This window comes from Actinomadura barringtoniae (assembly GCF_017573505.1).
GTDB classification, from domain to species: Bacteria; Actinomycetota; Actinomycetes; order Streptosporangiales; family Streptosporangiaceae; genus Spirillospora; species Spirillospora barringtoniae.
The window spans coordinates 570,208-685,550 of the sequence record NZ_JAGEOJ010000001.1; the positions used below are offsets into that span (position 1 = coordinate 570,208).

94 protein-coding genes, 4 tRNA genes, 2 pseudogenes and 1 riboswitch (2 of these 101 only partly in view) are annotated in these 115,343 nt (G+C 70.2%); of the genes and pseudogenes, 50 read left to right on the top strand and 50 right to left on the bottom strand.

Annotated elements, in window-relative coordinates; all coding sequences use genetic code 11:
- Positions 1-219, bottom strand: partial view of a hypothetical protein gene (locus J4573_RS02565; protein WP_208253539.1) — the 5' portion only. It extends 165 nt beyond the left edge of the window; only the first 219 of its 384 coding nucleotides appear in the window; the start codon lies at positions 217-219; its stop codon lies beyond the left edge, outside the window.
- Positions 220-465: 246 nt separating this feature from the next.
- On the opposite strand from J4573_RS02565, the gene J4573_RS02570 reads away from it, so the two are divergent.
- A complete protein-coding gene (locus tag J4573_RS02570) occupies positions 466-876 on the top strand; it encodes a DUF3592 domain-containing protein (RefSeq protein ID WP_208253540.1) in 411 nt (136 codons plus the stop codon).
- On the opposite strand, the gene J4573_RS02575 is transcribed toward J4573_RS02570, so the two are convergent.
- Positions 848-1,474, bottom strand: coding sequence for a TMEM175 family protein (locus J4573_RS02575; protein ID WP_208253541.1), 627 nt, complete (start codon positions 1,472-1,474; stop codon positions 848-850). The two genes, J4573_RS02570 and J4573_RS02575, sit on opposite strands and share 29 nt — an antisense overlap.
- A 176-nt stretch (positions 1,475-1,650) precedes the next feature.
- Between J4573_RS02575 and J4573_RS02580 the strand changes: the two genes are divergently transcribed.
- A tRNA-Ile gene (locus J4573_RS02580) sits at positions 1,651-1,724 on the top strand.
- A 5-nt stretch (positions 1,725-1,729) separates the two neighbouring features.
- On the opposite strand, the gene J4573_RS02585 is transcribed toward J4573_RS02580, so the two are convergent.
- Positions 1,730-1,966, bottom strand: coding sequence for a hypothetical protein (locus tag J4573_RS02585; RefSeq protein WP_208253542.1), 237 nt, complete (start codon positions 1,964-1,966; stop codon positions 1,730-1,732).
- A gap of 295 nt (positions 1,967-2,261) precedes the next feature.
- Here J4573_RS02585 and J4573_RS02590 point away from each other — a divergent pair, with 295 nt between their 5' ends.
- Entirely contained in the window at positions 2,262-3,425 is a 1,164-nt protein-coding gene (locus J4573_RS02590) for an FKBP-type peptidyl-prolyl cis-trans isomerase (protein WP_208253543.1), read from the top strand.
- A gap of 410 nt (positions 3,426-3,835) precedes the next feature.
- Here the strand turns inward: J4573_RS02590 and J4573_RS55915 are convergent, their stop codons facing one another.
- Positions 3,836-3,979, bottom strand: a complete 144-nt coding sequence (locus tag J4573_RS55915; protein WP_208253544.1) for a hypothetical protein — start codon at positions 3,977-3,979, stop codon at positions 3,836-3,838.
- Between the two features lie 457 nt (positions 3,980-4,436).
- Between J4573_RS55915 and J4573_RS02600 the strand changes: the two genes are divergently transcribed.
- Positions 4,437-6,527, top strand: a complete 2,091-nt coding sequence (locus tag J4573_RS02600) for a transglycosylase domain-containing protein (RefSeq protein ID WP_208253545.1) — start codon at positions 4,437-4,439, stop codon at positions 6,525-6,527.
- Between the two features lie 84 nt (positions 6,528-6,611).
- On the opposite strand, the gene J4573_RS02605 is transcribed toward J4573_RS02600, so the two are convergent.
- Complete coding sequence (locus J4573_RS02605) at positions 6,612-6,992, bottom strand: DUF8711 family protein (protein ID WP_208253546.1); 381 nt, start codon at positions 6,990-6,992, stop codon at positions 6,612-6,614.
- Positions 6,993-7,185: 193 nt separating this feature from the next.
- Positions 7,186-7,302: riboswitch (SAM riboswitch) on the top strand.
- Positions 7,303-7,349: 47 nt separating this feature from the next.
- Here J4573_RS02605 and J4573_RS02610 point away from each other — a divergent pair.
- From J4573_RS02610 to J4573_RS02625, 4 genes are all read left to right on the top strand, one after another.
- A complete protein-coding gene (locus tag J4573_RS02610) occupies positions 7,350-8,684 on the top strand; it encodes an aminotransferase class V-fold PLP-dependent enzyme (protein WP_208253547.1) in 1,335 nt (444 codons plus the stop codon).
- 85 nt (positions 8,685-8,769) lie between these two features.
- The gene (locus J4573_RS02615) at positions 8,770-13,566 is read left to right on the top strand and encodes an SseB family protein (RefSeq protein ID WP_208253548.1); all 4,797 of its coding nucleotides are present in this window, start codon (positions 8,770-8,772) and stop codon (positions 13,564-13,566) included.
- On the top strand, positions 13,563-13,931 hold the full coding sequence (locus tag J4573_RS02620; protein WP_208253549.1) for a UCP033725 family protein: 369 nt from the start codon (positions 13,563-13,565) through the stop codon (positions 13,929-13,931). The genes J4573_RS02615 and J4573_RS02620 overlap by 4 nt, the downstream gene beginning before the upstream one ends.
- Before the next feature lie 126 nt (positions 13,932-14,057).
- Positions 14,058-15,092 (top strand): hypothetical protein, encoded by a 1,035-nt coding sequence (locus J4573_RS02625; RefSeq protein WP_208253550.1) that lies wholly within the window; start codon positions 14,058-14,060, stop codon positions 15,090-15,092.
- 191 nt (positions 15,093-15,283) lie between these two features.
- Here J4573_RS02625 and J4573_RS02630 read toward each other — a convergent pair whose 3' ends face one another.
- The 3 genes from J4573_RS02630 to J4573_RS02640 all read right to left on the bottom strand — a co-directional run bounded on the left by J4573_RS02630 (position 15,284) and on the right by J4573_RS02640 (position 18,116).
- Positions 15,284-15,976: a hypothetical protein gene (locus J4573_RS02630; protein WP_208253551.1), complete on the bottom strand. Its 693-nt coding sequence runs from the start codon at positions 15,974-15,976 to the stop codon at positions 15,284-15,286.
- Positions 15,977-16,125: 149 nt separating this feature from the next.
- Positions 16,126-16,824: a response regulator transcription factor gene (locus tag J4573_RS02635; RefSeq protein WP_208253552.1), complete on the bottom strand. Its 699-nt coding sequence runs from the start codon at positions 16,822-16,824 to the stop codon at positions 16,126-16,128.
- 74 nt (positions 16,825-16,898) lie between these two features.
- The gene (locus J4573_RS02640) at positions 16,899-18,116 is read right to left on the bottom strand and encodes a sensor histidine kinase (RefSeq protein ID WP_208253553.1); all 1,218 of its coding nucleotides are present in this window, start codon (positions 18,114-18,116) and stop codon (positions 16,899-16,901) included.
- A 139-nt stretch (positions 18,117-18,255) separates the two neighbouring features.
- On the opposite strand from J4573_RS02640, the gene J4573_RS02645 reads away from it, so the two are divergent.
- The 3 genes from J4573_RS02645 (at position 18,256) to J4573_RS02655 (ending at position 22,729) form a co-directional block, all read left to right on the top strand.
- On the top strand, positions 18,256-19,773 hold the full coding sequence (locus tag J4573_RS02645; protein ID WP_208253554.1) for an alpha/beta hydrolase: 1,518 nt from the start codon (positions 18,256-18,258) through the stop codon (positions 19,771-19,773).
- A 332-nt stretch (positions 19,774-20,105) separates the two neighbouring features.
- Positions 20,106-20,906 (top strand): DUF4328 domain-containing protein, encoded by an 801-nt coding sequence (locus J4573_RS02650; RefSeq protein WP_208253555.1) that lies wholly within the window; start codon positions 20,106-20,108, stop codon positions 20,904-20,906.
- 404 nt (positions 20,907-21,310) lie between these two features.
- Positions 21,311-22,729: a PH domain-containing protein gene (locus J4573_RS02655; protein ID WP_208253556.1), complete on the top strand. Its 1,419-nt coding sequence runs from the start codon at positions 21,311-21,313 to the stop codon at positions 22,727-22,729.
- 408 nt (positions 22,730-23,137) lie between these two features.
- On the opposite strand, the gene J4573_RS02660 is transcribed toward J4573_RS02655, so the two are convergent.
- A complete protein-coding gene (locus J4573_RS02660; protein WP_208253557.1) occupies positions 23,138-23,926 on the bottom strand; it encodes an SCO6745 family protein in 789 nt (262 codons plus the stop codon).
- A gap of 152 nt (positions 23,927-24,078) precedes the next feature.
- Positions 24,079-24,500 (bottom strand): annotated as a pseudogene (locus tag J4573_RS02665) (TrmH family RNA methyltransferase); the annotation flags it as partial.
- A 149-nt stretch (positions 24,501-24,649) separates the two neighbouring features.
- Here J4573_RS02665 and J4573_RS02670 point away from each other — a divergent pair.
- Entirely contained in the window at positions 24,650-26,869 is a 2,220-nt protein-coding gene (locus J4573_RS02670; RefSeq protein WP_208253558.1) for a tetratricopeptide repeat protein, read from the top strand.
- 252 nt (positions 26,870-27,121) lie between these two features.
- Here J4573_RS02670 and J4573_RS02675 read toward each other — a convergent pair whose 3' ends face one another.
- On the bottom strand, positions 27,122-28,225 hold the full coding sequence (locus J4573_RS02675; RefSeq protein WP_208253559.1) for a DivIVA domain-containing protein: 1,104 nt from the start codon (positions 28,223-28,225) through the stop codon (positions 27,122-27,124).
- A 188-nt stretch (positions 28,226-28,413) separates the two neighbouring features.
- Here J4573_RS02675 and J4573_RS02680 point away from each other — a divergent pair, with 188 nt between their 5' ends.
- On the top strand, positions 28,414-28,569 hold the full coding sequence (locus tag J4573_RS02680; protein ID WP_208253560.1) for a hypothetical protein: 156 nt from the start codon (positions 28,414-28,416) through the stop codon (positions 28,567-28,569).
- Between the two features lie 162 nt (positions 28,570-28,731).
- Here J4573_RS02680 and J4573_RS02685 read toward each other — a convergent pair whose 3' ends face one another.
- Both J4573_RS02685 and J4573_RS02690 read right to left on the bottom strand, forming a co-directional pair.
- The gene (locus J4573_RS02685) at positions 28,732-29,622 is read right to left on the bottom strand and encodes a TrmH family RNA methyltransferase (RefSeq protein WP_208253561.1); all 891 of its coding nucleotides are present in this window, start codon (positions 29,620-29,622) and stop codon (positions 28,732-28,734) included.
- Between the two features lie 28 nt (positions 29,623-29,650).
- Positions 29,651-30,676, bottom strand: a complete 1,026-nt coding sequence (locus J4573_RS02690; protein WP_208253562.1) for an endonuclease/exonuclease/phosphatase family protein — start codon at positions 30,674-30,676, stop codon at positions 29,651-29,653.
- Between the two features lie 249 nt (positions 30,677-30,925).
- Here J4573_RS02690 and J4573_RS53580 point away from each other — a divergent pair, with 249 nt between their 5' ends.
- The 3 genes from J4573_RS53580 to J4573_RS02705 all read left to right on the top strand — a co-directional run bounded on the left by J4573_RS53580 (position 30,926) and on the right by J4573_RS02705 (position 37,366).
- The gene (locus tag J4573_RS53580; protein WP_208253563.1) at positions 30,926-33,547 is read left to right on the top strand and encodes a substrate-binding domain-containing protein; all 2,622 of its coding nucleotides are present in this window, start codon (positions 30,926-30,928) and stop codon (positions 33,545-33,547) included.
- Positions 33,548-34,108: 561 nt separating this feature from the next.
- Positions 34,109-35,644 carry an RNA polymerase sigma factor gene (locus J4573_RS02700; protein WP_208253564.1) on the top strand — a complete coding sequence of 512 codons (1,536 nt, stop codon included), beginning with the start codon at positions 34,109-34,111 and terminating at the stop codon, positions 35,642-35,644.
- A 234-nt stretch (positions 35,645-35,878) separates the two neighbouring features.
- The gene (locus J4573_RS02705; RefSeq protein ID WP_208253565.1) at positions 35,879-37,366 is read left to right on the top strand and encodes an RNA polymerase sigma factor; all 1,488 of its coding nucleotides are present in this window, start codon (positions 35,879-35,881) and stop codon (positions 37,364-37,366) included.
- A gap of 19 nt (positions 37,367-37,385) precedes the next feature.
- Here the strand turns inward: J4573_RS02705 and J4573_RS02710 are convergent, their stop codons facing one another.
- Positions 37,386-38,594 carry a phosphotransferase family protein gene (locus J4573_RS02710; RefSeq protein WP_243772306.1) on the bottom strand — a complete coding sequence of 403 codons (1,209 nt, stop codon included), beginning with the start codon at positions 38,592-38,594 and terminating at the stop codon, positions 37,386-37,388.
- Between the two features lie 530 nt (positions 38,595-39,124).
- Between J4573_RS02710 and J4573_RS02715 the strand changes: the two genes are divergently transcribed.
- Positions 39,125-39,691: a hypothetical protein gene (locus tag J4573_RS02715; RefSeq protein ID WP_307796459.1), complete on the top strand. Its 567-nt coding sequence runs from the start codon at positions 39,125-39,127 to the stop codon at positions 39,689-39,691.
- A 292-nt stretch (positions 39,692-39,983) separates the two neighbouring features.
- Here J4573_RS02715 and J4573_RS02720 read toward each other — a convergent pair whose 3' ends face one another.
- Positions 39,984-41,657 carry an aminotransferase-like domain-containing protein gene (locus tag J4573_RS02720; protein WP_243772425.1) on the bottom strand — a complete coding sequence of 558 codons (1,674 nt, stop codon included), beginning with the start codon at positions 41,655-41,657 and terminating at the stop codon, positions 39,984-39,986.
- 119 nt (positions 41,658-41,776) lie between these two features.
- Between J4573_RS02720 and J4573_RS02730 the strand changes: the two genes are divergently transcribed.
- The 5 genes and pseudogenes from J4573_RS02730 (at position 41,777) to J4573_RS02750 (ending at position 44,425) form a co-directional block, all read left to right on the top strand.
- Positions 41,777-42,448 carry a pyridoxamine 5'-phosphate oxidase family protein gene (locus J4573_RS02730; protein WP_208253567.1) on the top strand — a complete coding sequence of 224 codons (672 nt, stop codon included), beginning with the start codon at positions 41,777-41,779 and terminating at the stop codon, positions 42,446-42,448.
- 69 nt (positions 42,449-42,517) lie between these two features.
- A pseudogene (locus J4573_RS56590) lies at positions 42,518-42,622 on the top strand (DUF2510 domain-containing protein); the annotation flags it as partial.
- Positions 42,623-42,669: 47 nt separating this feature from the next.
- Complete coding sequence (locus J4573_RS53585; RefSeq protein WP_243772464.1) at positions 42,670-43,485, top strand: hypothetical protein; 816 nt, start codon at positions 42,670-42,672, stop codon at positions 43,483-43,485.
- A gap of 191 nt (positions 43,486-43,676) precedes the next feature.
- Entirely contained in the window at positions 43,677-44,282 is a 606-nt protein-coding gene (gene orn, locus J4573_RS02745; RefSeq protein WP_208253570.1) for an oligoribonuclease, read from the top strand.
- Between the two features lie 67 nt (positions 44,283-44,349).
- Positions 44,350-44,425, top strand: a tRNA-His gene (locus tag J4573_RS02750).
- Between the two features lie 68 nt (positions 44,426-44,493).
- Here the strand turns inward: J4573_RS02750 and J4573_RS02755 are convergent.
- The 5 genes from J4573_RS02755 to J4573_RS53590 all read right to left on the bottom strand — a co-directional run bounded on the left by J4573_RS02755 (position 44,494) and on the right by J4573_RS53590 (position 49,930).
- Complete coding sequence (locus J4573_RS02755; RefSeq protein WP_208253571.1) at positions 44,494-45,363, bottom strand: lytic polysaccharide monooxygenase auxiliary activity family 9 protein; 870 nt, start codon at positions 45,361-45,363, stop codon at positions 44,494-44,496.
- A 90-nt stretch (positions 45,364-45,453) separates the two neighbouring features.
- Complete coding sequence (locus J4573_RS02760; RefSeq protein ID WP_208253572.1) at positions 45,454-46,218, bottom strand: oxidoreductase; 765 nt, start codon at positions 46,216-46,218, stop codon at positions 45,454-45,456.
- A gap of 10 nt (positions 46,219-46,228) precedes the next feature.
- Positions 46,229-47,035 (bottom strand): alpha/beta hydrolase, encoded by an 807-nt coding sequence (locus tag J4573_RS02765; protein ID WP_208253573.1) that lies wholly within the window; start codon positions 47,033-47,035, stop codon positions 46,229-46,231.
- Between the two features lie 85 nt (positions 47,036-47,120).
- The gene (locus J4573_RS56595) at positions 47,121-47,279 is read right to left on the bottom strand and encodes a helix-turn-helix domain-containing protein (RefSeq protein ID WP_372442798.1); all 159 of its coding nucleotides are present in this window, start codon (positions 47,277-47,279) and stop codon (positions 47,121-47,123) included.
- Positions 47,204-49,930 carry an AAA family ATPase gene (locus J4573_RS53590; RefSeq protein WP_307796478.1) on the bottom strand — a complete coding sequence of 909 codons (2,727 nt, stop codon included), beginning with the start codon at positions 49,928-49,930 and terminating at the stop codon, positions 47,204-47,206. Before J4573_RS53590 ends, J4573_RS56595 begins: the two co-directional genes overlap by 76 nt.
- Positions 49,931-50,201: 271 nt before the next feature.
- Between J4573_RS53590 and J4573_RS02780 the strand changes: the two genes are divergently transcribed.
- Positions 50,202-50,780 (top strand): response regulator transcription factor, encoded by a 579-nt coding sequence (locus tag J4573_RS02780; RefSeq protein ID WP_208253575.1) that lies wholly within the window; start codon positions 50,202-50,204, stop codon positions 50,778-50,780.
- Between the two features lie 122 nt (positions 50,781-50,902).
- Here J4573_RS02780 and sigK read toward each other — a convergent pair whose 3' ends face one another.
- From sigK to J4573_RS02800, 4 genes are all read right to left on the bottom strand, one after another.
- Positions 50,903-51,496 carry an ECF RNA polymerase sigma factor SigK gene (gene sigK / locus J4573_RS02785; protein ID WP_208253576.1) on the bottom strand — a complete coding sequence of 198 codons (594 nt, stop codon included), beginning with the start codon at positions 51,494-51,496 and terminating at the stop codon, positions 50,903-50,905.
- A complete protein-coding gene (locus tag J4573_RS02790; RefSeq protein ID WP_208253577.1) occupies positions 51,496-53,082 on the bottom strand; it encodes a HoxN/HupN/NixA family nickel/cobalt transporter in 1,587 nt (528 codons plus the stop codon). The genes sigK and J4573_RS02790 overlap by 1 nt, the downstream gene beginning before the upstream one ends.
- Positions 53,082-54,443: a tetratricopeptide repeat protein gene (locus J4573_RS02795; protein ID WP_208253578.1), complete on the bottom strand. Its 1,362-nt coding sequence runs from the start codon at positions 54,441-54,443 to the stop codon at positions 53,082-53,084. The genes J4573_RS02790 and J4573_RS02795 overlap by 1 nt, the downstream gene beginning before the upstream one ends.
- A gap of 104 nt (positions 54,444-54,547) precedes the next feature.
- Positions 54,548-56,086, bottom strand: a complete 1,539-nt coding sequence (locus J4573_RS02800; RefSeq protein ID WP_208253579.1) for a DUF4331 domain-containing protein — start codon at positions 56,084-56,086, stop codon at positions 54,548-54,550.
- Positions 56,087-56,312: 226 nt separating this feature from the next.
- Between J4573_RS02800 and J4573_RS02805 the strand changes: the two genes are divergently transcribed.
- Positions 56,313-56,385 (top strand) — tRNA-Lys (locus tag J4573_RS02805).
- Positions 56,386-56,614: 229 nt separating this feature from the next.
- Here J4573_RS02805 and J4573_RS02810 read toward each other — a convergent pair.
- Positions 56,615-58,456, bottom strand: coding sequence for a bifunctional metallophosphatase/5'-nucleotidase (locus tag J4573_RS02810; protein WP_208253580.1), 1,842 nt, complete (start codon positions 58,454-58,456; stop codon positions 56,615-56,617).
- 377 nt (positions 58,457-58,833) lie between these two features.
- On the opposite strand from J4573_RS02810, the gene J4573_RS02815 reads away from it, so the two are divergent.
- A complete protein-coding gene (locus J4573_RS02815; protein ID WP_208253581.1) occupies positions 58,834-59,661 on the top strand; it encodes an ATP-binding protein in 828 nt (275 codons plus the stop codon).
- Positions 59,662-59,714: 53 nt separating this feature from the next.
- Here the strand turns inward: J4573_RS02815 and J4573_RS02820 are convergent, their stop codons facing one another.
- Positions 59,715-61,031, bottom strand: a complete 1,317-nt coding sequence (locus J4573_RS02820; RefSeq protein ID WP_208253582.1) for a diacylglycerol/lipid kinase family protein — start codon at positions 61,029-61,031, stop codon at positions 59,715-59,717.
- Between the two features lie 101 nt (positions 61,032-61,132).
- Here J4573_RS02820 and J4573_RS02825 point away from each other — a divergent pair, with 101 nt between their 5' ends.
- The 3 genes from J4573_RS02825 (at position 61,133) to J4573_RS02835 (ending at position 64,085) form a co-directional block, all read left to right on the top strand.
- Complete coding sequence (locus tag J4573_RS02825) at positions 61,133-62,524, top strand: DUF2252 domain-containing protein (protein ID WP_243772307.1); 1,392 nt, start codon at positions 61,133-61,135, stop codon at positions 62,522-62,524.
- Between the two features lie 196 nt (positions 62,525-62,720).
- Positions 62,721-63,209, top strand: coding sequence for an HU family DNA-binding protein (locus tag J4573_RS56600; RefSeq protein WP_208253584.1), 489 nt, complete (start codon positions 62,721-62,723; stop codon positions 63,207-63,209).
- Positions 63,210-64,085: an ROK family protein gene (locus J4573_RS02835; protein WP_307796460.1), complete on the top strand. Its 876-nt coding sequence runs from the start codon at positions 63,210-63,212 to the stop codon at positions 64,083-64,085. It begins immediately after the preceding gene.
- Here the strand turns inward: J4573_RS02835 and J4573_RS02840 are convergent.
- Positions 64,082-65,185 (bottom strand): AAA family ATPase, encoded by a 1,104-nt coding sequence (locus J4573_RS02840; RefSeq protein WP_208253585.1) that lies wholly within the window; start codon positions 65,183-65,185, stop codon positions 64,082-64,084. The two genes, J4573_RS02835 and J4573_RS02840, sit on opposite strands and share 4 nt — an antisense overlap.
- Positions 65,186-65,257: 72 nt before the next feature.
- On the opposite strand from J4573_RS02840, the gene J4573_RS02845 reads away from it, so the two are divergent.
- A tRNA-Lys gene (locus J4573_RS02845) sits at positions 65,258-65,330 on the top strand.
- Positions 65,331-65,664: 334 nt separating this feature from the next.
- Here J4573_RS02845 and J4573_RS02850 read toward each other — a convergent pair.
- The gene (locus tag J4573_RS02850) at positions 65,665-66,231 is read right to left on the bottom strand and encodes a hypothetical protein (RefSeq protein ID WP_208253586.1); all 567 of its coding nucleotides are present in this window, start codon (positions 66,229-66,231) and stop codon (positions 65,665-65,667) included.
- 327 nt (positions 66,232-66,558) lie between these two features.
- Here J4573_RS02850 and J4573_RS02855 point away from each other — a divergent pair, with 327 nt between their 5' ends.
- The 7 genes from J4573_RS02855 (at position 66,559) to J4573_RS02885 (ending at position 73,928) form a co-directional block, all read left to right on the top strand.
- Complete coding sequence (locus J4573_RS02855; protein WP_208253587.1) at positions 66,559-67,137, top strand: hypothetical protein; 579 nt, start codon at positions 66,559-66,561, stop codon at positions 67,135-67,137.
- Between the two features lie 173 nt (positions 67,138-67,310).
- Complete coding sequence (locus J4573_RS02860; protein WP_208253588.1) at positions 67,311-67,649, top strand: ArsR/SmtB family transcription factor; 339 nt, start codon at positions 67,311-67,313, stop codon at positions 67,647-67,649.
- A complete protein-coding gene (locus tag J4573_RS02865) occupies positions 67,646-68,134 on the top strand; it encodes an SRPBCC family protein (protein WP_208253589.1) in 489 nt (162 codons plus the stop codon). Before J4573_RS02860 ends, J4573_RS02865 begins: the two co-directional genes overlap by 4 nt.
- A 15-nt stretch (positions 68,135-68,149) precedes the next feature.
- Complete coding sequence (locus tag J4573_RS02870) at positions 68,150-68,737, top strand: dihydrofolate reductase family protein (protein ID WP_208253590.1); 588 nt, start codon at positions 68,150-68,152, stop codon at positions 68,735-68,737.
- A 110-nt stretch (positions 68,738-68,847) separates the two neighbouring features.
- Positions 68,848-69,516, top strand: a complete 669-nt coding sequence (locus tag J4573_RS02875) for a CBS domain-containing protein (protein ID WP_208253591.1) — start codon at positions 68,848-68,850, stop codon at positions 69,514-69,516.
- A 28-nt stretch (positions 69,517-69,544) separates the two neighbouring features.
- A complete protein-coding gene (locus J4573_RS02880; protein ID WP_208253592.1) occupies positions 69,545-70,591 on the top strand; it encodes an MBL fold metallo-hydrolase in 1,047 nt (348 codons plus the stop codon).
- Between the two features lie 247 nt (positions 70,592-70,838).
- Positions 70,839-73,928 (top strand): DUF7927 domain-containing protein, encoded by a 3,090-nt coding sequence (locus J4573_RS02885; protein ID WP_208253593.1) that lies wholly within the window; start codon positions 70,839-70,841, stop codon positions 73,926-73,928.
- A gap of 4 nt (positions 73,929-73,932) precedes the next feature.
- On the opposite strand, the gene J4573_RS02890 is transcribed toward J4573_RS02885, so the two are convergent.
- Entirely contained in the window at positions 73,933-75,708 is a 1,776-nt protein-coding gene (locus J4573_RS02890) for a CLIPPER-2 domain-containing protein (protein WP_208253594.1), read from the bottom strand.
- A 161-nt stretch (positions 75,709-75,869) separates the two neighbouring features.
- Between J4573_RS02890 and J4573_RS02895 the strand changes: the two genes are divergently transcribed.
- Positions 75,870-77,057: a hypothetical protein gene (locus J4573_RS02895; RefSeq protein ID WP_208253595.1), complete on the top strand. Its 1,188-nt coding sequence runs from the start codon at positions 75,870-75,872 to the stop codon at positions 77,055-77,057.
- A 2-nt stretch (positions 77,058-77,059) separates the two neighbouring features.
- On the opposite strand, the gene J4573_RS02900 is transcribed toward J4573_RS02895, so the two are convergent.
- Positions 77,060-77,584, bottom strand: a complete 525-nt coding sequence (locus tag J4573_RS02900) for an LURP-one-related/scramblase family protein (protein WP_208253596.1) — start codon at positions 77,582-77,584, stop codon at positions 77,060-77,062.
- A 162-nt stretch (positions 77,585-77,746) separates the two neighbouring features.
- On the opposite strand from J4573_RS02900, the gene J4573_RS02905 reads away from it, so the two are divergent.
- Positions 77,747-79,471, top strand: a complete 1,725-nt coding sequence (locus J4573_RS02905; protein ID WP_208253597.1) for a SulP family inorganic anion transporter — start codon at positions 77,747-77,749, stop codon at positions 79,469-79,471.
- Here J4573_RS02905 and J4573_RS02910 read toward each other — a convergent pair.
- Positions 79,461-81,269: an alkyl/aryl-sulfatase gene (locus J4573_RS02910; RefSeq protein ID WP_372442794.1), complete on the bottom strand. Its 1,809-nt coding sequence runs from the start codon at positions 81,267-81,269 to the stop codon at positions 79,461-79,463. The genes J4573_RS02905 and J4573_RS02910 overlap by 11 nt on opposite strands.
- A 150-nt stretch (positions 81,270-81,419) precedes the next feature.
- Here J4573_RS02910 and J4573_RS02915 point away from each other — a divergent pair, with 150 nt between their 5' ends.
- Both J4573_RS02915 and J4573_RS02920 read left to right on the top strand, forming a co-directional pair.
- The gene (locus J4573_RS02915) at positions 81,420-81,818 is read left to right on the top strand and encodes an SHOCT domain-containing protein (RefSeq protein WP_208253598.1); all 399 of its coding nucleotides are present in this window, start codon (positions 81,420-81,422) and stop codon (positions 81,816-81,818) included.
- Positions 81,819-82,046: 228 nt separating this feature from the next.
- On the top strand, positions 82,047-86,735 hold the full coding sequence (locus J4573_RS02920; protein WP_208253599.1) for a DUF7927 domain-containing protein: 4,689 nt from the start codon (positions 82,047-82,049) through the stop codon (positions 86,733-86,735).
- 21 nt (positions 86,736-86,756) lie between these two features.
- Here J4573_RS02920 and J4573_RS02925 read toward each other — a convergent pair whose 3' ends face one another.
- The 5 genes from J4573_RS02925 to J4573_RS02945 form a co-directional block, all read right to left on the bottom strand.
- Positions 86,757-87,308 carry a M15 family metallopeptidase gene (locus tag J4573_RS02925; protein ID WP_243772308.1) on the bottom strand — a complete coding sequence of 184 codons (552 nt, stop codon included), beginning with the start codon at positions 87,306-87,308 and terminating at the stop codon, positions 86,757-86,759.
- A gap of 17 nt (positions 87,309-87,325) precedes the next feature.
- On the bottom strand, positions 87,326-88,561 hold the full coding sequence (locus J4573_RS02930) for an ABC transporter permease (protein WP_208253601.1): 1,236 nt from the start codon (positions 88,559-88,561) through the stop codon (positions 87,326-87,328).
- A gap of 1 nt (position 88,562) precedes the next feature.
- Positions 88,563-89,318, bottom strand: a complete 756-nt coding sequence (locus J4573_RS02935; RefSeq protein WP_208253602.1) for an ABC transporter ATP-binding protein — start codon at positions 89,316-89,318, stop codon at positions 88,563-88,565.
- Positions 89,315-90,427, bottom strand: a complete 1,113-nt coding sequence (locus J4573_RS02940; protein WP_208253603.1) for an efflux RND transporter periplasmic adaptor subunit — start codon at positions 90,425-90,427, stop codon at positions 89,315-89,317. Before J4573_RS02940 ends, J4573_RS02935 begins: the two co-directional genes overlap by 4 nt.
- A 137-nt stretch (positions 90,428-90,564) precedes the next feature.
- On the bottom strand, positions 90,565-91,089 hold the full coding sequence (locus J4573_RS02945) for a hypothetical protein (protein WP_208253604.1): 525 nt from the start codon (positions 91,087-91,089) through the stop codon (positions 90,565-90,567).
- A 126-nt stretch (positions 91,090-91,215) separates the two neighbouring features.
- On the opposite strand from J4573_RS02945, the gene J4573_RS02950 reads away from it, so the two are divergent.
- The 3 genes from J4573_RS02950 (at position 91,216) to J4573_RS02960 (ending at position 93,437) form a co-directional block, all read left to right on the top strand.
- On the top strand, positions 91,216-91,890 hold the full coding sequence (locus J4573_RS02950; RefSeq protein ID WP_208253605.1) for a response regulator transcription factor: 675 nt from the start codon (positions 91,216-91,218) through the stop codon (positions 91,888-91,890).
- Positions 91,877-93,052 carry a sensor histidine kinase gene (locus J4573_RS02955; protein ID WP_208253606.1) on the top strand — a complete coding sequence of 392 codons (1,176 nt, stop codon included), beginning with the start codon at positions 91,877-91,879 and terminating at the stop codon, positions 93,050-93,052. Before J4573_RS02950 ends, J4573_RS02955 begins: the two co-directional genes overlap by 14 nt.
- A gap of 154 nt (positions 93,053-93,206) precedes the next feature.
- Positions 93,207-93,437, top strand: coding sequence for a hypothetical protein (locus J4573_RS02960; RefSeq protein ID WP_208253607.1), 231 nt, complete (start codon positions 93,207-93,209; stop codon positions 93,435-93,437).
- On the opposite strand, the gene J4573_RS02965 is transcribed toward J4573_RS02960, so the two are convergent.
- The gene (locus J4573_RS02965) at positions 93,434-94,381 is read right to left on the bottom strand and encodes an AraC-like ligand-binding domain-containing protein (RefSeq protein WP_208253608.1); all 948 of its coding nucleotides are present in this window, start codon (positions 94,379-94,381) and stop codon (positions 93,434-93,436) included. The genes J4573_RS02960 and J4573_RS02965 overlap by 4 nt on opposite strands.
- A 206-nt stretch (positions 94,382-94,587) precedes the next feature.
- Here J4573_RS02965 and J4573_RS02970 point away from each other — a divergent pair, with 206 nt between their 5' ends.
- Positions 94,588-95,217, top strand: coding sequence for a dioxygenase family protein (locus J4573_RS02970; protein WP_208253609.1), 630 nt, complete (start codon positions 94,588-94,590; stop codon positions 95,215-95,217).
- Positions 95,218-95,271: 54 nt separating this feature from the next.
- Here J4573_RS02970 and J4573_RS02975 read toward each other — a convergent pair whose 3' ends face one another.
- Positions 95,272-95,691 carry an ASCH domain-containing protein gene (locus J4573_RS02975; protein WP_208253610.1) on the bottom strand — a complete coding sequence of 140 codons (420 nt, stop codon included), beginning with the start codon at positions 95,689-95,691 and terminating at the stop codon, positions 95,272-95,274.
- 42 nt (positions 95,692-95,733) lie between these two features.
- Positions 95,734-95,886 carry a hypothetical protein gene (locus J4573_RS02980; protein ID WP_208253611.1) on the bottom strand — a complete coding sequence of 51 codons (153 nt, stop codon included), beginning with the start codon at positions 95,884-95,886 and terminating at the stop codon, positions 95,734-95,736.
- Positions 95,887-96,016: 130 nt separating this feature from the next.
- On the opposite strand from J4573_RS02980, the gene J4573_RS02985 reads away from it, so the two are divergent.
- Positions 96,017-96,481: a universal stress protein gene (locus J4573_RS02985; protein ID WP_208253612.1), complete on the top strand. Its 465-nt coding sequence runs from the start codon at positions 96,017-96,019 to the stop codon at positions 96,479-96,481.
- A gap of 4 nt (positions 96,482-96,485) precedes the next feature.
- On the opposite strand, the gene J4573_RS02990 is transcribed toward J4573_RS02985, so the two are convergent.
- From J4573_RS02990 to J4573_RS03000, 3 genes are read right to left on the bottom strand one after another with little or no spacing between them, the layout of a single operon-like run.
- Entirely contained in the window at positions 96,486-96,983 is a 498-nt protein-coding gene (locus tag J4573_RS02990; protein ID WP_208253613.1) for a flavodoxin domain-containing protein, read from the bottom strand.
- Positions 96,980-98,089 carry an acetate/propionate family kinase gene (locus tag J4573_RS02995; protein ID WP_208253614.1) on the bottom strand — a complete coding sequence of 370 codons (1,110 nt, stop codon included), beginning with the start codon at positions 98,087-98,089 and terminating at the stop codon, positions 96,980-96,982. Before J4573_RS02995 ends, J4573_RS02990 begins: the two co-directional genes overlap by 4 nt.
- Positions 98,090-98,140: 51 nt before the next feature.
- On the bottom strand, positions 98,141-99,187 hold the full coding sequence (locus tag J4573_RS03000; protein ID WP_243772310.1) for an Acg family FMN-binding oxidoreductase: 1,047 nt from the start codon (positions 99,185-99,187) through the stop codon (positions 98,141-98,143).
- Positions 99,188-99,469: 282 nt separating this feature from the next.
- On the opposite strand from J4573_RS03000, the gene J4573_RS03005 reads away from it, so the two are divergent.
- Positions 99,470-101,368 carry a sialidase family protein gene (locus J4573_RS03005; protein ID WP_208253615.1) on the top strand — a complete coding sequence of 633 codons (1,899 nt, stop codon included), beginning with the start codon at positions 99,470-99,472 and terminating at the stop codon, positions 101,366-101,368.
- Positions 101,369-101,476: 108 nt separating this feature from the next.
- Here the strand turns inward: J4573_RS03005 and J4573_RS03010 are convergent, their stop codons facing one another.
- Together J4573_RS03010 and J4573_RS03015 are read right to left on the bottom strand one after the other, a co-directional pair.
- A complete protein-coding gene (locus tag J4573_RS03010) occupies positions 101,477-102,277 on the bottom strand; it encodes a family 1 encapsulin nanocompartment shell protein (protein ID WP_208253616.1) in 801 nt (266 codons plus the stop codon).
- Positions 102,274-103,383, bottom strand: coding sequence for a Dyp-type peroxidase (locus tag J4573_RS03015; protein WP_208253617.1), 1,110 nt, complete (start codon positions 103,381-103,383; stop codon positions 102,274-102,276). Before J4573_RS03015 ends, J4573_RS03010 begins: the two co-directional genes overlap by 4 nt.
- 201 nt (positions 103,384-103,584) lie before the next feature.
- Between J4573_RS03015 and J4573_RS55920 the strand changes: the two genes are divergently transcribed.
- Positions 103,585-104,790, top strand: coding sequence for a phosphorylase family protein (locus J4573_RS55920; RefSeq protein WP_208253618.1), 1,206 nt, complete (start codon positions 103,585-103,587; stop codon positions 104,788-104,790).
- A 65-nt stretch (positions 104,791-104,855) separates the two neighbouring features.
- On the opposite strand, the gene J4573_RS03025 is transcribed toward J4573_RS55920, so the two are convergent.
- The gene (locus tag J4573_RS03025) at positions 104,856-107,633 is read right to left on the bottom strand and encodes a lectin (RefSeq protein WP_208253619.1); all 2,778 of its coding nucleotides are present in this window, start codon (positions 107,631-107,633) and stop codon (positions 104,856-104,858) included.
- Between the two features lie 244 nt (positions 107,634-107,877).
- Between J4573_RS03025 and J4573_RS03030 the strand changes: the two genes are divergently transcribed.
- Positions 107,878-109,920, top strand: a complete 2,043-nt coding sequence (locus J4573_RS03030) for a glycoside hydrolase family 2 protein (RefSeq protein WP_208253620.1) — start codon at positions 107,878-107,880, stop codon at positions 109,918-109,920.
- Between the two features lie 85 nt (positions 109,921-110,005).
- On the opposite strand, the gene J4573_RS03035 is transcribed toward J4573_RS03030, so the two are convergent.
- Positions 110,006-111,220, bottom strand: a complete 1,215-nt coding sequence (locus tag J4573_RS03035) for an alpha/beta fold hydrolase (RefSeq protein WP_208253621.1) — start codon at positions 111,218-111,220, stop codon at positions 110,006-110,008.
- Between the two features lie 77 nt (positions 111,221-111,297).
- On the opposite strand from J4573_RS03035, the gene J4573_RS03040 reads away from it, so the two are divergent.
- Positions 111,298-111,894: a TetR/AcrR family transcriptional regulator gene (locus J4573_RS03040; protein WP_208253622.1), complete on the top strand. Its 597-nt coding sequence runs from the start codon at positions 111,298-111,300 to the stop codon at positions 111,892-111,894.
- Positions 111,895-111,914: 20 nt separating this feature from the next.
- Here the strand turns inward: J4573_RS03040 and J4573_RS03045 are convergent, their stop codons facing one another.
- Positions 111,915-112,682 (bottom strand): SDR family oxidoreductase, encoded by a 768-nt coding sequence (locus J4573_RS03045; protein WP_208253623.1) that lies wholly within the window; start codon positions 112,680-112,682, stop codon positions 111,915-111,917.
- 32 nt (positions 112,683-112,714) lie between these two features.
- Positions 112,715-113,926: an acyl-CoA dehydrogenase family protein gene (locus J4573_RS03050; protein ID WP_208253624.1), complete on the bottom strand. Its 1,212-nt coding sequence runs from the start codon at positions 113,924-113,926 to the stop codon at positions 112,715-112,717.
- 114 nt (positions 113,927-114,040) lie between these two features.
- Here J4573_RS03050 and J4573_RS03055 point away from each other — a divergent pair, with 114 nt between their 5' ends.
- On the top strand, positions 114,041-114,634 hold the full coding sequence (locus J4573_RS03055; RefSeq protein ID WP_208253625.1) for a TetR/AcrR family transcriptional regulator: 594 nt from the start codon (positions 114,041-114,043) through the stop codon (positions 114,632-114,634).
- Between the two features lie 37 nt (positions 114,635-114,671).
- Here J4573_RS03055 and J4573_RS03060 read toward each other — a convergent pair whose 3' ends face one another.
- Both J4573_RS03060 and J4573_RS03065 read right to left on the bottom strand, forming a co-directional pair.
- Positions 114,672-115,253 (bottom strand): TetR/AcrR family transcriptional regulator, encoded by a 582-nt coding sequence (locus tag J4573_RS03060; protein WP_208253626.1) that lies wholly within the window; start codon positions 115,251-115,253, stop codon positions 114,672-114,674.
- 19 nt (positions 115,254-115,272) lie between these two features.
- Positions 115,273-115,343: the 3' portion of a quinone oxidoreductase family protein gene (locus J4573_RS03065; RefSeq protein WP_208253627.1), read on the bottom strand. 898 nt of this gene lie beyond the right edge of the window; 71 of the gene's 969 nt are visible here — the last part of the coding sequence; its start codon lies beyond the right edge, outside the window; its stop codon occupies positions 115,273-115,275.

Below are 115,343 nucleotides of genomic sequence, written 5' to 3' on the forward strand. Positions count from 1 at the left end.
ACGCAGGAACGTGATGTCGCGCTCGCCCTTGTACAAGCGCAACGACCCGTACAAGAACCCGGCGTTGACCGTCCCGATCTCGCGCCGATACCAGGGGTCGGCGACCAGCCCCAACCGCTCCTCGAGCGAGCGGCCGACCAGAAAGTGAGCCGCCAGCGCACCCCCGGAGAACACCGCCCCCACCAGAGCACCGGCCTTCTCCTGACCACGTGTGATCATGAAGCCTCCATCCGATTGACTGATTATCAGTCAATCCCAGAACCGTAGACATGCATTGGACGATCCGTCAAGAACAACGCCGCGCCCGCCGCCCTGCGCAGAGCTCACAAACCTGGGCTGGCGGGGCGAGCGGGCAGGTGACCGTGATCGGTCAGCGGTGCAACCGGGTCGGGCCGGCGGGCCGTCCGAGAGATATGAGACGGGGGTACAAGCTGGAGGCGGCGGGGGGTTCTTGCCGGCGCAGCCGTGGCGGGGACGTGGGCGGGGGTCGACCTCGCCGACGAGGTCGAACTGGAGCGGAACGGTGTGGTCGCTCCGGCCAAGGTCGTCAGTGTCGGGTGGGAGCGGAAGGACCTGCGGGTCAGGGTCGAGTTCAGCACTCGGGATGGGAAGGCCGCGCGCTCGGTGCTCGACACGAACGAGATGGGCGGCGACGATCACGTTCCGCATGCGGGAGATGTGATCGACATCCGGTACGACCCCGGTGACCCGGGTGGGAGCGTCACCAAGGCAACGCGCGGCTTGTCGTCATGCCTCAGGACATTCTCGACTGGCCCGATGAAGAAGCGGACGAGACGGGACGCCGGCGTTAGGGGCTGCTGCTACGGCGCGCCATTCGTTGAGGAGGTCATCGGAGGGTGCGGAGGCGGGAGGTGAGCTTTCCGCCGTAGGCGGCGGCCAGCGGGGCGAAGAACCAGAGGACGAAGACCTGCGTGAAGATCCAGGCCAGGGCCGCGCTGAGGAGGAACCAGAGGCAGACGGTCCAGGAGGCGTCGGCGTGGCGGCGGGTGATCGCCGGGTCGTCGGTGACCAGGCCGGCGCTGACCGCTATCTGCTTGAGGATCGCCTCGCAGAACGACATGGCCGCCATGGTGCCGGCGAAGAGGGTCTGCGCCATCGGGTTGTGGATCGAGGCGCCGATGACCGCGGTCGGGAAGGGCAGGAACGCGATCGTCAGCAGGAACGGCGCATGCCACGACGCGAACGCCTGTGAGAGGTGATCGACGCGGTCCATCAGCTGGTGATGGCGGCGCCAGGCGGACCAGACGAGGATGAACGCCAGCGCGAACGCCAGGTAGGAGCCCTGCTGGTCGACCAGGAAGTCCCACAGGGTGCGCCCGGACTCCAGGTCTTTCTCGGTTGGGCGTTCCAGCTCGACGGCGAGGAGGGTCATGGCGATCGCGACGACCGCGTCGGTGAAGAACGCCAGTCTCTCGGGCGAAAGCCCGGGTTCCGGCGCTACGTCCTTGCTCAAACCAGCTCCCCGGGTCTCGGATCTTCAGGTGATCTTAGGGAGTCCCGGCGGTTTGAAACTGACATTGCGTCAGGTTTTACGGTCGGAGCACGCTGGGAAAGGTGTGGCGGCTGCGGCGACGTGCTCGGAAATTGGGCTGGCGGGATACGGAGACCGCGGGTCAAGCTGATCCGGACGGGACCGTAGCTCAGCCGGTGAGAGCGCCTGTCTTATATGCAGGCGGTCGTGGGTTCAAGTCCCACCGGTCCCACTGGGTCAGTCGGCCTCGAAAGCTTTCGCCACGGTCTCCCGGACTCGGCGGCGAAGCTTCTTGTGCAGGAGCGGGTCCATGCCTTCGGCTTGGAAGACGGCATCTGTGAACGAGTCGATATCTGCCGGCGGGGATGCGCAAAGCCTTGCCTGGTCTTCGGGTGGTAGGCAGAAGCCGAGGTCTATGCACAGGTCACGCAGCAAGTAGGCGACGTCGTCATAGGACAACTTGGAGAGCGTCATGAGGCCCAGGGTGGGTCAGTCTTGGCGGTTGGGCGAATCCTTTTTCGCTAGCGGAACTGCTCTAACCAGGGGGCTTTCGGGGGCTCTTGAGGGTGGGTGTGGCCAGCGGGGGCGGTGCGGAGAGTGACGGGGCGTTCAGAGGCGGGGGGTAGGGTGGCGGCGGCCGGTGGGGCTTGGGGACTGCCGGTAGATTGCAGGATGGCCACCTTTGCGTGTTTCTCACGCTGCCCTTAGGTCGGGGCTGGAAGGGTGGTCACTTTCGTGGTGTCGTCGAACCCGGAGCGAGTGAGGAAACATGGCCGAGGATGACAAGCCCCGGGGCGAGCCGGCGGTCAAGGCCAAGCTGCCGAACGCCAAGAACATCCGGAGTCCGGAGTTCACCCCGCATGGGATCAGCGGCGGCGGGAGCAGCCAGCGGCGGGCGCCGCGGCCTTCCGGGCTGACCGCGGCCAAGGCCAAGAAGCGCCGCCGGGCCTCGATCGCGGGCACCGTGGCGGTCGTTCTGGTGATCGTGGGCGGGACGGCGTACCTCACCACCAGGCCCGGCAAGATCTTTGGGCCGACGCCGCAGATCAAGGTGTCGGGCAAGTTCGGCGAGGCGCCGAAGGTAACAATTCCCAAGAACCGTGCGCCCAGCAAGACGTTCAGCGTCGACGAGGCGATCAAGGGGACCGGGCCGAAGCTGGCGAACGGCGACACCGCCCTGGTGAAGTTCGCGTTCTACCAGTGGGCCCCGAAGACCGGCGGGAACGGGAAGTCCAGCACGAACAAGGAGCTCAACTCCTCGTTCAAGGCGACCGACGCGACCAAGAAGGTCCTGCCGATGACGGTCGGCAAGACCGAACTCAAGGGCCTGGACAAGGGGCTCGTGGGGCACTCCGCGGGTAGCCGCCTCGTTCTGACGCTGCCGCCGGCCGATGGCTTCGGCGAGCAGGGCCAGCAGATGGGCCTGGGCAACAACGACTCGGTCGTTTTCGTGGTCGACGTGCTCTCCGCCTACCCGAAGGGCGCCGCGGCGAACGGGACCGACACCAAGTTCAGCGACAAGAACCTGCCCAAGGTCGACGCGCCGACCGGCGGCAACGCGCCGAAGATCACCATTCCCAAGGGCGTGGACGCGCCGGACAAGCTGCAGATCAAGACGCTGGCGCAGGGGAACGGCGCCGCGCTGGCCAAGGGCGACCAGGCCGTCGTCCAGTACGTGGGCGCGATCTGGCGGGACGGCAAGGTCTTCGACGAGAGCTGGAAGAAGGGCGCCCCGGCGGTGTTCCCGGTCGGGACCGGCGGCACGGTGCCCGGCTTCGACAAGGGCCTGACCGGCGCCAAGATCGGCAGCCGCGTGATGCTGGTGCTGCCGCCCAAGGAGGGGTACGGCAAGACCGGCAACCCCGAGGCGGGCATCAAGGGCACCGACACGCTGGTGTTCGTGGTCGACATCCTGGGGACCGTCCCCAAGTAGGCGAGAACTCGCCTTGACGGCGGGGCACCCTGTGGGGTGCCCCGCCGTTTTGGTTGTAGGTGGTGGTTTACCCGATACGGCCGTGAGATGGGCCACGACAACCGCACGTGTGTGCCGATCGTCCTATTCATGGGACGGCTTGGGAGTGTGCAGTGATCGGCCGAAAGCACGGAGCCCCTCGGGTATCGTCGGTAACGAAAGAATCACGGGGGGCTTGTGAGTAGCAGTGGAAAGGACCCGGACGGCGGCAAGCCCACCGGGTCGGACGACGTTGAAACGAGCGATTCCGGCACTCGGGACAAGGCCGGTGCCACGGCGACGTTCGCCCAGGACGCAGAACCTGGCGAAAAGGCCGCGGCCACCCACGACACAAACGCCACGGCGGACGACGGCGAAATGACGTCCGCGACTCAGGACGAAAAGGCGGCATCCGCGCAGGACGCGCGTTCGGCGAGCTCCCAGTCCGCGAACGCGACGACCCCGGAAGCCGCGAACGGGACGGCCGCGCAGGACGCGAACGGGACGGCCACCGACGCCGCAAGCGCGACGGGCACGGAGAACGCGAACGCGGCGCCTGCTCAGGACGCGAACGGGACGACCCCGGAGGGCGCGAGCGCGACGACTGCTCAGAGCGCGAGTACGGCGGACGTTGAAGGCGCCGACGGAACGCCTGCCCAGGACGCGAACGCGGCGGCCGCGCAGGCAGCGAGCTCGGCTACCGCCCAGGGCACCGGCGACGCGGATGTGACTGCTGTTAGTGCGCAGGGGGCTGCGGGCGCGGGCGCTGCGGGTGCGCAGGGCGCGAGCGCTGCGGACGCGGGTGCGCAGGGCGCGAGCGCTGCGGACGCGGGTGCGCAGGGCGCGAGCGCTGCGGCTGCGGGGGCTGCCACGCCGGCTAGCGCGGGTGGGCCTCCTGGGGGGAGGCCTCCGGGCGGTCGGGGACCTGGCGGGCCTGGTGGGAAGAAGCCCAAGAAGAAGCGGAGCCGGGCGGCGCGGTATACGCGGCGGTTCGTGTTCACGATTCTGGGGCTGCTCGGCTTCGGGATCGCGGCGTTCGCCATCGCCTACCTGTTCACGCCCGTGCCGTCGCCGCAGAAGTCGGCGGTGGCGCAGGGGCCCAGCTTCTACTTCGCCGACGGCAAGACGTTGATCGGCAAGACGGGCACGAACCGTACCGCCGTGCCGTTGGACCAGGTTCCGCAGGGCGTGCGGGACGCGGTGATCGCGGCCGAGAACCGGAGCTTCTACCAGGACCCCGGGGTCTCGGTGAGCGGCACCGCGCGGGCGCTGTGGTCCACGGCCAGCGGCGAGCAGCTGCAGGGCGGCTCGACGATCACGCAGCAGATGGTGCGCAACTACTACGGCGGCATCGGTACCGAACGTTCCGCGGCGCGCAAGCTCAAGGAGATCATGGTCTCCCTGAAGGTGGGCCGGGAGAAGGACAAGGACTGGATCCTCGAGCAGTACCTCAACACGATCTACTTCGGCCGTGACGCGTACGGCATCCAGGCCGCCGCCAAGGCCTACTACGGCACCGACGTCAGCAAGCTGACGCCCGCGCAGGGCGCCTACCTGGCCGCCGCGATCCAGCAGCCCACCCCGTTCGGCGACCCGACCGGCGACCGCCGGCCCGCCGCCGAGCAGCGCTGGCACGCCGTGCTGAACAACATGGTCCGCGACGGCGCGGTGAAGCAGGCCGACGTCGCGACGATGACGTTCCCGATGCCGAAGAAGCAGTCGATCACCGAGGTGTACAAGGGCCAGAAGGGCTACATGATCAATGTGGCCAAGAAGGAGCTCATCGAGCGGCGCGGCTACACCGAGGACGAGATCAACCGCGGCGGGCTGAAGATCACCACGACATTCGACAATGATCTGATGAACGCCGCCAAGAAGGCGGTCACCGACAACACCCCCGACGGGATGAGCAAGAAGATCCGCACCGGGCTGGTGTCGATCGACCCGAAGACCGGCCAGGTGCTGGCGTTCTACGGCGGGCGCAACTACCTGACCGAGGCGGCCAGCAGCACGTTCTACGACACCGCCCAGGTCGGCTCGGGCTTCAAGCCGATCGCGCTGGCGGCCGCCCTCGACAGCGGCGACGTCACGCTGAACAGCACGTTCGACGGCAGCTCCCCGCAGTACTTCCCCGGCGGCTACCACCCGACCAACGACAGCAACGAGCAGTTCGGCATGATCAACCTGGTCACCGCCACCGAACACTCGGTCAACACCGCCTACGTCAACCTCGCCAAGGAGATCGGCCTCGGCAAGATCACCGACATGGCGGAGAAGATGGGCTATACCAAGCAGCAGCTCACCGCCAACGACGCCAACAAGGGCCTGTCGTTCGTGCTGGGCACCGTCTCCGCGCACCCGGTGCAGCAGGCGGGCGCGTACGCCACGTTCGCCGACGACGGGACCTACCACACGCCCTACACGGTGAAGGCGGTCACCAACGGGGACGGCGACACCAAGAAGTTCACCGAGGACGGGCACCAGGCGTTCAGCCCGCAGACCGCGCACGACGCCACGTACGCGATGAGCAAGGTCGTCGAGGGCGGCACCGGTACCGGCGCCCAGCTGTCGGACGGCCGGGACGTCGCGGGCAAGACCGGCACCACCGACAAGGGCGCGTCGATCTGGTTCAACGGCTTCATCCCACAGATGTCGACCTCGGTGGCGATGTTCCGCAGCGACAACCCCAACAAGGCGCTGAACATCCCCGGTTACGCGTCGTACGGCGGCCAGCTGCCCACGCAGATCTGGAACGCCTACATGACCAAGGCGATCGAGATCAAGGGTTACGAGGCCAAGTCGTTCGCCGAGCCGTCGACCTACGCCAGCGGCGGTTACGGTGGCGCGCCCACGCAGCGCGACACGCAGCAGCCCTCGACGCGGCCGACCGGCCCCTCCCACAACCCGACCACGCCGGGCCCCGGCGACACCAACGGCCCGCGCCCGCCGGACGGCGGCTCGCCCAGCGGCAAGCCGACCACCCCGCCGAGCGGCGGTGACGGCGGTGGCGACGGCGGTCCCACCAAGCCAGGTGGCGGCGGCGGAGACGGCGGCAATACGAAACCGCCCGACCCACGCGGCTGACGAACGTCCCGGACGTTCCAATGAAAAGGAGGCCCGGCTACGGCCGGGCCTCCTTTTCATGTCTTCGTTACGCTTGCCGAAACTTCAGGAACAGGCTTTCCCGATACGCTGCGGCGTTTCGGTCATCACCGAGTTCAGCTGCGATACGTCGCCGTTTCCGACTCCTGCGGCGGCCGCGCTGAGCCGACCCGACTCGTCATTGAGCGTCTTCTTCAGATCCGAGTCGTTCGCCTTTTTCCCGAGCGTTCCAAGCTGCCCGGCAAGCTGTTCCGTCGCCTGCCGCCACTGCGCGGGCGCCGCCGCCGACGTGCCCCTCACCTGGGTGATGTACCGCTGGAACGCGGCCTTGGTGTCCGCGCACACCTGGCCGGAGTTTCCCCCGCCGAGCACGCCGCACGCCCCGCTCGCGCCCAGCCCGAACAGCAGCGCCCCGCCTGCAGCCACCCGCGCCGCCCCGATTCGCATCGCATCTCCCCTTTGATCACGCAGTGGCCCATCTTGCCGCATCAGGGGGCGATCTCCGCATGGACCGCGGCACGATCTCCGCATTGGGCCGTGCACGGCCTCCGCAACGGCCTCCGCAACGGTCTCCGCGGGGAGCCGCGGCACGCTGACCGATTTGACGGGAACGGCGTGGCCCGGCTATACCTCTTTTCAAGGTCATGAGTGCCAGCGTCAAGCCCCGGCTTGCTGGCCGGCAACCCTTCGTCCGCGATGGGGTGCCCCGGGTGAGGACCGGGCCGGACGCAACACCGCGTCACGGCAAGCGCGGATCCCGCTGATACCTCACGGGGTCCCAGGACCCCGGAAGAGGTCGTACGCATGCCTGCCACGCTCACCCACCCCCGCACCACCGCCACAGCAGTCCCCGTCGCGCGGGTCACCACGGCTCCCCCCGTCACCTCCGCCGCAGTTGAGCCGCAGGTGGTCGGAGCGGGGGCTCTCGTGCCTCTGGACGATGGTGGGAGCGTCTCGTACGCGAACTTCGACTATGCGGCGAGCGCGCCGTGTCTGGAGGCGGTGCAGGAGGCCATCACTCGCGCACTGCCGTACTACAGCAGCGTCCACCGCGGCGCCGGGTACGCCTCGCAGGTCACCACCGAGGCGTACGAGAAGGCGCGCGAGACCGTGCGGACCTTCCTCGGCGCCTGGGAACGGGACGCGGTCGTCTTCACCCGCAACACCACCGACGCGATGAACCTGCTCGCGCACGCCGTTCCGGCCGGCACCACCGTGGTGGTCTTCGAGACCGAGCACCACGCGACGCTCCTGCCGTGGAAGCGCGCCGTACGGCTGCCCGCCCCGGCGAGCCCCCTCGAGGCCGTCTCGGCCGCCGACCGCGCGCTCGCCGAGGCCCCCGCGGGCCCGCGCCTGCTCGTGGTGACCGCGGCCTCCAACGTCACCGGAGAGCTCTGGCCGATCGCCGAGCTCGCCCAGGTCGCCCGCCGCCACGGCGCCCGCATCGCCGTCGACGCCGCCCAGCTCGTTCCGCACCGCCCGCTCGACATGAGGGCGCTCGGCCTGGACTACGTGGCCTTCTCCGGCCACAAGCTGTACGCCCCGTTCGGCGCGGGCGTGCTGGCGGGCCGCGCCGACTGGCTGCGCGCGGCCGAGCCGTACCTCAAGGGCGGCGGCGCCAGCGCCTCGGTCGTCGACCACGGCGACACCGCGCACTGGGCCAAGAGCCCCGAGACGCGCCACGAGGCCGGTACGCCGAACGTGCTCGGCGTGATCGCCATCGCCGCCGCCTGCGAGGCGCTCGCCGGCACCGGCTGGGACTCGCTCGTACGGGAGGAGGAGCGGCTTCTGGCCCGCCTTCGCCAAGGAATCGCCGCCATTCCCGGTGTGCGCGAGCTCACTCTGTGGGGAGAAGGTAACGCCAGGGTAGGAATCGTGTCCTTGGTGGTCGATGGGTGGAGCGCCCGCGACGTGGCGCTTAGGCTGTCCGGTGAGTACGGCATCGGTGTCCGGGACGGGAAGTTCTGCGCGCACCCCTTCGTACGGCACCTGCTGGGCGCACCCGAGACGGCCCAGCGGAACGCCGGCGGCGGGTGCGGCGGCGGCCAGGACTCCGCGGTGCGGGCGAGCTTCGGCATCGGTACGACCGACGAGCACGTCGACCGCCTGCTGGAGGCCCTGGCCTGCATCGCCGGCTAGCACGGCCCTCCCGTCGATAGGACGCTTTGGTCCTGTTCGCCCATGTAGCGTAAGCAGGTCCGTAACCTGGACGAGACAGCACGGGATGGAACAGGGGGTGGCGACCGTGGCCGACGCGTGGAAACCCGCGTCTGAGCTCGAGCGCCGGCTAGAGGAAGCCGTGCTCGGCGGGGACCAGGAGGCATACTTCCGTCTGCTGGCGGAGAGCGAACTGGTGATCCCCGTCCCGCCGGACCTGATCGACGACGTCCTGGCGAACGAGGCCCAGCCCGCATGGCCGACGCAGGAGGACGACGGCCGCACCCACGTGCTGGCCTACACCTCCGCCGCCGCCATGCGCGCCTGCCTCGGCCCGGCGTACCAGCACTTCCTCAAGCTCAAGTTCACCGACCTCGCGCAGACCTGGCCGGACCCCTCCTGGTGGCTGGCGGTCGACGCCCCGGCCCACAACGCCGACGCCGTCTCGGTCCCCATCGAGGGACGCCTGCCCGCCTGGTTCGTCCGCCAGCTGACCGAGGGCGAGGTGATGCTGCCGCAGGCCGGCCGCCACGCCGCTCCCCCGGCTCCGCCCGCGGCCCCGGTCCCGCTCCCGCCACCGGTCTCCGCGCAGTCACCTGTCGCGGACCTGGCCCAGCCTCCCGTACCTCCTCAGTCCCCCGTTCAGCCTTCTTCCTCTCCGCAGATCGAAGCTCAGCCCCCGGCCTCGCCCCCGGTGTCGCCCCCGGCCCCGGCCTCGGCGCAGGGCCCGGTCGAGACCCCGATCCCGCCGGGGCCCCGGCCCCTGGTTCAGCCGCTGGCCTCGCCTACTGAGGCTCCGCCCGCCAAGCCTTCCGACGAGGTGTCCCTCACCAAGGGCCCGGGTGCGGAGGACTCCGGAACGCGCGACGCCCCGTTCGGCCAGCCCACCCCGGAAGCCGACCGCCTGGCCGCCGATGCGGGTCGCCCTGCCACCGATGCGGGCCGTTCTGGCACCGACGCAGGTCGTTCTGCTGCGGATGCAGGCAGTCCCGCAGCCGATGCGGGCCACCTTGCCTCCGACGCAGACCGTCCTGGGGCCGATGCAGGCCACCCTGCCGCCGATGCAGGTCGCCCTGCCGCCGACGCGGGTCGTCTTGCCGCCGACGCGGGCCGTTCGGCCGCTGACACAGGCCGCCTTGGCGCCGACGCGGGTCGTCCTGCTGCGGATGCGGGACGTCCTGGCGCCGAGGCAGAACGTTCTGCAGCTGAGGCAGCGGCATCTGAAGCGGCCGCGCAAGCCCCTTCTCTCGGCGCGCACAGCGCGGACCGTGCGGGCACGGGCGCGCACGCGGCGCCCCAGCCAGCCGCCGAGGGCCCCGAACCACAGCAGCCGGGCACCGAACAGCCGGGCGCCCACCGCGGCTCCCGTCGGGCCCCGGGCGCGCACGAGGCGGTCGAGTCCGAGGCGGACCAGCCCGCCGTTCCCACGGATCAGCCCTCTGCTCTGGAAGCCGAAGCCGCCCGTACGGTCGAGGCCGGTCCCTCAGACCAGCCCGCCCCGGAACGGCCCGCCGACGCACCGCGGCAGCCCTCCCCCGACGACACCCTCGTCGACACCCCGGCGCTGACCGACGACAGCAACTGGGAAGAGCTCCAGCAACAGCACCGCAAGCTGCCCCGCGAGGAGCGGCGGCCGGAGTTCCAGCCCGCCAACGACGTCGAGCGCGGACTTCTGCGCGCCGCGGCGGCCAACGACCACGACCTGTTCCTCCAGACGCTCGCGGACGCCGAGGTCCTCCTCCCCGTTCCCGAGGACATGGACTACACCCTGCGCCCGGGCCGGCCCGGTTTCCCCTGGCAGACCGCGCAGGGCGACGGCGGCACGGTCGTCCCGATGTTCACCTCGCCCGAACGGCTGGCCGAGGCCGCCGCGACATCCGGCGGCGGCACGGACGCGATCAAGCTCCCGTTCACCGCCGCGCTGCGCTACTGGCCCGACCTGAACTGGTCGCTCGCGGTCAACTCCGGCTCCCCCGCCGGCGGGACGATCCAGGCCGGTCAGCTGCCCGGCCTGGCCAAGTGGGCCGACGAACGCGCCGCGCGCCGGATGGCCGAACGCTTCGAGCCGCAGAACGACGTGGAGCAGCGCCTCTTCGACGCCGCCCGCCGCCGCGACACCGACGCGTTCTTCAAGGTCCTCCTGGGCGCCCAGGTCCTGGTGCCCGCCGAGGCCGAGACCCCGTGGGGCATCGCGCCCGAGGACGACGAGTTCCCCTGGCGGCCCGTGCCGGTGCAGGGCCGGATCTCCATCCAGGTGTTCACCTCGCTCAAGTGGATGAACGAGGCGATCGGCTCTTCGCGCTTCGTGATGCCGAGCCTCCTGGAGATGGTGACCGCCTGGCCGGACGCCGAATGGACGCTCGTCCTCAACCCGGGCACGCCGATCGACGCGACCATGCCCGGCGAGCAGGTCAAGGCGTTGAGCGGCCCGCCCCGTACCGAAGAACCACCGGAGCCGCAGCAGCCCGCCCCTGCGGCCACGCCTGCAGCCGCACCCGCCCCGGCAGCCGCACCCGCAGCGGCGGCCGCTCCGGCAACCCCTGCCGCTCCGGCCGCTCCGGCCGCTCCGGCCGCCGCCGAGCCCGAACCGATCTTCGAGCCGGGCAACCGCATCGACCAGGAACTGTACGAGGCCGCCCTCAGCGGCGACTCCGACGCGTTCCTGCGGGTCCTGCTGGCGGCGAACGTCCTGGTCCCGATCCCGATCGACGCGCCCCTGGAGGTCACGCCGATACAGCGTGAGTTCCGCTGGGAGGCCGCGTTGCGCGGCGACTCGGCCGTGCAGGTCTTCACGTCGCTCGTACGGTTGCGCGAGGTGCTGCCCGAGTCACGCTTCGTGTACGCCGACTTCCGCGAACTGATCGGCTCATGGCCCCGCGACGAATGGGCCATGCTCCTCAACCCGGGCACTCGCATCGGTGCCTCCCTACGCGGCGACCAGGTCCGTGCCCTCAGCGAATGGGCCATCCGCGTAGGCCTCCTTCAGCCGCGCGACCCGGACGACCGTCCCAGCGCGCACGGCAGCCTCCCCAGCACGCAGGCAGGCCTCCCAAACGCACCTGGAACGCAGACCGGCGCTACGGCCCACAGCGGCACTCCTGGTGCACTCGGGGACGTGCCCACGCCGCAGAGCGGCCTGCCCGGCGTGCCCGCGCCACAAGGCGGCGTAGGCGCCCCGGGCACCCTGCCCGGCGCCGAACCCCAGAGCGGCAATCCCGGCGCACGCGAGGATGCCCCCGCAGCACGCGAGGATGCCCCCGGCGCACGCGAGGATGCCCTCGCAGCACGCGGGGACGTGCCCGCGTCACCCGGAGACGTATCCGTGGCAGGCGGGGATGTGCCAGCGTCACGTGCAGGCGACCAGGGCAAGGCCGCTGCTTCGCAGGGTGGTGTGCCCGGCGCGCGTGACCACATTCCCGGCGTGCAAGGCAGCACGCCCGGCGCACGAGAAGACCTGCCTGCCGCGCAAGGCTCAGAGCCTGGCACCCAAGACGGCGTACCCGGCCCGCAGCACGGCTTCCCGGGCGCCGAAGCACCCAGTGCGCCGACCTCACAGAGCGGCGCGCCCGGCACCCTGGACGGACTGCCCGCCTCGCAGAGTGGCTTTCCTGGCGGACCGAACGACATCCCGGGCGCGCAGGCTGGATTCCCTGGCGCACAGGAGAGCGGGCCTGCGCAGCAGAACGGCATGCCCGGCTCCCAAGGCGGAGCGCCTGACCCGCAGAGCCGCGTACCCGGGCTGCCCGCGCCACAGGACGCCGGGACCGGACCGCAGCGCGGTCTCCCCGGCGCCGAAGACGCGCCAGGCTCGCAGAGCGGCGCGCCTGGCGCACGGGGCGGGTTGCCCGCCTCGCAGGGCGATTTCCCTGGCGGACAGGACGACATCCCGGGCGCGCAGGGTGGTTTCCCGGGCTCACAGGAGGCCGGGCCTGCGCGGCAGAACGGGACGCCTGGTGCGCTCGGTCTGCCCAGGGATCTGCCCATGCCGCGGGACGGGGAGCGTGGCTTCCCTGGTACCGACGACGCGTCTGGATCGCAGGGCGGGTTCCCTGGCGTACAGAACGGGATGCCGGGGGCGCATGATGATGCGCCGAGCGGCATCCGGGAAGAGCTGCCGGGGGCGCAGGACGTTGGAGCCGTGGCCCGAGAGGGGCTGCTCGGCCCGCAGGGTGTCGTGCCCGGGGCGCTTGATGACGTGCAGGGTGGCTTCCCTGCCGTTGAGGACAGCGTCCCTGACGTTCCGGGGGACGTGCAGGAGCGCGTGAGTGAGGCGACGACCGCTCAGCCTTATCGGACGCGGCCGCCGATGCCCACGCCTGAGGCGGAACTGTCGGCACAGCCCACGGTGATGCAGAAGGTCGTGCCGCACGGGCATGTCACCTGGTACCTGGAGCAGGGCTATGACCGCGTGGGCGGCTTCGTCTATCCCACAGCGGATGTGGCCGACCTCCAGACGCCGGTTCAGCTGTACGAGGCGCTGGGCCTTCTCTATGAGGAGTCGCCCTTCTCCCCTGCCGACGATGGCGTTTACGTGATTCGCTGGCCCGCGTACTGCTCGGAGCTCTACCGCATCCCGTTCGGCGGCCAGAACGAAGAGGATCTGGAGGCCTGGGGCGAGTCCGGCTGGGTCATCGAACGGCCGCCGTTCCATGGTGGCGGGTTCGCGCCAGGCAGCGCCGGTTCCATCCGCGAGTACAAAGTGGACAGCGTCCGGCTGCCGTACGGGGCCGAGATGTACTACCTGGGCATTGACCGCTCGGAACGGTTCGTCGCGATGTACGACCCGGACCGGCTGGCGTGGCTGCGGCCCGAGGCGGAGGCCGCCGCCGGAGGGGCCGGGGAACGTTCGGAGGCCGGGCAGTGATCCGGGACGGCTACGTCGCGCGGTGGCTCGGCCGGGAGTTCGAGGCGGCGCCGGGCGCGGACGGGGAGATTCGGCTGTACGCACCGGAGCCGACGGACGGGTTCGAAGAGCTGCGCGCTGGCCGGTTCCGGCGGATCGTTCCGGCGCACGAGGTGGAGGAGCTGCGCTACATCCGCACCACGTGCTCGTGGCGCGGCGAGCCCTTCGTGGTCGTCGGTGAGCACGAGACGTGGCTGCGTGTGGAGTATGCCGGCGGGCGGGCGCCCGTAGCGACCAGACTCGGTCTGGATCGGATCGACCACGGAGTGTGGCAGGCCTGGGCACCCCGTGGCGAGGTCGAGGATCTTCGTGAAGAATTCAGTTGAGAGACGGGATTCGGACACTGGGGTTGATTCGATCCGTAGATCCGTGTTCGCATGATTTGGTGTGTGCTCCCAGGGGTAGTGGGAGCCTCAGGCGCTCAACGGTGACGCGACGGAGGTGGCGGGGGCGTGCTCTCCCGATCGGCAGGCAACCCGATCATCATCGGTCTCGGTGCGGCGGCGATCGTGGCCGCCGGGGCCGGCCCGGCGATGGCAGCACCGACCCCTTCGCCGTCGACCTCGTCGGAAGTCCCGACCTCCCCGGCCTCGATGAGATTCTCGGTGCTGAACTCCGAGATGAAGGCCGGTGAGACCGCGACCGCGATCGTCCGCGTCACCGCCGGGTCCAAGGGCTTCGACGGCCTGCACGTCACGCTGACCGTCGGCGACCCGGGCACCACCAAGGCGCTGGTCTGCCCCGCAGGCTCGGTCGTCATGTCGTCCGGCTGCAACCTCAGCGGGCTCAAGAGCGGCACCGCCCCGGTACGGCAGACGTTCACCGCGCCCAAGGCCGCCGTCGACAACGCCACCAAGGTGAAGGTCACGGCCGTCCTCACGCAGAACGGCAAGACGGTCACCAGCGGCGTCGCCTCGGTCACGTTCACCTCGACCAAGGGCGACCCGGACGAGACCTCCCCGCCCGTACCGCCGACCAAGCCGAAGCCCAAGCCCACCCCGTCGCCCTCGCTGACGCCGGGCAAGGGCAAGGGCCCGTCCGACAAGAAGGACAAGAACGGCAGCGGTGGCGGCGCGGGCAGCAACAACAACTCCGGCGGCTCGGGATCGGGCTCCGGTTCCGGCGGCTCGGGCGGTTACGTGCCGCCGACGCCGAACGGCACGTTCAACCCGAGTGGCACCAAGAGCCCGCAGGTCGCGCTCCCGCCGATCTCCGCGCCCTCGCCGTCGGTCGCGGCCCCGGTCACCTCGTCGACCAACATCACGCCCGACAGCAAGCTGCGCAGCAACGAGAAGCCGGTCGCCGAAGACCTCACGTTCCAGCGCATGGCGAGCACCCAGATCGCCTGGCTGGCGGCGCTGCTGGTCGCGTTCTCCCTGCTCATGACGCAGCTCCGCCTCGGCCGCCGGAACGGCACGGGCGCCCCCGTCACGGTCCGCATCAAGGGCACCCACCGCCGCAGCCGCCGAGGCGTCTTCGGCAAGTAAGGCCCCGCGTTCGGCCCGGGCTCCGCATGAGCCCGTGGTCGAGCCTTCGTAGCCGCGTTGAACGGACTCCAAGCGCCGCCTGGCCCGCCCTCGTAAAGCGCCACCTGGCCCGCCCTCGCGTGAAGAGGACGGGCCAGGCAGGAGGAGGGCCGGCGGCCGGGGAGGGCCGCCGGGGTCAGGTGGGGCGGCGGTCAGGGTGAACTGATCCGCTGCGCCGGGGTGACGGTCGCCGAGGAGTTGAGGATCGAGTCGCCGAAGCCGCCCAGGGAGATCCGGTCGAACTGCTTGATCTCCAGGCCGTCGTCGCCGGTCGTGCACTGCGCCGTCGCGGTCTGGACGAACAGGCCCTTGCCTCCGGAGGCGAACGAGACCCGGGAGTCGGTGTTACGGAACGCGATCCCCGTGAAGCCCGGGCCTCCGCCGCTGAGGATCTTCGCTCCCACCTCGGCATGGCAGCCGTTCGCGTCGTCCAAGGTCAGCGAGACGTTGGCGGCCTGGCCGACGAACGTCTGCGAACCGACCGGGAACTCCTGGGTCAGGGTGATCGGAGCCGGGTTGGCGGCCGAGGTGTGCACGGTGACGGTGACCGGTGTGCCCTCGGCCTTGCAGCCGGTGAACGAGATGTTGTTCAGGGCCCCGATGTTGGTGCCGCTGAGTCCCGTACCGGACTTGAAGCTGCCCGACACCGACAGCCCAGAGCAGAGAGTCACCTGGTTGGACACGGCGTCCCGGATGCCGACCGACGAGTCGGCGGCGCGCGTCCCCGACCAGTTGCCGCCCGGCGAGACGGTGAACGTCGTGGCCGCCTGCGCGGGCGCGGCGAGGAGCGCCGTGGCGGCCACGACGCATGCGGAAGTGGCGAACAGGGCCGGTCTGTGGTTCATGGTTCCGTTCCTCCGCGGAGATGAAAGCGGGGGGCTGGGACGCGTGGAACGCGGCCCTACCAAGGAGGCGTTCCATCCCGTTCCATCTACCGAGCCCGCTCATCCGGCTACCGAGCCCGCCAATCCGGCTGCCGAGCCCGCTCATCCGGCTACCGAAGCCGCTCATCCGGCGCCGCGGCGGGGCCGGGAGGGGCGGCAGCTCCGGCCGTGCCGTCCAGGTAGGCGAGGACCGCGCGCACGCGGCGGTGGCCGGAGTCGTCGGGCGAGAGGCCGAGCTTGGCGAAGATGTTGCCGATGTGCTTGTGAACGGCGTTGTCGGAGATGCGCATCCGCTCAGCGATCGTGGCATTGTCGTGACCCTGCGCCATGAGGGCGAGCGACTCCCGTTCGCGGGCCGTGAGGCTGTCCAAGGGATCGCCGCCGCGACGCGCGAGAAGCTGGGCGACCACTTCGGGATCCATGGCGGTGCCGCCGGCCGCGACGCGACGCAGGGCGTCGACGAACTCACCGACCCGGCCGATGCGGTCCTTCAGGAGGTAGCCGATGCCGCCGCGGCCGTCGGAGAGGAGCTCGCCTGCGTACTCGCGTTCGACGTACTGCGACAGCACCAGGATCGGCAGCGCGCCGTGCTCGCGGCGGGCCCGCAGCGCGGCGTGGATCCCCTCGTCGCGGAACGAGGGCGGCAGCCGTACGTCCACGATGGCGATGTCGGGTCGGTGCTCGGCGACGGCCTCGAGGAACGCCTCGCCGTCACCGACGACCGCCACGACCTCGCAGCCCTTCGCCGCCAGCAGAAGCTCAAGCCCGCTGGACAGCAGAACGTTGTCCTCAGCGATCACAACCCGCACGGCACCTCCCGAACGATCGCCACACCCACCGCACCTCCCGAACGATCACCGCGCCCACGGCTCCTCCCGAACGGTCATGATCCGCACGGGACTTGGACGGCGAGCGTGGTGGGGCCGCCGGGCGGGCTGTCGAGGCGAACGGTCCCGTCCAGGGCCGCGACCCGGCGCCGCATGCCGGTGATCCCCGTTCCCCCGGCCTCGCCGGCTCCGCCCTTCCCGTCGTCGGTGACCTCGATGGACAGCACGTCGCCGCCCGTACGCTCGACACGGAGGACGATCTTTGTGGCGGCGGCGTGCTTGGTCACGTTCGTGAGCGCCTCGGCGATCACGTAGTACGCCACCGCCTCCACAGCCGCCGGGAGCGCGCCCAGCTCGGCGAGCTCGATCCGCACCGGCACGCTCGAACGCGCGGCCAGCGACGCCAGCGCACCGTCCAGCCCGCGGTCGGAGAGGATCGGCGGGTAGATCGTCTGGAGCACCGTACGGAGCTCGACCATCGCCTCCTCCGCCGTCTCGTGCGCCCGTGTGAGCAGCGCCGCCACCGTCTCCGGATCATCGGCGAGCGACTCCCGGGCGAGGCCGACCTGCATGGCGATGCTCACCAGGCGTGCCTGCGTCCCGTCGTGAAGATCGCGTTCGATCCGCTGGAGCTCCGCGCCGTGCGCGTCGACCACGCCCACCCGGCTCTTGGTCAGTACGTCGACCCGCTCGGTGAGCCGTTCGCGGGCCGACGGCGCGAGCATCGCCACGCACAGCCGCCCGTGCAGCCGCGCCAACACCGGAAACACCCACCAGGCCACCGCACCGAGCACCGCGATCTGAACGACGCCCCCGACCAGCGCGGTCGCCCAATCGTTCACATGCACATCGAGAACGGAGAACAACGTAGGACGCTGATCGTCGGGAAACGCCCACCACGACGTCAGCGCCACCGCGGCGACCAGGATGTTGCCCAGGCACAGCAAGGCCGCCAGCCCGAACGGGAACCCGACGGCGACGTGCGCGAGCGCCCAAACAAGATCCCGCCGCCAGATCAACCACCCTCGGTCACCCGACCGTCCACCGGCCCCCGGCCGCCCCGCCGACGGCCCCGCTGAACGCTCTGCTGACCGCTCTGCAGACCGTTCACCAGCCGGAACGCCGAGCAACAGCAACCGACCGGCCCGCCGCCGATGCCACTCCGCCCAGCCCCGCAGAGCGGGCGGTACGACCAGCAGCACCGGCAACGCGATCACCGTGACGACGGAGGTGGCCAGCGTGCTCAACAGGTAGGCCGCCGTACGGGCACGCATGAACACCTCCGAGCGAACACCAACAGGCAGATCATTATCCGGCACCCGGCCCCCGACCTGGCACTACAGCTGGCTGTACCAAGGCACGTGCGGCCCGCTGTATCGCCCCTGCCGCCCCGCCGAAATAGCGTCCCCGGCCATGAGAACGACATTCACACGAACCCGCCGCCCCTTGATCTCCGCCCTCGCGCTGATCGCCCTGTCCACCGCCGCAACGCCCCTGGCCAAAGCAGCCGCCACCGCCGGCCCTCCCCCGCTCACCTGGAAACCCTGCACCCAAGGCCCCGACGACACCACCGGCAGGGACCTCGACAAGGCAGGCGCCCGCTGTACGGAGCTCACCGTCCCGCTCGACCATTCCAATCCCAGCGGCCGCAAGATCAAGCTGGCGCTGTCCCGCCTGCCCGCCACCGACCGCGCCCACCGCATCGGCACGATGGTCCTCAACTACGGCGGCCCGGGCGAAAGCACTCTCGGCATGCCCCTGGAGACGGGCGCGGCCATGAAAGGCCTCGCCGCCCGCTACGACCTCATCGGCCTGGACCCGCGCTTCGTCGGACGCAGTACGCCCCTCGACTGCGGCTGGCCCATCGGCATGTGGCTCCGTTCGGCAGGTTCGACCCGCGCCGGCTTCGATCACCAGGCAGCGGTCCAGCGCGACCTGGCCAGCCGCTGCGCGCAGCGCTACGCCGACATACTCCCGTACATCAACACCCGCGACACGGCCCGCGACATCGACCTGGTGCGCCGTGCCCTGGGCGAACGCCGGATCTCCTACCTCGGCATCTCGTACGGCAGCTATCTGGGGGCCGTCTACACCCAGATGTTCCCCGGGCGTACCGACCGCGTCGTCCTGGACAGCGCGGGTGACCCGAGCAAGTGGGGCGCCAAGGCCATGCAGGGCACCGAGCCCGAGGCCGAAAACGCCCTGCGCGGCTGGGCAAAGTGGGCCGCACGCCGCCACACCACCTACGGCCTGGGCGCAACCCCTGCCCGCGTTCTTTCCACCGTGAACGCCATCGTCGCCGCCTCCGCGAAGCGCCCCCTCCGCATCGGCCAGTACGACGTGGACGACCAGCTGATCCCGTACATCCTCTCCGTAGGCTCCGGCGACGACCGCACCCCCGCCCGCGCCGAGTTCGCCACCACCGTTCAGGCCCTGAACAAGGCCGCCCACGGCCGACCCGTCACCCCCGGCGCCGGCCTGAGCGGCATTCTCTCGTTCACCCTCACCACCGCGGGCTCACCCCTCGCCAGCCCGTCCGCCATGATCACCTGCGGCGACCGCGCCGCTCCCCACAACCCCGACACCTACTGGAACGACATCCAGCGCAGCCGCAAGCGCCACCCCCTCTTCGGCCCCCTGAAGAACAACCTCTGGCCCTGCGCGTTCTGGCCCACCAAGCCCCGCGAACACCCCACCCAGATCGCCAACCCCACCCCCGCGCTGATCGTGTCCTCCACCGGCGACACCGCCACCACCTACGAAGGCAGCAAGGCCATGCACCGAGCCCTGACCGGCTCCCGCCTCCTCACCCTCAGCGGCGTCACCGCCCACGGCATCTACGGCGAGTACGGCAACCTCTGCGTAGAAGCCAAGGTCAACGCCTACCTGGCAACCGGCGCCCTCCCCACCACCGACCCAACCTGCCACTGACCACCACCACCGCCACCCCGCCACCGCAGCCACCGCCGCCGCCATCGCCGCCGCATCAGGAGAGCGCCGAGGAACCTGGAGTTTGAGCCGATGGCGGCCGGAAGGTCGAAGCCACTACCGAGGCTGATCCTGTTCGACCGACCCAACATCAGCGGCGGCTTGCTCTGCCGGTGACCGGATGTATTGACCGACGGCGATCGCTCGGGAGAAGATTCGGCGCCGCGTTGTGATCACTCCTCCTCTCGGGGTGCGTTTTGGACAATCCACCTGCACTGCATCCAGACCGGCTGCCTGGTGGTAGGACTCCCGCCAGGACCGCGACGGCCGCCGTCGTGGTCAATCTGGTCGGCGGTTTCGCCTCGATCGGGTTCGACCTGCACGGAGGGCGGCCGGACCCGGCCTCCACCCTCAGCCGCGGGGTGATGACCCTGGTGACGGCGCTCGGGTTCCTGTGGTGGCAGCTGCGCGCCTACGACAACGTCGATCGGATGGGCGGACCGCCTCAGCGCTGGACCAAGGGCTGGAACGTCCTTGGCTACGTCGTGCCGATCGCCAGTTTCTGGGTCCCGTACGCGATGGTCCGGGAGATCTGGCGGCGCAGTGCCGTGGCCCCCTCGACCCGCCTGGTGACGGCGTGGTGGGTGGCCTATGCGGGCGGTGAGATCGCCGGCGTGGCCTCCTCGGCCGCCGGCGACCACACGGCGCTGAACATCTCGCTAGCGCTGACCCCGGTCCGCTGCGCGGCGGGAGCGCTGGCCATCGCCATGATCTGGCGCATCACGTACGCCCAAGAACGCCGCCTCCCCGCGCCGCCCGCAGTCCCCGCGCCAGAGGGCCGGCAGCAACCCCGGAACGGGCGGCTCACCGTCGTCGCGCTCCTCGGCGGCGTAGGCCTGCTCGCCGCAGTCGTGATCGCAGGCCTGCTCCTCCACCACCCTGCCTCCTCGGCGACCCAGCCGGACGAGATCGAGAAGGCGGGAAGGGCCTACGGCCAAACCACCATGGATCCCGACGCCTGCGACCAAGAGGCCGCGCACCGCTACAGCGACTCCACCGACCGCCTCCTCTTCTCCGCAGGCTGTGTGGAGTCGCAGGCCAACCGGCTGGTCGCCCCGGCCCCGACGAACCCATGAGTCCGGGCGTCATCGTCGGCCCCTGAGGGCGCCACGTGGAGATCTCTCGTCAACGGATGGGCATCGGCTGCGACGAATTCACGCTTCATGCTCTGGCCGTCACAGCTCGCGGCATTCGGCTTCCGAACGGGCTGGCTACAGCGACCGTGGACGACGGGTCCGCGGTCCGGACCGCGGACCGCTGCAGGCGACTTATAGGCCAGCGTGGAAGCGTGTGTCATGATCCACTTTGCAAGCGTGTCGCTTTGCTCGTATAGGGACGGCTTTCAGTCGGTTGGGTGGCGAGTGGCGGGATATGGTCTGTGACTGAGGTACGCGAGACCGTTCTCCGGTCCCCTGTGCAGGGGGTGTGGATCGGTGCCGGCTTGACGGTGGTCGCGGTGGGGGCGTGCGCGGTTCGTTGGGTGGTCGCAGGCAGGCTGGACCTGTGGGTGGGTGGCGCCGCTGGGATCGCCGTCCTCTTCGGAGTCCTTTCTGCGTACGTGGGGACCGCCAAGGTCATCGCCGATGAGGACGGGTTGCGTACCAGCACGCTGTTGCGGCGTCGGCGCGTGCGCTGGGACGAGCTTGCTGATCTGCGGGTTCGGGAGCGGGACACCTACAAGAACGGGGTGGTCCGTCAGGTCGAGGCGGTTCTGGACGACGGGCGCGTCTTGCGGCTGCCCCTGCCCGTGGACAACAGGGGGCACGCGGACTTCGACAGGCAGGTGCAGACGTTGCGCAGCCTGCTGCGGTGTCATCGGCCGGAGGTTCCGGAACGTTCCACCAAAGTCACGCGCCGCACGGCCGCAGACCGGCAGTGGGTGCCTGTGTCCATCTGCCTTCTGCTGCTCCTGTCAGCGGGGTTGCTCGCCTTGATGGTGCCGTACCAGGAGCGGGAGTCGCGGGCGTGGCGGTCGGCCTCGGCCTGCAGCGCGACCACGCCGCAGAACGCGCGCAAGGACTGTCTGGACACGGCCGCCGGGACGATCGACCGCACCATGGTCGACTGTGGCAAACACGGCGAGAGCTGGCTGTACTTCGCCGGGAACGAGCCGCTCCAGTGGGCAGGCGTGGGGTGCGAGGACGCCAGGGCGTTCAGGCAAAGCGACCGGGTCGCGGTCACCTTCTGGCATGACCAGGTGGTGAAGGTCGCCGGGACTCGGCACACCTACCGCGCCCAGCCGCCGCAGCCTGGCGCGATGGCGATGATCGCCGCCGGGCTGCTCCTGGGCGCGTGCTACCCGGCCGCCCGGGTCCTGGTCCGCTTGCGGCATCGTCGGCGGCCCGCGGACGAGGTACTGCCCACGACCCTGCCGTTCCTGCTACCGATCCTCGGCACCGCTGTGTGGCTGCTGCCGCTGGCGTTCCTGCGGCCCTCCGGGACGTTCGCCATCCCTATCGCAGCGGTGGGTGCAGTGGCGACGCTGCTCCTCGTCCGGTGGGCATGGCGCGCCACGGCGATCCGGACCCCCGGCGTCGGCGCGGCCAGCGGCGGGCCGACTCCCGGTGAGGACGTCTATGTCCGCGCCCGGTTCCTGGACGACACCCCCTACAACCCGCATGAGTTCGGCGGTTACATCGTGTTCGGGGACGGCCCGATGGCGGTCGTGCTAGGCCCGGCGGCCGGACGGTTCGGCGCCAAGCCGATACCCGCGGAACGGATCACCGTGCGTCGCGTGCGTCGCGTCGTCGGTGGCGACGGTGACGCGGTCCCGGCCAGCTGGAACGTCGCAGAGCTAGACGACGCGGGAACCCCGATCCGCCTCGCCGCCGCCCCCGCCGACCTGCAACTCCTCCTTCAGCAGCTACAGCCGGGGCACACGGCGCCCCTGGCGACGTAGCGATCCCCTAGGACCCATGAGGTCGTGGCACGCGATGGCGGCGGCCACGACGTCGAGGTTTCTGGACGATGCCGCCCCCTCGCCGCCACCCCCTCGACGCCGCCCCAACGCGGCGGCGCGGCGGCGCGGGCGGATCGTCCGGTCCAGGGATCTTCCGGATTCCTGGCGGATCTTGGGCCGACGCTAGATGATCTTTGATACGGCGAATCTTGTTCCGGGGGCCGTATCAGGTGAAGTGGTTTCGAGGAACAAGCGGGCGGAAGAGGAGTTGATCAAGAGCCCGCCCAAGGGGCGACCTGACCGGCGACGGCTAGCCCGAGCTCACCATCGGTGCCGCGGATGACAGCGTGCCTGGTCGCGCGCAACCACCCGTTCGTCTTGGTGGCCGAGGTGGAGCCGTGCGGCCGCTCAGTTTTCGACGGACGCGGCGGAGATCGGCTCTAGGGCCGCGATCAGTTCGTCGAGTTCGTCTGTGCTGAGGACGTCGTAGGCGGGTGCTGCCAGTTCGTCGGTGAGGGACTCGATCCGTTCCTTGGTCTCCCGGCCGACGTCGGTGAACCCGCCGGCGGCGTTCACGAGGCCGCGGGCTCGCAGGCCGTCGACGACGGCGGCCAGCTGTGCCTTGGGGAGGTGGTGGATCCTGCCGAACTCCTCCGCCTTCATGCCGAGGGCGAGGGCCATGAGGACGTGGGCTTCGGTGCCGCCGATGCCGTGGGCGACGAGGGCGGCGTTGTGGCCGTCACCGCGGTGCTCGCGCAGCAGGTTCGCCGCGTGCCAGAGCCTGGCCACCGGCTCCTCGGGGATGTCGAGCGCGCGGTTCCCGGCGTACAGCACTCGGCCCTCGGTCGGCGCGCTGACCGCTGCTCGGGTGGCGAGGTCGGCGACCCGCCCCAGAACGGGGGAATCGGCGAGCTCCCCGATCCTCTGCCGCAACACGTCGGCGCTGGTCCGCTCGCGTACGGCGATCGCCTCCTGCGGGGTGATCTTCCCCCAGACCCACGGGACGTGCCGCGCCACCTCGCCCTCGGCGAAGTTGTAGAAGACCGCGTGGACCACCTCGGCCGGGGCCAGGCCGAGCGGCGCGGCCCGGCCGGCGAAGTATCCGTCCCAGTAGTTGCGCATGCCCAGAGCCATGAACGCCTCGTTCGGCCCCTCAGAGAGAGTGGCGGTGGCGATCGGCTCGACGAGCTCGGACATACGGTGGACCTTGGCCTGCGGGTGCGACATCGGGCTGCATCTCCTGCGGTCGTGTCGGCGCCCTGGTGGGCGCCTCTCACCCTAGCTACGAACGCCGTGACCCGGATCCGACACAACTCCGGTCGATTTCCTTCAGCAGCGTCGACTCTCGCCTAGTGGCGCATCAGGCTGTGGCAGACGATGGCGGCTGCGGCTACGACGTTGAGGGAGTCGACGCCGTTGGACATGGCAGTGGGGCTCATGGGGATGCACACCCGCTCGTCCGCCTCCTCAAGCCAATGAGACGAAAGACCGTCGCCCTCGGAGCCGAGCATGAGGGCCACGCGGTCGCCGAGGGGAACCTTGTCCAGGGGGACGCTGGACTGGTCGGGGTCAGGGCCAGAAGGGTGAAGCCGGTGGCGCGGACGGTGGCCAGGTCGTCGTGCCAGTTGGTCATGCGAGCGTACGGGATGGCGAAGACGGCGCCCATGGAGACCTTGATGGACCGGCGGTAGGGGGGGTCTGCGCAGCGGGGAGACAGGATGATCGTGTCGATGCCCAGGGCTGCGGCGCACCTACATATGGAGCCGACGTTCGTTCAGGCGGGTGCCAGGGCTCCGCGCCCAAGCCCGGGTACCAGGTGTGGGGGGCTCGGGTGTGGTTGGGTGGCCGGGGCCGGTCACGCACCTTCTGATTCGTCCCGGCGGCGTACGGGCGGCGCGGTGATGACCGTACTGTCACGCCATGGCGGCCGAAGAACAGGACGATCAGCGGGACGGGCGCCAGGCCGGGCCGGACTGGGTGGTGAACTCGGTGTCGGGCTCGGTGGTGATCGGCTCCGTGGTGCAAGGCCGCGACATCACCGTGCAGCTCCCGCCCCAGGTGCCCGCCGGGCTCAACGGCTGGCGTGCCCCCGCACCGGAGTTCGTCGGCCGGGCCGAGGCTTTGACCGGACTGCTGGAGGTCCTGGCTCCCGCGCCCGGCCACGGCACCCATCCGGGCTCGTCAGGTGGCCAGACGGCGACCGGTACTGGAGCCGGTGTGCGGGCGCGGGTCGCGTTGGTGACCGCAGCGGTGGCCGGTCTGGGCGGGATCGGCAAGACCGAACTGGCGGTGCAGGCGGTCCACCTCGCACTGGCCGAGGGCTGGTTCGGTGGCGGGGTCTTGGCGATCGACCTGCACGGCTACACTTCCGCCCGGCTCACCGCCGAGCAGGCGGTGGCGAACCTGCTGCGCGGGCTTGGGGCGCCCGACGAGGTGGTCCCGGCCGCCTTCGATGAGCGGGTGCGGATGTACCGGGCGATCCTGGCCGCCTATGCCGACCTGGGCACCCCGATCCTTGTGGTGCTGGACAATGCCTCCCCCGACACCGACCTCCAGGACCTGCTCCCCGGTGCCGGCCGCGCGATCGTGACCTCCCGCCACATCCTGGCCCGCCTACCGGCGCAACTACTGGACCTTGACGTCCTGTCCGACGATGACGCCGCCGAACTGCTGGCCCGGCTGCTGACCTCCAAACGCCCCACCGACGCCCGCGCCGCCGACCACCCCGACACAGCCGCCGAAGTGGCCAAGGCCTGCGCGGGGCTTCCCTTGGCGATCCACCTGGTCGCAGCCCTGCTGGCCGCCCAGCCCCGCATGCCGCTGACCGTCATGGCCGACCGGCTCGGCGACGAAACCACCCGCCTGTCGCGCATCGACGACGACCGGCCCGGCCTGCATGCCGCCTTCACCCTGTCCTACCAGGCACTCCCCACCGACCAGCAGCGCATGTTCCGCCTGATCACCCTCAACCCCGGACCTCACATCTCCACGACCGCGGCCGCCGCCACCGCCCTCCTGTGGCCGGACGAAGGCGAGCGGCTGGTCGAACGCCTCGCCGAAGCGCACCTCATCGAGGCCAGCGAACCCTACGGGTGGTGGCGGATGCACGACCTGGTCCGCCAATACGCCACCTCTCTAGGCCACCACCACGCCACCACCGACCACCGCGACCAAGCCTTGGAGCGGCTGCTGGAGCACTACCTCGACACCACCCGCGCCGCCGCCGCACACCTCGACCCCGCCGTGGCCGATCCGGCGGCGCTCGGGTTCGGCACCCGCGAGCAGGCGCTGGAATGGTTGGACACCGAGATCGACAATCTGGTCGCCGCCGTCTACACCGCCGCCGGCCCCCGCCCCGAGATCACCGTTGCCTTGCCCCTGCACCTGGGCGACTACCTGGAATGGCGGCGCTGGTTCAGCGACTGGATCACTCTGACAACCCTGGCCTGCGACACCGCCAATCGCACCTACGACCAGCCCAACGAAGCCACCGCGTGGAACAACCTGGGGAACGCGCTACGTCGGGTGGGGCGAGGGGAGGAGGCCATCACCGCCTGCGAGACCGCTCTCGACATCTTCCGCGAGCTCGGCTACCAGCATCGCGAAGCCATGGCGTGGAACAACCTGGGGCTCGCGCTGCGGCAGGTGGGGCGGTATGAGGAGGCCATCAGCGCCTGTCAGACCGCCCTCGACATCTATCGCCGGACTGGCGACCGGCACCGCGAAGCTGGAGCGTGGGGCAACCTTGGGCTCGCGCTGGAGCAGGTGGGGCGGGACGAGGAGGCCATCACCGCCCACCAGACCGCCCTCGACATCTTCTGCGAGCTCGGCCACCGGCGCCACCAGGCCATGGCGTGGAACAACCTGGGGAACGCACTGCAACGAGTGGAGCGGTTCGAGGAAGCCATCACCGCCCACCAGACCGCCCTCGACCTGCACCGCGAGACCGGCGACCGGCACAGCGAAGCGCGGGCCTTGGTCGGGCTGGGGGGCGTGCTGCGGCAGATCGGGCACGGCGACCAGGCCGTGCAGGCCCACACCCAGGCGGCCGCTCTCTTCGACGAGCTCGGCGACGAGGTCTGGCACGCAGAGGCGCTGCGCGACATCGAGACCGACCGCGGCGCAACCGCGAGCGAGTAGCCGTTGCGGTCCTCGGTGACGGTCCGCTTGCCTGCTGCCCTAGAGCGCGAACCTCGCGATAGTCGCGGGCGAGTTCCTCGTGCTCTGGCGCTGGACGGAACTCGAGAAGGTCTGAGTCGACGCAAAGGCACGACGATCCAGGGCCCCGTCTCCTTGTGATGGATCGGGAGGCTCTGTGTTTCACAGGACGTCAACGGCCGCGTGACCCCTTGGTCCCCCCGGTTCCTGCGACCAGGACCGTTCCTGGGACTCTCAGCCGCTGAGCGGCAGACGCCGAATGGGCTGCCTGGGCGGCAGGACGTCAACGGCCAGGCGGAGGGCTGACCGCGAGGAAGCTTCTGCCTGCTCAATCAGGCGGAGCACCCCTTCAACTCGGCCGAGGAACTCGTCTACGTCCTTCTTGAGGTAGCCGGGTCGAAGGTTGGGCAGGGCGCCTCTCACAGACCCACCTGGCCCGGTCACGCTCCGACCTGGCCCGGTCGCGGTGAACTGAGCCGATTTCAGTTCATCAGCCGTGATCACTCCAAGTCGAAACCTCCCGATTTCACCTGATCGGAACACCTCCTCAAGCCGGTCGAGGAACTCGTCGACCTCCTTCTCGTCATAGCCTGGCCTGAATCTGGCCACAGCGAACGTTGAGTCCCTCACATCGTCCGCGGTCAGTGGCCAGGTCCAGGTCGGAGGCTGAGCAGTGTCCGGCTTCTCGGAGTCGTGAAGTACTTCGAGAACGGCCTCCAGTCTTTGACATGACTGTTCGGCATCGGCCTGATACTGATGAGCCGTCTGCAGCCGGTGCCGCAGGCTGTCCCTCTCGACTTTCAGGCGATCCAGTTCCGCCTGGAATGACTCGCGATCCTTGGCCCAGCCTGCCGCGAGCTTTTGCTTCTCACGTTCCAATGCCTCAACCTGGAGTGTTCGCTCAGCGAGTTGTTCCTCGAGATTGGCGGCGTACTGGTTGCCCTCGTTCAAGCGGGTCACGGCCAACTCGAGCTCGTCGCGGACAAGACGGATCTTGTACTCGTGAGGATGAGCGACGGACAGGGCCTGGAGCTGAAGATCGTACACATGTTCCCGAACCCGTTCGGTAACCGAGACCCCGTTTGCACTGGCCTGCGCTTCTAGGAGCCGATCAACAAGCCACCGGTCTCGGGGAACCCTCTTGCCGTTCAGGTATCTGGAGAGCGTCCCTTTGTCGATCTCCTGATGTAGGTGCGCGAACCGGCTCACGGTCATGTTCGTCGTGCGAAACATCCGCCTCAACTCAGTGACCCATGCCTGGGTCTCGGGTGGAAGTTTCTGGTCTAGAGGCCGCCAGCCAGCATCCTCACGGCGGGCAAGTTCCGATGATTCCCTCACAGCGACATCATCGCGTGAAATCGAGTTCGTTCGGGGGCGTATTCAGTATTGCCACTTCGTGCAACGCCCTTCCCAATCCAGTTGCAAGCTGGCGCAACCTATGACGTCTCTGCGTTCCTGGGATGACAACGCGGAGAGAGGAGCCAGAGGCGTTGCATTCAGATGATCGGTTGAGGATCTTGGCTGGCGTGGCAGTAGCTTTCGCGGTGATCGCGCTGGCCGGATTTGTCGTGATCCAACTGAAGCCGGCAGATCCTCTGATCATTGCCGGAGTATTGACGGCCGCCGCCACGCTGCTCGCGACCATTCCACCCATCATCCGAGCTTTGCGAGGCGACCGATGAATCCGAACGGGTCTTACGACACCTACCGTCGATCGACGGTGGAGGGCCGAGGGCCGCCATGTGCCGTACTGTCCGATCCGGCGACCACAGTCGGATCATCCGAGACGTGATCCGGCCTACCGATCTCAGGAAGATAGCCGTGTCTGGACGAGCCCTGCCTCCCTAAGAGCGCATCAGGCTGTGGCAGGCGATGGCGGCGGCGGCCGTGACGTTCAGGGAATCGACACCGTTGGTCATGGCGGCGGGGCTCATAGGGATGCAGACGCGTTCGTCCGCCTCGTCCAGCCAATGAGAGGAGAGGCCATCGCCCTCGGAGCCGAGCATCAAGGCGACGCGTTCACCCATCGGCGCCTTGTCCAACGGGACGGCCGATTGGTCAGGGGTGAGGGCGAGGAGCTTGAAGCCGACGGCGCGGATGATGTTGAGGTCGTCGTGCCAGTTGGTCATGCGGGCGTACGGGATGGAGAAGACGGCTCCCATGGAGACCTTGATGGCTCGGCGGTAGAGGGGGTCGGCGCAGCGGGGGGACAAGATGATCGTGTCGATGCCCAGGGCTGCGGCGCACCTATATATAGCGCCGACGTTTCCGTGATCCACCAAGTCTTCGAGGATGAGGATGCGGCGGGGCGGCTCTGTGTGTTGCACAGGGACGTCCAGGTTGGCGTGGTCTACGAGGTCTTCTAGGACTAGGGCTCGGTGGGCGGTGGTCAGGCGGTCTTCGACGGTGGGCAGGGGAAGGCGTTCCATGGAGGCCAGGGCGCCTCGGTGGACCTGGAAACCTGCTACCTGCTCGAGGGTTTCGTCGTCGGCTATGTAGACGGGGGCGTCGAGGGGGTCCAGGAGGTCTGCCAGGGGGGCGGCCCAGCGGCTGGCCATGAGGAGGGAACGTACGGGGTGGCCGGTGCCCACGGCACGGCGAATGACTTTCTCGCCTTCGGCTATGAACAGGCCGTGCTCGACCTCCAGGCTCTTGCGCAGGTTGACGTCGCGGAGCCGCACGTAGTCGGCCAGACGCGGGTCGGTGGGGTCGGAGACGGGGATGAGCTGGGCCATCCCTCAATTGTGCCGACCGGGCGGGGTGTCAGGGGAGGCGGACCTCGGCGAAGAGCGCTCGGTGGTCGCTGCCCTTGAGGTCGTGGATCTCGACCTTCTGTACGCGGCAGCGGCGGTCGACCAGGACGTGGTCGATCGTGAGCGGCGGGCGGGGCTCGGTGAGGCCCCAGGTGGGGATGAGTCCCTCGCCGGCGCGGTCGGCGGCGTCGGCGTAGCCGCGGCCGATCAGTTTGCGGAGGGTGGCGTGGTCCAGCGTGGCGTTGAAGTCGCCGGCCAGGATGCGGACCGGGCCGGAGGCGTTGCCGGCTGAGGCCTCGGCGGGCGGGCGGGCTGAGGGGAGCTCGCCCAGGTCGCGCTTCCAGTCGTGGAGGGACTCCGCGGAGATCGGCGGTACGGGGTGTACGGCGGTGACCTCAAGGCGGCGGCCGCTCGGGAGGGTCACCTCGGCTTGGGGCATCGCCATCTGGGTGCGTGGCAGAGGAGGCAGCTGTTGCATGGGATAACGCGAGTAAAGGCCGGAACCGGCCGCGCCCCAGCGAGGATCGATGACCTTGTAAGGGAGGAGGCTGGTGAGACCTGCGCCCTCAAGGCGTCCGACGGCCCCCGTGGTGAACTCCTGAAGGCTCAGGATGTCGGCATTCGTGCTGCGTACGAGCTGGATGATCCGGTTGGGGTCGGCCTCACCGAAGAGCATGTTCGCGGTCAGGATCCGTACGACCGGGCCGTGGGCGCTGGGCTGATCACCGCCGATGGCGCGCGGTAGGACCACCGCCACCAGGCCTGCCGCGACCACGCCCGCAGCGATCGCGGCCTTCCAGCGGCGGAGGAGGACGGCCAGGAGGATCGGGATGGGAACGGTCGCTGCCACGTAGGGGGTGAGGGCCAGCGCGGGCGCAGCGGGGGTGGCGATGATCGGGAGGCGATCGCCTCCTGCCAGCCTGACCAGCGTCCATGTCCCCCAGGCGCCCACACCGGTCCACGCCAGAACGGTCCGCCAGCGGCCGTTGCGCAGTGAAAGCCGCCCGTTGGTGCTCTCCGCAGTCCCCTCGGTCATGGTCCCCCCGGTCCATCGACGCCTTTGGAGCCCCCAGATGTACTGACGTTCGATGAGGCCGCCGAGTTGCCGCGCCGTGGAGTACTCCTCCGAACGCGGGGCGTGAGAACTTGCGGGCAAAGCATGAGCAATCACGACGTACGCTCATGACCTGCGTCATTATCAAATTTGAGTTCTTTGTAACCTCTCGGTGCGTACTACTACAGTGCCGGGGAACATCGATGGGTTTCTGGTGAATCGAGGACTGCCGTGAGCGGACGTCATCGCAATGACTTCCCGGAGGGCGCGCCGGGCGATGGAACGCCCGACCCCTCCACACCGGTCTTCGGCCCGGCCAACGACGGATCCTCCGACTGGTTCGGGCCTCGCGACAGCCAGGGCCTGCCCATCGGCGGTCCGGGCGGTCGCGGCGGGCCCGGTGGCCCGGGAGGTCACGGCGGTCCTGGCGGTCCCGGCGCATCCAGTGGTCCTGGCGGGCTGCCCATCGGCCCTGGTGGCGCCTCGGGTGAGACGCCCGAGTGGTTCGTGGCCCGGCAGTCGGGCGAGCAGCCCGCAGGCAGAGGCCCAGGAGGGCCCGGCAGTCCGGGAAGCCCTGGCGGCCCCGGCGGTCCTGGAGGCCCTGGTGGACGCGGCCCCGGTGGCCTTGGTGGTCCCGCTGGGCACGGCGGGCCTGGTGGACATGGCGGGCCTGGTGGACATGGCGGTCCGGGTGGGTCCGGCGGCTTCAGCGGGTCCTCTGACGCGGGCGGTTACGGGCTTGGGCGCGGCTCCAGCGCGGCCAATGCGGTCGGCGCGTACGGTCCCAGCGGCTCCGGCCCTGGCGGTCCCGGCGGTCCTGGCGGACCCCGATCGGGCGGCCCCGGAGGGCCTGGCGGTCCCGGCCCAGGCGGTCCCGGCGGTCCCGGCTCCGGTCCTGGCGGGCTTGGCGGCGGACGTGGCGAGCCCGGCGGCGGGCTTCCCTCGGGCCTCGGGTACGGGGAGTACGACTCGATCAGCCGTTCCGACGAACGCCCCGCAGGCTTCTTCGGCGGTCGCGCCGGGGACGACGGCGGTTCGGGCGGCTCCGGTGGCTCGGGCGGCGGTTCCGGCGGCTCGGGCGGGTACGGGAGCGGCGGCTCCGGTGGCTACGAGTACGGCAGGCGCCGCAAGAAGCGCAGCGCCACCGCGCTGATCGGCCCCATGGCCGGCGCGGTCGGCCTGGCCCTCCTGCTCGGCGTCGGCGTCTACGCGTTCGCCGAGAGCGGCGGTGACTGCGGCAGCGGCAAGGGCATAACGCTCGACGTCGCGGCCAACCCCGACATCGCGCCCGCGGTGATCAAGGCGGCGGACCGGTTCAACGGCGCCCGGCACAAGGTCGGCGGCAAGTGCGTCACGGCCAAGGTCTCCAAGACCGAGGCGGGCCAGGTCTCCACCCTGCTGTCCGGGCAGAGCGTCGAGACCGGCACGAACCCGCGCCCCGACGCGTGGATCCCCGACTCCTCCCTCTGGACCTCGCTCGTCCGCGACTCCGACAAGGGCAAGAACGTCGAGACCACCAAGACCTCGGTCGCGTCCAGCCCGCTGGTCGTCGGTCTCCCCCGTACGCTCGCCGGGCAGCTCCAGCAGCAGGGCGTCACCGCCACCCCGTCCTGGGACAACCTCCTCAAGGCCGCGGGCGGCGTCGCGGGCGGCGGCGTGACCAAGAACCAGATGATCCCGCCGAACGCCATCCGCCTCCTGGTCCCCGACCCGTCGCGGAACGCCGCGGGCATGACCGGGCTGATGGTCGTCAACACGCTGCTGAAGAACGACCCGAACCGCGACTCGATCTTCACGGGCATCGTCCGTACGGTCCGCGAGAGCACCGTGCCGACCGTGAACTCGCAGTACGCGCAGTTCCGCAAGGGCCGGACCAGCAAGCAGCCGATCGCGCTCTCCTCCGAGGCCGCGCTCTACAACTACAACAAGAAGAACCCGGCCGAGCCCGCCGTGGCGCTGTACCCGATCGAGGGCACGCTCTCGTTCGACTACCCGTACGTGGTGACGGCGACCGACGACGCCAAGCAGAAGGCCGCCAAGCTGCTCGAGAAGGCGATGAACACCGACACCACGCGCAACGACGTGCGCGCGCTCGGGTTCCGTTCGCCCGACGGCAAGGCGCCCTCCTCGTTCGGCCAGCGGTACGGGGTGAGCCCGGCGCGGCCGCGGCAGCTGCCGGTGCCGCAGGCGTCGGAGGTCCAGCAGGTCATGCAGTCGTGGGCCAAGCTGTCTCTTGGCCTGCGCGTGCTGACCCTGATCGACATCTCCGGCTCGATGGCCGAGAAGGTCGCGCCGAACGTGACGCGCCTGCAGGCGACCGCGCAGGTCGCGCAGGGCGGCCTCAGCATGATGTCCGATGACACCGAGCTCGGCATCTGGCTGTTCTCCACCAAGCTGCAGGGCGACCAGGACTACAAGCCGGTCGTGAACGTCGGCCCGCTCGGCGAGCGGATCGGCTCGGTCAAGCGCCGCGACCTGATCCTGTCGCAGCTCGGCCAGATGCAGCCGAAGCCGAACGGCGACACGGGCCTGTACGACAGCCTGATCGCCGCGTACCGGGACATGAAGAAGACCTACAAGCCCGAGTTCGGCAACTCGATCCTGCTGCTGACCGACGGCGCCAACGACGACGCCGGCGGCCCCTCCCTCAAGGAGACGCTGCAGACCCTCCGCAAGGAGGAGGACCCCAGCAAGCCGATCCAGGTCAACATGATCGGCTTCGGGAACGGCGTGGACCCGAACGAGCTCCAGCAGATCGCCGAGGCCACCCACGGCAGCGTCCAGATCGCCAAGACGCCGCAGGAGATCTCGAAGATCTTCCTCAAGATGCTGTCCCGCCGCATCCAGGAGTAGTCCCCTACAGCGCCCGAACGCCCGCACGATCGCCCCACAAGGCGCCGTGCGGGCGTTCGCGTTCAGCCGCGCAGTCCTCCGTACGGATCCTCCGTACGGAGACGCACGTTCAAGCACGCAGCCGGGACGCGTGCGGGCGTGCAGTTGTGACACCGGCGGTCGTGAGGGGCGTTCGCGTTCAGTTTCTGTGAGCCGCTCGGGCCCGCTTCGGTGTGCGGAAGTGACGTGTGCTGCCAACGCGTGGAGCTGGGGCGATACGACCCGGGAGAGATTCCGGGAGATTTCTTTAGAAACCGTGTCAACCGGTCGCGGGGGTCGATCGTCAATCTACATGGAGGCCCGACGGGGAGCGGGGCCGTCGGGCCTCCTTCGAACTTCCCCCCTGGCCCGAGGCGGGGTGGGCGACACCACGCCCGCCGGGCCGGTGAGTACGGCGGCTTTCCCGGCTCCGGACGCCATCACGGCTCTGGGCTCCGGGCGCCGCCGCGAAACACGGTTCCCCGCGCCGATCCGGCCCGAGGGAAACCGCATCGCTGACGTCTCAGCTCGCGGGAGGACCTCGTGTCCGCTTGGCCCAGTCTCGACCGCTCCGACGACCTGCGCCTCGCGCAGGGCATGGCCGCCGGTGAGCTGGACGCCCTGGCACAGCTCGTGGACCGGTACGCGGCACGGCTGTACGACTACTGCCACGCGCTGCTGCGCGACCAGCGGTCGGCCGCGAGCGCCCTCCACGACGCGTTCATCGCCGCGTACGCCCACACCGGGCAGCTGAGCGAGCAGGACCGGTTCCGCAGCTGGCTGTACGCGCTGGCCCGGAACGAGTGCCTGCGCCGCCTCCAGGACCCCGATCGCCCCACCGAACGCTACGAGGCCCCCGAGGTCGACGACGTGTTCATGGACGCCGAGGACCGGGCCTCGCGCCAGGAGACGCGTCAGCTCGTTCACAGCGCCCTGTCGGGCCTGCGCGGGCGCGAGCGCGAGGCGCTGGACCTGCTGCTGCGGCACGGCCTGATCGCGCCGGAGATCGGCGGTGCGCTCGGCATCGGCGACCAGGAGGCCGCCGACCTCATCGCCGAGGCACAGCGCCGCCTGGACGACGGGCTGGCCGCCGCGATGATCGCGCTGAGCGGACGGGACGACTGCCCGAGCGTCGCCGCGCTGGTGGACGACGGCCAGTGGCCGCTCACCCCGCCGACCGCGCGCAAGCTGATCCGCCACATCGAGTCGTGCCCGACCTGCATGAACCGCCGCAACCGCCGCGTCTCGACCGGCCGGCTGCTGCAGGTGCTGCCGGTCGCGTTGCTGCCCGCGGACGTACGCCCCGCGATCCTGGCGACCGCGGGAGCCCCGGCCCCCGCCGACAAGGTGCAGCGGATCGCGCTGGCTGCCGAGCCGTTCGACGAGTGGGGCTGGCCCATCTCCAAGGAGCAGCGGCCGCAGCCCGAGGGCCGCCGCGCCTCGGGGCCGCCCCGGCTCCTCCCGGCCGTGGTCGCGGCCGCCGTGGTGATCCTGATCGTCGCGGGCGCGTTCATGTGGCTCCCCGGCGACGGCCCTGACAAGCGCACAGGGGCGCAGACGCCGCCGCAGACGTCCAGCGCGCCCGATGACCCCTCGCAGACGCCCTCGGACACGCCGACCTCGCCCAGCGAGTCCCCCACGCCGTCCGACACCCCCACGACCGAGACGCCGACGCCCACCCCGACTCCGACGCCCACGCCGACGCGCACACCGCGGCCGTCCAAGACGCCCTCGCCGTCCACCAAGCCGCCGCACCGCGGCGCCCTGTCGGTCGGCGGCTGTGGCATGGGCCTGCACGAGGACACCTGCTCGATCTCCGTACGCGCCGTGGGTGGCTCGGTGACCTGGGCGGTCATCGGGACCAGCGGGGGCGTCCGCGCGGGCGGCGCAGGCCGTCTGAACGCCGGCGCCTCCACGACCGTCACCGCGTCCCGCCCGGACTCCTGCGACGGCGGTACGTCCGGAACGGTCCGCTTCTCCTCCGGCGCCGCCGCCTCGGTCACCTGGGTCTGCGCGGAGCCCTCGCCGGACGACCCCGGCAAACCGCAGCAGATCCTCCGCCACCCCATGGCCGAATGACCCGTCGATACCCCACAACCGACCGAACGGCGTGAATAAGGCCACAGTGGTCACTTACTGTTGATCAAGCGCCGCCGCCGGTCACGCAGCGTGCATCACCAACCACACAAATCTCATCAAGCCGCAGAAATCCCAGGAAATTGGTGGCAAGATCTGGCAACCAGAGCCCGTCGGCCCGCGTCGGCGGCTCACCGGGGGCTTGTCCAGACACACCGATCCACGTGGGAGGACTTCGTGGCCCCCGAGCCCAGTCCCGGTCAGTTCGACGATCCACGGCTGGCTGACGCGCTGCGTGCGGGCGACGTCATCGCGCTGACCGAGGTCTACGACACCTACGCTCCCTTCCTTTATGACTACTGCCACGGCCTGTTGCGCGACCGGGTCGAGGCGGCGGGGGCGCTGCGCAACACCCTCATCGCGGCCCGCGCGCACATCGGCGGGCTCGGCGATCCGACGCGGCTGCGCGGCTGGCTGTACGCGCTGGCCCGCAAGGAGAGCATGCGGCGGCGCGACGAGCCGTCCCGGCACACCGGCCAGGAGGCGCCGGAGGCCGACGACGGCGATCTGAGCACCGAGGCGATGAACCGCCGTACCGAACGCCGCGCGCTCGCCCACAGCGCGATGGCGGCGCTCACGGGCCGCCAGCGCGAGGCGGTCGACCTCGCGGTCCGCCACGAACTCGACCCGCCGGACCTCGCCGGGATCTTCGGCATGTCCTACGAGGAGGTCTCGGACCTGCTCGAGGGCGCGCTCGCCGATCTTGAGGGCGCGCTGCGCGCCGCACTGATCGCGCAGAACCACTGGGAGGACTGCCCCAGTGTCTCCGCGCTCACCGGTTCCTGGCCGCTGACTCCCAAGGCCTCCCAGTCGCTCGTACGGCACGTGGCGAGCTGCCCGACGTGCGAGCCGCGCGAGACGCCGCGGATCCCCGCCGACCGCCTCCTGTCCGTTCTCCCGATCGCCGCCATCCCGGCCGACCTGCGGCTGGACGTTCTGACCGCCGCCACCGCGGCGGACCGGGGCGAGTTCCGCCGCGGGATCGCCGCGCTGGCCGAGCCGTTCGACGAGTACGGCTGGCCGGTCCCCTACCGTCCGGGCGCCACCAAGGAACGTGAGGCAAAGCCTAGGAACGTTCCCGTCCTCGCCGCGGTGGGCGGCGGCATCGTCGCGGTCGCCGTGATCGTGCTCCTGTCGATGACGATGTTCAGCGGCAGCAACTCGGGGGCGAACTCGGCCGCGCCCCCCTCCAACAGCCAGGGCGAGCCGTCGGAGGACCCGTCGAACGGCTCCGGCGACCTGCCGCCGCCGAGCGACTCGGCCCCGCCCTCGCCCAGCGCGTCGCCGTCACCGACGACGACCAGCCCCAGCCCGAGCGAGTCCCCCACCAAGTCGCCGTCGCCGAAGCCCTCGGAGTCGGGCCGGCCCGGGACCCCGCCGCACAAGCCGCCGCCCGCGCCGCCGAAGCCGGGCACGCTGGCCGTCAGCGGGTGCAGCATGGGCACCAACCGTTCCTGCTCGATGCACATCACCGCGATGGGCGGCCCGGTCAACTGGCAGGTCGCAGGCTCGTCCGGCGAGCTCAGCGCGGGCGGCGGAGGCCACCTGCAGGCAGGCCAGACCGTCGGCGTGACCGTCTCCCGTACGAACGGCTGGTGCCTGGGTTCCAAGAGCGGCACCATCTCGTTCGCCCCAGGAGGAGCAGCCCAGGTCTCCTACTGCTGACCGCTCCTGTCCGGGAGGCCTACCAGGCGGAACGGGTGTCGAGGATGTGATGGGCCCGGTTCACCAGGACCGGGACCGCATCGCCGATCTGGTCGAAGCCCTCGCCGACGGTCGCGTTCTGGAGGAAGCGGGCGTGGATGCCCTCCAGGATGACGGCGAGCTTGAAGCAGGCGAACGCGACGTAGAAGTCGAGGTCGCCGAGGTCGGTGCCGGTGAGCTCGGCGTACCGTTCGGCGAACTCGCGGCGCGTGTAGAAGCCGGGCGCCTGGGTGATGGTGGCGCCGACGGGGAGCAGTTCGGGGTCGGTGGCCTCGGCCCAGTAGACGAGTGTGAGGCCGAGGTCCGACAGCGGGTCGCCCAGCGTGGACATCTCCCAGTCCACGACGGCCGCGATCTCCGGACGGGGCTCCAGGCGTGCCAGCGCGTTGTCCAGGCGGAAGTCGCCGTGCACGAGCCGTGGGACGCCATCGGCGGGAAGCCTTTCGGCCAGGCGGGCCGTGAGCCGGTCGTACTCGGGAACGTCGTGGGTCACGCCGCCCGCGCGAATTGCCTCCTGGGAGGCGTCCCACTGCTTGCCCCAGCGCTTCAGCTGGCGCGCCATATATCCAGAGGGACGCCCGAAGTCGCTCAGCCCGACCTTTTCGACGTCCACCAGGTGGATCGCCGCCAGGGCCTCGGCGAGGCACTCGCTCAGCCCGCGCGCCTGCTCGGGCGTGACGTCGAGGCCGTCCTCCTTGGTCTTCAGCACGCGGCCCTCGACGTAGTCCATGAGGTAGAAGCGCGCGCCGATGACGTCCTCGTCGTCGCAGAACGCCAGCGTGACCGGCACCGGCACGTCGCTGCCCGCGCCGAGCGCCGACAGCACCCGGTACTCGCGGCTCATGTCATGCGCGGTCGGCAGCACGTGCCCGAGCGGCGGCCTGCGCAGCACGATCCTGCGCTCACCACCCCCTGCCCCGCTCGACGCGCCACCGCCCGCCCCGGCCGGTGTGCCATCGCCCGCCCCGCTCGACGCGCCACCGCCCGCCCCGCTCGACGCGCCGCCGTTCGACCCGGTCGGTGCGCCGTCCGCGCCGGTCAGCGTGATGCCGTACGTGAGGTTCGACCGCCCGCCCGAGATCACGTCGATCGCGCTGATCCGGCCGCTGCCGGGCAGGGCGGCGGCCAACCAGTCCGCCAGGCGGGGTACGTCGATGCCGGGGACGCCGGCCGGGAGTTCAACGGTCATGAGGCCCTATTAGAACGTGACTCGGTATTGCGTGGGAAGGGCACCCCCTGGCTTGCCCTCATGGGAAACCCGGAGTAACTCCCCGGCCACTTCCGGCCGCCCCCCGGAACATACTTACCCATCCCTGATCACACTCGTCACCTGGACGGATACAGACTGGTGACACTCGGGTGGCCGGAGTTCCGCAGGAAAACCCGACAACAAGGTGGATTTGGCGAACGGGAGGGGTACGCATCTGCGACGACAGACGATCAGACCGGCACATTATTGGATCAAGTGGTGAATAGTCGCCGAAACCCCTGCAAGACGGCGGGCTGGACACCCGGGTCCGGCTGGGCTACGAACGTAAGGACTAGACCAATTCGGGGCCTTGACCGCCCGATTGGGGGGGACGCACCGTGGCAGACGCATGGCTGCCTGGAGCCGGTCGCATGCCGGCACAGTCCGATGGCGGGCCGTTGCGAGGAGGTGCTCCGCGCACGGCCTGGCTCAGCAGCGAATCCGACCCGCGCACCGTATCGGCGAGATCGGTGGCGGCAGATCTGATCAGGGAGGGACGCGTTACCCATCTCGTCTGGAACCCCTCGTCCGGCGAGATCATCCAGCTCGTACCGGCCACCAGGGCCGCCCGCCTCCTCGGCGACGTGGGCTGCGAGGGCCGGGTCTGCATCCAGATCATGGTGGTCGGGCACGCCCGGGACCCGTTCACCAACACCCTCATGACCGGGCTCGACGCGATCATGCGCTGGCTGGACGCCTGGGGCGTCACCCGGCGCTGGCCCGCGGGACCTCCGCTGCCCTCGCCGCAGTCCTACCACTCCGGCCGTGACCGCCGGAGCTGGGCGCGCGGCGGGCATTTCGGCGGCTCCCAGATCCCCGGCGTCGACCGACCCGACCCAGGCGGCATCGACATCCGCCGCGTCACCGGCCCCGACACCCCCGTCACCGCCATCCCCAAACCCCGACCCGTCCCCACCGAAGAGAGCGCCCCCGGCCGCGCCCGCCACCTGATCCGCCCCCCGGATCCCGTGCGCATGCCCGACCCGGAGCCGCCCCGCCTGACCCCCGTACGCCCCGCCGAACCAGCCCACCACTAACGCGCTGCCCGGCGAGCCCCTCCTCGCCGGCAAGCAGCACCGCCGAGCGCGCAAGGCGAGCCCCTCCTCGCCCGCGCCCGGCGCTCCCCCAGCCCCCAGCCCCCAGCCCCCAGCCCCCAGCCCGCACTCTCTTACGCGCAGCGCACCCCACTTCTAGCGCGCAGCATCCCTCCCCGCTTGGGCACCTCAAGCCCCTCACCAGCGCACGTTGAGACTCTCCGGCGGTAGGACGAGGCGCCCCCACGCTCTCGCACGGCGCACGCCTCTCGTTAGGGCGCGCGGCCCTTTCTCGTTAGGGCGCGGCTAGTTCGCGGACTAGCGTGCAGCCGGCACGTAGTTCGCGGGTGGTGGCTGCTGAGCCGTAGCCGATTACCAGGCCCGCGAATCGTGGCGGGCCCATGAAATGGCGTTCCAGGGTGTCCAGCAGAACGCCACGCTGGGCGGCCTCCTTGGTGACGCGCTCGGACTCGTCCTGGGGCAGCAGGACCACCACGTGCAGACCGGCCGTATCGCCCAGCAACGTGAGTCCGTCGAGCGCCTCGGCCACCACGGCTCTGCGGCGCGCGTACTCGGCGCGCATCCGGCGGATGTAGCGGGCGAGGTCGCCGCGTTCGAGCAGCAGGCGGATCGCCTCCTGCGGCACCACGGCCGTACGGTCGTTGAACTCGGCCCGCCGCCGCGCGATCGCCTCCACCAGATCGGGCCGCGCGATCAGCCAGCCGACGCCGACGTCCGAGGTGAGGATCTTGGCGGTCGTGCCGAGATAGACCACGACCTCGGGATCCAGCCCGTAGAGCGCGGGCAGGGGCGCCACGTCGTAGCGGAACTCGCCGTCGTAGTCGTCCTCGGCGATCAGCGCGCCGGTTCGCCGCGCCCAGGCCAGGAGCGCCTGGCGGCGGGGTACCGGCAGCACGCCGCCGAGCGGATATTGGTGCGAGGGCGTCGTGCAGACCAGGCGCAGGTCGTCCGGGAGGTCCTCGACGATCAGGCCGTGCTCGTCCACCGGGCACGGCACCAGCTCCGCCCCGCGCGCCGCCAGTACCGAACGTGCCTTCCCGTACCCGGGGTCCTCCACCCCGACGCGATCGCCCGGCCGCAGCACGGTGGACGCCAGCAGGTCCAGCCCGTTGGTCGACCCACGCGTGACGAGCAACCGTTCGGGCGTACAGGCCACCCCGCGGCTGCGGCGCGCGTAGTCCGCCAGCAGAGCGCGGAGCCCTGGCAGGCCGTGCGGATCGGGTCGCGCTGCGGGAGTCACCGTCGCCGCGAGCCGCCAGGCCCGCCGCCACGCCGCCGTGTCCAGCTCCCCGAGCCAGGCCGCCCCCGGCCGCAGATCGATGACCTTGCCATCGCCCAGCAGGCTCCCGGCCGGGAACGCCCCGCCGGCGCCAGACCACTGTTCAAGATCGTCGCCCCGCTGCCCAGGTTCATCGGCCGCCAGAGCCGCGGCCGCGGCTACCCCAGCGGCCCTGATGCCGGCGCCCCCGGCGGCGGCATCACTGGCGGCGGTCGCACCGGCAACGGCCTCGGCGGCCCCACCAGCGTCGGCACCCCCAGGGGACGTGACGCCAGTGGCTCCGGTGGTCCCCGCGCCGCCAACGGACCCGACGCCCCGAGCGGCAGTGGCCCCCAAGCCGCCAACGGACCCGGCGGCAGCGGCTCCTGCGGTCCCACCAACTCCGACGCCCCCAGGGGACCTGACGCCAGCGGCTCCAGATCCCCCCACGCCGCCAACGGCTCTGGCGGGCCCGGCGCCCTCCGCGGCGATGTTGCTGACGAAGGTGCCCGAGCCGTGGCGACCTTCCAGCCAGCCTTCGGCGTACAGCTGCTCGTAGGCCTCGGTGACGACCGTGCGGCTGACGCCCAGGACGCCGGCCAGCGAACGGCTGGAGGGCAGGCGTTCGCCCGCTAGCAGCCGCCCCTCGCGCATCGCGGCGCGCAGTTGGGCGGTGAGCTGGGCGCTCATCGGCTCGTCGGACGTACGGTCCACCGTGAGCGGCAGGTCGAGCGTCGGCAAGTGGTCTCCCGCTATCTGAACGAAGTGGCCCTACTGGCCATGCCACTCTTTCTCTAGCGTAAAACGTCATGAACACCACGCCGCTGTCATCGACCGCCCGTACGAGCCTCGGCCGCAGCCGCGAGCGCGGCCGCACCGAGCGCGCCGACCTGTACGACGTCCTGGACGAAGGCATGATCTGCCACCTCGGCGTGGTGGTGAACGGCAGCCCGCGCGTGATCCCCACCGCGTACGGCCGGGTGGGCGACACCCTCTACGTGCACGGCTCCACGGGCGCCAGCAGCCTGGCGGCCGGGCCTGCGGGCGAGGTCTGCGTGACGGTCACGCATCTGGACGGGCTGGTGCTGGCGCGCTCGCTGTTCCACCACTCCGTCAACTACCGGAGCGCCTTGATCTTCGGGGTGCCGCGCCAGGTGACCGATCCTGAGGAACGCCTCGCGGGCCTTCGCGCGATCGTCGAGCAGGTGGCCCCCGGCCAGTGGGACGCCACCCGCCAGCCGAACCGCAAGGAACTCGCCGCCACGACGGTCATGGCCCTCTCCCTGGAGGAGGCCTCGGTGAAGGTACGGCAGGGGCCACCCATCGATGACGACGAGGACTACGCCCTGGACGTGTGGGCCGGGGTGCAGCCCGTGCGCATGGTCTTCGAGGAGCCGGTCTCCGACGCGAAGCTGAAGCCCGGCATCCCCGTACCGCCCCACATCGCCACCCGCACCACGAGCGTGCCCGCGCCCCAGTAGTGGTTCACCGGGCGGCCAGGTAAGGCCGCGAGATCCCCGATCACCTGCGAGTTCGCTCATACTCGGGGCATGAGCGGTCAGACCCCTCCGGGCTGGTACCGCGACCCGTACGGTACGCCGGGCCTGCTGCGGTACTGGGACGGTGGCCAGTGGACCCAGGCGACCCGCCCCACCGGCGCCCCCACGGGCGGGGAACCCCCTGCACCGCCCCCTGCACCGCCATGGCAACCGGACGCCTGGCCCGCCAGAGACACCTGGCCGCCCGCGAACCAGCCCTGGCAGGCGCAAGCCCCGGCGCAGGCCCAACCTCAGACGCCGCCTGCCAAGGCCCAGACCAGCAAGGGGTTGATCTGGGCTCTGGCGGGCGGCGGCGCTGCCGTCCTCGTGGTCGTCCTCGCCGTCGCCTCATCGCCTCCGGCACGTTCAAGAACGAGGCCAAGCCCAAACCCACCCCGTCCCCCACCTCCACCGCGACCGGCGTCTCCCCCATCACGGGCACCATCGACGATGCCCAGGCAGGGGTCAGCTTTGCCCGGCTAGGCGGCGGCTGGACGGCGATGCCCCTCGCCTCCTCCGATGGCTTCAACACCTCGTACGGCTTCACCTACGCCGAAATAGTCGTCGTTCAGCAGAAGTACGACGGCACCCAGAACTACTACGCCAACGCCTACTCGGGGCGCCTTCCGGCCTCGGTCCCCTACACGGGCACGCAGGACCTCTCCAAGGCCGCCACGACCCTGGCCAAGAACATCGAGTCCGAGCCGGAACCCCGCGGCGCCTACCCCTCCCACACCCGCCGCGATCGGGACAACCGCGCCTACACCGTGAGCGGCAGGAGCGCCTGGTACGTCAAGTTCCAGGTGATCTTCCCGCAGGCCCAGAGCCGCGGCTGGAACTTCCGTTCCGAGACCGCCGTCCTGATCTTGATCGACCAGGGCGCCGGCGCCCGCCCGAGCACCTTCTTCGTCTCGGTGCCCGACAGCCACCCGAACGGCGGGGACCTCCAGAGCCTCGTCGCGTCCGTCAGAACCCGTTGAACCGATCGCCTGACCAAGGTCGTGAAGCGCTCCGTAACGGCGTAGCCTGGCTGAGTGTCCATGTCGGCCTCGATTCGGGTCGTGCCGCAACCGGTGTTGCAGCCCGCCTGCAACCGGCCTTCGCACCACCGGCCGGCGACGGACGCTACGCGGGGCTCAACCCGGAGTTCACGCAGGTGAGAGGGCATGGAGTGAACGAGCGGCTGGTCTGGATCGACTGTGAGATGACGGGACTCGACCTGAGCGCCGACGCGCTGATCGAGATAGCCGCGCTGGTGACCGACAGCGAGCTCAACATCCTCGACGAGGGCGTCGACGTGGTGATCAAGCCGCCGGAGGAGTCCATCACCCAGATGTCCAAGGTGGTGCGCGACATGCACACCAACTCCGGGCTGCTGGAGGTCCTCCCGAGCGGGGTGACCCTCGCCGAGGCCGAGGACACCGTGCTGCGCTACATCCGCAAGCACGTCCGGGACGCCAAGAAGGCCCCCCTCTGCGGCAACTCCATCGCCACCGACCGCTCGTTCCTGGCCCGGGACATGCCCGCCCTGGACGGCCACCTGCACTACCGCATGGTCGACGTCTCCTCCATCAAGGAGCTGTCCCGCCGCTGGTACCCGCGCGCCTACTTCGCCAGCCCGGAGAAGAAGGGCGGCCACCGCGCCCTCGCCGACATCACCGAGAGCATCCAGGAGCTCCGCTACTACCGGGCCGCCGTCTTCGTCCCCCAGCCCGGCCCCGACTCCGAGACCGCCAGGGGCATCGCGGCCGAGATCGTCAGCCCCAAGGCCCCGTAAACCGGGTGGCCGACCACCCGGCCGGAGGCGCTACACTCTTTGGAGCCGGGAGAGATCCCGGCTCATGGTGGGTGTAGCTCAGCTGGTAGAGCACTTGGTTGTGGTCCAAGATGTCGCGGGTTCAAGTCCCGTCACTCACCCCAAACCCAAAGGCCCGATCGCATCCGCGACCGGGCCTTTTGCTTTGCCGTCAGAACGGCGCGCTTCGCCGTCAGAACGGGTCGCGGCGCAATCTTGATCGCCGGATGAGCAGGAGCGTGAAGGCGCCTCCGGCCAGTAGGAGGAGCACCGTTCCGCCTGCCGCGACGAGCATCAGCGACCCTGGGCCGCCTTTGGACGTGGCCTTGGACTTGGCAGCGACCGGGTCGGCTGCGGGGGCCGTTGCTGGCGCCGTTGAGGGCTGCTGCCCTGCCGGTTGCTCTGGCGGGGTTGCGGTCGGGGTGGGTGAACGGTGGGGGCGAGCGGGGGCTGCGGCGGCGGGCTTCTTGGGCGCCTTGAAGAGGACGTCGGAGCAGGAGTAGTAGGTGTCGGGCGTGCTGGTGGTCTGCCAGATCGTGTAGATGACGTGGTGGCCTGACTTGCTCGCCGGGAGCTTGCCCGTGAAGGTATACGACCCGTCGCGCATGGGCGGGTCCTTCACCTGGAGGAACGGCTTGCTCTCCAGGGCCGACCAGGTCAGGCGGGCGGTGGGGCGGTAGCCGTCGCGGGTGACGTAGAGCCTGAACGATCCCTCGTGCGGGATGGACGCGCGGTATCGGAAGGTGAAGCGCGCGCCGCTGGCCAGGGTCGTGGTGGGCCAGTCGGAACGGGGCGCGTCAAGGCTCTGGAATCGGGCGAGGCCGCCGCTGCAGAGCTTGCCGTTCGGGATCATCTGGCGGTCGCGGCCGTTCACGTTCGGGACGCGGACGTCGTCCCAGGCCCGGGTCACCTCGGCTCCGGCGGCGCGGCAGGCCGCCGACGAGGACGTACGGCAGGCGTAGCCGCGGCTGGCCGGGTTCTGGGGTGCGCCGTGCGCGCTGGCGGGACTGGCCATGGCGAGCAGTCCCAGACCGGCGGCGACGGCCACGATGCGGGCGGACACGGGCCCCTCCTAGATCGCGGACGATCCGGAGTACGGCCCGCGGCCACCGGCGGGTTCATCTCAAGGTCGAGCCAGAGGGTGGTGAGCGGGTCAGAGGGTGGTGATGAGGCCTCCGTCGATGGTGAAGTCGCTGCCGGTGATGTTGGCGGCGCCTTCTCCGGCCAGGAAGAGGACCAGGGCGGCTACCTCCTCGGGGGTGCTGAAGCGGCCGGTTGCCGACTCGGCGGCCGCGGCTGCGGCGATGTCGCCGGGTTTGCCGCCGGCGGCTCCGGCCACGGTTTCGGCGACGCCGCCTGCGCCGAGCCAGAGGGCGGTGGAGACCGGGCCGGGGCTGACGGTGTTGACGCGGACGCCGTTCGCCGCGACCTGCTTCGAGAGGGACTTGCAGAAGTTGGTCAGGGCGGCCTTGGCGGCGCAGTAGTCGATCACGAGCGGGTCGGGCAGGCGGGCGTTGACGGAGCTGACGGTGACGATGGATCCGCCGCGTTCCAGCAGGTGCGGGAGGGCCGCGCGGGTCGTCCGTACGGCGGCCATCAGGTTGATCGTCAGCGCGTCCGCCCACTCCTCGTCGGTCACCGACAGGAAGCCGCCGGTACGGGGGCGGGCGGCGCCCACGTTGTTGACCAGGATGTCCACGCCGCCGTACGCCTCGACGGCCGCGTCGATGAGGGCGGCGGGCCCGGCCGGGTCGGCCAGGTCCACCTTGACCGGGGTCGTTCCGGGAACGTCGGCCGGTTCACGAGCCCCGGCGACGACGCGTACTCCCTCGGAGAGGAAGGCGCGGGTGACGGCCAGGCCGATGCCACGGCTGGCGCCGGTGACGACGGCCGTCTTGCTGTTCAGGTTCAGGTCCATGGAACGGCCTTCAGAGCGACTGCTCGTGCAGCCAGCTCAGGACGGCGTCGGCGACGTCGCGCCAGCCGTGGTCGATGGTCAGCGAGTGGCCGCGGTCGGGGAACTCGGTGAGGTCGGTGACGGCCTCGGAGTGCCGGTACTGCTTGAGCGTGGACCTGGTGACCGACTCGGGAACGGTGTGGTCCTTGCCGCCGGTGATCAGCAGCAGCGGGCCGCGGGACTGGTTGCGGGTGTCGACCTTCGCGGGCGAGTGCGGGTCGAAGTTGGCCGCGGCGGCCTCGAACAGCGGCTTGCCGGGCGCCGGGATCGTCCAGCGCTCGAAGAGCTCCTCGGATTCCTGGTCGCTCAGCGCGTTCCCGAAGGAGTAGCGGAACTGCTCGGCGGTGAGCGAGACGGCCTTGTGCCGGTTGGCCGGGTTCTTGAACACCGGGAGGGTGGACCGCAGCGCCGACAGAGGCAACGGCAGTACGCCCTTGATCTGCGCCGCGTCGATCGCCACGGTCGCGGCGGCCAGGTCCATGCCGAGGAGCTTCTGGGCGATCATCCCGCCGAACGAGTGGCCGATCAGGATGGGCTTGGCGTCCAGCTTGGCGATGATCGCCGCGTAGTGGTCGACCACGTCGTCGATGCCGTGGTCGGCGATGCTCTCGGGGTTGGCGCGGGCCTCGGCCACGGTGTCGGGGATGCCCGGCCAGCCGGGGGCGTCGGTCGCGTACCCCTCGGCCTGGAACAGCGCGGTCCAGTCGGCCCAGGACGTGGTGTGCAGCCACAGCCCGTGAATGAAGATCACGGGATGGGGCGTGGTCGGCGTGGTCATCGGGGTGCCCTCCGATCCGGCGGTGCCTGCCGGGCCAGCACAGCACGGGTGGGCGAGCGCTCGTATCCGGGACGGACCCCAGTCATCAGCCGGCGTCGGGCCGGTCCGGGTCGAGGTCCGGGCCGAGGTCGGGGTCGTGGAGGGCGGTGGCCAGCTGGCGGCGGGACGTCACGCCGAGCTTCCTGAAGACCTTGTTGAGGTGGTACTCGACGGTCGAGGTCGTGATGAACAGCCGGGTGGCGATCTGGGCGTTGGTGGCCCCGGCGGCGGCCAGCACGGTGACGCTGAGTTCCTGCGGGGTGAGGTCGTGCTCGGCGTGGCGCCGCGGCGCGGTGTGCGGTCGCCGATGGCCTTGAGCTCGGTACGGGCGCGTTCTGCGAAACCGGCGGCGCCCATGGTGGTGAACATGCCGTAGGCCGTACGGAGCTGAGCCCGGGCGTCGCTGCGGCGCCGGCGGCGGCGCAGCCACTCGCCATAGAGCAGGTGCGTACGGGCGAGCTCGGTGGCGATCATCGTTCGGCCGAGATGGCCGATCGCCTCCTGGAACAGAGCGTCGCAGGCCCCGGCGTCGTCGGTCAGGAGCGCGCGGCTGCGGCTGTGCAGGCCGAGCGCCCACGGGGTCGGACAGATCCGCGAACGGAACGCCAGCCGGTCCAGGGCGCGCCGGGCCATGTGGTCGTCGCCGGTACGGACGGCCGCCTCGACGACGATCGGGAGGATGAGGTTGCCGTACGACGGCGGATCGTCCTCGAAGACCTGCACCGCCGCGGCCAAGGCCTCCGGATAGCGGCCGAGGCTGAGGTCGAGGACGGCCAGGGCGTGCCGGGTCCGGTTGACCATCACCCCGAGGCCCGTGCGTTCGACGAACGCGCTGACCAGCTCGGCGGCCGCGCGCGCCTCGTCCTCGCGTCCCTGCCAGGCCAGCAGCTCGACACGGTGCACCGGCCCCTGTGCGGGCAGGCCCATGACGGCGACGATCTCCTCCATCTCGGCGTGGCAGGCCTGGGCCGCGGCGAAGTCGCCCGCCCACAGGTCGGAGGTCGCGATTCCCAGCAGCGTGGTCCGCAGGGCGTACAGCGCGCCCTGCTCGCGGTCGATCGCGGCGATCCGGTCGAGCACGGACCGGCGGGCCCGGTCGTCCCAGATCTCCTCGGCCGCGACCGAGGACAGGACGGCCAGCGGCGCGCCCGTCTCGCGGAGGTTCTCGTCGGCGAGGAGCGCGGCGATCGCCGATCGCAGCACCGGAACGGACTTCTCCCAGCCGTCGACCACCCGTACGGCCAGCCCGTCCAGCGGCCGTAGGTCGTCGCGCCCGGCCGGAGGCTCCGACAGCAGCAACCGCGCCACGTCCCACAGCGTCGCGCCGTCGATCCGCCCGCGCGCCAGCAGCGCCGCCTGCATCGCCTCAAGCCGCATCAGCCGCCGCAACGGCCCCGACTCCGGCTCGGCCGTCGCCAGCAGCGCCGGAACGGCAGCGACCCGCAGGTAGGCCATCTCGATCGACCCGTTCAGCCGTACGGCCTCGGCCCGGGTGTCGGCGTCGCCGCGCTGCGCCGTGGACAGGTCGAGGAGGTCCTGTGCGGTGCCAGGTTCGCCCGCGATGATGTACGCCTGCGCGGCGGCGACCTGCTGCGCCGCGCGGTCCTGGAGGTCGGCCGTCAGCTCCGCCGCCCGCGACAGGAACGTCGCCTGCGCCGAATATCCGCCCCGCGCGCGGGCCCGTTCCGACGCCGCGACGAGCTGGTTCGCGACGTCCTCGTCGATCCCGACGGTCGCCTCGGCCAGATGCCAGGCCCGCCGGTCGGGATCGCGTTCCGGATCGAGCACCGCGGCGAGCGCCGCGTGGACCTGGCGCCGCTCGGCGGCCTGCGCGCCGCCGTACACCGCCGAACGGATCAGCGGATGCCGGAACGCGAGGAACGGGCGTTCGGCCAGGATCCCGGCCGTGATCGCGTCGTCCGCCGCGGTGGCGGGGAGCCCGAGTTCGTCGGCGGCCCGCCACAGCAGCATCGTGTCGCCGGCCGGAACCAGCGACGCGAGCAGGAGCAGCGCCTGCGTCTGCTCGGGCAGCGCCCGTACCTGCCGCAGGAAATGCTCTTCGAGGCGCTGTCCCAGCGGCAGCGGCGCGGACGGGAGCGGCGCTGACGGGAAGAGCCTGCCGGTCGGTTCGCCGGCGAGTTCGAGGAGGGCGAGGGGGTTGCCGCCGGTCTCGGCGATGACCCGCGCGATCGTGCCGGGCGGCAGCCGCGCACCGCCCGAGGCGCCCGTGGCGCCCGAGGCGGCCGTGGCGCCCGAGGCGGCCAGCAGGTCGCGGGCGTCCAGCTCCTCCAGCCCGCCGAGCCGCTGCGACGGCAGCCCGGCCCACGCCGCCTCGTCCCCGTCGCGAACGCAGATCACCAAGCCGATCCCATCGGCGTGCAGCCGCCCCACGAACGCCAGCGCCTCGGTCGAGTCGCGGTCCAGCCATTGCGCGTCGTCCACCAGGCAGAGGAGCGGGCGCGTCTCGGCGGCCTCCGACAGGAGGGTGAGGCAGGCCAGCCCGAGCAGGAACCGGTCCGGGCGAGGCCCCGAGCGCAGGCCGAACGCGGCGTCCAGCGCCTCTCGCTGGGGAGCGGGCAGCCGTTCCTTCAGCTCGAGGAACGGAAGCAGCAGCCGGTGCAGGGCCGCGAAGCCGAGGCGGGCTTCGGGCTCGGTGCCGACCACTCGCGAGATGCGCAGGTCAGTGGCCGTGCTCGCCGCGTGCTCCAGCAGCCGCGTCTTACCGATCCCGGCCTCGCCGACCAGGACCAGCACGCCGCTCAGGCCGTCCCGAACGGCTTCCAGGAGCGTGGCGAGGGCCTTGCGTTCCTCTTCGCGTCCCAGCAGCGGGCTTCCACCAGAGATCCCCCACCTCAGGCGCCCGGGTCACCATGACTCGGTGGTCACAGTCATCCCCATTTGCCCCGGGAAGTCAGCAGTTCCGCAGTGATGCCGGGGCTGTCGGCGCTGCCGGACACGCCAGGACGGCGGGGAACGTGAAGTCGTGGATCACCAATGAAACCGGGAGGCTCTTGGGTCCCCATCGGCCCGTCCATCAACTAAGCTCGTTGGCTCCCAATGATCGGCCGGTTATGCTCCGTCCTTATACATGGCAATGACACCCCCTGGTCAAACCGCCGGAGGCGGGATGAGCGTCGACGAAACGGCCCCCCTACGCGTGATGGTGGTGGACGGCAATCCCCACGTGCGCGCCGATGTCGTCTCGCTGCTTGCCGGCAGCGAAGAACTCGAGGTGATAGCCGAGGCCGGAGACGGCCCCGATGCGGTGGGTCTCGCCGAACGGCTGAAGCCCGACATAGTTCTGCTCGACGCCGACGCCGCCCGTACCGGGCACGCCGCGCCTCTCAGCCGCAGCGCGCGCGTTTTCGTGCTGGCATCGGCCGAGGACCAGGGCACGGTGGAGGCCGCCATTCGCGGCGGCGCGTGCGGTCACCTGGTGCCGGGCGCGTTCACCGTACGAGACCTGATTCGCAGCGTGCGCGACGCCAGCCGCGTCAGCCTGGGACTCTCGGCGCGCGAGGCCGAGGTCATGGACCTCATCGCGAGCGGGCGCTCGAACGGCGAGATCGCACGCCAGTTGTTTCTGAGCGAAAAGACCGTCAAGAACCACGTCAACCGCATCTACGCGAAACTCGGCGTGAGCTCCCGAGCCACTGCCATCGCACTATGGCGCGGCATGATGAGCGTCCTCCCCGCAAAAGACTGAGTTGCGCCTGCCGCCCACAAACTAACCCCCGCAAATAAGACTCCCGCCGCATCGACTCCCATCTCCCCGACTCCCCTCGCCGTCTCCCCTCCTCTTAGCCCGCTTGGCTCGGGGCCCTCGGCTTATGCCGCTCGTACGCCCAGGCAGTCGCGCAGCCTGATCAGGCCATCGCGCATGCGGGTCTTAACCGTGCCCAAAGGCAGTCGCAGAAGCTCCGCGACCTCCCTGTAGGTGTGGCCGCCGTAGTACGCCAGGGTCACCGATTCGCGCTGCGCGCTGGTCAGGCCCTGAAGGCAGCGGCGGACCCGTTCGCGCTCCAGCTGGTCGACGACCTGCTCGGCGACCTCGTCGTGCGGAACGTCCCTGGTGGAACGGGCTACGCGGTCCTCGCGTTCAACCGTCGCCTGGGCCGAGCGCACGCGGTCGACCGCCCGTCGATGCGCCATGGTGGTGATCCAGGCGATGGCGCTGCCGCGTCCCGGATCGAACCGCGACGCCTTACGCCAGACCTCGACGAGGACCTCCTGCGCGACCTCCTCCGACTGGGCCGGATCACGTACGACCCGGCGGATGAGGCCGTAGACCGTACCCGCGACCTCGTTGTAGAGCTGTTCGAACGCGGCCATGTCGTTGCGCGCCACGCGTACGAGCAGGGCGTCGAGGCCGGACGGCTGGGCGGCCTCCGGGCTGGGCGCGGGTGCCCTGCGTCCCCACATCAGCCGAGGGCGCCCGGCAGGCTGCGCAGCACCAGCCCCAGGCCGAGCAGGATGACCGCGGCCGAGGTCATCACGGGCAGGGCGCGGGCTCCGGCGCGGCGGAGACGGCCTGTTGAGGTGGGCAGCCGATCTGCCAGGGCACGGCCGGTGCCCAGTACGAGGAGGCCCACCAGGATGAGTGCAAGGGCAAGCCCCGCTCCGTACGCGATGACCAGGGCCACCCCGAACCAAGCCTTGCCGATGGCGGCCGCGCCTACCAGGACGAGGACCGCGGAGGGGCTCGGCACCAACCCTCCTGCGAAGCCCATCAACGCTGCGCCCCTCCCGCTTTTCGCTGCCTTGTGGGAGTGAGTGTGCGGGTGAGGATGTGGACGAGGGTGGGGATGAGGGTGGGGATGCGGATGCGTGTGGCCGTGGGCGGGCTCGGGCTGCTTGGTTGAGGCTCCCTGCGCGCCGACGAGAACGGGCTCATGGCTGTGGCTGTGAGCATGGCTGTGGCTGTGAGCATGTCCGTGACCGTGACCGTGACCGTGACCGTGGCCGTGACCGTGGCCGTGGCCGTGGCCGTGTCCATGGGTGTGAGGGGCTGCCCTTACCTTCGCTATGGCTCGGCGCAGGAGCAGAACTCCGGCCATGACGACCAGGAGACCGCTCGCCACGCCCAGCGCACCGAACACCAGGCCGGGGGCGAGCACGGTCCCGGAGAGGATGAGCACGCCCAGTACGAGAACCCCTGCCGTGTGGGTGACCGTCACGGTCGCGCCCAACGTGAGGATGTCGCGGCGGGCTCGGGGGCCTCGGCTGACGGCGTACGCGGCCATGATGGTCTTCCCGTGCCCAGGGGCGAGGGCGTGCAGGGCACCCAGGCCGACCGACAACAGAAGCGCGACCAGCCCGAAGCCCAGGGTCAGGTGACGGTGGCCGATGAGGTCGGCGAACACCCGGTCGCCTCCCCTGGGGAGAAGCTTCAGCACCGGAGTTTCCGTGGGTGTCAGGGGCGGACCTCCTGCGCGCACGCGGAGGCTGGCGCTGTTCTGCGACAGCGGGCTCGACAGCGCGTCCGCCGGATAAGCCGTCAGGCGCTTGCTCGGCGAGGCCGAGGGAACGTCTGACCCGGTGAGCGTCATCCGGTCGCCCTGGGCGGTTACCTCGTGCCAGCCGATCGTTCCGGAGGCCGGGTTGTCGCGAAAGGTGATCGGTCCCTCGGCGGGCGCGGTGAGGCTGCACTCTACGCGGGTGGTGGGAAGCCCGGCCTGGCCCGGCTGAGTCCGTACGGTCGCGGCGCGAACCGTGAAGGTCAGCGGCCGGCCGGAGGCTGTGCCGGTCATCGAACGGACCGCCTCGGCGCAGCGAGCGTCCGCGTTAATGCGACCGGCCTGAGCTGTGGGGATCTCGGCGAGATCCTCCACGTGGTCGACGCGAAGCTCCCCCGGGCCAACGACGAGGCCGTCATAGCGGTTGACCGAGAAGTTGCCCAGGGGGTGCCCTACCTGCCCTACCGCCGCCGATGCGGAAGCGGGCCTCGCCAGGAAAACCATGGCGACCGGCAAGACAACGAGCGTGAGGAGGATGAGGAGTCGCTTCATTACGCCCTCCCCTGCTTTTCCAGCTCCTTGAGCGCCTTGAGCTCCTTGAGCGCCTTGCGGGCCAGCGGCGCGTGCAGGTCGGAGAAGTGCGGGTTGAGGTCGAGGGCGGCCTTGAGGTCGTTCTTGGCCTCGGGGAGGTGGAGAGCCTTCTCGATGATGCCGCGGTGGTAGAAGAAGAGAGCGTTGCGGTAGCCCGTACGGGAGGCCTGCCGGGCATAGCCGAGCGCCTCGCGGTCCTGGCCGTTCACATGCAGCGCCCAGGCGAGCGCATCGGCGACATGGACGCTGTGGCGGCGGTTCCACTCGGCGCGTGCTGCGGTAAGGGCCGCCTTGTGGTCGCCGTGGTCGGAGGCGATCAGCGATCCCTCCAGGTCAGTGGCCACACCGTTGGCCTGCGCGAGCTTGGCCCATGAACCGGCCACCGCGTACTGGGCACGCGCCTGGTCGGGCATGCGCTGCGCGTCGTACAGCTCGCCAAGGGAGACCACATACGCGGGAAGCGGTGCCCTGGCGACGAGGGCCTTTCGGTCCTGCAAAGCTGAAGCCAGATCGCCCTGGGCATCCTTCACGCGGGCACGGCCGTCCAGAGCCGCCAGGGAGTTCGGGTCGGCGCGAAGCGCGATGGCGTATTCGCTGCCTGCCGCCTTCAGATCGCCGTGGTTCCAGGCGAGCTCCCCAAGCTGGGTGTGGATGTAGGCCACGTCGGCAGGGGCGTTCGCCGAATCGGCCGCCTCGCGAAGGACCCGCTCGGCCTGGTCGGGGTGTCCGCGCAATTCCATGACGTACGCGTAGCGCGTGAAGATGGGGATGCCGGGCTTGGTGGCGTCCGCATGCCGTACAGCGCGATCGGCCTCGTCGTAGCGCCCGAGCTCCACCAGCGCGTCGACCCGTACGGCCTGCGCGCCCATGCTGTACGAATTCACCTTGAGCGCCTGGTCGGCGAGGCTCAACGCCCTCGTGAAGTCATGGCGTGCCGCGGCAAGAGCACCTTGGCCTGTCAGGGCAGCCTCGTTGTCCTTGGGCTGGACCTGCAACGACCTGTCCAGGACCGCGGCGGCCTTGGGGTAATAGGCAGGGTCGGCCGTTACGCGTGCCTGCTCCACGTACGCCAGCCCAAGCGCCGCCCAGCTGGTGGCGTCACGCGGTTGCTCGCGCAGGTGTTTCTGCAACCCGGCGATATTACGACCGCTAACGCCGTCCACGCCGGTCCCGGTCGCAGCCGTTCCCGAGCTCGCCTCCGTACGGAAACTGTGGCCGAGGCGCATCGACACCAGGGCCGACAGGCCGAAGACCAGCGCCACGACGACCCCCAGCACAGTGAACCTATGCAGGGGCCGCACGAGCTTCCAGATGAACGTCATGAATCTCCTCCCCCAAGTGCCGGCCCGCCCGGGGGTCCTAAGCGCTGGGCGGGCCGGCACGTCCTGGATGGCTAGATGGGGCTAGATGGATCGCTTGCCGCGGTTCAGATGGACCGCTTGCGACGGGCCCACATCAGGAAGCCGCCAGTGAGGAAGGCCGCGCCACCTGCAAGAGCGGCGATGGGCAGGATCGGAACCCCGCCACCGTCGCCGTTGTCGGTGGAGTTGGCCGACCGGTTGCTCAGGCTGAAGGCGGTGCCGGTGGTGGTGCCGCTCTTGCCACCGCCACTGCCGCCACCGCTCCCGCTTCCGTAGCCGCCGCGGACGGCGGACCCGGAGGTGGGCAGCGCGACGTACGGGAAGCTCTGGTCGAACTTCACGTCGTTGGCGTCCACCGCGTCACCGAGGTCGTTCTTGGTGCCGAGCAGCTCGCCCTCGGCGACCTGCAGGGTGATGTCCACGGTGTCGTCGGTCAGCCGCCGCCCGTTCGGGTACCCGGCCTTGTCCCCGTCCAGCACGCCCAGCCGCTTCGGGTTCGGCGTCGGCGGGATCGAGGTGTTGAGGCGCATCAGCTCGGCCGGCCGCACGTTCGGCGGCTTGTTGAGCCCGGGCACGCCGGTGAGGAACGCCTGCACCAGGTCGTTGCGCGGCGTGGGCGGCGCGGGGATCTTGTAGATGGACTGGATGAGCCGCGGCACCTCGGGGTTGGTGACGTTCGGCAGGAACTGGGCGTCGTTCCAGGGCACGGACGCGTTGAACTTGTCCTTGTCCTTGATCGGGTTGACGACCTCGTTCACCAGCGGCATGCCCAGGCGCGAGACCTGCGTGTAGCCGCCCGCGGCGTTCTTGCGCTGCACCGCCGAGTACACGCCGACGATCGGCTGGCCCGGCTTGGTGATGAGCTTGTTCGGGATCTGCAGGGCCACGGTCTGGACGTTGTAGCCCTTGAGGGTGTCGTTGCCGACCTCCTTGAGGTTGCCGCCGTACAGCAGGTTGAAGATCCGCAGGTCCAGGAAGAACGGGTCGTCGGCCTGCCCGGCGAAGGACTGCGCGCCGCCCGCGATCGGCTTGACCGCCTGGTTGCGCAGCGAACGGTAGTCCGGCATCGAGGCGTTGCCCACGTACGAGGGCGCCACCGGCAGGTTCTGGCCCAGGTACTGCGTATTGACGACCGCCCCGCCCTTGCGCTCGATGAGCTGCAGGTCGTAGGTCTGCCGGAAGTTGAGGTTGGGGTCGGTCACGGTCTTCACGGGACCGGTGTTGTAGAGGAAGGTGTTGCGGTTCTGGTACGAGTCCTTGAACGTGTACCGATAGGTGAAGTCCGGCAGCGAGTCCCCGTCGTTGTCGAGGTTGATCTCGTACCGGGCGTCCTGGTTGAACTTGTAGAAGTTCGGCCCGCCCGCCGGCTCCTCGAACGGCCAGAAGTTGGCCACGAGCGTCGTGGTGTCCGGCTTGTCCGGGCTGACGAACGCGTAGACATCGGTGTTGTCATACTCCGGCTGGCCCGAGATCAGCGGGGCCTCGCGGTGGCTGGAGGCCGTCGCCTGCATCGGCGCCAGACCCGATATGCCCCCTGCGAACAGTGCCGCCCCCGTGGCGAGCACCATGACGGTCCGTGACCGTCCGGTGAGGCGTGTCGGCATGGTGTGTGTCCCTTCCGCCCGCATGGAACGCGGGCTCCCGTCGCACCTGCCTGCTATTCGCCGCCCTCCCCGCCCCGGATTGCCCCGACTTCCCCAACCCCCGCCCCAGAGGCCGTCAGACCAGGTCACGGACCGGGACTAATCGATTCGCGTAGGGTCCTGGGCTCCTGCTACTGTTCTTCCTGTCGCAAGGAACCCCGGTACGCCGGGGAGCCGAGATCGACACGCGCCGTTAGCTCAATTGGCAGAGCAGCGGACTCTTAATCCGCGGGTTCGGGGTTCAAGTCCCTGACGGCGCACTCGAGCGACCGTGTTCGGCGGCCTTTGGCCGCCTTCCCGGTCGCTTTCGTGTTTATGTGGGGGGACGACCCCCCACACCCCCCGAGGCGGGCTACGCCCGCAAGCGCAGTCCCGCTCATCAGCGCCGGCCCACCACCAACGATCTTGCTGCGGACGGCCAGGTCGGACTCTCAGCCCCCATGCCGGCGTGAGAACGGCGATCACAGCCGGGGCGGGCGCCCGGCGGCGTCAGAAGACGGGCTTGCCGTCGCGGGCCAGCTGCCAGTTCTTCACCTGGAACGTGGCGGGATCGATGGTCCCGGCGGCGGAGGCGTACGCGACGATCGCCTCGCGGATCGCGACCTGGGCGTTGTAGACGACCGGGGCGGTGGCGATGTGAGGGAAGCCGCCGCCACCGGACTGGCGGTAGTTGTTGACCGCGACCACGAACTGCTGGTCGTCGGCGACCGCTTTGCCTTCGTAGGAGAGGTTGCGGATCCGTGAGCCCGTTGGCTGGGCGATGTCGATGTCGTAGGTGACCCCGGAGAGCTGGTCGTAGTTGTAGTCGGGACGGTTGTCGGCGTTGGTCCAGGCCGCGGGGTCGACCGCGGCGTCCGGCGCGACCTGCTTGAAGTACTGCGCCGAATACTCCAGGTACGCCTTGATCTGCGCGCCGGTCAGGACGCTGCCCAGCAGGGTGTTGTCGTAGATGTAGAGCCCGGCGATGTCCTTGATCGTGACCTTGCCGGCCGGGAAGGTGGCGGCGCGGCTGAACGGTGCGGCTATCGAAAGGACGGGCAGCGACGCCTGGCTCGTGCCGGCGATGGCCTCCTTCACCTTCGCGGTCTGGACCAGGTGGATGTAGTCGAGGATCGCGGTGTCCTTCCAGCAGGACTCCGCCGCGGACATCTCCTGGGTGGAGGTGGCCACTTCCTGGTTGACGTAGGCGACCACCGCGTCGTGCTGCTTCTTGACCAGCGCGACGAGCTTCGGGTCCTCCTGCACCGTGTTGGTGTTGACCGTCGTGGCGGACTTGCCGGTGACCTTCCAGCGGCCGTGGTGCCGGGCCAGCGTGAGGTCGAAGACCGAGAGCCGCTCGCCCCAGCACTTCGGCTCGCTCATCACGACCGTCTCGCCGGTGATGTCATTGGTGACGAACCGTTCGGGGACGTCGATGTGCGCGTGCCCGAACAGGATGGCGTCGATTCCGGGGACCTGCTGGGCCACCATGGCCGAGGCGTTCTCCACCGGAATGTCGCCGGTGTAGGACGACAGGCCGCTGTCACCGGCATGCGCGCTGACGACCACGACATCGGCGCCCTGTGCGCGGATGATCGGAACCCACTTCTTGGCCGTCTCGACCAGATCCAGGAAGTCCAGCTTGCCGGAGACGTTGCCCTTGTCCCAGATGGCGATGCCCGGGTTGGTCAGGCCCAGCAGGCCGACCCTGACCGGCGGATGCCCCGGGACGTGCATCTTCTTGATGATGTACGGGCGGAACGCGGGCCGGTCGGAGCCCGCGTGCACGGCGTTCGCCCCGAGCACGGGCGCCCTCATCTGGCTGATCCACTTGTGCAGCAGCGGCAGGCCGTAGTTGAACTCGTGATTGCCGAGCGCCACGGCGTCGTAGCCGATGGCGTTCATCTGCGCCGCCATCGGGTGGATCTGCCCGGTGGTCGTGATCGGCTTCACCGTCGCGTAGTAGAACCCCAGGGGCGTGCCCTGGATGGTGTCCCCCGCGTCGAACAGCAGGGTGCGCTCCCGCCCGCGGTCGGCACGGATCTGCTTCACCACGCTCGACACCCGCGCCAGGCCGACCACGTTCCCGGCGCTGTCGCTGTACGCGGCGTCCTTGTAGTAGTCCCAGTCGACGGCGTGACTATGGATGTCGGAGGTCCCCATGACCGTGATGGTCACCGTCCGTCCCCCACTCGCCGCCTCGGCCGTACGGGGCCAGCCCGCGACCGCGAGAGCGCCGGCGGCGGTCAGCCCGCCGAGCACCCGCCTGCGGCTGATGCCGGCGTCCTCATCCGGAACACGACAGGAACACCAACGAGGCGCCGGGCCGGACGGGCTCTCCGGACTCTGCATGACGCGCACATCCCTTCCGCAAGCTGACGACCAGCCACGATAGGGCTCCTGCGCCTGAATCCCCGCTGACAAGTTCCTCCTATCTCGGCACCCGATCGTTGGCACTCCCAGGTCTTGCACCCCCAAACCTCCAGAGGAGGGCTACGCCCGCACTCGCAGTCCCGCCCGTCAGCGGCGACGCGGTCACCAGACCTTGTCGGGGTTCTGTTTGCTCTCTGACCTGCCGTTAGGTGTGGCGCGCGGCGTTGGGGTCGAATAGCGTGCGTTGACCTTGGGTTTTCTGTGAAGGGTGAGGTGTGGGCACGCCCAATGGCCTTCCGAGGCCGGCGTCGAGCTATGTCGGGCGCAAGCGCGAGGCTCGGGATGTCCGGGCGGCCTTGAGTGAGGCGCGGCTGGTCACTCTGACCGGGCCGGGTGGGGTCGGCAAGACGCGGCTGGCGGCGGCGGTGGCTTCGCGTGCGACGGCGGGGTTCGCCGATGGGGTGGTGTTCGTCGGGCTGGGCGAGCTGCGGGACGGGGCGCTGCTGGCCAACCTGGTCGCGGACCGGCTCGGGCTGCACGATCTGTCGGGGCAGCCGGTCGCCCGGGTGGTAATTGATCATCTGCGGCGGCGCGAGATGCTGGTCGTCCTGGACAACTGCGAGCACGTGCTGGAGGCGTCCGCGGGCTTTCTAGCCTCGGTGCTGGAGCGCTGCCCTGGGGTCGTGGCGCTGGCCACGAGCAGGCAGACGCTCGGCCTGGACGGAGAGCGGGCGGTGCGGGTGCCTCCGCTGCCGGTGCCGGTCGGTGATGCCGTTCTCGCGCCGGAGGAACTGGAGCAATACGACGGCGTCCGGTTGTTCGTGGACCGGGCGACGCGGACGCTGCCCTCGTTCACGATCACCGGCGCCAACTGCGACGCGGTGGTTCAGGTGTGCCGGCAGCTGGACGGTCTGCCGCCGGCCATCGAGCTCGCGGCGGCCCGGGTCCGGTCGCTGTCGCCGCGGCAGATCGCCGACCGGCTGGCGCGGCGGCTTCCCGCACTGGCGTCCGGGCAGCGAACGGCACCCCCGTCCGGGTCGCCGTCGCGCCCAACGGGAGGACGGTCTGGGTCACCGCGCGCAAGAGCAATGCGCTGGTCGCGTTCGACAGCGCCAAGCTCGTCACCGATCCACGCCGCGCCCAGCTGGCATCGGTCCAGGTCGGCACCGCTCCGGTCGGCCTGACCTTCACCCGCGACGGGAGCCGGATCCGGCAGGCGTGAGCCTGGCCGTACGGGTTAGGCGTTCAGGGGGGTTGGTTTCTGGCGGGTGAAGGCGAGGGTTGTTAGGCGGCGCCAGTTCATTTGGGGTTTGGACTTGGGGGCCTGGCGGCGGTTGCGGGGGACGCGGACGCGTAGGGCTGCGGGCTCGATGTGGCAGTGGACGGGTGTGGGGAGCATGAGGGCTTCGCCGTCCACGCCTACGGGGATCTCGGGGGTGTCGGCGTCGATGACGACCTCGGTGACGGTGACCGCTGTGAGGCCTTGGGAACGACGGCCTCGGATGATGCCTGCGGCTTGGGCTGCGTTGGCGACGGTGACGCCTAGGACGCCCAGGACGCCGCTGTCGAGGCGTTCGCGGCGGCCCAGGCCTGCGGGGTCGCCGCCCTGGTAGGGGTTGTTGCTGACCAGGACCGCCTGGGGGGCGTCGAGGAGCAGGTCCTTGGCGCGGACGGTCAGGCGCGGGCCGCCGTGGTGGGTCAGGAGGTCGGGGAGCATCTGCAGGGTGGTGCCGACCTTGTCGTCGCGGTAGTGCGGGCTTTGGACGATCGCGGCGTACGCGCCGAACGAGGCGTTGTTGACGAAGACGCGGTCGCCGATGAGACCTAGGTCTACGCGGATCTCTATGCCGTCGCCGGTGAGGGCCGTGAGGCCTGTGGAGGGGTCTTCTCGGTCCAGGCCCAGGTCGAGTGCGAAGTGGTTGCGGGTGCCGGCGGAGATGACCATGAACGGGAGGTTCTTCTCCGCGGCGACGCCGGCGACCAGGGCCTGCGTACCGTCGCCGCCCGCCACGCCGAGGAGGTCCGCGCCGCGGGAGGCGGCGTCGCGGGCCAGCTCGGCGACGTCCTGCGGGTGGTCGGGGTCGAGTACGACGACCTCGGCTCCTAGGTCGCGGGCCTTGTCGTCCAGGTGGAATGTGCCCACCTTGCCGCCGCCCGAGCGGGGGTTCATGATCAGGAACGGGTGGGCGGGCGGTGGCGTCACGTATTCGGTGGGGCCTGGGGTGGGTGAGTCCGCACGGAGTGCGGCGCGTCCGGCGAGGGTCGCGAGGGTCCACAGGGCAACGAAGGCGATCACGGTCCAGAGCATGCCTACCACCGCGTACCGGACCAGTACCGCCACCGGCACCAGGATGGCCAGCAGGGCGGCCAGGTAGCGGACCATGCCGTGATGCGTGAGGACCCACCAGGCCGCGGCGGCCCCGAACATCAGCCCGCCCACGCCGATGCCCAGCAGCGTGAAGCTCCGTAGGCCGGCCGTCAGGAGCAGGCCCACCGCCGCCGCGGTGGCCAGCACGAACGACAACCGCGCGGTCCAGGCCTGGACGTTCATCATCAGACCATGGCACTGCGTCCGGTGCCGTGTCACATCACCTTGCCTGGGTGATGCGACCCGGCGGTGTGGCGATGAGCTTGGGTGGGGAGGAGGTCAGAGCCATGACCAGCGAACTCACTCCACAAGAACGCGCCGACCAGGGGCGGGAAGCCCGCACCCGGGTGCCGCGGGCCGCCCACGCCACGTACGAACCGGCGGAGAAGCGGCCCGATCCGATCGACATCATCGAGCGGCAGTCCGCCGCGCGGCTGCCCGAGCTCGTGCCGATCCGGTACGGGCGCATGATGGAATCGCCGTTCCGGTTCTACCGGGGAGCGGCGGCCATCATGGCCTCGGACCTGGGCGCAGCGCCGGACACCGGCCTCATCGCGCAGCTGTGCGGGGACGCCCACCTGCTGAACTTCAGGCTCTTGGCGTCGCCGGAACGGTCGTTGATCTTCGATATCAACGACTTCGACGAGACGCTGCCGGGGCCCTGGGAGTGGGACGTCAAGCGGCTGTCGACGAGCCTGGTGATCGCGGGCCGGGCGAACGGGTTCCGCGGCAAGGAGCGGCGTGCCGTGGTGAGCGCGTGCGTCCGGCAGTACCGCGAGCGCATGCGGGAGCTGGCCGAGAGGCCCACGCTCGAGATCTGGTACGCGCAGGACAACGCCGAGACTCTCAACTCGATCCGTTCCGCCCAGGTGGACGAGGACGCACGCAAGCGCGCGGCCCAGGCGGCGAGCCGTGCCCGCACGCGCACGAGCATGCAGGCGTACAAGAAGCTGACCCGGGTGATCGACGGCCGGCGGCGCATCGCCTCCGACCCGCCGCTCATCACCCCGATCCGCGACCTGATGCCCGACGCCGAGAAGGACGATCTGGAGACGACGCTGCGCGGGCTGGTCGAGGACTACGGGAAGAGCCTCACGACCGACCACCGGCACCTGCTGGGGCGGTACCGGCTCGTGGACGTGGCGCGCAAGGTCGTCGGGGTCGGCAGCGTCGGGACGCGCTGCTGGATTCTCCTCCTGGAGGGCCGGGACGAGAGCGATCCGCTGCTGCTCCAGGCCAAGGAGGCGGGCGAGTCGGTGCTCGCCTCGTACGCCGGGGCGAGCGAATACGCCAACCAGGGGCAGCGCGTCGTCGCCGGGCAACGCCTGATGCAGGCGGCGAGCGACATCTTCCTTGGCTGGGAGGGGCTGACGGGCATCGACGGCCGCGAACGCGACTTCTACGTACGGCAACTCCGCGATTGGAAGGGCATCGCCCAGCCAGAGAACATGTCACCCAAGCTCATGGCGGCGTTCGGCACGATTTGCGGCGCTTCGCTTGCCCGCGCCCATGCCCGTTCAGGCGACCCCATCGCCATCGCCGCCTACCTGGGCGGCCGCGACGCCTTCGACAAGGCCATGGAGGAGTTCGCCGAGTCGTACGCCGACCAGAACGAGCGCGACCATCAGGCGCTCGTCGACGCGGTGCGCGATGGCCGGGTCACCGCCGAGCCGGGCTGACGGTCGGGTGACCGCCGAGCCGGGCCGACGACCGAGCGGGGCTGACGGCCGCGGCTGATCGACGTGCGCCGGGGTGGCTGAACGGCGCGTGCCGGGGCGGCTGAACGGTGCCTGAACTGCGCAGCTCCCTCGACCGGGTGGCCTCACTGCTCTAACCTGGCCCCACGCAAAGCCGCCCATGTCAAAGGAAATCTCCATGAACAGAAGTGAACTGATCGAAAACGTGGCGGCGCGCGCCGGGAGCGATCAGGCCGCGGCCCGCCGCCACGTGGACGCCGTCTTCGACGCCATCATGGAGAGCGTGGCGTCCGGCGAACGCGTTCTGGTGACCGGGTTCGGGACGTTCGATCGGTTCGCGCGCCCCGCGCGCCAGGGCCGCAACCCGCGCACCGGCAGCCCGATCGAGGTCGCCGCCGCCGACGTGCCGCGTTTCCGGGTCGGCCAGACGTTCAAGAACCGCGTCGCGGGCGGCAACTCCGCCACGGCCATCGCTGAAACGCCCGCCGTCGCCGCCCCGGTGGAGACGCCGAAGGCGAAGAAGAGCAAGAAGGCCGAGCCGAAGAAGAAGGACAAGAAGGCGGCCAAGGCGGCGGACGCGGCCCCCGCCAAGAAGAAGGGCAAGGCGAAGCCCGTGAAGGCCGTGAAGGCCGCGAAGACGGCGAAGGCCAAGAAGGCCGGCAAGTAGGTGATCGTCGCCCTCGACGTGGGCGGGACCTCGATGAAGGGCGCGGTCCTCACGCGCGAGCTCGACAAGGTCGCCTCCGTACGCAACCCGACCCCGCGCGGCCAGGCCGCCGTCGACGCGGTCCTGGACACCGTCGACGAGCTGATCGGCCTCGCCGGAGCCACGCCCGAGGCCGTCGGCGTGGCCGTGCCCGGCATCGTGGACGACACGACGGGCATCGCCGTCTGGTCGGAGAACATCGGCTGGCGCGACGTCCCGTTCCGCGACCTGATCTCCGAGCGCACCGGCACCCGCGTCGCGGTCGGCCATGACGTACGGGCGGGCGGTACGGCGGAGATCCGCCTGGGCGCGGCCCGTGGCGTACGGAACGCGCTGGTCATGCCGATCGGCACCGGCATCTCGGCCGCGATGCTGATCGACGGCCACCTGTGCGTCGGCGACGGCTACGCCGGCGAGATCGGCCACATGTCCGTCGGCACCGACGATCCGTGCGTCTGCGGCGGCAAGGGCTGCCTGGAGGCCGTCGCCGCCGCCCCCGCCGTGGCCCGCGCGTACACCGCCCGTACCGGCCGGGCCCTGGAGACCCACGCCGTCACCGCCCTGGCGCAGGCGGGCGACCCCGACGCGCTCGCGGTCTGGAACGAGACGATCGACCACCTCGCGACCGCCCTGGCCACCGCGACGACCCTCCTGGCACCCGAGATCATCGTGATCGGCGGCGGGCTATCCAAGGCGGGCGACCTGCTCCTCAAGCCACTGGAGACCGCGCTCCACGCCCGGCTCGCCTACCAGCGCCGGCCCCGCATCGTGGAGGCCTCGTTCAGCGACGAGGCCGGGACCATCGGCGCGGCCCTGTGGGCTCGCGACCTGCTCTAACGCTTGGGCCAGTGCCAGGCAGGCTCATCCAGCAGCCCCTGCCCCTCGACCCCGGTGGCCCCGTCGTCCTTGACCAGTTCGAGCACCCGCGCCTCATCCAACGCGGCCACCAGCGCCCGGTCATGCGTGACCACGATGACCTGCGACTTCTTGGCCGCCCCCACGATCAGCTCGGCCAGAGCCCCGACCAGGTCCGGATGCAGGCTGGTCTCCGGCTCGTTCAACACCAGCAGTTCAGGCGGCCGCGGTGTCAGCAGGGCCGCGACCCACATCAGGTAGCGCAGCGTCCCGTCCGAGAGCTCGGCCACCCCCAGCGGCCTGAGCAGCCCCTTCTGCACCAGGGTGAGCTCCAGCCGCCCACCCGCCGGAACGATCTCGACCCGGCTCCCCGGAAAGGCCCGCTCGACGGCCCGGTCCATGGCCTCGTGATCGCCGATCTCCCGGATGGTCTGCAGGGCCGCCGCGACATCGCCCCCGTCATGCCCCAGCACGACGGTCCGCGTCCCCACCCAGGCCGCCCGCGCCGGAGCGGCCACGTCCGTCCTCAAATGATCATAGAAACGCCACGACCTGACCCGTTCTCTGATCGCCAGCACCTCGGGCGAGGAGGCCTCGCTCAACATGCTGTCGAACGGCGAGACCCGCCGTTCCTCCCACTCGTCCTGGATCCGGATCGCCCCGCCGCCCCGTTCGGCCAGGACGGCCGAACGTCTCAGCACGGGCCCGGCCCACACCGCCTCGACCTTGATCTCCGGATCCAGCGCGAACATCGACCGCGTGGGCGGCGGCGGACCAAGATCCACCGCATAACCGAAGTCCTCGGCCGCGAAGCCGAGCCGTATCCCCCGAGGCGAATCCCCTGCCGTCCCCAGGTTGCCCTTGAGCTTCTTCGGCCCGGCCCACATGGCCGACTCCAGCCCGCCCTCCCGCGCCAACGCGGCCACGACCCCGTTCCGCGCCGAGTCCGCGAGCAGCCTCAAGGCCCTGTACAGGCTGGACTTCCCGCTCCCGTTGGCCCCGGTCACCACGTTCAACGGCCCGAGCGCCACCACCAGCCGCCGCAGCGACCGGTAGTTCTCCACCGCCAGCGTGCCGATCACCACCCCAGGCTACTGACCACCGGTCACCGCACCCCCAGGGGCCTGGTAACCTTTCGGAGGCCGCAAGGTCACGCGCCGTTAGCTCAATTGGCAGAGCAGCAGACTCTTAATCTGCGGGTTCGGGGTTCAAGTCCCTGACGGCGCACCGGTGTTCTCTCGCCGAGCTGGGCGTTCTTCCTCCGGGATGGGCGCCCTTCGTGCTGTTCGGACGGGTGCGCGAAAGAGATCGAAGTACTCGGTCCCGGCCGAGGACGAGATGACTGCGCGCGGAGACCACCCCGGGGATCGGTGCGGAGACCCACGCGAAGATCAGCGCGGCGGCCGCATCGGGAATGGCAGTAGGGCCGAAATGGCCACGGTCCAGCCATTCCACAATAAAGGCTTACCCGAAGCCCCGGCCGGACACCTGACCGGCCCACGTTCACGCTGGTCGGCGCGCTGCCATAGGGACTTCGGGTAAGCCTTATTGAAATGCTCGATCAGGGCTTGACGCAGATGCCCTTACCGTTCCTCTTGAAGGCCTTGGCGACGCTGCTCGGGCGCCCGGTCGCCGACGGAGGGCTGTACCTCGGCGGGAACTTGATGACCACCAGGCCCACGGCCCGGTAGGCGCGCTTGCTCTTCACGCAGGCGAGGTCGCCGCCGGTCCGGGCCTTTCCGAAACCCCTCTTCGAACTGGCCTTGCCCGCCCGGTGGCCGTCGGTCATTCGTGAACTGACCGTGACGAGCGTCGCTCCGGCGCCCGGGCCGGTGCAGGTGACCGACAGGTGCGCGTTGATCTTCCGCTTCTTCGAGCTCGCCGCGGGATGCGGAGCGTCATAGGCCCTGCTGCCCTTGAACGAGCCCTTGCAGGTGATTCTCGCGGCGGCGCCGCTCAGGATGCCGGCCTCGGCCGGCTCGGCCGTGAAGGTGAAGGTCTCCTCGTCGTCGAGGCCGGCGGTGCCCTGAGACACTCCGGGCGTGGCCGGGGAGCGGGTGCCGGCGTAGACGGGTGATGGAGAGAGCGAGACCGCGCTGATCGCGAGGGCCGCGGAAAGGCAGGTCATCCTCGAGAGCGTCTTCATTTTGCCTCCTGCTGCGTCGGGGCAGTCATGGGGGAAAAGGGAGCTGACTGGTCCAGCTTTCCCGAAGCCGTTCCCGCGACCTCGTCAAGGGAGGGGGGCGCGATAGTCGAATGGCCACGGGCACAGCGCACTCTATCGACCTCGATGCCCGATGGGCCAGATGATTTCAGTGATCTCTCGCACTGTGGGCTTTGCTGCACGTCATGCCGCAAAATGCCCTCTGAGTAATTTTACAACCAGCCTTTGCCGTCTCACAATTTGAGAATGTGAACCACCCTGGGCGATATCCGGGCGATATAGGTTTGTCCCATGCTCGAACGCATCGCCCCGGATCAGCTCGCCTGGTTCACCGCCTGGGTCGCCGCCTCGGCCGAACGGGCCGACGGCCCTCCGCTGCCGGCGGCCTACGAATCGACGATCGCGGTGCTTCACCCCGGCGCCGAACCGGCCACCAGCGACCTGACCGCGCCCTTCCTCGGACCGCCCTCAGTCGAAGGCCATCCGTCCGACCGCCAGAAGACCGTCCTCGACCGGATCCTCCTCGCGGCCACCGGCCCCGACGCCCCGGCCTGCCTGGCCTCCTATGACCCCCACCCCGCCGACCCGACGCTGGGCGACCTCGGCGACCTCGGCGACCTCGGCGACCTCGCCGAGCGCGTGATCGGGCACATCCCCTACCTCCTCGTCGCCGGCCCTCTCCAGGACCTGGTGTACGCCGCGTGGGAGGCCCGCTGGGACTACGAACAGCCCGTCACGATGCTCTGGCCCGCCGACCGCACCTGGTGCCTGTCCAGCGACCCGGACCTCCCGTACACGGTGCTCGGCTGCGACCGCACGCTCGCCGCCCGCCTCCTCGACGAGCCCGTCCTCCGCGTACGACGGACGTGACCCACCGGCCACGCTTCACGATCGGGAACACACCGGGGCGATGAGGATGGGCGAGGCGACTCGGCGCTTCGAGACGGAGGCGTTCGTCCCCGGATATGCGGCGTGCCGCTCGTCGGTCTTCTTGACGCGATCTTCTTGCCCGAGGGGTTGGGGCGGGGCTAACGTACAACCTGATGGTTGTACTTCGGGAAGAGAGCGAAGAGTCGCTCAATCTGCTCTTTCGGGCGTTGGCGGATGGGACGCGCCGGGACATCTTGGAGAGGTCGCTGACGGAGACGCCTTCGGTGTCCGAGCTTGCGGCCTGTTACGAGATGAGCTTCGCGGCCGTGCAGAAGCATGTCGCGGTGCTTGAACGGGCGGGGCTCGTTCGGAAGCGTCCGAGTGGTCGCGAGCAATTGGTCTCGACCGAACGGGCGCGGCTCCGGCTTGCCGGTGAACTTCTCGATCGGTACGAGGCCATTTGGCGCCATCGGATGGCGCGGCTCGATGAAGTTCTCACGGAAGACGAGTGACGGTGCCGCTGACCTCTGTGACCAAGGACGTTGAGAGTCTCACTCTTACCGTGGTGGGCGACTATGCCGTTTCGCAGCGGCGGTTGTGGGACGCCTTCGCGGATCCGCGTCAGCTGGAGCGGTTTTGGGGGCCGCCCGACTGGCCCGCCACGTTCACGCGCCATGACCTGAAAGTGGGCGGGCGCGCCGAGTACTTCTTGAGCGGGCCGAACGGGGAGAGGTGGAACGGCTCGTGGCGGTTTACTGCGGTGAATCCCATCAGGTCGTTCGAGGCGGAGGACGGCGATGGCGACGAGGAAGAGGGCATGCCGTCGTCGATGACGTTCACGTTCGATGCCACGCCGACGGGTTCGCGGTTGACCGTGGTCACGCGGTTTTCGAGCGTCGGGGCGATGGAACGGGCGATACCTGGCATGGAGGCGGGGCTGCGCGCGGCTATGCCGCAACTCGATGTGGTGCTGGCTGAACCTAGTGGTGCTGGCTGAACCTAGGAGACTCGCATGAGGAAGCTCAAAGTCATCGAACACATCTCGCTGGACGGTGTGGTTCAGAATTCCGCCGACGGCGACGGGTTCCCTTACACCGACTGGACTGCGCCCTATCGGACCCCGGAAGGACGGGACGCGCTGCTCGCGGCGCACGGCGAGAGGTTCGATCTGCTGCTGGGCCGCCGCACGTACGACATCTGGGCTGGATTCTGGCCGAAGGTGCCGGGCAATCCGATGGCGGATCGTCTTAACGCGGCGACGAAGTATGTGGTGACCCATCGTCCGGAGAGCCTTGAATGGGGGCCGGTCGAGGCCCTCGGAAAGGACCTCGTCGAGGACGTTCGCCGCATCAAGGCGGGGGACGGCCCGGACCTCGTTCTGTCGGGCAGTTCCACGCTGACGTCGCCGCTTCTCGAGCACGGAATGGCGGACGAGGTCCTGCTCATCGTGTATCCGGCGCTGCTGGGCACGGGGAAGCGCTTCTTCGCGGAAGGGACCCCGGCGCAGGCGTTCGAACTCGCCGAGACCCGCGCGATGCCGTCCGGCATCATCGTCACCTCGTACAAGATCGCCGGGCCGCTGCCGAAGGCGGAGGTGTAGGAACCCGGCCGGCATTGGGGACTTTGGTCCATGGGCGCGGGGCGTCTCGGGTCGCACTCTGAAGGGGAACCGGAAGGTGCGGCCCGCGGGCCGTGATCCGAGGAGTGCCCATGGACACCAAGGTCGAGGCGGTCATGACCACCGACGTGGCCATCGTCCCCGAGCACATGCCGTTCAGGCAGATCGTCAACGTGCTGCGCCGGCACGCGGTGAACGCGGCGCCGGTCGTACGGGAGGACGGCACGGTCAGCGGGGTGGTCTCCACCACCGATCTGCTGTTGAAGGAGGCCGACCCGACCGCGGCCGGAGACCCTCATCCGTTCGCCGGGCCCCGCAGGCGTTCGGAGGTGCGCAAGTCGGCCGGGACCGAGGCCGCCGACCTCATGACCGCGCCCGCCGTGACCGTGGCGCCGGACGCGACGGTCGAGGAGGCGGCGCGGATCATGCGCCGCAAGCACATCAGCAGGCTGCCCGTCGTCGACGCGAAGGGGCGGCTCGTGGGGATCGTCAGCCGTACGGACGTGCTGCGCGTCTACGACCGGCCCGACGAGGAGATCCGGGAGGACGTCCTCAAGGAGGTCCAGAGCCAGTTCGCGCTGGACCGTTACGCGGTCCGGGTGGACAACGGGCGGGTGTCGATCGAGGGCGCCGTCGACCGGCGGTCGGTCATCCCGGCGCTGCTCTACCGGATCCGGCGGGTCGAGGGCGTGGTGTCGGCGGAGGCTCAGATGACCTGGGAGGTCGACGACACCTATGGGGAGCACTACCCGACGCTGTGACCGCGCGCGGCGAGCGTAGGGTGCCGGTATGTGCGATACGGCGGGCGGGATCAGCGAGGTCGTCGAGTCGATGCCGCGGCCGGCTCACGGAACGGCGGTCGATCCGATCGCGTTGGAGCCGGTCGACCAGGTGGAGATCGTCACGCTGGTGGACAACGTCTTCGACGCGCTACTGGCCGGGGACGAACGCGTCCGGCGGACGGCGTTCGGTGCGACCGGGATCGTCGAGGCGCCGCAGTTCGAGAACGGCATGACAGCGGCGGGGCTGGTCGCCGAGCACGGCTTCTCCGCACTGGTCAGGGTCGTACGGAACGGGCGGACCACGACGCTGCTGTTCGACACCGGCATGTCGCCGGAGGCGATGGTCACCAACGCGGAGCGGCTGGGGATCGGGTTCGACGACCTTCACAGCGTCGTGCTGAGCCACGGCCACTTCGACCACGCGGGCGGCCTCGCGGGGCTGGCCGCACGGACGCGGTCGCTGCCGATGGTCGTGCATCCGTACGCGTGGACCCGGCGGCGGCTGATGGTGCCGGGGGACGAGCGCGAGCTGCCGACGCTGAGCCGCAAGGCGCTGGACGGCGAGGGCTACGAGGTCATCGAACGCCGCGAACCGTCGCTGCTGCTGGACGGCTCCGTGCTGATCACCGGCGAGGTCGACCGTACGACCGGGTTCGAGCGCGGCATGCCGCCCGCGCACCAGGCCTGGAACGGCACGGACTGGGCCCATGACCCGCTGGTGATCGACGACCAGGCGCTCGTGGTCAACCTGCGCGGGCAGGGCCTGGTCGTGCTCACCGGCTGCGGGCACGCGGGCGCGATCAACATCGTCCGGCACGCGCAGCGGCTGACCGGCGTCGACCGGCTGCACGCCCTGGTCGGCGGGCTGCACCTGGGCGGTCCGGCGTTCGAGCCGGTCATCCGGCCGACCGTGAATGCCCTGACCGACCTCTCCCCCGCCCTGCTGGTCCCGGGCCACTGCAGCGGCTGGCGCGCCCAGCACGCCCTCGCCGCCGCGCTGCCCGACGCCTGGGTGCAGGGCAGCAGCGGCACGACCTACCGCCTCACCGCCTAGGACGCCCAGGACGCCCAGGACGCCTAGGGCCAGGCGGCGTGCGACTTCAACGAGCAGATCGACCGCAAGTGCCTCGGCCGCACTTGACCGCCCCCCTTGGTCGCGGCTGACAACCGTCGGCCTCGGCCGATCCCAGCCGTGACGCCGAGTTTCTCTTGATCTTGGCCCGGGTAGCGCCACCCCAGGTGTCCGGGCCGAGATCGGGGGAGGTTCCGGCGGACGTCCACGGGCGGCCGCCGGGCTCGACATGAAGATGCTCATTCGGGTCGCGGTCAGTGCGATCTCGCTGGCGGCGGCCGGTGTGGTGTGTTCGGGGCACGGGCAGCCGAGGGCGATGGCCGCGGCCGCCCCCGGGGTGCCTGAGCAGCCCAAGGTGATCTACGGCGAGGACTTCGAGAACAGGGCCGACCCGGGCAAGGAGCTGGGGCTCGCGGACTACACCGGAGCGAGCGGCCACACCTACACCGCCGACGCGTACTGGCTGGATCGCAGGGCGTGCAACGGGTTCGTCCTCGACTACGGCAACGGCCGTGAGGCCGGCGACTGCGATGCGCTGGGCAGTGGCGGCGCCGTCCATCACAACAACCTTCGCACGCTGCCGTACGCCCTCGGGACCCTGAACGACGGCGCTCCGGAGGACAACAGCGCGCTCGTCGGCTACACGGCGGGGAAGCCGACCGGGCAGGTCGAGTTCGAGACGAAGGACCCGATCACCAACCCGGCGGGCGGAAACCGGTTCCTGGCGTTCAGCGTCCACGGCGGCGTCCTCAACTGCCAGGCGAAGGCCCCGCTCTACCAGTTCCAGTTCGTCGACGGGACCGCCACCACCGACGTCGGCGGCCAGATCAACTCGTGCACGTCCGCGGGCGGGAGCACGGTGAAGGTCGCCAATCCGGGCGGCGGGACGACGACCGCCCGGGTGGGCACCTACTCCACCGAGGCGCTGCTGCACGCTCCCGGCTCGTTCAAGCTGAGGCTCCTCAACAAGCAGAACACCGACGCGGGCAACGACGGCGCGATCGACGACATCGTGCTGAAGGACGTGACGCCGTCCCTCGGCAAGGCCTTCAGCCCGGCGAAGCTCCCGGCCGGGTCGACGGCGACGCTGACGTTCACGATCACGAACACGGCGGAGCTCGGGGCCAAGGCGGGCTGGTCGTTCACCGACGCCCTGCCCACCGGGATGACCGTGGCCGAACCGGCGGCGTCCACCACCTGCTCGGCGGGGACGGTGACGGCCCCGGCGGGCGGCGCCGACGTCTCCGTCAAGGGCGATCTCACCAAGGGGCAGACGTCCTGCACCGTGACGGTCCACGTCACGGCACCGGCCGGAAAGTATGTGAACGGTCCCGACCAGACCACCGAGACCGGGCTCGACCCGCCGCCCGACACCCCGATCACGTTCGAGCCGAGGAAGCCCGGCCACTGCTCCGACACGGCCTACCTGATGCAGGGCACCGACTCCAGCCTGTACGGGCTCGACCTGGCCACCGGAACGCAGAGCAAGGTCAGCGGGCCCGCACAGAGCCCGTACAACGCGTTCGGCTACAACCGCTACGACGGCAAGCTGTACGGCATCGTCTCCAGGTCCGACTCGTCGGCGGCGGAACGGAGCGAACTCGCCGTCGTAGACCCGGCCGCCTCGGGCAAGACGCCCGTCCACGTCGTGCCGATCTCGCCGAAGCTCAGCGCGACGACGTCCTACAACGCCGGTGACGTCTCCGCGGACGGCAAGATCCTCTATGTGCGGGCGGCGGGGAACGGCACGCACGGCATCATCATGATCGATGTCGATCCCGGAGGTTCGACCGCCGGGCGGGTCATCGGGACCGGGCCCGCACTCAGCACGGCGACGATCATCTCCGACCTGAGCCACCATCCGCGGGACGGGATGCTCTACTCGGTCACCGACGACGACGGCACCGTGATCCGCATCGATCCGGGGACCGGGAAGGTGGACACGCTCGGCTCCGTCTCCGGTTGGGTGAAGGGCGACGCGGCCGGCGCGACGTTCATGGACGAGCTCGGCAACCTGTACGCCGTCGGCAACGACAGCGGGAAGGTGTACGAGATCGACCTGAGCACCGTCTCCGGCGGGCTCGCCCAGTACGGCGGGTCCGAGGTCGTCGGGAAGTCGCAGCCCACCACTCAGAACGACGGCGGCGCGTGCCTGGTCGCCCGGGACTTCGGTGACGCGCCCGACTCCTACAAGACCCTTCTGGCCTCCGACGGCCCCCGCCACAAGCTGAACGCGGCACGCGACCTGCTGCTCGGCTCGAAGGTGACGGCGTCGCCCGACGCCGACACCGTGCACACGCTGAACGCGGCCAACGACTCCGACGACGAGGGCGTGAGCTCGTTCCCCACGCTCGGCACCGGGTCGGGCGGCGCCTCCTACAGCGTCACGGCGGCGGTGCACAACACGACCGGCACCGACGAGCGGCTCAGCGCCTGGATCGACTTCGACCGCAACGGCCACTTCGACACCGATGAACGAGCCACCGCGACCGTCGCCGACGGGCAGAACAGCGCCACCCTCACCTGGAAGATCCCGGCGGGCATCACGTCCGGGACCAGCTACGCGCGGCTGCGGCTCGGCCCGGCGGTCGAGGTGGCCCAGCCCACCGGGGAGGCCTCCAACGGCGAGGTCGAGGACTACAAGCTCACCATCGAGGCCTCCAGCCTGAAGATCACCAAGACGGCCACGCCGAGCCCGGCCAAGCCGGGCCAGACGGTCACCTACACCGTCACCGTGCAGAACACCGGGACGAGCGACTACACCGGCGCCGCCTTCAAGGACGACCTCACGGGAGTGCTGGACGACGCCGCCTACAACGCCGACGCCAAGGCGGCGGGCGGCGGCACGGTGTCGTACGACTCCCCCGTCCTGAGCTGGACGGGCGCGCTTCCCGCCGGGCAGACCGCCACCGTCACCTACAGCGTCTCGATCAAGAAGCCGAGCTCGGGCGACAAGAGCCTGAAGAACACCGTCACCTCGTCCACGCCCGGCGGCAACTGCTCCGCCGGGTCCACCGACCCCGCGTGCACGTCGAACGTGCCGGTCCCGACGTTCACGGTGAAGAAGAAGGCCTCGACGGCCAAGGCCAAGCCGGGCGGCACCGTCACCTACACGATCACCGTCACCAACGGGTCCACGCCGTACACCGGGGCGACCTTCACCGACGACCTGTCGGACGTGCTCGACGACGCCGCCTACAACGCCGACGCCAAGGCGAGCGCGGGCACCGTCGCCTACGCCTCGCCCAGGCTGACCTGGACCGGCGACCTGGCCGCCGGCCAGGTCGCGGCCATCACCTACACGGTCAAGGTCACCTGAGAGCTCACCCGGCCCGGCACCGGCCCACGGCGGCCGCCCGGTCCGCTCCAACCGTCCGGCTCGCCGTCGCCGGACCGGCCGCCCCGAGCGTCCGGCACGCGCCGGGCGGGCGGAGCCGGACGACCGCCGCCGACGGGGGCGAGGTGACCCTGGCGCCCGTCTCGGCCTCGCCGGTGGCGACCGCACGGTTGACGATCTTGCCTCGGCGTACGTCCCGCCGGGTGACGGTGTAGGTGGCAGTGCAGGTCACGGCCTCGCCCGGATCGAGCGAGCGCGCGGCGGCCGGGCAGGTGGGTGAGAGCCGCTTCCCACCGCCGCTGAACGACAGCTCCCGGATGGCGACGTTCTCGACCGTCGTCCCGCCCGTGTTGGTGACCGTGAACCTGTACCGGATCCTCGTTCCGGCCGCTCCCAAGGCGGGCGTCGCCGACTTGACGAGCTTGAGGCTCGGCGGGTCGAGCACGACCCCCGGGAGAGGCGTGTGGACGACCTTGACCTCGCTGCCGTCCGGAGGCGACGTCACCGTTCCGCCGCCGGGGTCCTCGCCCGTCGCCGACGCCGTGTTGGTGATCGCTCCCAGCCCCATGTCGGCCTGCGTGGCCTTGTAGATCATCGCGCAGGTCATCGACGTTCCGACGGCGAGCGTCGTCTCGGGGCAGGTCACCGGGCCCGGCCTCCCCGTTCCGGAGAACGCGTCCTCGCGGACGGAAACGCCGGTCAGGGTGACGTTGCCGGTGTTGGTGACCAGGAAGGTGTACGTGACCCTCTCGCCGGGCGCGTGAACGACCTTCGGCGATGCGGACTTGGCGATGGTGAGGGCCGGGGCCGGGTCGGCCGGCACCTTGGTCTGAGACGGCGGCGAGGTCGGCGGAGGGATGGTGCCCGGCGGCGTCCCGGTCGCGGTGGCGGCGTTGGTCACCTTGCCCGCGTCCACGTCCGCCTGCGTGACCGTGTACGTCCCGCTGCAGGTGACCGTGGCCCCTGGCAGGAGCTTGGCCGCCTTGGCCGGGCAGGTGGGCTTGGGCGGGGTCCCCGATCCCGAGAACGCGGTCTCGGTCACCGTCACGTCCGTCAGGGCGACGTTGCCGGTGTTGGTGACCGCGAAGGAATAGGTGAGGACGAGCCCGACCTTGAGCACGGGGTTCGTGGGCGACACAGACTTGGTGAGCTTGATCGAGGGGTCGGGCGGGATGGTGACCGTTGAGGTGCACGCCCCGGGCTCGCAGTCGCCCGGATTCGCCGGTGTGAGCACGTTGACCAGCGAGCGGTCCCCGGCGACCGGGTTCTTGAGCTTCACGCTGTAGGTGATCGTGGCCGTGGCGCCGGCGGCGAGATCGCCCGTCCAGATCAGCTTGGGCGAGGCGAAGCGGACGGCGCCCTTGGTCACCCTGGCGTCCCTGTCGTACACCGCGTCGTCCAGCACCTTGGTGAGGTCGTCGGTGAAGGTGCGCCCGGTGACGGCGACCGTGCCGGTGTTCGCGACCGTCACCGTGTAGGTCACCTTGTCGCCGGGCCCGGCCTCGGTCTTGTCCGCCTTCTTGGAGATCTCGACCCGCTCCACCCCGACCGACGAGGCGCAGTCCGGGGCCGTCGATCCCGCCGGGCAGCCGCCGTCGTCGCTGACCACGGTGTTGGCCAGGACCCCGGCCTTGCAGTCCTTGCCGCTCCCCGGCGGGCAGTCGGCCCGGTGGGCGCTGGACCGGGCCGGCTGAACGCCGGCCAGGCTTGCCAGGCCCAGAGTCAGCGAGACGGCCAGCGCCACGATGATCGTTCTGTGCATCTCACGCCTTCCTCGGGCCGCCGAGTCCGCCGCCCGCGGATCAGTCGATCAAGGAAATACCTCAGACGGGATCGCCGGGGACTCCGGCGACCCTCTTGAGGGCATCGCTTGAACCAATCCAGGGAAGAGCCAGGAGAACCGGCGCGATCAGGGGGGGAAGCGTGCCGAATCCGAAGTCCCGTGGCGGCAGGTGGCGCGGCATCGTCGCGGCCGTCCTGATCGTCGTGGGCTGTCTGCTGGTGCCGGTGAGCGTGCTGGCCGTGTGGTCGAGCAACCAGGTCTCCGACACCGGTCGCTATGTCGACACCGTCGCACCGCTGGCCTCCGAGCCGCCCGTGCAGAACGCGATCGCGAACAGGGTCACCGACGCTGTGACCGAGCAGCTCGACGTGCCCTCGGCGGTGAACGGCGCGATCGACGCACTGGAGAAGCAGGGGCTGCCCGCGAAACTGGGCGAACGGCTCAGCGCCGTGTCGGGGCCGGTGAGCGAGGGCGTGGACGGCTTCGTTCACGACAAGACCCTGCAGGTCGTCCAGAGCCCGGCGTTCGCCAAGGTCTGGACCGAGGTCAACAGGGCCGCCCACCAGCAGATCGACCGGGTCCTGTCCGGGAACGGCTCGGACATGCTGAAGACCGAGGGCGACACGATCACGGTGGACCTCGGCCCGGTGGTCCAGCTCGTCAAGCAGCAGCTCGTCGACGCCGGCCTGAACGTCGCGAACGCCATCCCGGACGTCCACCCCACCTACCCGATCGCGCAGTCCGACGCGCTGGTCAAGGCGCAGCGCGGCTACAAGCTGCTCAACGCGCTCGGCTGGATCGCACCGATCCTGGCGCTGTTCCTGCTCGCCGCGGGCGTCTTCGTGGCCCGCGACCGGCGCAGGGCGCTCGTCGGCGCGGGGCTGGGCGTCGCCATCGCCATGGCCCTGCTCGGCGCCGGCCTGATCGTCGGGCGGCACGTCTTCCTCGACCAGGTGGCCGACCGGGCGGCGGGCGAGGCCTTTTACGACACGCTCGTCCGCTTCGTACGCGACGGGCTGCGGGCACTGCTGGTGCTCGGGCTCGTCGTGGCCGCGGGCGCCTACCTGTCCGGACCGTCCTCCACGGCCGTGCGCGTCCGCACGTTCTTCACCAGAACGCTGGGCCGGGGAGACAGGGGAAGCACCTGGGTCGGCGGCCACAAGGGACTTCTCAGAGCCGCGGTCGTGGCCGTCGCCGTTCTGGCGCTGGCCTTCTGGGACCGCCCCACCGGCCTGGTCGTCCTGACCCTGACCCTCCTGGTGGTCATCGGCCTGGCGCTCATCGAGCTCCTGGGCAGAACGGACTCCGGCAAGCCCGAAGCGGCCTGAGGTCAGCGGTGCTCGTGGCTGATCGCGTCGATGCAGATCACGATGGCCAGCAGGAGCGGAACGTCCTCGCCCTGGACGATCGAGACCCCGTAGGTGTCGCGGACGCGCATCCAGTGCTTGTTGATCTGGGCGATGTCGGTGCCGTCGCGCCGGATCGAGTAGTCGTGGTCGAGGATGTTGCCGTGGGCGCGCAGCTCGCCGGCGTCGCCCAGGTCGATCGCGAAGCGGTCGCGGAACCCGACGAGGTTCTTGTGCAGGGTGGCGGCCTTCTCGTCGCCGCGTTCGATGACGAACGTGTCGCGCACCCGGAGGACCTTGCTGTGAATGCGCAGCAGCTCGTGCCCTGAGGCGTCCTCGAACACGAACGTCTTGCGCAGCCGCAGCAACTTCCCGTCGACATGGAACGCCTTCTGGCCGACCCCGTTCTCGATCCAGTAGTCGTCGCCGATCGACAGCATCTTCTGCCGCATCTGGTACATGGAGGTGACCGCCGGCGGCTGAGCCTCCTGCTGCTTACGCCCGAACATCGCGCCTCCCGAGGGCCTCGGCACCGTTTTGAGCGAGACGGCCCATGCGTCCCAAATTCCCTGAAAGCCGGTAAAAGCAAGGCTTGCGGACCGCAAAGGCTCCGCTCGCGAAGGCCAGGCCGGGCGTGGCGGGTGATCACATCGGGGTAGGTCCTGGCCGCGATGAACGGACTCGACGAGCTGCGGCGGCTGGGCGGGCGACTGGGCAAGCGGCTGGGCAGGCCGAGCCCGCGTGACATCGTGGCCGGGCTGGTCACCGGGCTCTTCAGCATCCCCGAGGGGATGGCGTACGCGAGCATCGGCGGGTTCAACCCCGTCCTCGGCCTCTACTCCGGCATCGTCCCGACCATCGTCGGCGCGCTGACCGCGCGTACCGTCCTGATGGTCACCACGCTCACCAGCGCGATCGCGCTGTCGGCGCAGAGCGTGCTCGCCGAGGCCGGGCTCGACCCGCACGACCTGGGCAACGTCGCCACGCTGACCGTCATGGTCGGCGCGGTCATGCTGCTCTTCGGGGTGCTGCGGCTGGGCGCCGTGATGAGCTTCGTCTCCAACGCGGTGATGACCGGCTTCACCACCGGCATCGCCGTCCAGATCATCGTCGGTGTCCTCGGCGACGCGACCGGCTACGACCCGCACGGCCACAACAAGCTCCGCCAGATCTGGGACTGGATCGCCCACATCGGCTCGTGGAAGCTCTCCGCCGTCCTCGTCGCGATCGGCACCATCGCGGTGTGGGCGGTGACGTCGCGCGTACGGCCGCTGCGCGGGATCGCCACCCTGATCGCGCTGCTGGCCCTGACCGTCGTCGTGGCCGTGATCGGGGTCAAGGTCGAACTCGTCCGCGACATCGCCAAGATCCCGTCCTCGCTGCCCGTACCCCATCTGCCGGACCTGGCGGCGGTGCCGGACCTGGCCCTCGGGGCGGTCGCGGTGGCGCTCGTCGCGCTCGCCCAGGCCGCCGGGATCGGCGCGGCCGTCCCGAACCCCGACGGCAGCCGCAGCAGCCTGAACGGCGACTTCACCGCCCAGGGCCTGGCCAACCTGTCCGGCGGGTTCTTCCAGGCCCTGCCCACGGGCGGCTCGCTGTCCCGTACGGGGGTCGCCACCGGCGCGGGCGCCCGCGGCCCGTGGGCGGGCGTGTTCGCGGGCGTCTGGCTGGCGCTCGTCGTGGTGACCCTCGGGCACTACGCCGAGCTGATCCCGATGCCCGTCATCGGCGGCCTCATCCTGGTCGTCGGCGGCGAGCTGGTCTGGGAACGCCGCCACGACATCCGGCTCGTCCTGCGTACGTCATGGCTGTCGGCGTCCGCCATGATCGTCACGTTCCTGGCCACCACCCAGCTCCCGCTCCAGCAGGCGATCCTCCTCGGCGCCGCACTGTCGCTGCTGCTGTTCTGTGTCAGGATCTCGCGCGAGGCCCGCCTCATGCGCCTGACCCCCGGACCGGACGCCGGCCATTGGAGCGTCACCGACCTGCCCGAACGTCTGGAACCCGGCGACGTGGTCGTCCTGCACTACGCGGGCGTCAGCTTCTTCGCCGAACTCGGCCGCATCAACGACGCCTGGCCGCGGACCGACGACGCTCGCGGAGCGGTTCTCATCCTGAGCGTCCGCGTTCTCCCCGACGTTCCGTCCTCCGCCGTCATGAAGGTCTTCCAGCGCCGCGCACGCGAGCTCCAGGCCGGGGGCGGGACGCTGATGATCGCCGGGGTCTCGCCCGCGCTGAAGCGCCTGCTGGACGAGACGGGCACGACGGCGGTCATCGGAGCGGACAACATCTTCCCCGCCGAGCCGGAGATCTTCGCGCCGCTCGACAAGGCCTACGCCCGGGCCACCCGTTCCGGCGGCGGACCACCGGAACGGGCGGCGGGCGTCACGGCGTGACGATGTTGAAGTTGGGGTCGACGTCGTCGAGCAGGCCGATCAGCGTGGTGACGGCCTGCCGGTCGCCGTCGGCCTGGACGCCGTCCATGTTCTGCGTGGCGACCATCGCGAGCAGCTGCGGCTTGGTCAGGGTCATGGTGAGGTCGGCCGGGGTGCCGTCGTGGGCGTGGGACTGGGTGAGCACGCCGTTGGCCAGGCTGAGCCTGATCTCTTCCTTCAGGTCGGTGAAGTTCCAGTCGATGGTCAGCCGCGAGTCCCAGGCGCGCGGACCGTTGATCCTGATGGCCAGCGAGTCGAAGATCTGCTCGACGCTCAGGGCCCTGGCCACGTCCGGGCTCGCGGTGTCGAGGACGTTGTCCTGCTTGTCACCGCGCAGCTCCATCGCGCCTTGCAGGAAGAAGTTGCGCCACGTTCCGTTCTCGCTGCCCTGCCCCAGCTTGTCGTAGACATCGGCGAGCAGGTCGCGGGCGTCGGTGTTGCCGGCGTCGGCGAAGATCACGTAGTTGAGCACCTGCGCGGCCCAGCGCAGCTCGCCCGCCTCGTACGCCGCCTTGGCCTTGGGCAGGATCGCCTCCGCGCCGCCCATGAACTCCACGTGCTTCTTCGCCGACTCCTCGGGCGGCAGTTCCCACAGATGGGCGGGGTTGCCGTCGTACCAGCCCATGTAGCGCTGGTAGATGGCCTTGACGTTGTGGGAGACCGAGCCGTAGTAGCCGCGGGCGTGCCAGGCCTGGTCCAGCGCGGGCGGCAGTTCGATCATCTCCGCGATCTCGGCGCCGGTGTATCCCTGGTTGAGCATGCGGAGCGTCTGGTCGTGCAGGTAGGCGTACAGGTCGCGCTGCTCCGACAGGAACGTGGTCAGCTCCCGAGTGCCCCAGGTGGGCCAGTGGTGCGAGGCGAACAGCACGTCGGCGTCGGCGGCGAACATCTCGATCGCCTCGGTCAGGTAGTGGGCCCAGATCCGAGGGTCGCGGACCAGCGCCCCGCGCAGCGTCAGAACGTTGTGCAGGTTGTGGGTGGCGTTCTCGGCCATGCACAGCGCACGCCGCTCGGGGAAGGAGAAGTTCATCTCCGCCGGGGCCTCGGTGCCCGGGGTGAGCTGGAAGACGATCCGGACGCCGTCCACGACCTCCTCCTGGCCGGTCTCGGTGACCAGCAGGGTCGGCTCGATCAGCGAGATCGTGCCGGTGGAGGTGGTCTGGCCGAGCCCCGCGCCGATGTGACCGGCCGGGCTCTTGGGCAGCTCGGCCCCGTACATGAAGATGGCCCGGCGGTTCATCGCGGTGCCCGCGTAGACGTTCTCGGCGACCGCGTGCTCCAGGAACCCGGACGGCGCAATGATCGGGATGTCCGCGCCCTCGGGCACCACGCCGCGTACGCCGCCGAAGTGGTCGGCGTGCGAGTGGCTGTAGATGACCGCGGTCACCGGCCGGTCTCCCCGGTGCTCCTGGTAGAGGGCCAGCGCCGCCGCCGCACACTCGTTCGACAGGAGCGGGTCCACGACGATGACGCCCGTGTCGCCTTCGATGAACGAGATGTTGGACAGGTCGAATCCGCGGACCTGATAGATCCCCTCGGCCACCTGGTAAAGGCCGTGCTTGGCGGTGAGCTGGGACTGCCGCCACAGGCTGGGGTTCGCCGTGTCCGGGCATTCCGCGTCCAGGAACGCGTAGGCCTCGAAGTCCCACACCGTCCCGCCCGACGCGCTCTTGATGACCGGTTCCGACGTCGAGCCGATGAACCCCTTGTCGGCGTTCTCGAAGTCGGTCCGGTCCTCGAGCGGCGGCAGAGCGTTCACAGCTTCTCCTTCGGTGGGGTGTTCGTTGTCTTTTCCTCCTTGTTTCCAGGCTTCACTAAAGAGACAACCCCTGGGGCGTCCAATTCAGCTTTGCATCTCATTTACCGATCGCTGCCGTTCGAATTTCCCCGAACGGGAGATATGGCTTCCATGGATGATTACCCGCTGCTCAACCTCTTCTGGACCATGCTCTGGTTCTTCCTCTGGGTCATGTGGCTGTTCCTGCTGTTCCGCGTGATCATGGACATCTTCAGCAGCGACGACCTCAGCGGCTGGGGCAAGGCCGGCTGGACGGTCCTGGTGCTCGTCCTGCCCTACCTCGGCGTGCTGATCTACCTCATCGCCAGGGGCGCCTCGATGACCAGGCGCCAGGCGGAGCAGGCGGCCAAGCAGGAACAGACGTTCCAGAACTACATCCGCGAGACCGCGGGCACCGCGGGGTCCGCTCCGAACACCGCCGAGCAGCTGGAGAAGTTCGCCGACCTGAAGGCCCGCGGCGAGATCACCGACGAGGAATACCAGCAGGCCAAGACGAAGATCCTCACCTGAGCGGGGTACTCCCCTTTGCATGATCGACCAGAGAAGTTGATCAACAGATGACGGGGCCGCGCGCGACATCGCCCGCCCGCTCGGGCAGGACTCACGGGAAAGCGAATCACCCCGCGGTGACCGGCGGATCGGCACGACGCGGCCTGTGACCGCTCGGCAGTTCGTCTATTTCGGGGAGTGACCGCTGTGAGCGGTGCGAAGGCTGGATTCTGGACGCACACTCTGGTCATGGCGCTGGCTTCGGCGGTCGTCCTCGCCTGTCCGGGCACCGGCAGAGCACTGCCCGCCGGTCACGCAGGCGGAACGATGCCCGCCGTTCACCCGGGCGGCGGACTGCCCGCCGGTCACGCGGGCGGCGCACTGCCCGCGGGCCACCCAGGCGACGCGATACCTGCCGGTCACCCGGGCGGCGCACTGCCCGCCGGTCACCCGGGCGGCGCAATGCCCGCCGGTCACGCGGGCGGCGCACTGCCCGCCGTTCACCCGGGCGGCGCGCTGCCCGCCGGTCATGCGGGCGGAACGATCGCGGCCCGTCACTCTGGCAAGACCGTCCCTGCCGGACACGCGGGCGGGACGATGGCCGCCGGTCGCGCCGGAGCCGCACGCGCTGAACTGCCGTTCCGCCAGCGCTTCGGCGAGACCGCACGCGGCGGCATGGCCCGGGCGGGCAACAGCGTCGTCAGCTGCTATCCCCCGGCCAGCAGCAAGTGCACGAGCCAGCGCGACGGCACGGGTGCCAACAATCTCCCGGCCACCTTTCTCGACGTCGACAGCGACGGCTCGACGTTCAACTCCAGCACCGCCGACCTGTCGATGCCGGCCGGAGCCACGGTGAAACTGGCCAGGCTTTACTGGGGCGGCCGATCCGAGACCAACGACAGCACGCCCGGTCTTCCGGCCGGCAACAAGACCGCTCCCGACTTCGCCGCGCGCGGAACGGTGAAGCTCAAGACGCCCGGCGGGTCGTACCAGGACGTCACTGCGGCCGCCGCGGACATGGGCCAGACCAACACCGACAGCGCCTACGCGGGCGACGCCTACGGCGCCTCGGCCGACGTCACCTCGCTCGTCGCGGCCGCCGGAGCGGGCACCTACACCGCCGCCGACGTGCAGACCGCGCGAGGCTCGGACGGTCTGGGCGCGTTCGGCGGCTGGAGCCTGGTGGTCGTCTACGAGGACGCCGGGTCCCCGCTGCGCAACCTCACCCTCTACGACGGCTACCTCTACCAGGAGTCCAGCGACCCGCCGACCACCGGCACCGTCAGCGGATTCCAGACCCCCACCAACGGAACGGTCCACGCACTCCTCGGCGAGATCGTCTACGACGGCGACAGCGGCATCGAGGGGGACTACACGCGGGTCAAGACGACCAACGGGCCGCAGACCACCCTGAGCGACGCCGCACACCCCGCCAACGACTTCTTCAACTCGGCGGTCGCCACGCTCGGCGCCAACGAGACGGCCCGTGACCCCTCCTACTCCAACAACCTCGGCTACGACTCCAGCGTCATCGACGCCTCATCGGCCTTCCGGAACGGCGACACCGACGCCACGTTCTCGATCGGCACCAGCGGCGACACCTACTGGCCGCACGCGCTGTACTCCCAGATCGACCTGAACGAACCGAAGATCGACCTGACCAAGTCGGCGGCGGTGGTCGGCGGCGGCCCGGCTCAGCCCGGCGCCGAGGTGGAGTACACCATCAACGCCGAGAGCAAGGGTCCCGACGACGCGGTCGAGAGCGTGCTGACCGATTCGGTCCCGGCCGGGACGACCTACGTTCCGGGCTCGCTCAAGGTCGCCTCGGGCGCGAACGCGGGCGACAAGACCGACGCGTCCGGCGACGATCAGGGCGAGGTGGCCGGCGGCAAGGACATCACCGTACGGCTCGGGTCGGGGGCAGACGCGACCAAGGGCGGCACGCTGGCCGTCGGCGACACGACCTCGGTGACGTTCCGGGTCAAGCTGAACAACGAGAGCGCGGGGACCACGGTCACCAACACCGCCACGGTCGAGTACGGCGGCGCCGACTACCCGTCCGAGCGCACCAAGACCACCGCGGACGCCAAGACGCCGGTCGCCAAGGTGCAGATCGCCAAGACCGCGTCGCCCAGGAACCCGCTGCCCGGGGACAAGGTCACCTACACGGTCAAGGTCAGCAACCCGACGGACGTCGACTACAACGGCGTCGACTTCACCGACGACCTCACCAAGGTCCTCGACGACGCCACGTACGACAACGACGCCACCGCCAGCTCCGGGACGGTGGGCTACACCGCGCCCAAGGTCACGTGGAACGGCGACGTCCCGGCGAAGTCGACCGTGACCGTCACCTATTCGGTCACGGTCAAGGATCCGCCGACCGGCGACCTGGTGATGACCAACGCCGTCACCTCCACGACGCCCGAGACCAACTGCACCCCGGCCGCCGACGGGAGCCCGCCGACGGACCCGGCCTGTTCCACCTCACAGAACATTCCGAAGCTCCAGGTCAAGAAGACCTCGACGCCGGACGAGCCCAAGCCCGGCGAGAAGGTCACCTACAAGGTCACCGTGGAGAACGTCGGCAAGGCCGACTATCCGGGCGCTTCCTTCACCGACGACCTGACCGCGGTGCTGGACGACGCCACGTACGACAACGACGGCACCGCGGACAAGGGGACGGTCAGTTACGCCGCGCCCAAGCTCACGTGGACCGGTGATCTGAAGGTCGGCGAGACGGCGACGGTCACCTACTCGGTGACGGTCAAGGACCCGCCGACCGGCGACCAGACCATGACCAACGCCGTCGTGGCGTCCGGCTCGAACTGCGTGGACGGCAAGGAGGCGGATTGCCACAACGTCCACCCCGTTCCGAAGCTCACGGTGAAGAAGGTGGCCGCGCCGACCGACCCGCTGCCGGGCGGCAAGGTCACGTACACGGTCACGATCGCCAACAACAGCAAGGCCGACTACCTGGACGCCACGCTCACCGACGACCTGACCGGTGTCCTGGACGACGCCACCTACAACAACGACGCCACCGCCGACTCCGGCACCACGTCCTACGCCGAGCCCAAGCTCACCTGGAACGGCGACGTGGCCCAGGGCCAGACCGTCACGATCACCTACTCGGTCACGGTGAAGAGCCCGCCGGGCGGTGACGACGTTCTCAAGAACGCCGTCGTGGTGCCCGGGTCCAACTGCGCGGACGGCAAGGATCCCGACTGCGGCACCGTCGTCCCCGTTCCGGAGCTGAAGGTGCGCAAGACGGCCTCGCCCAAGGTGGCCAAGCCGGGCGAGACGGTCACGTACACGACGACCGTGGAGAACGTCGGCCAGGCCGACTACCCGGGCGCCAGTCTCACCGACGACCTGACAGGCGTCCTGGACGACGCCACGTACGACAAGGACGCCTCGGCCGACTCCGGCACCGTCTCCTACGCCGAACCCAAGCTCACCTGGAACGGAGACGTCGCCAAGGGGCAGACCGTCACCATCACCTACTCGGTCACCCTGAACGACCCCACCACCGGGGACGGCATCCTCAAGAACGCCGTCGTTTCGCCGGGGTCCAACTGCATCCTGGGCACCGAGCCGGCCTGCCACACCATCAACCCGGAACCGACGATCGAGTTCACCAAGAAGGCGTCTCCGCAGAATCCCGCGCCGGGCGGCACGGTGAAGTACACGATCACGGTCACCAACCCCGGCCGGATCATCTACACCGGGGCGTCCTTCACCGACGACCTCACCGGCACGCTGGACGACGCGACGTACAACAACGACGCCACCGCCACGGGGGGCACGGCCTCGTACGCCGCGCCGGTCCTGAGCTGGCAGGGCAACGTGCGGGCCGGTCAGACGGTCACCATCACCTACAGCGTCACCCTGAAGCAGCCCGCGACCGGTGACGGCAGGCTGACCAACGCCGTCGTCTCCGACAACCCGGGCGGCAACTGCCCGCCCGGCTCCACGGACCCGCGCTGCAACGCGGTCGTGCCGGTCCCCGACACCGACTTCGGCGACGCGCCCGACAGCTACAAGACCAAGTACGCCAGCGGCGGCCCGTACCACTGGCTCACCAAGGGCCTGACCCTGGGCACCACCTCGACCGCTGAACGGGACGCCCCGGACAGGCTCGACGGCACGAGTGACGGCGGGGAGGACGCGGTCCGCGGCCACGACCCGCTGATCAAGGGCGACACCTCGTTCGCGCAGGACGTCGCGGTGCGCAACACCACCCGCAGGCCCGCCCTGCTCGCCGCCTGGATCGACTTCAACCGGAGCGGCACGTTCGAGCCGGGCGAACTCGCGACGAGCCGGGTCCCCGCAGGGGCCACCAAGGCACGGCTGTCCTGGTCGAAGATCTCGGTCCCGGCCGCCGGTCTGACCTACGCCCGGGCCCGCCTGTACGGGGACCCGACCCGGCTCGGCGGCTACCGCATGGCCGCGCCCAAGCCGGGCCCGGCGGGCTACGGCGGACGCGGCGAGGTCGAGGACTACCCGCTCACCATCCGGCCGGGCACCCCGAAGCTGCACGTGGTCAAGACCTCCAGCGCCGGGAAGACCGTCAAGCCGGGCAGCCGGGTCCGCTACACGCTCACGATCAAGAACGTGGGCAACGCCGCGTTCACCAGTGCGAACCCGGCCGTCGTCACCGACGATCTCAGCGGCGTCCTCGACGACGCCCGCTACGACAACGACGCCAGGGCCAGCGCGCCGACCGTGAGCTACAAGCGGCCCAAGGTCACCTGGCGAGGCCCGCTGGCCGTGGGCGCGACGGTGACCGTCACCTACTCGGTCACCGTCCGCAAGAAGCCCCACGGCGACACCGTCCTCAGGAACACGGTCGTCGCGCCGAACTCCAACTGCCAGGCAGACGCCTCCGGCAAGGGCTGCGGAACCCGCACCAGGGTCCGCTTCCACCAGAAGTAGGCGAGCGCAAAGGAACCAGAATCACTGGGGGTACTCGCCTGGGCTGTTCCAGTACCAGTAGCCCTGGGCGGCGCCCGGGTGCGGGAGGCGGGGCGGTTGGGCCGTTCGGTATTCGAAGTGCCACCACTCGTTGTCGTAGACGCGGTAGAGGCCGTACCGGGCGCCGAACTGTTCGAGCCACCGGGCGCCCTCGGCGGGGCGGACATCGAGGGCGAGGCCCCGGACGTGGCTGGACTCGTCCGGGGGGAGGACCCGGCGGCGGGCTCTCAGCACCGAGCCGGTGCGGCGCACCTCCTCGGTGAAGATCCGGTACTGCTCCGCCGCGTCGCGGTGGCCTGAGGTGAGGCCGATCAGCTGGCCGTCGCGCCAGAACGCCTCGGCCCGCGCATGGGTGAATGCGGCCAGCGTCGCCGGGGCCAGCCCGCTGAGGTCTTCGGCGGGGAAGCGCAGGCCGAGCGCCCACTGGCAGGCCACGAAGCGGGCCCGGCCCGGTGCTCGGCAGCAGGCGATCGGCATCAGGAGCAGGGCGATGAAGCGGGTGGCCGCCGCGAGGAGGTGCGCCTTGATCGTCAAGCGTGGATTCGCCATGGTCAGGCCGTGCGCAGGGCCTCGGTCGGCGACAGCCTGGCGGCGCGCAGGGCGGGCATCAGGCCGGCGATCGCGCCGATGAGGACGGCCGAGCCGATGCCGCCCGCCCATGCCTCGGCGGGGATGACGACCGTCCAGCCCTTGACCCCGGCGTACACCGCCGTCGCCACGGCGCCGCAGGCCACGCCGATCGCGCCGCCGATGACCGCCAGCATGATCGCCTCCGCCAGGAACTGGCTGCGGATCTGGCCCTTGGTCGCCCCGAGCGCGCGGCGCAGGCCGATCTCGGAGCGGCGTTCGAGGACGGAGATGATCATGATGTTGGCCACGCCGACCGCGCCGACGATCAGAGCCACCACGCCGAGCCCGAGGAACAGGCTGTTGAACGCTCCCTTCGCGGCGGCACGGGCGGTGAGCGCGTCGGAGGGCTGGCTCACGTCGACCTCGTTCGGGTGCTCGGGGTTCGCGGTGCGCGCGAGCGCCGCCTGCACCTGGTCGACCGCGTCGGTCTTCGCCCGTATGTAGATCATGGTCGGCGGGCCGTCCGCCGCCTTGCCGCGGGACATGGTCGTGTAGCCGAGGTAGCGCCGCGCCGCGGGATACCCGACCAGGGCGCTCGAGTCGATCTCCGGCGCGAGCGTCGCGGGACTAAGGATCCCGGCGACGTAGAACCACTGGCCGCCCAGCCACACGCGCTGACCCGGATAGACGCGGCTGAACCCGAGGCGGCTCGCGGCCGCCGCGCCGAGCACGACGGTCGGCTGCGTCGCCGTCGCCTCGTTCAGCCAGCGGCCGTGGGCGACGCCGGCGCCCGCGACCTGCGGCAGGTTCAGGCTCGTCGCCTGGACCGACAGCCCGTTGGTGTTGATCGAGGGGATCAGCGGGCTCCGGTACGCCTTGGCGCCGTCGATCGTGCCGGTGTGCGCGACCTGCTCGACGGACCCGAGCCGCGACACCCGGTCGGGCGCCGCGACCGGCATGACCGCCGCCTCCTGGGTAAAGCTCTGGCCGGTCTTGACGGTCAGCAGGTTCGTGCCGAGCTTGTCGATCTCGGCCAGCAGGCCCGCCTGGGACGAGGACGACAGGCCGAGGACAGCGACGATCGCCGTGGTGCCGATCGCGATCCCGAGCGCGGACAGCGCCGCCCGCAGCGGCCGGGCGCGCAGCCCGGTGCTCGCCACCCGGGCCTGGTCGCCGGGGCGCAGGCGCGCCGGTACGAGGTGAGCCGGAACGCTCATGTCAGTCCACCTCTCCCGAGCCGCCGCGTGGGGCCGAACCGGCGAGCGCGCCCGCGGTCTCGTCGGAGATGATCCGGCCGTCCAGGACGTGCATCCGGCGCGGCAGGCGCGCGGCCAGGTCCCCGTCGTGGGTGATCATGATGATCGTCGTGCCCGCGGCGTTGAGCTCCCGCAGCAGGTCGAGGATCGAGGCGCCCGTGGCGCTGTCGAGGTTGCCGGTCGGCTCGTCCGCCAGGACGATCGCGGGCCTGCCGACCAGCGCGCGGGCGATGGCCACGCGCTGGCGCTCGCCACCGGACATCTTGGTGGGACGGAAGTCGCCGCGATGCTTGAGCCCGACCCGGTCGAGCGCCTCGGCGGCACGGCGCCGCCGTTCGCCGACCTCGACGCCCGCGTACAGCAGGCCGTCCGCGACGTTCTCCAGGGCGGTGGAGTGCTCGGCCAGGAAGAACTGCTGGAAGACGAACCCGATGCTGCGGGCTCGCAGCGCCGCGAGCTGCCGGTCGCCGAGCTTGGCCGCGTCCACCCCGTCGATCCGGACCACGCCGTCGGTGGGCCGTTCCAGCGTCCCCATGACGTGCAGCAACGTCGTCTTGCCCGACCCGGACGGCCCGACGATCGCGGCCAGTTCGCCGTGCCGGACGGTGAAGCTCACGCCGCGCAGCGCACGGACGGGCGACTGGCCCCCGTAGGTCTTGGTGACGCCGTCCAGCTCCAGCGCGGGAGCCCGGCCGTCGTCATCGTGAAGCGTGCTCATGAGGCCGGCACCACCACTTGGTCGCCGGTGGACAGGCCCCCGGACACCTGAACGAGCCCGTTGTCGTTGTCGAACATGCCGAGCGTCACGGGCACCAGCCGGTGCGGACGGCCCGCCGCGCCTGCCACCTCGACGACGTAGCCGCCCCCGGCCCGGCCCATCAGCGCGGTGACCGGAACGATCAGCGCCTTCTCGACGCCGGCGGTCGTGATCTGCACCTGAACGGGGGCCTCGTCGAGCTTCCCCGCGTCCTTGGGGCGCTTGAGCGTGATGTACACCGGGATCGTCGAGTTGGACGAGTCCTTGTCGCTGCTCTTGTCGGACCCGGACCCGGAACCGGACCCGGACCTGGCGACCGTTCCGATCCGGCTCACCTTGCCCGGGGTCGTCGTGTTGTCGGGAAGCGTGATCTGGGCACGGTCGCCGGTCTTGACCTGGGTCTGCTGGCCGGGATCGAGCTCCACCATCACCTGGCGCGTGGCCGTGGTGGTCTGCGCCATCTGCGCTCCCGCCGCCGCCCGCGTCCCGTCCTTGGCTATCGTCTTGGTCACCCGGAGCGGACCGGGCAGGAAGACGGCGTCCCCGAGCTTCAGCTGCCCGGTCTGGTCGACGCCCAGGTCGTCCTGCAGCTCGGTGACCGCCGCCGCGGTCGCCCATCCGTAGTAGTACGAGTCGGGATCGAGCTCGGACTTCTCGGCGTACCCGAGCCTCACGAGGTTCTTGTTGAGGTCGCGCACCTCGCGGCCCTTGTCGCCCTCCTGCAGGGTGCGGTACGCGGGCGTGCGGCCGCAGATCAGCACCACCGGCTTCTCGTCCACCCGGTAGAGGGTCTTGCCGCAGCCGATCTCCTTGCCCTCGCCGGGGACCCAGGTGTAGATGCCCTTGGCCTGGTTGATCACCGCGTACGGCGTCCCGTCGCCCTGGGCCGCGAACGACAGCGTCCCGCTCTGCGTCACCTGCGTGGACAGCGGTCCCTCCCGTACGGCCACCAGTGAGGTGCCATCGGCCGAGGCCGCGGGCCGGACGTCGTCGTCGCCGAACGGGTCGACCACGGCGACGACGACGCCCGCGGCGGCCAGCAGCACCAGGACCCCCACCCCGGCGATCACCTTCCGCCGCCCCCGCCGCCCGCGCCGCCGCGGCTTCCCGACTCCCAGACCCGCGTCCGGCTCCGGAACGCCCGAGCCAGGGCCCTCACCACGCTCACCACCGGACGTGCCAGAAGGCGCTTCGCTGACACCGGCGCTCATCCCCCACCGCCGGCGGGCCGCAGCGACTGGCACTTCTGGTCGGCGGCCTTGAACTGCGGCGAGTCGGAATCGGCGTTACCGATGTCCAGCTTTCCGCCCTGCGGGTCGGGGAAATCAGACACCCCGTTCTGGCGCATGCACTTCGCGTACTTCAGCGCCTGGGCCTGAACGGCCGGGTCCAGCTTGGAGGGGGCCTTCCATTCCGGTGGCCGCACCGACTCGCATTTCGCCGACGCGTTCTTGAACGACGGCGACTTGGGGTCGATCTTCCCCTTCGGCATGAGGAACTTGTCCCCGTCGATGGGGTCGGGCCAGTCCGGGACGCCGTTCTGGCGCATGCACTGCGCGAACTTCACATAGCGGTCGGTGCCCTTGCCTGCGGTACCGCCGCCCGCCGCCGCGGCGGTCGAACCGCTGGAAGAGGAGCCGTCCGACCCGCCGCAGGCCGCGAGCGCCGGCAGGAGGATCGAGAGTGCCGCCAGCGGCAGCACCAGGGCCCGTTTCGGCTTCACATTGGACATGCAATGGTCTCCTTCTCGTCTTTGTGTGGGCGATGGAGGCCATTTCTAGACAATGGGCGGTCACACCACGGTCAGTGCTCCTGTGACCGGGCTGTGACCGCGGCAGTGGTTAACCTGGGAAGCACGATGAGAGTGCTGGTGGCGGAGGATCACGCAGAGCTCGCGGCGTCCGTGGCCAGAGTGCTGCGCCGTGAGGGAATGGCCGTCGACGTGGTCCATGACGGTGAGGCGGCCCTTGAACGGACCGGGCTGTTGGACTACGACGTGGTCGTGCTCGACCGGGACCTTCCCGGGGTGCACGGCGACGAGGTGTGCCGGTCGCTGGTGAGCGGTACGCGCCGTACCCGCGTCCTGATGCTGACCGCGTCGGGCACGATCGCCGACCGGGTGTCGGGGCTGAGCCTGGGCGCCGACGACTACCTGCCCAAGCCGTTCGCGTACGCCGAGCTGGTGGCGCGGATCCGGGCGCTCGGCCGCCGGGCCCAGCCGGCGCTGCCGCCGGTCCTCGCCCACGGCGACCTGCGGCTGGACCCGTCGCAGCGGATCGCGACCCGCGCGGGGATGCGCCTGGCGCTGAGCCCGAAGGAGTTCGCGGTCCTGGAGTACCTGCTCGGCGCGGGCGGCCGGGTCGTGTCCGCCGAGGAACTGCTGGAACGGGTGTGGGACGAGGCGGCCGACCCGTTCACGACCACCGTGAAGGCCACGATGAACCGGCTGCGCTCCAAGCTCGGCCCGCCACCGGTGATCGAGACCGTCCAGCAGGGCGGCTACCGGATCGGCGGTGCCCATGCGGCCTCCTGACCCGCTTCGCCCGCCCGTCTCCTCGCAGCTGTCGTTCCGGACCGTGCGCATCCGCCTCACGGCCATGTACAGCGGGCTGTTCACGATCTGCGGTACGGCCCTGCTCGCGATCGTCTACTGGCTCACGGGCCGCGCGAGGCCGGGCGTGGTCATCGTCGACAGGCCGTGGCCCGCGCCGCAGATGGCCCGCGCGGCCATGGACCAGGCCCACCGGCAGGAGATGCAGCAGCTCCTGACGCGGTCCGCGATCGCTCTCGCGATCATGATCGTGGTCTCGATCGTGCTGGGCTGGCTGGTCGCCGGGCGCGTCCTGCGGCCGCTGCGCACGATGACGGCCACGATCCAGCAGATCTCCGCCCGCAACGTGCACGAACGGCTCGCCGTCACGGGCCCGCGCGACGAGATGAAGGACCTCGCCGACACCGTCGACGGCCTGCTCGGCCGCCTGGAGATCGCCCTCAACACCCACAAGCGCTTCGTCGCCAACGCCGCGCACGAACTGCGCACCCCGCTCACCCTGGAACGTGCGCTCCTGGAGGAGACGCTCACCGACCGCGAGGCCACGCTGGAGTCCTACCAGGCGACCTCGGAACGGGTGCTCGCGATCAGCAAGGACCAGGCGCGGCTGCTGGAGGCGCTGCTCACCCTCTCCAGCAGCGAACGCGGCCTGGACCGCCGGGAGCCCTTCGACCTGGCCGAGCTCGCCCGCGAGGCGATCGAGTCGGCAGGCCTCGAGGCGGACGCTCGCGGCGTGCGCGTCACCCGCCGGATCGCGCCCGCCCCGTCCGCGGGCGACCCCGCGCTGGCCGCACGACTGGTCGCCAACCTCGTCGACAACGCCGTGCACCACAACGTCCCGGACGGCCACGTGGAGGTCGTGACCGAGATGAAGGCCGGGCGGGCGTTCGTCACGGTGGTCAACAGCGGGCCGGTCATCTCGCCGGAACGGGTCGGCCGGCTCTTCGAGCCGTTCGAGCGGCTCGGCGGGCGGTCGGCGCACGACGACGGCCACCACGGCCTCGGCCTATCGATCGTCCGGGCCATCGCCACGGCGCACGGCGCGGGCATCGCCGCGCACGCCCTCCCGGGCGGCGGCCTGGCCATCGAGATCAGCTTCCCCGCCCATCTCCGCCCCCAGGTGCCCGAACGAGCCCCCGTCTAGTTCCGCGGTCTGCGCGGAGAACGAAGCGGATGCCGGGATGGATGCCTGCGAAGCGTCTGATCGGCGGCCTCGTACTTCGTTTTCGGCTTGCCGGTGGCGCTCGGTTTCGCCTCCGGCATTGGCGAATGACCGGCGGACACCGAAACTGTTGTAGGTGACCAGCCAGGGGCGCCCACAGTCAGGTGGAGGCCGCGCCGATCGGCGTACGGACCTGCTCTACCGTTCCGAGGCGCTGCGCGCCGCGGCGGAGGAGGCCAAGCTTCGTTCCGCGTCCCTGCGGCAGGAGTACCTGATCTTGATCGACGAGATCAAGGCCACGCTCGCACTCCACTGCAAGGGCCCCCTCCCCCTGAGTGCCGAGATCATGCCCGTGAAACGCGACTAGCAGGGGCGGTCGACGCCGCTGCTGGCGGCCCGGTAGTCGCGGGGGCTGAGGCCGTACGCGGCGCGGAAGGCACGGCTGAACGCGGCGGCGTCCGGGAAGCCCCAGCGGCAGGCGATCTCGCCGATCCGCTGGGTGGCCAGGAACGGGTCGGCCAGTTCGCGGCGGCAGCGCTCCAGCCTGCGCGTGCGCACGTAACGGGCGACCGTGGTGCCTCTGAGCTGGAACACCCGATAGAGCTGCCGCACGGACAGGTGATGTGCGGCGGCGATATCGGCGGGCGACAGCTGCGGGTCGTGGAGGCGGTCGTCGATCCAGCCCTCGATGACGCGCAGCAACTCCGGGTCGGCGGTCGTCGCGGGCGGCTCGCCGAGTCGTTCACCGATCGCGCCCGTGACCAGTTCCAGGAGCGCCTCCCCCAGGTGCCGGGCGTACGGTCCCTCGGCGGCGGCTCCGTCTGCGGCCAGACCTCTGAGCAGCGCGCTCACCAGCCGCCCGGTCCGCTCGTTCAGCAGCGTGCCGCCGAGCGCGGCGACCCGGTCCAGCGGCAGCTGCATCGTCTGGTGCGGGATCACCAGCGTCAGGACGCGATGCTCCTCGAAGGTGATCTCCAGCGGCCGGGTCAGGTCGTACAGCACCAGGTCGCCGACCCCGACCCTGGTCTGGCGGCCGTTCTGACCCAGCAGGCACCAGCCGCTGAGGACCAGCCCGAGCTTGACGCACTCGCGGGTGTCGCGCGCGATCTGCTGGGAGCTTCGCTCGACGCGGTGACCGGGCGCCCAGACCTGCCCGGCCTGGACGGGGCCGAGCGTGCGCGCGGTCAGGCGGGCCCGGAAGCCGTCGCGGTCGCGCGGCATGAGGTGCATCGGGCCGAACGCCGAGGAGATCAGGCGGCGCCAGTGGTCCGCCTGGGCGCTCGGGGGCAGGCCCGAGGTGACGGCGTGCATGGCCCTCCCGTCGCGGGGATACGGGACTGGACGCACTGACGGTCCTATCTGTCAGGACCCGGGTCAAGGAGCGAGAGATCACGACGATCGGGGCGACTTTTGTCATTCGGCGCCAACTCCGTGGCAGGCAGCGCCAAGACCTGGTCCGCACGGCCGGGTGACCATGGCGCGACGACTCCGGTTCCCCCCGACCGAGAGGAAGCCCCATGCTCGACGATGAGCAGAACGACGGCATCAGCCGGAAGAACTTCATCATGACGGTGGGACTGGGCGCCCTGGCCCTGCCCGCCGCCATGGGCGCCGCACGTGCGGACGCGAAGGAGGCACCGGCCCGGCCCCTCAAGCTCACTCCCCGCTGCGACGACGGGGACGACCCCACCCCGCCCCAGACCGAAGGGCCCTACTTCAAGCCCAACTCACCCCAGCGCACGTCCCTGCTCGAACCCGGAATGGTGGGCACGCGCCTCACGCTCACCGGCATCGTCTACACCCGTTCGTGCAACCCGGTGAACGCGGCGCTGCTGGACTTCTGGCAGTGCGACGCCTACGGCCGTTACGACAACTACGGCTACCGCCTGCGCGGCCACCAGTACAGCGACGCCACGGGCCGCTTCAGCCTGACGACGATCCGCCCCGGCCTCTACCCCGGCCGTACGCGCCACATCCACGTCAAGCTGCAGGCCCCGAACCAGCCCGTTCTCACCACCCAGCTCTACTTCCCGGGTGAGCCGCGCAACCAGACCGACCCCATCTTCGACCCCGACCTGGTCATGGCCGTGCAGAACGGCCCGACCGGACTGACCGCCACGTTCGACTTCATGCTCGACCTCCCCTGACCCGCCACACCGGGCCGGGGCGCCTCCACCGAGGCGCTCCGGCCTCGGTCGCGTTCAGAGGCGTTCGGTGACCTGGAAGCGTTCGGCCACCATCAGGGTGTCGTCGGTGACGCCGAAGGCCGGGTCGCCGAGGTGGTCACGCATCTCCGCGCTGTTCCAGAACGCCTCGTGCCCGACACGCCACTCGGCCACCGTCCGGTGGCCCTCGCCCTCGGAACGGGCGTGCTCCAGATCGACGTCCCCGATCCTGAGGGTGCGCACCTCGGCGGTCTCGATGATCGCCACGGGACGGCCGTCCGAGTCGATCACCACGGCGCGCCGCCCGACCATCGGAAGCGGCTCCCCGTCCCTCTCGTACTCCACCACCAGCGAGCTGGTCGTGGTCTTGGCGCCGGACAGGACGGCGGCGACGAGCCGGTCGCGGAGCGGGCCGGGGAACGCGAACTCGGCACGCGGCAGATCCTCGTGCGACACCTTGATCCTCGTTCGGTAGGGGCTTGATCAGGACCCCTCAGGCTAGCGGGCGGCACCGCCGCAGAGGGCGGCGTCCACGACGGGCTTGACCTGCGAACCAAGGAGCGGCAACGGGTTGTTGGCGATCACCGTCACGTGGCGGCCGTCGCGGGGCTGGAAGTCGCCGATGACGACCGCGTGGACGGCGTCGCGCATCGTGGCGTTGCATTCATCCTCCGGTGGTGTCGGGCGGCGCCTTCACGTAAAGGACTTTTGTCCGTTTGTTTAGAGCGCGAGATGGCGCAATCTGGAGGTGACACCCAAAGGCTCCCGGGAGGAGATCGGTATGCCTGGAGAGACCTACAAGATCGTTGTCGGGGTGGACGGGTCGGCCGCTTCGGCGGCGGCGCTCCGGTTCGCGGTCACCGAGGCCCGGCTGCGCCATTCGGAGGTCGTCGCGGTGCTGGCGTGGGTCCCGCTGTCGGCGACGCGCGCCCCCTACGCCCGGATCACCGCGATGCCCAGTCCCACCGAGGAGTACGAGGACGCGGCGGAACGCCTCTCCCATGTCGTGGACGACGTCTGCGGCCTCGCGCCGCCGGTCAAGGTGCGGCAGGTGCTCGTCCAGCAGCAGCCCGCGCAGGCCCTGCTGAACGAGGCCGAGAGCGCGGACCTGCTGGTCCTCGGCGGGCACCGTTCGGACTCACCGGAGGTCCACACCGCCGGCCCGGTCGCGCGCACGTGCCTGCGCCGCCAGCCGTGCCCGATCGTGATCGTCGCCGAGGACGGTCCCGCCCACGCGCACTCGTGACGCCTCAGGGCGTGGGTTGCAGCTCCTTGACGATGGCCCGCGCCCACGCGCGGATCTGGTCACGGTCGCGGTAGTCGCCGCCGCGCTCCTTGGCGAGGCGTGCCGCCACGAATCCCTTGGCGTCGGCGGTCAGGCGGCCGCCGAACGTGACGTGGTCCCGCGCGCCGACGCGTTCGACGATCTTGGCGATCGAACGCGTCGGCGGGACCTCGCCCTCCTGCGCCGAGCGGTCGAGCGGCCCGCTGCTGAAGGCCCACACGGGCAGGTGGACGAGCGCGGCGCGATGGCGGCGCGCGAACCGCCGTGCCTCCGGCACCCAGCGGCCCACATACACCGCACTGCCGATGACGACGGCGTCGTACCCCGCCAGGTCGCGGGCCTCGGCGGCCGGGCGCACGTCGACGACGACCCCGGGCGTCTCGCACAGCTCGGCGCCGATCCACTCGGCGATCTCGGCGGTCCCGCCGCGCTTGGAGCCGTGGGCGACGAGGATCCTGGTCATGACCGTTCCTCCCGTTCGGGATCGAGGGCCGCGCGGACGCCGTGGGCGATCTCCAGGTCCTCGCGCGCGGTGATGACGAAGGTGCGGACCGCGGCGCCGGCCCTGGTGATCTCGGTGTCGGTGCGCGCGGCCCGGTTGCGCTCGGGGTCAACGGTGACGCCGAGGAACGCCAGGTCGGCGGCGAGCCTGGCGCGGACGGCCGCGTCGTGCTCGCCGACGCCGCCGGTGAACGCGAGCGCGTCCAGGCCGCCCAGCGAGGCGGTCATGGCGGCGGCGCAGGCGCGCAGCCGGTGGTGGTAGACGTCGAGCGCGGCCAACGCGACGTCATCGCCCTGGTCCACGCGGGCCTGGATCTCGCGCATGTCCCCGGTGCCCGCCAGGCCGCGCAGGCCCGAACGGTGCTCCATAGCGTCGGCCACCTCGCCGCTCGGAACGCCGGTACGGATCAGCCACAGCGGGATGCCTGGATCGATGCTCCCGGCGCGCGTGCCCATGACCAGGCCTTCCAGCGGCGTGAAGCCCATCGTGGTGTCGATCGACCGGCCGTCGGCGATGGCCGCGAGCGAGGCGCCCGAGCCCAGATGGCAGACCACCAGCCGCAGTCCGATCGCGCCGGTGCCCAGCAGCTGAGCCGTACGGCGGGCGGCGTAGGCGTGCGACAGCCCATGGAATCCGTACCGCCGCAGGCCGTAGCGTTCGCGCCACTCGACGGGCAGCGCGTAGGTCGCGGCCGCCTCCGGGAGGGTCGCGTGGAATGCGGTGTCGAAGCACGCGACCGCCGGGACGTCGGGCAGCGCGCGCCGGACCTCGCCGATCGCGTACAGCGACAGCGGCTGGTGGAGCGGCGCCAGCTCGATCAGGTCGTACAGGCGCTTCACCACCTCCTCGTCGACCACGACCGGCGCGCGGAAGTCACGGCCGCCGTGCACGACCCGTACGCCGACGGCGTCGGGGACCGGCATCCGGTCGAGCGCCGCCTCGAACAGCTCGCCCTCGCGCGCCCCGGCGCCCGCCGCCAGGTCCACGCGGCGCAGCACCGTGTCGTCGTGGTCGAGCAGGCTCACCTTGAGGCTGCTCGACCCGGGGTTGACCGTGAGGACTCTCATCAGCGGGTGAGGACCATCGCTCGCATGTGCTTCTCCCTGGAATTCAGAAGTTCAGGATTCTTCGGTGAGCACCTGCTCGACGGGGCGGCGTACGGTCTCGAACTTGTCGCCGACCGTTCCCAGACGCAGGACCATCTGGGGGTGGTCTCCCGCGCAGAAGCGCGTCTGGATGAGTTCGCGTAGGCCAGGCACCTCAAGTGCCTGCGTGTGGAAGGCTGCCGCCACGTCCCCGTGCTGAGTCGCTCTCAGGAGGACGCGTTGCATGGCCTGCCCGGCCCGCAGCCAGTCCACGGGGCGGTCCTCCTTTGTGGACAGGGTGCACGCCACCCCGGCAACAGGTTCCTCCAGCCAGTCCAGAATCGACGGCTCGGTGCCCCAGCCGTGGCCACGGGCGAAGTCGCGTGCGGGGAAGTGCGGATCGGTGGGCGGGGCCTCGCGCGGGTAGGCGCTCTCCGGAACGCCCTCCTGACGTGTGCTCCCGGGCGAGGGTGCCCAGCGCGCGAGCTCGCCGGCATACGAGGGGCTGAGGTGGTGCATGTTCTCCGCGGCCACCGTGAGCGCCGCCACGGCGTTCCGGGAGTACTGGTCCTCAAGGACGCGAAGCATGGCGCCCTCACGCTGAGCCTCCTGCCGCAGCAAAGTCAACAGCGCGTCGCCGACCGGCTCCGGCTTGAACGCCCCGCGATGCGTGCGGCGCCTGCGGATCTGCTCGAACAGCCTGCTGTTGTCGTCCGACCTGCTCCGCGTCCGCGCTCCCAAGTACAGGTCGGCCAGCAGATGCGGACGGTCCGGATCGGGCAGCACCCGCACCTCCGGCTCGTAACCCAGATCCCGTACGGCCACCCGCAGCGTGAACAGCGCCGCGCCGCAGCTGATCAGCATCTCCCGGCCGTCCGGATCGGCCACGCCGAGCCGGCGGTCGCCGTCGGCGCGCAGACTGATCCGGTCGCCGCCGAACGAGAACAGCCACGGCTGGGTGTTGTGCACCGAGGGGGCCCACGTCGCGGCCTCGACGGCGGAACGCACCTCGCCCGCGCGCCGGTCGTTCGAGTCCTGGCCCTTCTCCACACCGATCGCCCCCTTCGCTATCCGGGTCACCAGTCCATCAACGCCCCAAGGACCGAAACAGGGCCGAAGGTCAGGGATCTTCGGGACCTCCCTCCCGCGTGTTTGGGGCATGCGATTGCCTGCGCCAGGGGCAAACCGATTCACATACAGGCCTGGTGGGTGCCGTTCCAGGCCGTTTCCGGTCGTGTACGGGGTGACCGCCGTCGGCCAGGGGGCTATATCCGGTTTCAGCCCCGATCTACCTTCCTGCCCGTCTCACCCCTCAGAGGCGAAGCACCCCTCAGAGGCCAAGCCCCTCGAACGGAGGTCTCGATGCGCACACGCAGAACCATCAGCCTGGCCGGAGCCGGGGTCCTCCTGCTGGGCGTGCTGAGCCTGCCGGCCTCCGGCGCGCACGCCCAGGCGTTCGGCTACGACAAGCTCACCGCCAACCAGAAGCGCCGCGTCTCGGGTGCGCTGGCCGAGGCGCTCGGACCGGCGGCGGGCGCGGGCGCGAAGAACGCGGTCGGCGGGGCACGGCGGACCAGGGCGCCGGACTGCGACGGGCGGCGCGGCGGCAACGTGAAGGTCAACCAGAACTGCCTCAACGTCACCGACCAGGCCCTCGCCGGGCGCGGGCAGTCACAGAACGAGACCTGGGTCGCGGTCAACCCGAACAACCCCAAGCAGATCGTCTCCAGCTACAACGACTACCGGCGCGGCGACGGCACGTGCGGGGTGTCCTACTCCTCCGACGGCGGCCGCAGCTGGACCGACACCACCACACCGAACGGATTCGTGAACGGCGCGGCGTTCGGCGGCAAGCCCCGGCAGTACTTCCAGGCCGGCGGCGACACCTCCGTCGCGTTCGACACGCGCGGGAACGCCTACCTGTCGTGCCAGGAGTTCAAGCGGGGCAACGCCGTCTCCCCCGACCCCGACCAGTCCAGCGCGTTCTACGTCTACCGCGCGACCGGCAACGGCGGCGCCTCGTTCAACTTCCCGGGCCGTCCCGTCGCCGAGCACGACGACACCGCGGGTGCCGGAACGTTCCTGCTCGACAAGCAGCTGATGACCGTCGACGACCACACCCGCAGCCCGTTCCGCGACCGCGTCTACGTCACCTGGACGACCTTCGCCGAGGACGGCACGGGCTACATCTACGGCGCCTACTCCAGCGACTACGGCGAGCACTTCAGCGCGCCGGTGCTGATCAGTTCCGACTCGGCACTGTGCGACCAGACGTACGGGATCCCGACCCCGCACGGGCGCTGCAACAACAACCAGTTCTCCCAGCCCGTCACGGCCGCCGACGGCACCCTGTACGTGGCGTGGGCGAACTACAACGTGGCGCAGACCGGCGACGACAACCGGTTCCAGATCTTCCTGGCCAGGTCCACCGACGGCGGGGCCACGTTCGCGGCTCCGGTCAAGGCCACCGGCTACTACGAGCTGCCCGACTGCGACACCTACCAGGGCGCGGGCAAGGACCCCGGGCGCGACTGCGTCCCCGAGAAGGGTTCGAGCACCAACTCGATCTTCCGCGCCACCAACTACCCGAACGTGACCGTCGACCCCTCCGACGCCAGGCACGTCGTGGTGACCGTCGGCTCGTACATCAACCGCGACTCCAACGAGGCCAAGGGCTGCACGCCCGCCGGGCTTCTTCCCCTCGGCGCGGGGCTCGGCAGCCTCTACACCGGGGTCAAGACGGGCGGCTGCAACAACGGCATCGTGCTGAGCACCTCGTCCGACGGCGGCGCCACGTTCACCGGGACGACGACGGACGTGCGGAAGCTGCCGACGATCGGCGACGGCGCGGCGCAGGCGCGGACCGACCAGTTCTGGCACGGAACGGTCTTCAGCCCGAAGGGCGCGCTGGTGACCACGTTCTATGACCGGCAGTACGGCACGAGCAACACGACCGGCTTCTCCGACATCACCGTCGTGACGTCCAAGGACCTGAGCCACTTCAAGAGCACGCGGGTGACGTCGTCCAGCATGCCGCCGCCCAGCCAGTTCAACGGGCAGTTCTACGGCGACTACATCATGCTCGACGCCACGGCCACGACCGCCTATCCGGTGTGGTCCGACACCCGGGCGGCCGCGCTCTTCCTGTGCCCGGGCACGGGAACGACCGGCAACCCGCCCGAGCTCTGCACGGCCCCGGCGTCCAACGCCGACCCGGCCAACGACCAGGACATCTACGCCGAGGGAGTGCCCATCAGGTGACGTGACGACTGGCCGCCCCGCCGGGATTCGGCGGGGCGGTTCTCAGCGGCTCTCAGCGGCTCTCGTCGGTTCTCGTCGGGTTTTCGTCGGGTTTTCGTCGGCTCGTCGTCAGCCGTTGGTGAGGGCCACCGAGGCTTCGGCGGTGTAGGCGAAGAACGTCAGCGTCTCGTAGAAGTAGAGCTGCACGGAGTCGGCGTCGTGGCTCAGGTAGCCGATGGAGAGGTCATCGCCGAGGTGCAGCTCGTAGTCGCCGCCGCGCGTCGACAGCACGAGCGCGCCCTCGATCGCCGGCGCCCACACGATCTCGCCGGTGATGAGCCGCGCGAGGTGCTCGTGGATGGGGTAGCCGTGGTCGGAGGTCTCGCTGACGGCGGTGTAGGCGGCGGCGCTCAGCAACACCGAGTACGGCCCGTTCACGCCCGCCAGGCGGAGCTCGGTGATCGCCTGGCTGACCGCGTCCGGGTAGTCCTTGGCGTCGGCGGGCAGCGCCACCGGCGCGTTGTCGGAGGTCGGGCGGATGCCGCCGATGCCCGCGGCGCCGTAGCCGTCGAAGATCATCCGGTCCTCGGCGAACGCGATCTGCTTGGCGGCGTCCTTGACAGGCTGCCAGTCCGAGTCCTTGGCGCCCCGTTCGACGTCGTCGACGGCCTGGCGGTCGACCGTGAACGGCACCCGCAGCTCGACGATCGACTGGGCCTGCCGCACCCACGCCGACACGCCGTCGGTCGGCGGGTCGATCCGCGCCAGGTGCCCGGTGCCGACGGCCGCCACCTCGGCGCCGCCCGGTCCCTCCAGGTCGACGACCCGGCGGCCCGCCACGTGCCGCTCGAAGGTCCGCTTGGCCTCGGACTCGATCTCGGCCCACGCGGCCGCGGAGATGGGCGCGAGTTCGCGGTGCAGGTTGTTCATGGGCGAATGCTCCGTTTCAGGCTGCCGATCCCGAGCGAACGATCGGCGGTGGTGGACGGCTCCTCGGCGGGCTGCGAGCTGGGCTCGTCGTCAGGTTCGGTGGCGGGTTCGGACGCAGGCTCGTTGGCTGGTTCGGGGACCGCGACGGCCGCGGCGCCCGGCGGGTCGGGCAGGTCGTCGAGGAAGTCGGCCGTCGGGCAGAAGAACATCGAGCCGGTGACCGCCGTGGAGAACTCCAGGATGCGATCGCTGTTGCCGGGCGGGTCGCCGATGAACATCCGCTCCAGCATCAGCTCGGTGACGGCCGGCGTGCCGCAGTACCCGATGAAGTACAGCCCGAACCGGCCGCTCTCGAACGAGCCGAACGGCATGTTGTAGCGGACGATCTGGCGCTCGGTGCCGTCGGGCTCCTCGATGGTGGTGAGGGCGACGTGCGAGTCCGACGGCTTCACGTCGTCGGGCAGTTCGATGTCCGAGAGCTTGGTCCGGCCCATGGCGTGCTCCTGTGCCTCGACGCTGAGCGCGTCCCAGCCGGCCATGTCGTGAATGTACTTCTGCACGTGAACGTAGCTGCCGCGGGTGAAGTCGGGGTCCTCGTCGCCGACGAACGCCGCGATCCGGGCGTCGCGCCCGGCGGGGTTCTCGGTGCCGTCCACGAAGCCGAGCAGGTCGCGTTCGTCGAAGAACTTGAAGCCCTGCACCTCGTCGGCCACCGTCACCGCGCCCGCCAGCCGCTCGTTGATGCGGTACGCGAGCTCGAAGCACAGGTCCATGCGCCGCGCGCGGATGTGGAACAGCAGGTCACCGGGCGTCGAGGGGGCGATCTGCGGACCGGCCAGCGCCTTGAACGGGTGCAGCTCGGCCGGGCGCGGACCGGAGAACAGCCGGTCCCAGGCCTCAGAGCCGATGCCGGCCACGCAGGCCAGGCCGTCCTCGGGGGCGCGGAAGCCCACCGAACGCCCCAGCGCGGCCAGGTCCGACAGCACGTCCCGTACCGCGTCCTCGCCGCCGGGCCGGATCGTCAGCACCAGGAAGATCGCCGCATGCGTGAGCGGGCTGAGCACCGGCTGCGGTTCGGGCTGCTCCTCGGGTCGCGGCTCCACCATAGTCGCCCCTGTCCATCGTGACCTGCTTGGTGACCTGCCCTGCGCGACTTCATGATCAGCTCAGCGCACGGCAAAGAAAGCCTGATGGGGCCACCGCCGTCCGTGATCGATCACGACAGCCATCGTGCCATGATTCCACCGCGCCGCCCTGGGGCCGGGCCGCCGTACCGACCGGAATCGGGGACGGTTACGGTGGGACCCGTGGGGACGGAGGTTGCCGAGATAACGGTCGAAGGCGGAGGTCTCGGGCCCGATGGGGTCGGCGAGGCGGTGGAACGGCTTCTCGACGCGCTCGAAGAGGTCGATCTGGACGGCTGGTATCCGGCGCTGGAGGTCTTCCGGCCCTGGTCGAAGCACAATCCGCGACTGGTCGGTGAGTTCGCCCGTCCGGCGGCCATCCGCTGGTATCTGCGGCGGGAGCTCAGCGCTCTGCTGGCCAAGGGGGCCGGCATCACCGTGCGGGCCTCGCGCCGCGTTCTCGACTTCAACGACCCGCAGTTCTTCGCGGCGCTGGACGAGGAACGCTTCGACGTACGTGCCAAGAAGCTGTTCCTGTTCGGCCCCGAGCGGATGGCGCTGTCGCTCGACCGGCTCTCCCACTACTGCGGTACGCCCGCGGAGTCGTTCCAGCGGTATGTGCTCTTCACCAACTACACGATGCACATCGAGGCGTTCCGTGAACGCTTCCCTGACGCCGAGGGCCCGGCCCGGGACGGCGTGCAGATGCCCGCCTGGCACCACCGGGCCGAGGACGGCGGCGGCGTCAGCATCGTCAACATCGGGGTGGGCCCGGCGAACGCCAAGACCGCCACCGACCACCTCGCGGTGATGCGCCCCGACACCATGCTGATGATCGGCCACTGCGGCGGGCTGCGGAACCACCAGAAGATCGGCGACTTCGTGCTGGCCACCGCGTACCTGCGCGCCGACCACGTGCTCGACGAGGTCCTGCCGACCACGGTCCCGGTGATCCCCACGCCGCGGCTCAACACGTTCCTGCTGCACGAGCTGGACGAGCGCAACGTCCACTACCGGCTCGGCACGGTCTACACGACCGACAACCGCAACTGGGAGCTCAACCAGCGGCAGCCGCTGGCGACGATGCGGGCCGCGCGCTGCGTGGCGGTCGACATGGAGTCGGCCACGATCGCGGCGAACGGCTTCCGTTACCGCATCCCGAATGCCACCCTGCTGTGCGTCTCCGACAAGCCGCTGCACGCCGAGCCCAAGCTGTCGGGTGAGGCCGCCGTGTTCTACCAGAACAGCAAGCGCCAGCACCTCGACATCGCCCTGAGCTGCCTGGACCGCGTCCGGCGCGAGCACCCCGGCGGCCTGCCCAACCAGGACCTCAGGGCCACCGACGAGCCCCTGCTCAGCAGCGAACCCGACCCCCGCCGCCACTCCTGACAGTCCGCGACCCCGCGCGCGGGCACGTGGGGGCGTGCCACCCGCGCGCGGGGCCAGGTCCAGGGTCAGCCGGGGATCGTCCAGCGTTGGGCGTTAGTCGAGTTACAGGTGTAGATCTGCAGCTGGGTTCCGTCGGTGGTGCTGCTGTTCGGGTCGTCCAGGCACTTGCCCGAGTTGGGGTTGGTCAGGGACTGGGTGGAGGCGTTGTAGGTCCACTTCTGGGCTCCGGTGCCGTTGCACTCCCAGAGCTGGACCTTGGTGCCGTTGGCGGTGCCGCTGCTCGCGACGTCCATGCACTTGCCGAGCGCGGACAGGGTGTCGTTCGAGCCGACCGTCCATGTCTGCGCGCCGGTGCCGTTGCAGGTGTAGAGCTGAACGTGGGTGCCGTTGGCGCTGCCGCTGTTCGCGACGTCGATGCATTTGCCGGGGATGGCGGAGGTGATCGGGCCGGTGTGGGTCGGGGGTGGTGGGGTGACGGTGCCGGGGTAGGAGGGCGGCGCCGAGGACGCGGCCGTTCCCCAGGAGGTGTTGGCTGTCGTGCCGAGGGTGAGGTTGAGGGTGCCGCCGTCCAGGGCCGCCGAGGGCGGCAGGTAGGCGTTGTTCCAGTTGGCGCCGTTCCAGGTGGCGCTCTGGACGTACGGGGCGTTGGTCGCGGCGTTCGGCGCGTTCACGATCAGGTGCTTGCCGGTGCTGAGCGTGATGTCGACCTGCGTGAACATCGAGCTGCCGAGCGCGAGGTCGGAGGTGCCGGGCGTCTCGGGGAAGAAGCCCATCGCCGACCACACGTACCAGGCGCTCATCGTGCCGAGGTCGTCGTTGCCGACGCCCCAACCGGTCGGCGAGTCGGGCCACAGCTGGTTCTGCACGGTCCGCACGATCTGCTGGGTCTTCCACGGCTGCCCGACGTAGTCGTACTCGTAGGGCAGCTCGATGCTCGGCTCGTTCCCCAGGTCGGCGTGGTCGCCGCCGCTGCCGGTGAAGTTGCCGAGCACGTGGTCGAGGTAGGCGGCCATCGCCGAGTTGCCGCCCTTGGCGTCGGCGAGCCCGCGCACGTTGAACGGGACCATGCCGGTGTACTGCCAGGACGTTCCCTCGACGAAGTCGTTCCCGCTCGTCGGGTCGAAGCCCGACTTCCACGCGCCGCTGCCGAGCCTGGGCTGCATGTAGCCGCTCGCGCTGTTGAAGGTGTTGCGCCAGCCCTGCGCGCGGTTGATGAACTTGGTGGCGTTCGTCGAGTCGCCGAGCTGCTGGGCGAACGCGCCGACCGCGAAGTCGGCGGTGTTGTACTCCAGTTGGGTGGAGACGGCGCCGTAGAAGTTGCAGCAGCCGTACGACCCGTCGCTCGGCAGGTAGCCGGGACTGTCGAGATAGTTGAGGCCCGGCCGGTTGTTATTGGCGGTCGTCGCCTCGTGGATCATCGCGTTCTTGGCCGCGGTGGTGTCGAACGAGCGGCCGCCGAACGCGTACAGGTTGGCGATGATCGGGTCGGACGGGTCGCCGACCATCACGTACGACTCGCCGTTCGCCTGCGCCCACTTGGGCAGGCGCCCGGACGCCGAGTAGACGTCGACCATCGACTGGGCGATGTCGCTGGCCTGGGAGGGCGCGATCATCCCGAGCAGTTGTGCCTGGCTGCGGTAGATGTCCCAGCCCGAATAGTTGGCGTAGTGGGCGTGGCCGGACGGGAGCGTGTGCACGTTGCCGTCGAAGCCCGCGTACTGGCCGTTCACGTCGCTGAAGACGTTCGGATGCAGCAGCGCGTGGTAGAGCGAGGAGTAGAAGACGTGCTGCTGCGCCGCGGTGCCGCCGGACGTCTGGATCCGGCCGAGCAGGTTGTTCCACGCGTTGTGGGCGTTGGACTTCACGGTGTCGAACGTGAAGCCGGGCACCTCGGCGTCGCGGTTGGCCTGGGCGTTGGCGTCGGAGACGAACGAGACCCCGATGCGCGCCTGGACTGTCTGGTTACTGCGGGTGTCGAAGGTCAGGTAGCCGCCGTTCGGGTCGGCCAGGGCGGCGCGCGGCGCGGCCTTCGGTGACGCCTTGGTCGCCGTCGTACCGTGCAGCCTCGGCTGGTTGACCTTGTCGGGGGTGCCCGGCGCGACGTGCGGGGTCGCGGCCGCCGCCTTCGACGACGCCGACGTCCTGGTGGCGCCCTTGCTGACGGTCGAGCTCAGCCAGGTGCCGTTGGTGAACGGGTGGTCGAACGTCACGGCGAAGTGCAGCGTGTAGGTGTTGCCGGCGCCGCAGAAGTGGCCGCTGGTCACTGACCCGACGACCTCGGTGTTCGACACGACCCGCCAGCTGTTGGCGTAGTCGCCGTTCTGGCTGCCGGTCAGCTTGAACAGCAGGTTGGCCTGGTTGGTGGCGGGGAACGTGAAGCGCCCGATCCCCGCGCGAGTGGTCGTGGTGAGCTCGGTCTTCACCCCGTTGCTGAGGCCGACCGAATAGTAGCCGGGCGTGGCCGACTCGTTGGAGTGCGAGTACCCGGAGGAGGCCGAGCCCGGGCTGCTGATCGCGCCCGTCGTCGGCATGATCGGCACGTCGCCGTACGCCCCGCAGCCGGGGCCGGCGATGTGCGTCAGCGAGAAACCGGTGATGGTCGTGCTGTTGTAGCTGTAGCCCCCGCCTTGCGCGCGGGAGGCGGTGTCGGGGCTCCACTGGAGCATCCCGAACGGCACGTCGGCGCCGGGGAAGTCGTTCCCGCCGTTCGAGGTGCCGTGGAAGGTGTTGACGAGTGAGGCGGGATCGGCCACCGCAGCGGCGGCGGCCTGAGATGGATTGACGGGGAGCAACGTGGCGAACGCCGCCAGCGCCGCAACGGCGAGGTGAGGGGAGAGTCGCACGGTCGTCCGTCCCTTCGCGGGGGTGGGCGGGAACGGTATGACAACGTTGTCATCGGCAGCTGCTAGACGCAGTGATATGCCTGCTTTGATCTCCTGTCAACGCGCCTGACGAAATCCGGCCAAGGCGGTCATGGACGCGTCGTGGATCCGTCGCGGGCCCGTTGACATCCCCGCCGCAGGTATCTACGTTCCCGACGAACGATCGACCAGCCTCCTGCCCCCTCCCCCGCATCAGGAGCGGTTCATGTCCGAAAAGGCAATTCCTGAGTCGGCGAATCTCCCCACCCGGCGGGCGGTGCTCGGCGGAATGGCGGCGGGCGTCGTGGCCACGTTCGCCGGCGGCTCCTCCGCCTCCGCCTGCACCTCGGCAGTGCCCTACGCGGCGCCGCAGACCCGCGTCCGTATGGACCTCAACACCGGCTGGCGGTTCATCAGGCAGGACGTCTCCGGTGCGCAGGCGACCGGTTTCGACGACTCCGGCTGGTCGTCGGTCAACACGCCCCACACCTGGAACGCGGTCGACGGCGCGGACGGCGGCGGCAACTACTACCGCGGGGTCGGCTGGTATCGCCGCCACTACACGGTGCCCGCCGACCTGAACGGCAAGATGCTCTTCCTTCAGTTCGCCGGCGCGAATCAGGTCACCGACGTGTGGGTGAACGGAACTCATCTGGGCCAGCACAAAGGCGGATACTCGCGCTTCAGATTCAACGCCACCGCTTCCTTGCACGTCGGCGGCGACAATGTCATCGCGGTCAAGGTGACCAATGCCAACGACCCCGATATCGCTCCACTGGACGCGGACTACACGTTCGACGGAGGCATTTACCGCAACGTCAGTCTGTGGGCCGTCGACAAGCTCCAGGTGCAGATGCTCGACTACGCCGGTCCCGGCATCTATCTGCGCCAGAGCAACGTCACCTCGTCCTCGGCGACGGTCACCGTCACGACGAAGCTCTGGAACAACAACACCGCCGCCACATCGGTGGCCGTCCGTACCGTCATCACCGACGCGGCCGGAGCCGTGGTCGCCGACAAACAAAGCGCCGCGCAATCGGTGGCAGCGGCCACCGGTGTCCAGGTCGCGCAGACGCTCACCATCGCCGACCCGCACCTGTGGAACGGTCTCAAGAACCCCTATCTCTACAACGCGACCGTGGAGATCCACGACGCTTCGGCGAACACCGTCACGGACACGGTGACCGAACGCCTGGGCCTGCGCGGCATCGCCGTAGACCCCGCCACCGGCTTCCACCTGAACGGCGCGGCCCTCGGCCTGCACGGCGTCAACCTGCATCAGGACCGTGCCGTCAAGGGCTGGGCGGTCAACGACGCCGACCACACGCAGGACTTCGACCTCATCACCGAGATCGGCGCCACCACCATTCGGATGGCGCACTATCAGCACGACCAGAAGGACTATGACCTGGCCGACGAACGCGGCCTCGTCGTCTGGGCGGAAATCCCTCTGGTCAACCATGTCACCAACTCGGCGGCGTTCACCGCCTCCAGCCAGAACCAGCTCCGCGAGCTGATCCGGCAGAACTACAACCACCCCTCGATCGCGTTCTGGGGAATCGGCAACGAGCAGCGCAACGACGACACCGCCACCAACACGCTCCTGACGTCCCTCGCCTCGATCGTCGCGTCCGAAGACCCCGACCGCATTTCCACCTACGCGTCCAACCTCGGCGACAACGCCCAAGTGGGCCGCCATTCCCAAGTCACCGGCTGGAACAAGTACTACGGCTGGTACGGCGGCTCCAAGGACGGCGACCTGTCGACCTGGGCCGACAACCTCCACACGTCCGACCCGAGCCGCAAAATCGCGGTCTCCGAATACGGCGCCGGAGCCAACACCGCGCAGCACGCGCTCAACCCGCCCGCTCCCAGCGCCGGCGGCCCATGGCATCCGGAGGAGTACCAATCGCTCTTCCATGAGGCCGCGTGGAAACAGCTCGCTCCGCGCCCCTATGTCTGGGGAACGTTCGTCTGGAACATGTTCGACTTCGCCGTCGACTCCCGTAACGAAGGCAGCCAGCCGGGCCTCAATGACAAGGGCCTGGTGACCCGCGACCGCAAAACGCGCAAGGACGCGTTCTACTGGTACAAGGCCAACTGGTCGCCCGCCCCGACCCTTTACATCACCAGCCGCCGCTGGACCCAGCGCACGACCGCCGCGACCGAGTTGAAGGTCTACTCCAACGCCGCCCAGGTCACCGCCACTCTCAACGGCACCTGGGCACTCAGACCAGCGCCGACCACATCTTCACATGGTCCAACGTGACCCTCAAGCCCGGCGACAACAAGGTGACGGTGACGGCCACCATCAATGGCACCGCTCAGACCGACACCGTCACCTGGACCCTCGCTTAGCGGAACGCCGGATCGGCCAGCGCTCGAACACCGGCGTCGGGAGCGTAGGCCGCCAAGGCTGTGATGAGGGATCGAATGGTGCCGCGGACTTCGGCGCTGAGCGCCGCGTTGCGAACGACGTCCAGCTCGTTGGCGATGCTGAGCAGCGCGAAGTCGCTGAGGTCGGTGTCGGCCAAGGGGCTTGTCTCGCCGGTAAAGCGGTCAGTGAGGGGCAGCGGCGTCTCACCCAGGTGGGCGTACGTCTTGTCCCGGTGGCACGCGTCGTAGAGGTAGACCTGCTCCTCCGCGTCGTCGCCGATCGCCGTACGGAGGCGGGCTCGCTGGTCGAGCGGCAGCAGGGCCTGCGGGAAGCCGTCGGTGCCGTACGTGGCGTGGCAGAGCGCGGTCAGGCGCAGGCCGCGGCTTCCGCCCCAGTCGGCGACGAGTCCGCTCACCCGCTTGAGGTGCTCGAAGAGGTTGCCGCCGGGGTGGTCGATCTGCGGCGCGCCCAGCTCGCGCAGGAGCGCGAGGGCGGGCCAGTCGTGAGTGCCGGTGAGGGCTTCGGCCAGGGCTACGGGTTGGTCGCGTGCCACCAGGTGACCGGCGTTGGGAATGCGGGTCATCGTGGCGTGCGGGACCAGGGCCAGCAGGTGATCGACGTCGTCGGGGGTGACGGGAGACCCGTCGCCACCGTGGATGAAGTGGAGGGGCAGGTCGGTCTGAGCCAGCTCTTCGGTGACCTGGCAGAGCCGTGGGACCTCGCCGAGGATGTCGTCGACGAGTTCGGTGTGGACGTCGAGCAGATCGCGGGCGGCGAGGAAGCGGCGGGCGCGGCCGGGATCGATCCCGGGGACGACGTCCACCAGCACCAGGCCCGCGACCCTGGCTCGTACGGCGGGGTCCGCCAGCGCGGTGAGGGCCGCCAGGCCGCCCAGGGAGGCGCCGACGACCACGCACCCCGGTGGTTCGGCTTCGAGCATGGCGGCCACGTCGTCCCCGTAAGACGCGAGCGTCCTGCGGGACCCCTCGCTCTCGCCGTGGCCGCGCTGGTCGTAGGCGACGCACCGGAATCCGGCGTCCACCAGAACCTCGACGACCGGCTTCCACACGCGACGGCGTTCACCGCCGGCGTGCAGCAGCAGGACCGTCGGCCCCGTACCGGTCTCTTCCCCTCGCAGCACCGCGTCAGGACGATCGATGCGCCGCGTCTGAGGGATGGTCGAGTTGTGCATACCCGCCTCCTCTACCTTGTGGCATCAAGGTAAGACGGTAGGACGGCTACCTTGATGAGTCAAGGTAGGATCGGCAGATGAGTTCACGGGTGCGCAGGCCGCCGGAGCAGGCGCGGCGCCTCATCCTGGACGCCGCCGAAGAGCTGCTGACCGAGGGCGGTGTGGCCGCCGTGCAGGTACGGGCCATCGCCGCGCGCGTCGGCATGACCGACGCGGGAGTCAACCACCACTTCGGGAGCCGCGACGGGCTGCTGGCCGCGCTGCTGCGCCACGGCGGCCACAAGATCCGGGATGGCGTTCAGGAGGTGTTGGACTCCTGGCTCGCACGCGGCGTCGATCTCGGCGAACTGGTCGAGGGTCTCGCGGCGTTCTACCGGCAGGGGTACGGCGAGCTGGCAGTGGCGCTCCACGCCGCAGGTTGGCGGGACGAGGGATCGGGGCTGCTCGATCCCGTCGTCGATGCGCTTCATGCCTTGCGGCGCGACGCAGATATCGCGGACATCACGGACACGCGGCTCGCCGTGGCCGCGCTGCACCAGGCCCTTGCCACCGAGCCCCTCTACGGGTCGGCGTTCCGGCGCAGCGCGGGGCTCACCGGCCGGGCGGCGTCCGCGCCCGGCCCTCAGCTCCGCTGGTGGACCGCCCATCTCGCCCGCTCGCTGGGGCTCGACTAGATCAGACGGCGGCGATGTGCTCAGACCGTGGTCGCGATGCCGCCGTCGACCGGGATGACCGCGCCCGTGACGTACGCACCGGCGCGCGAGGACAGGTAGACGGCGACGCCCGCCATGTCGTCGGGGTGGCCGATGCGGCGCAGCGGGGCCATCGCGGCGATCTCGTCGCCGAAGGCGTCCAGGGTGGCGGCCATCATCTTGGACTCGAACGGGCCGGGCGCGACCGCGTTCACCGTGATGTTGCGCGGGCCGAGCTCGCGGGCCAGGACGCGGGTCAGGTGGTGCACGCCGGCCTTGCTCGCCGAGTAGGAGTAGGTGGGCAGGGTCGGCACGTGCAGGCCGTCGATGCTGCCGACGTTGATGACGCGGGCGGGGTCGCCCTGGCCGCCCGCCGCCTCCAGGAGGTCGAGGAACGCGCGGGTGAGGAAGAACGGCGACTTCAGGTTGAGGTCGACCACCTTGTCCCAGGCCGCGGCCGGGAATTCCTCCAGCGGCGCACCCCATGTGGCGCCCGCGTTGTTGACCAGGATGTGCAGGGCCTTCTCCTGCGAACGCACCTCTTCGGCAAGGCGTACGCACTCTTCCTCGGTGGAGAGGTCGGCGGGGATGGCCTTGACGGTGCCGTACTGCTTGAGCTCCTGTTCCGCGGCGGCGCAGGCGTCGGCCTTGCGGGAGCTGATGTAGACGCGGGCACCGGCCTGGAGCAGGCCGCGCGCCATCATCATGCCGATGCCGCGGGTGCCGCCGGTGACCACGGCGGTCTTGCCGGTGAGGTCGAACAGGTCCATGTCTCTCCTCATGCTGGTGAACGGTTCCCGGTTCAGCGCCGCATTCCGTACTGCGTGAGCTCAAGCCTCGCAACAACGCCGCGGTGCACTTCATCCGGCCCGTCCGCCAGGCGCAGCGCCCGGGCCACGGTCCAGGCGGCCGACAGCGGGAAGTCGTCGGTCAGGCCCGCGCCGCCGTGCAGCTGCATGGCCATGTCCACCACGTTCTGCGTCATCAGCGGCACCGCCACCTTGATTTGCGACACCTGCGACAGCGCGCCGAGCACGCCCTGGGTGTCCAGCAGCCAGGCGGTGTGCAGCACGAGGAGGCGGGCCTGGTTGATCGCGATGCGTGCGTCCGCGATCCGCTCGCGGTTGCCGCCCAGGTTGACCAGTGGCTTGCGGAACGCGGTGCGTTCGACGCCGCGGCGGCAGGCGGCCTCCAGCGCGACCTCGGCGAGCCCGATCAGGCGCATGCAATGGTGAACGCGGCCGGGCCCGAGCCGGCTCTGCCCGATCTCGAAGCCCTTGCCCGCGCCGCCGACGATCGCCGAGAGCGGGAGCCGTACGCCCGTGAACGAGACCTCGCCATGGCCGCTCGGCTCGTCGTACCGGCCCATCACCGGCAGCATCCGCTCGACGTCGACGCCGGGGGTGTTCCTGGGGACGGCCACGATCGAGTGCTGCCGGTAGCGTTCGGCGCCCGGGTCGGTCAGGCCGAGGAAGAGCAGGACCTCGCAGCGCGGGTCGCCGAGCCCGGTGCTGAACCACTTGCGGCCGTTCAGCACGACCTCGTCGCCCTCGATCGCGGCCGTCGCCTCCATGGTGGTGGCGTCGGAGGAGGCCACGCCGGGCTCGGTCATGCAGAACGCCGACCGGATCTCGCCCGCCATCAGCGGCTCCAGCCAGCGCTTCTTCTGCTCGTCGGAGCCGAAGTGCTGCAGGACCTCCATGTTCCCGGTGTCGGGGGCGTTGCAGTTGAAGATCTCGGCGGCGATGAACGAGCGGCCCATCAGCTCGGCCAGCGGCGCGTAGTCGACGTTGCCGAGCCCGGAGACGTCCGGCATGAACAGGTTCCACAGCCCGGCCTCACGCGCCTTGGCCTTGAGCTCCTCGATCACCGGGTACGTGCGCCAGCGCTCGTCCGGCGAGGCGGCGAGCAGGCCGCGCAGGTGCTCCTCCTCGACCGGCGCGATCTCGGTCTCGATGAACGCGCGGACCCGCTCGGTGTACTCCTGGGCCCGTGGCGACGGGGTGAAGTCCATGAAGCCCTCCCTGGCCGATGGCCTCGGCCGAGCTCGGCTGCTCGGCTGCTCGGCTGAGCTCGCCTGTTGAGCATTGCTCAGCAGGCTACCGCTCTGTTGAGCTATGCTCAACAAGTGGCCAGGCTCAGCGCGGACGACAGGCGGCGGCAGCTCGTCGGGATCGGCCTGCGCAGGCTCGTCGACCGCCCGATCCACGAGCTCTCGCTGGACGAGATCGCCAGTGAGGCCGGCATCTCCCGCGGGCTGCTGTTCCACTACTTCCCGACCAAGCGGGACTACTACACCGCCGTCGTCCAGGCCGCCGCGGCCCGCCTCGTACGGCAGACCGAGCCCGACCCGGACGCGCCGCCCCCGCGGCAGCTCGCGCAGACGCTCGACGCCTACGTCGCGTTCATCGAACGCCGCCGCGAGCCCTACCTGGCGCTGTTCCGCGGCGCCGCCGGGGGTGCCGACTACGTGATCGAGATCTACGAGCAGACCCGCGGCGTCTTCGTCGAACGCGCCCGTCGCGCCCTCGGCGACCCCGCCGACCCGCGCGTCGATCTCATGCTGCACGGCTGGTTCGGGTTCGTCGAGGACACCGTTCTGGCGTGGACCGGCGCCCCGACCATCCCGCGCGACGAGCTGCTGACCCTGCTGCGCGACTCCCTCGTCGTCCTGATCGACGGCCTGACCGGGACCGCGGTCAAGAACCACTTCGCCGTCTAGCCGACCGCCTTGCCTTCTGAGGCAGAGCGCGGGCCGGTCACTTCCCGGTCTGAAGCAGCGCGTGGACGGCGGTGCGGACCCGGTCGTCGACCATCTCGGGCGTGGAGGCGTCGAGCTTGCCGTCCAGATGCAGGAACGCCAGGCCGTGCACGAGCCCCCACACCCCGGTGCCGAGCGCGACCACGTCCGCGCCCGGGAAGGCGCGCCTGACCAGGCCGCCGACGTACTCGGTGATGTCGGCGACCGCGGCCACCCGTTCCGCGTTGTCGAAGTCGCAGGGTTCGGCGAACATCACCCGGAACAGGGCAGGGTGTTCGAGCGCGAAGCGGACGTAGACGACGGCGATCGCGGCGAGGTCGTCTGCGGCCGACGGCGCGGGATGCGCCGCCACCAGGTGATCCGCCAGCTCGCGATAGCCCTCGGCGGCGACGGCCGAGACGAGCGCGTCGCGGTCCTCGTAGTGCCGGTACGGCGCGGTCGGCGACACGCCCGCGCGCCGCGCGACCGCCCGCAGCGACAGCCCGCCGCCACCGCCGCCGTCCTCCAGCAGCTCCCTGGCGGCGCGCACGCACGCGGCCCGTAGATCACCGTGGTGGTAGGAGTCACTCGCCTTCGGCACTGCTCACCCTCCCCTGCTTTCAGGGTTCGATGACGACCCTGCCGAACGCCTTGCGGCTCTCAGCGTATTCGTGCGCCGCGGCCGCCTCGG

Coding starts and splice junctions, on each gene's coding strand:
- J4573_RS56600 (WP_208253584.1), top strand. CDS start 62,721: ATGAACAGAAGTGAACTGATCGAAAACGTGGCGGCGCGCGCCGGGAGC.
- J4573_RS02630 (WP_208253551.1), bottom strand. CDS start 15,976: ATGAACCACAGACCGGCCCTGTTCGCCACTTCCGCATGCGTCGTGGCC.
- J4573_RS02645 (WP_208253554.1), top strand. CDS start 18,256: ATGAGAACGACATTCACACGAACCCGCCGCCCCTTGATCTCCGCCCTC.
- J4573_RS02780 (WP_208253575.1), top strand. CDS start 50,202: ATGAGCGTCGACGAAACGGCCCCCCTACGCGTGATGGTGGTGGACGGC.
- J4573_RS02585 (WP_208253542.1), bottom strand. CDS start 1,966: ATGACGCTCTCCAAGTTGTCCTATGACGACGTCGCCTACTTGCTGCGT.
- J4573_RS02760 (WP_208253572.1), bottom strand. CDS start 46,218: ATGGACCTGAACCTGAACAGCAAGACGGCCGTCGTCACCGGCGCCAGC.
- J4573_RS02985 (WP_208253612.1), top strand. CDS start 96,017: ATGCCTGGAGAGACCTACAAGATCGTTGTCGGGGTGGACGGGTCGGCC.
- J4573_RS02790 (WP_208253577.1), bottom strand. CDS start 53,082: ATGAAGCGACTCCTCATCCTCCTCACGCTCGTTGTCTTGCCGGTCGCC.
- J4573_RS02990 (WP_208253613.1), bottom strand. CDS start 96,983: ATGACCAGGATCCTCGTCGCCCACGGCTCCAAGCGCGGCGGGACCGCC.
- J4573_RS02590 (WP_208253543.1), top strand. CDS start 2,262: ATGGCCGAGGATGACAAGCCCCGGGGCGAGCCGGCGGTCAAGGCCAAG.
- J4573_RS02615 (WP_208253548.1), top strand. CDS start 8,770: ATGGAACAGGGGGTGGCGACCGTGGCCGACGCGTGGAAACCCGCGTCT.
- J4573_RS02720 (WP_243772425.1), bottom strand. CDS start 41,657: ATGAGCGCCCAGCTCACCGCCCAACTGCGCGCCGCGATGCGCGAGGGG.
- J4573_RS02710 (WP_243772306.1), bottom strand. CDS start 38,594: ATGACCGTTGAACTCCCGGCCGGCGTCCCCGGCATCGACGTACCCCGC.
- J4573_RS03015 (WP_208253617.1), bottom strand. CDS start 103,383: ATGGTGGAGCCGCGACCCGAGGAGCAGCCCGAACCGCAGCCGGTGCTC.
- J4573_RS02690 (WP_208253562.1), bottom strand. CDS start 30,676: ATGACCGAGGGGACTGCGGAGAGCACCAACGGGCGGCTTTCACTGCGC.
- J4573_RS53585 (WP_243772464.1), top strand. CDS start 42,670: ATGGCAACCGGACGCCTGGCCCGCCAGAGACACCTGGCCGCCCGCGAA.
- J4573_RS02905 (WP_208253597.1), top strand. CDS start 77,747: ATGAACGGACTCGACGAGCTGCGGCGGCTGGGCGGGCGACTGGGCAAG.
- J4573_RS03035 (WP_208253621.1), bottom strand. CDS start 111,220: ATGCACAACTCGACCATCCCTCAGACGCGGCGCATCGATCGTCCTGAC.
- J4573_RS02930 (WP_208253601.1), bottom strand. CDS start 88,561: ATGAGCGTTCCGGCTCACCTCGTACCGGCGCGCCTGCGCCCCGGCGAC.
- J4573_RS03030 (WP_208253620.1), top strand. CDS start 107,878: ATGTCCGAAAAGGCAATTCCTGAGTCGGCGAATCTCCCCACCCGGCGG.
- J4573_RS02885 (WP_208253593.1), top strand. CDS start 70,839: ATGAAGATGCTCATTCGGGTCGCGGTCAGTGCGATCTCGCTGGCGGCG.
- J4573_RS02810 (WP_208253580.1), bottom strand. CDS start 58,456: ATGCAGAGTCCGGAGAGCCCGTCCGGCCCGGCGCCTCGTTGGTGTTCC.
- J4573_RS02855 (WP_208253587.1), top strand. CDS start 66,559: ATGCTCGAACGCATCGCCCCGGATCAGCTCGCCTGGTTCACCGCCTGG.
- J4573_RS02670 (WP_208253558.1), top strand. CDS start 24,650: ATGGCGGCCGAAGAACAGGACGATCAGCGGGACGGGCGCCAGGCCGGG.
- J4573_RS02875 (WP_208253591.1), top strand. CDS start 68,848: ATGGACACCAAGGTCGAGGCGGTCATGACCACCGACGTGGCCATCGTC.
- J4573_RS03050 (WP_208253624.1), bottom strand. CDS start 113,926: ATGGACTTCACCCCGTCGCCACGGGCCCAGGAGTACACCGAGCGGGTC.
- J4573_RS02920 (WP_208253599.1), top strand. CDS start 82,047: ATGGCGCTGGCTTCGGCGGTCGTCCTCGCCTGTCCGGGCACCGGCAGA.
- J4573_RS02955 (WP_208253606.1), top strand. CDS start 91,877: ATGCGGCCTCCTGACCCGCTTCGCCCGCCCGTCTCCTCGCAGCTGTCG.
- J4573_RS02730 (WP_208253567.1), top strand. CDS start 41,777: ATGAACACCACGCCGCTGTCATCGACCGCCCGTACGAGCCTCGGCCGC.
- sigK (WP_208253576.1), bottom strand. CDS start 51,496: ATGTGGGGACGCAGGGCACCCGCGCCCAGCCCGGAGGCCGCCCAGCCG.
- J4573_RS02825 (WP_243772307.1), top strand. CDS start 61,133: ATGACCAGCGAACTCACTCCACAAGAACGCGCCGACCAGGGGCGGGAA.
- J4573_RS02820 (WP_208253582.1), bottom strand. CDS start 61,031: ATGATGAACGTCCAGGCCTGGACCGCGCGGTTGTCGTTCGTGCTGGCC.
- J4573_RS02660 (WP_208253557.1), bottom strand. CDS start 23,926: ATGTCCGAGCTCGTCGAGCCGATCGCCACCGCCACTCTCTCTGAGGGG.
- J4573_RS02900 (WP_208253596.1), bottom strand. CDS start 77,584: ATGTTCGGGCGTAAGCAGCAGGAGGCTCAGCCGCCGGCGGTCACCTCC.
- J4573_RS03045 (WP_208253623.1), bottom strand. CDS start 112,682: ATGGACCTGTTCGACCTCACCGGCAAGACCGCCGTGGTCACCGGCGGC.
- J4573_RS02685 (WP_208253561.1), bottom strand. CDS start 29,622: ATGGCCCAGCTCATCCCCGTCTCCGACCCCACCGACCCGCGTCTGGCC.
- J4573_RS02945 (WP_208253604.1), bottom strand. CDS start 91,089: ATGTCCAATGTGAAGCCGAAACGGGCCCTGGTGCTGCCGCTGGCGGCA.
- J4573_RS02890 (WP_208253594.1), bottom strand. CDS start 75,708: ATGCACAGAACGATCATCGTGGCGCTGGCCGTCTCGCTGACTCTGGGC.
- J4573_RS02800 (WP_208253579.1), bottom strand. CDS start 56,086: ATGCCGACACGCCTCACCGGACGGTCACGGACCGTCATGGTGCTCGCC.
- J4573_RS02880 (WP_208253592.1), top strand. CDS start 69,545: ATGTGCGATACGGCGGGCGGGATCAGCGAGGTCGTCGAGTCGATGCCG.
- J4573_RS02970 (WP_208253609.1), top strand. CDS start 94,588: ATGCTCGACGATGAGCAGAACGACGGCATCAGCCGGAAGAACTTCATC.
- J4573_RS02965 (WP_208253608.1), bottom strand. CDS start 94,381: ATGCACGCCGTCACCTCGGGCCTGCCCCCGAGCGCCCAGGCGGACCAC.
- J4573_RS02850 (WP_208253586.1), bottom strand. CDS start 66,231: ATGACCTGCCTTTCCGCGGCCCTCGCGATCAGCGCGGTCTCGCTCTCT.
- J4573_RS03010 (WP_208253616.1), bottom strand. CDS start 102,277: ATGAACAACCTGCACCGCGAACTCGCGCCCATCTCCGCGGCCGCGTGG.
- J4573_RS02870 (WP_208253590.1), top strand. CDS start 68,150: ATGAGGAAGCTCAAAGTCATCGAACACATCTCGCTGGACGGTGTGGTT.
- J4573_RS02605 (WP_208253546.1), bottom strand. CDS start 6,992: ATGCGAATCGGGGCGGCGCGGGTGGCTGCAGGCGGGGCGCTGCTGTTC.
- J4573_RS02795 (WP_208253578.1), bottom strand. CDS start 54,443: ATGACGTTCATCTGGAAGCTCGTGCGGCCCCTGCATAGGTTCACTGTG.
- J4573_RS02640 (WP_208253553.1), bottom strand. CDS start 18,116: ATGCGTGCCCGTACGGCGGCCTACCTGTTGAGCACGCTGGCCACCTCC.
- J4573_RS02915 (WP_208253598.1), top strand. CDS start 81,420: ATGGATGATTACCCGCTGCTCAACCTCTTCTGGACCATGCTCTGGTTC.
- J4573_RS03005 (WP_208253615.1), top strand. CDS start 99,470: ATGCGCACACGCAGAACCATCAGCCTGGCCGGAGCCGGGGTCCTCCTG.
- J4573_RS03040 (WP_208253622.1), top strand. CDS start 111,298: ATGAGTTCACGGGTGCGCAGGCCGCCGGAGCAGGCGCGGCGCCTCATC.
- J4573_RS02995 (WP_208253614.1), bottom strand. CDS start 98,089: ATGAGAGTCCTCACGGTCAACCCCGGGTCGAGCAGCCTCAAGGTGAGC.
- J4573_RS02980 (WP_208253611.1), bottom strand. CDS start 95,886: ATGCGCGACGCCGTCCACGCGGTCGTCATCGGCGACTTCCAGCCCCGC.
- J4573_RS02610 (WP_208253547.1), top strand. CDS start 7,350: ATGCCTGCCACGCTCACCCACCCCCGCACCACCGCCACAGCAGTCCCC.
- J4573_RS02765 (WP_208253573.1), bottom strand. CDS start 47,035: ATGACCACGCCGACCACGCCCCATCCCGTGATCTTCATTCACGGGCTG.
- J4573_RS02950 (WP_208253605.1), top strand. CDS start 91,216: ATGAGAGTGCTGGTGGCGGAGGATCACGCAGAGCTCGCGGCGTCCGTG.
- J4573_RS02860 (WP_208253588.1), top strand. CDS start 67,311: ATGGTTGTACTTCGGGAAGAGAGCGAAGAGTCGCTCAATCTGCTCTTT.
- J4573_RS02935 (WP_208253602.1), bottom strand. CDS start 89,318: ATGAGCACGCTTCACGATGACGACGGCCGGGCTCCCGCGCTGGAGCTG.